The sequence below is a fragment of the Flavobacterium sp. genome, assembly GCF_017744675.1.
GTDB lineage: Bacteria > Bacteroidota > Bacteroidia > Flavobacteriales > Flavobacteriaceae > Flavobacterium.
On the sequence record NZ_JAGIAV010000006.1, the window covers coordinates 1 to 115343 of the forward strand.

At 34.6% G+C, this 115343-nt stretch carries 82 protein-coding genes, 1 tRNA gene and 1 pseudogene (1 of these 84 running past the window's edge); 42 read left to right on the forward strand and 42 right to left on the reverse strand.

Features of this window, described 5'->3' with window-relative positions; all coding sequences use genetic code 11:
• The 9 genes from J7574_RS18935 to J7574_RS18975 form a co-directional block, all read left to right on the forward strand.
• On the forward strand, positions 1-1495 hold a 1495-nt coding region (locus J7574_RS18935), incomplete at its 5' end, for a thioesterase domain-containing protein (RefSeq protein ID WP_290972319.1).
• A gap of 336 nt (positions 1496-1831) precedes the next feature.
• Positions 1832-3442 (forward strand): MBL fold metallo-hydrolase, encoded by a 1611-nt coding sequence (locus J7574_RS18940; protein ID WP_290972321.1) that lies wholly within the window; start codon positions 1832-1834, stop codon positions 3440-3442.
• 159 nt (positions 3443-3601) lie between these two features.
• Positions 3602-6085 (forward strand): outer membrane beta-barrel protein, encoded by a 2484-nt coding sequence (locus J7574_RS18945; RefSeq protein WP_290972323.1) that lies wholly within the window; start codon positions 3602-3604, stop codon positions 6083-6085.
• A 53-nt stretch (positions 6086-6138) separates the two neighbouring features.
• Positions 6139-6849: a thioesterase II family protein gene (locus J7574_RS18950; RefSeq protein ID WP_290972325.1), complete on the forward strand. Its 711-nt coding sequence runs from the start codon at positions 6139-6141 to the stop codon at positions 6847-6849.
• Between the two features lie 44 nt (positions 6850-6893).
• Positions 6894-8549, forward strand: coding sequence for a cyclic peptide export ABC transporter (locus J7574_RS18955; RefSeq protein ID WP_290972327.1), 1656 nt, complete (start codon positions 6894-6896; stop codon positions 8547-8549).
• Positions 8550-8611: 62 nt separating this feature from the next.
• Complete coding sequence (locus J7574_RS18960) at positions 8612-13051, forward strand: amino acid adenylation domain-containing protein (RefSeq protein WP_290972329.1); 4440 nt, start codon at positions 8612-8614, stop codon at positions 13049-13051.
• Between the two features lie 12 nt (positions 13052-13063).
• Positions 13064-13720 (forward strand): 4'-phosphopantetheinyl transferase superfamily protein, encoded by a 657-nt coding sequence (locus tag J7574_RS18965; protein ID WP_290972332.1) that lies wholly within the window; start codon positions 13064-13066, stop codon positions 13718-13720.
• Positions 13721-13727: 7 nt separating this feature from the next.
• Positions 13728-15671 (forward strand): alpha/beta fold hydrolase, encoded by a 1944-nt coding sequence (locus J7574_RS18970; protein WP_290972335.1) that lies wholly within the window; start codon positions 13728-13730, stop codon positions 15669-15671.
• Between the two features lie 751 nt (positions 15672-16422).
• On the forward strand, positions 16423-16851 hold the full coding sequence (locus J7574_RS18975) for a DUF3592 domain-containing protein (RefSeq protein WP_290972338.1): 429 nt from the start codon (positions 16423-16425) through the stop codon (positions 16849-16851).
• 227 nt (positions 16852-17078) lie between these two features.
• On the opposite strand, the gene J7574_RS18980 is transcribed toward J7574_RS18975, so the two are convergent.
• Entirely contained in the window at positions 17079-21128 is a 4050-nt protein-coding gene (locus J7574_RS18980; RefSeq protein WP_290972340.1) for a two-component regulator propeller domain-containing protein, read from the reverse strand.
• A gap of 331 nt (positions 21129-21459) precedes the next feature.
• Between J7574_RS18980 and J7574_RS18985 the strand changes: the two genes are divergently transcribed.
• From J7574_RS18985 to J7574_RS19040, 12 genes are all read left to right on the forward strand, one after another.
• Positions 21460-22998, forward strand: coding sequence for an arylsulfatase (locus tag J7574_RS18985; RefSeq protein WP_290972343.1), 1539 nt, complete (start codon positions 21460-21462; stop codon positions 22996-22998).
• A 237-nt stretch (positions 22999-23235) separates the two neighbouring features.
• The gene (locus tag J7574_RS18990; protein ID WP_290972346.1) at positions 23236-26433 is read left to right on the forward strand and encodes a TonB-dependent receptor; all 3198 of its coding nucleotides are present in this window, start codon (positions 23236-23238) and stop codon (positions 26431-26433) included.
• A gap of 21 nt (positions 26434-26454) precedes the next feature.
• On the forward strand, positions 26455-28164 hold the full coding sequence (locus J7574_RS18995; protein WP_290972349.1) for a RagB/SusD family nutrient uptake outer membrane protein: 1710 nt from the start codon (positions 26455-26457) through the stop codon (positions 28162-28164).
• Positions 28165-28239: 75 nt separating this feature from the next.
• On the forward strand, positions 28240-29451 hold the full coding sequence (locus tag J7574_RS19000; RefSeq protein WP_290972352.1) for a glycoside hydrolase family 88 protein: 1212 nt from the start codon (positions 28240-28242) through the stop codon (positions 29449-29451).
• Between the two features lie 127 nt (positions 29452-29578).
• Positions 29579-31141, forward strand: coding sequence for a DUF4955 domain-containing protein (locus J7574_RS19005; protein ID WP_290972355.1), 1563 nt, complete (start codon positions 29579-29581; stop codon positions 31139-31141).
• A gap of 177 nt (positions 31142-31318) precedes the next feature.
• Complete coding sequence (locus J7574_RS19010) at positions 31319-32788, forward strand: sulfatase (protein ID WP_290972358.1); 1470 nt, start codon at positions 31319-31321, stop codon at positions 32786-32788.
• A 30-nt stretch (positions 32789-32818) separates the two neighbouring features.
• Positions 32819-33601: a gluconate 5-dehydrogenase gene (locus J7574_RS19015; RefSeq protein WP_290972359.1), complete on the forward strand. Its 783-nt coding sequence runs from the start codon at positions 32819-32821 to the stop codon at positions 33599-33601.
• Positions 33602-33678: 77 nt separating this feature from the next.
• The gene (locus tag J7574_RS19020; protein ID WP_290972361.1) at positions 33679-34809 is read left to right on the forward strand and encodes a DUF4861 family protein; all 1131 of its coding nucleotides are present in this window, start codon (positions 33679-33681) and stop codon (positions 34807-34809) included.
• A gap of 41 nt (positions 34810-34850) precedes the next feature.
• Positions 34851-35798 (forward strand): family 43 glycosylhydrolase, encoded by a 948-nt coding sequence (locus J7574_RS19025; protein ID WP_290972363.1) that lies wholly within the window; start codon positions 34851-34853, stop codon positions 35796-35798.
• A 31-nt stretch (positions 35799-35829) separates the two neighbouring features.
• Complete coding sequence (locus tag J7574_RS19030; RefSeq protein WP_290972366.1) at positions 35830-37923, forward strand: polysaccharide lyase 8 family protein; 2094 nt, start codon at positions 35830-35832, stop codon at positions 37921-37923.
• Positions 37924-37983: 60 nt separating this feature from the next.
• Positions 37984-40347 carry a beta-galactosidase gene (locus tag J7574_RS19035; RefSeq protein WP_290972370.1) on the forward strand — a complete coding sequence of 788 codons (2364 nt, stop codon included), beginning with the start codon at positions 37984-37986 and terminating at the stop codon, positions 40345-40347.
• A 193-nt stretch (positions 40348-40540) separates the two neighbouring features.
• Entirely contained in the window at positions 40541-45676 is a 5136-nt protein-coding gene (locus tag J7574_RS19040; protein WP_290972373.1) for an Ig-like domain-containing protein, read from the forward strand.
• Between the two features lie 185 nt (positions 45677-45861).
• Here the strand turns inward: J7574_RS19040 and J7574_RS19045 are convergent.
• From J7574_RS19045 to J7574_RS19065, 5 genes and pseudogenes are all read right to left on the reverse strand, one after another.
• Positions 45862-45942 (reverse strand) — tRNA-Tyr (locus tag J7574_RS19045).
• Positions 45943-46398: 456 nt separating this feature from the next.
• Positions 46399-46785 (reverse strand): annotated as a pseudogene (locus J7574_RS19050) (TlpA family protein disulfide reductase); the annotation flags it as partial.
• Positions 46786-46803: 18 nt separating this feature from the next.
• The gene (locus J7574_RS19055; RefSeq protein ID WP_290972376.1) at positions 46804-47565 is read right to left on the reverse strand and encodes a DUF4369 domain-containing protein; all 762 of its coding nucleotides are present in this window, start codon (positions 47563-47565) and stop codon (positions 46804-46806) included.
• Positions 47566-47828: 263 nt separating this feature from the next.
• Positions 47829-48269, reverse strand: coding sequence for a KTSC domain-containing protein (locus J7574_RS19060; protein WP_095931645.1), 441 nt, complete (start codon positions 48267-48269; stop codon positions 47829-47831).
• Between the two features lie 440 nt (positions 48270-48709).
• Entirely contained in the window at positions 48710-48955 is a 246-nt protein-coding gene (locus J7574_RS19065) for a hypothetical protein (RefSeq protein ID WP_290972383.1), read from the reverse strand.
• Between the two features lie 86 nt (positions 48956-49041).
• Here J7574_RS19065 and J7574_RS19070 point away from each other — a divergent pair, with 86 nt between their 5' ends.
• The 9 genes from J7574_RS19070 to J7574_RS19110 all read left to right on the forward strand — a co-directional run bounded on the left by J7574_RS19070 (position 49042) and on the right by J7574_RS19110 (position 57602).
• Positions 49042-49584, forward strand: coding sequence for a hypothetical protein (locus J7574_RS19070; RefSeq protein WP_290972386.1), 543 nt, complete (start codon positions 49042-49044; stop codon positions 49582-49584).
• Entirely contained in the window at positions 49584-49730 is a 147-nt protein-coding gene (locus J7574_RS19075; RefSeq protein ID WP_167330310.1) for a hypothetical protein, read from the forward strand. The genes J7574_RS19070 and J7574_RS19075 overlap by 1 nt, the downstream gene beginning before the upstream one ends.
• 96 nt (positions 49731-49826) lie before the next feature.
• Positions 49827-50060, forward strand: coding sequence for a hypothetical protein (locus tag J7574_RS19080; protein WP_290972392.1), 234 nt, complete (start codon positions 49827-49829; stop codon positions 50058-50060).
• Positions 50032-50430 carry a YchJ family metal-binding protein gene (locus J7574_RS19085; protein WP_290972395.1) on the forward strand — a complete coding sequence of 133 codons (399 nt, stop codon included), beginning with the start codon at positions 50032-50034 and terminating at the stop codon, positions 50428-50430. Before J7574_RS19080 ends, J7574_RS19085 begins: the two co-directional genes overlap by 29 nt.
• Positions 50431-50536: 106 nt before the next feature.
• Positions 50537-51655, forward strand: a complete 1119-nt coding sequence (locus tag J7574_RS19090) for a VWA domain-containing protein (RefSeq protein ID WP_290972398.1) — start codon at positions 50537-50539, stop codon at positions 51653-51655.
• A gap of 236 nt (positions 51656-51891) precedes the next feature.
• Positions 51892-53355: a magnesium chelatase gene (locus J7574_RS19095; protein WP_290972401.1), complete on the forward strand. Its 1464-nt coding sequence runs from the start codon at positions 51892-51894 to the stop codon at positions 53353-53355.
• Positions 53356-53646: 291 nt separating this feature from the next.
• Positions 53647-54501 carry an EamA family transporter gene (locus J7574_RS19100; RefSeq protein ID WP_290972404.1) on the forward strand — a complete coding sequence of 285 codons (855 nt, stop codon included), beginning with the start codon at positions 53647-53649 and terminating at the stop codon, positions 54499-54501.
• Positions 54502-54956: 455 nt separating this feature from the next.
• Complete coding sequence (locus tag J7574_RS19105; RefSeq protein ID WP_290972407.1) at positions 54957-56243, forward strand: Glu/Leu/Phe/Val dehydrogenase; 1287 nt, start codon at positions 54957-54959, stop codon at positions 56241-56243.
• Between the two features lie 135 nt (positions 56244-56378).
• The gene (locus J7574_RS19110; RefSeq protein WP_290972410.1) at positions 56379-57602 is read left to right on the forward strand and encodes a sterol desaturase family protein; all 1224 of its coding nucleotides are present in this window, start codon (positions 56379-56381) and stop codon (positions 57600-57602) included.
• A gap of 485 nt (positions 57603-58087) precedes the next feature.
• Here the strand turns inward: J7574_RS19110 and J7574_RS19115 are convergent, their stop codons facing one another.
• Positions 58088-59686 (reverse strand): DUF6377 domain-containing protein, encoded by a 1599-nt coding sequence (locus tag J7574_RS19115; RefSeq protein WP_290972412.1) that lies wholly within the window; start codon positions 59684-59686, stop codon positions 58088-58090.
• Positions 59687-60168: 482 nt separating this feature from the next.
• Between J7574_RS19115 and J7574_RS19120 the strand changes: the two genes are divergently transcribed.
• The 6 genes from J7574_RS19120 to J7574_RS19145 all read left to right on the forward strand — a co-directional run bounded on the left by J7574_RS19120 (position 60169) and on the right by J7574_RS19145 (position 69942).
• Complete coding sequence (locus tag J7574_RS19120; RefSeq protein WP_290972415.1) at positions 60169-60690, forward strand: DUF5004 domain-containing protein; 522 nt, start codon at positions 60169-60171, stop codon at positions 60688-60690.
• An 8-nt stretch (positions 60691-60698) separates the two neighbouring features.
• Complete coding sequence (locus tag J7574_RS19125) at positions 60699-61781, forward strand: hypothetical protein (RefSeq protein ID WP_290972418.1); 1083 nt, start codon at positions 60699-60701, stop codon at positions 61779-61781.
• Positions 61782-61809: 28 nt separating this feature from the next.
• Positions 61810-64806: a TonB-dependent receptor gene (locus J7574_RS19130; protein WP_290972420.1), complete on the forward strand. Its 2997-nt coding sequence runs from the start codon at positions 61810-61812 to the stop codon at positions 64804-64806.
• 29 nt (positions 64807-64835) lie between these two features.
• Positions 64836-66341, forward strand: a complete 1506-nt coding sequence (locus J7574_RS19135; RefSeq protein WP_290972421.1) for a RagB/SusD family nutrient uptake outer membrane protein — start codon at positions 64836-64838, stop codon at positions 66339-66341.
• Positions 66342-66653: 312 nt separating this feature from the next.
• On the forward strand, positions 66654-67898 hold the full coding sequence (locus J7574_RS19140; protein ID WP_290972424.1) for a glycoside hydrolase family 71/99-like protein: 1245 nt from the start codon (positions 66654-66656) through the stop codon (positions 67896-67898).
• 25 nt (positions 67899-67923) lie between these two features.
• Positions 67924-69942: a glycoside hydrolase family 97 protein gene (locus J7574_RS19145; protein WP_290972427.1), complete on the forward strand. Its 2019-nt coding sequence runs from the start codon at positions 67924-67926 to the stop codon at positions 69940-69942.
• Positions 69943-70328: 386 nt separating this feature from the next.
• Here the strand turns inward: J7574_RS19145 and J7574_RS19150 are convergent, their stop codons facing one another.
• On the reverse strand, positions 70329-71459 hold the full coding sequence (locus J7574_RS19150) for an NAD(P)/FAD-dependent oxidoreductase (protein WP_290972429.1): 1131 nt from the start codon (positions 71457-71459) through the stop codon (positions 70329-70331).
• A 143-nt stretch (positions 71460-71602) separates the two neighbouring features.
• Positions 71603-72517: a hypothetical protein gene (locus J7574_RS19155; RefSeq protein WP_290972432.1), complete on the reverse strand. Its 915-nt coding sequence runs from the start codon at positions 72515-72517 to the stop codon at positions 71603-71605.
• Between the two features lie 174 nt (positions 72518-72691).
• Here J7574_RS19155 and J7574_RS19160 point away from each other — a divergent pair, with 174 nt between their 5' ends.
• The 3 genes from J7574_RS19160 to J7574_RS19170 all read left to right on the forward strand — a co-directional run bounded on the left by J7574_RS19160 (position 72692) and on the right by J7574_RS19170 (position 76025).
• Positions 72692-73168 (forward strand): MarR family transcriptional regulator, encoded by a 477-nt coding sequence (locus J7574_RS19160; RefSeq protein WP_290972435.1) that lies wholly within the window; start codon positions 72692-72694, stop codon positions 73166-73168.
• Positions 73169-73228: 60 nt separating this feature from the next.
• Positions 73229-74650: an MATE family efflux transporter gene (locus tag J7574_RS19165; RefSeq protein WP_290972438.1), complete on the forward strand. Its 1422-nt coding sequence runs from the start codon at positions 73229-73231 to the stop codon at positions 74648-74650.
• 208 nt (positions 74651-74858) lie between these two features.
• Complete coding sequence (locus J7574_RS19170) at positions 74859-76025, forward strand: hypothetical protein (RefSeq protein ID WP_290972440.1); 1167 nt, start codon at positions 74859-74861, stop codon at positions 76023-76025.
• A gap of 166 nt (positions 76026-76191) precedes the next feature.
• Here the strand turns inward: J7574_RS19170 and J7574_RS19175 are convergent, their stop codons facing one another.
• Together J7574_RS19175 and J7574_RS19180 are read right to left on the reverse strand one after the other, a co-directional pair.
• Positions 76192-76626 (reverse strand): DUF6526 family protein, encoded by a 435-nt coding sequence (locus J7574_RS19175; protein WP_290972443.1) that lies wholly within the window; start codon positions 76624-76626, stop codon positions 76192-76194.
• Between the two features lie 298 nt (positions 76627-76924).
• Positions 76925-77410, reverse strand: coding sequence for a DNA-deoxyinosine glycosylase (locus tag J7574_RS19180; protein WP_290972446.1), 486 nt, complete (start codon positions 77408-77410; stop codon positions 76925-76927).
• 170 nt (positions 77411-77580) lie between these two features.
• Between J7574_RS19180 and J7574_RS19185 the strand changes: the two genes are divergently transcribed.
• Positions 77581-78606, forward strand: a complete 1026-nt coding sequence (locus J7574_RS19185; RefSeq protein WP_290972449.1) for an AraC family transcriptional regulator — start codon at positions 77581-77583, stop codon at positions 78604-78606.
• A gap of 293 nt (positions 78607-78899) precedes the next feature.
• On the opposite strand, the gene J7574_RS19190 is transcribed toward J7574_RS19185, so the two are convergent.
• The 10 genes from J7574_RS19190 to J7574_RS19235 all read right to left on the reverse strand — a co-directional run bounded on the left by J7574_RS19190 (position 78900) and on the right by J7574_RS19235 (position 91471).
• On the reverse strand, positions 78900-80099 hold the full coding sequence (locus J7574_RS19190; RefSeq protein ID WP_290972451.1) for an FAD-binding oxidoreductase: 1200 nt from the start codon (positions 80097-80099) through the stop codon (positions 78900-78902).
• Complete coding sequence (locus J7574_RS19195; RefSeq protein ID WP_290972454.1) at positions 80096-80611, reverse strand: low affinity iron permease family protein; 516 nt, start codon at positions 80609-80611, stop codon at positions 80096-80098. The genes J7574_RS19190 and J7574_RS19195 overlap by 4 nt, the downstream gene beginning before the upstream one ends.
• Positions 80612-80613: 2 nt before the next feature.
• The gene (locus tag J7574_RS19200; protein ID WP_290972457.1) at positions 80614-83436 is read right to left on the reverse strand and encodes an AsmA family protein; all 2823 of its coding nucleotides are present in this window, start codon (positions 83434-83436) and stop codon (positions 80614-80616) included.
• A 122-nt stretch (positions 83437-83558) separates the two neighbouring features.
• On the reverse strand, positions 83559-84404 hold the full coding sequence (locus J7574_RS19205; RefSeq protein ID WP_290972460.1) for an MlaD family protein: 846 nt from the start codon (positions 84402-84404) through the stop codon (positions 83559-83561).
• A gap of 22 nt (positions 84405-84426) precedes the next feature.
• Positions 84427-85206, reverse strand: coding sequence for an ABC transporter ATP-binding protein (locus J7574_RS19210; RefSeq protein WP_290972462.1), 780 nt, complete (start codon positions 85204-85206; stop codon positions 84427-84429).
• Position 85207: 1 nt separating this feature from the next.
• On the reverse strand, positions 85208-85966 hold the full coding sequence (locus J7574_RS19215; protein WP_290972464.1) for an ABC transporter permease: 759 nt from the start codon (positions 85964-85966) through the stop codon (positions 85208-85210).
• Positions 85967-86210: 244 nt separating this feature from the next.
• The gene (gene fabF, locus J7574_RS19220; RefSeq protein WP_290972467.1) at positions 86211-87455 is read right to left on the reverse strand and encodes a beta-ketoacyl-ACP synthase II; all 1245 of its coding nucleotides are present in this window, start codon (positions 87453-87455) and stop codon (positions 86211-86213) included.
• Positions 87452-88012: a TetR/AcrR family transcriptional regulator gene (locus tag J7574_RS19225; RefSeq protein WP_290972470.1), complete on the reverse strand. Its 561-nt coding sequence runs from the start codon at positions 88010-88012 to the stop codon at positions 87452-87454. Before J7574_RS19225 ends, fabF begins: the two co-directional genes overlap by 4 nt.
• Positions 88013-88161: 149 nt before the next feature.
• Complete coding sequence (locus J7574_RS19230) at positions 88162-90432, reverse strand: glycosyltransferase (RefSeq protein ID WP_290972473.1); 2271 nt, start codon at positions 90430-90432, stop codon at positions 88162-88164.
• Positions 90416-91471: a pesticidal protein Cry7Aa gene (locus J7574_RS19235; protein ID WP_290972476.1), complete on the reverse strand. Its 1056-nt coding sequence runs from the start codon at positions 91469-91471 to the stop codon at positions 90416-90418. Before J7574_RS19235 ends, J7574_RS19230 begins: the two co-directional genes overlap by 17 nt.
• A 268-nt stretch (positions 91472-91739) precedes the next feature.
• Between J7574_RS19235 and J7574_RS19240 the strand changes: the two genes are divergently transcribed.
• Positions 91740-91901 carry a DUF1328 family protein gene (locus tag J7574_RS19240; RefSeq protein ID WP_008467744.1) on the forward strand — a complete coding sequence of 54 codons (162 nt, stop codon included), beginning with the start codon at positions 91740-91742 and terminating at the stop codon, positions 91899-91901.
• Positions 91902-92082: 181 nt separating this feature from the next.
• On the opposite strand, the gene J7574_RS19245 is transcribed toward J7574_RS19240, so the two are convergent.
• From J7574_RS19245 to J7574_RS19315, 15 genes are all read right to left on the reverse strand, one after another.
• On the reverse strand, positions 92083-92550 hold the full coding sequence (locus J7574_RS19245; protein WP_290972481.1) for a DUF1440 domain-containing protein: 468 nt from the start codon (positions 92548-92550) through the stop codon (positions 92083-92085).
• 26 nt (positions 92551-92576) lie between these two features.
• Positions 92577-93086, reverse strand: a complete 510-nt coding sequence (locus J7574_RS19250; RefSeq protein WP_290972484.1) for a DinB family protein — start codon at positions 93084-93086, stop codon at positions 92577-92579.
• Positions 93087-93268: 182 nt separating this feature from the next.
• Entirely contained in the window at positions 93269-93478 is a 210-nt protein-coding gene (locus J7574_RS19255) for a hypothetical protein (RefSeq protein WP_290972487.1), read from the reverse strand.
• Positions 93479-93491: 13 nt separating this feature from the next.
• Entirely contained in the window at positions 93492-93872 is a 381-nt protein-coding gene (locus J7574_RS19260; RefSeq protein ID WP_290972490.1) for a DoxX family protein, read from the reverse strand.
• A 306-nt stretch (positions 93873-94178) separates the two neighbouring features.
• Entirely contained in the window at positions 94179-94919 is a 741-nt protein-coding gene (locus J7574_RS19265) for a GNAT family N-acetyltransferase (protein WP_290972493.1), read from the reverse strand.
• A 72-nt stretch (positions 94920-94991) separates the two neighbouring features.
• Complete coding sequence (locus tag J7574_RS19270) at positions 94992-95597, reverse strand: Crp/Fnr family transcriptional regulator (RefSeq protein ID WP_290972496.1); 606 nt, start codon at positions 95595-95597, stop codon at positions 94992-94994.
• Positions 95598-95760: 163 nt separating this feature from the next.
• Positions 95761-96222, reverse strand: coding sequence for a hypothetical protein (locus J7574_RS19275; RefSeq protein WP_290972498.1), 462 nt, complete (start codon positions 96220-96222; stop codon positions 95761-95763).
• Between the two features lie 162 nt (positions 96223-96384).
• Positions 96385-97206: a hypothetical protein gene (locus tag J7574_RS19280; protein WP_290972500.1), complete on the reverse strand. Its 822-nt coding sequence runs from the start codon at positions 97204-97206 to the stop codon at positions 96385-96387.
• A 216-nt stretch (positions 97207-97422) separates the two neighbouring features.
• Positions 97423-98841 (reverse strand): TolC family protein, encoded by a 1419-nt coding sequence (locus J7574_RS19285; RefSeq protein WP_290972503.1) that lies wholly within the window; start codon positions 98839-98841, stop codon positions 97423-97425.
• 279 nt (positions 98842-99120) lie between these two features.
• The gene (locus J7574_RS19290; RefSeq protein WP_290972505.1) at positions 99121-102285 is read right to left on the reverse strand and encodes an efflux RND transporter permease subunit; all 3165 of its coding nucleotides are present in this window, start codon (positions 102283-102285) and stop codon (positions 99121-99123) included.
• A gap of 12 nt (positions 102286-102297) precedes the next feature.
• Entirely contained in the window at positions 102298-103515 is a 1218-nt protein-coding gene (locus J7574_RS19295; RefSeq protein ID WP_290972506.1) for an efflux RND transporter periplasmic adaptor subunit, read from the reverse strand.
• A 250-nt stretch (positions 103516-103765) separates the two neighbouring features.
• On the reverse strand, positions 103766-104359 hold the full coding sequence (locus tag J7574_RS19300; protein ID WP_290972508.1) for a TetR/AcrR family transcriptional regulator: 594 nt from the start codon (positions 104357-104359) through the stop codon (positions 103766-103768).
• A 598-nt stretch (positions 104360-104957) separates the two neighbouring features.
• The gene (locus tag J7574_RS19305; protein WP_290972509.1) at positions 104958-105881 is read right to left on the reverse strand and encodes an SMP-30/gluconolactonase/LRE family protein; all 924 of its coding nucleotides are present in this window, start codon (positions 105879-105881) and stop codon (positions 104958-104960) included.
• A 371-nt stretch (positions 105882-106252) separates the two neighbouring features.
• A complete protein-coding gene (locus tag J7574_RS19310; RefSeq protein ID WP_290972511.1) occupies positions 106253-106552 on the reverse strand; it encodes a type II toxin-antitoxin system RelE/ParE family toxin in 300 nt (99 codons plus the stop codon).
• On the reverse strand, positions 106542-106769 hold the full coding sequence (locus J7574_RS19315; protein ID WP_057123481.1) for a DUF2683 family protein: 228 nt from the start codon (positions 106767-106769) through the stop codon (positions 106542-106544). Before J7574_RS19315 ends, J7574_RS19310 begins: the two co-directional genes overlap by 11 nt.
• A 128-nt stretch (positions 106770-106897) precedes the next feature.
• Here J7574_RS19315 and J7574_RS19320 point away from each other — a divergent pair, with 128 nt between their 5' ends.
• Positions 106898-107335, forward strand: a complete 438-nt coding sequence (locus J7574_RS19320) for a cupin domain-containing protein (RefSeq protein ID WP_290972520.1) — start codon at positions 106898-106900, stop codon at positions 107333-107335.
• A gap of 173 nt (positions 107336-107508) precedes the next feature.
• On the opposite strand, the gene J7574_RS19325 is transcribed toward J7574_RS19320, so the two are convergent.
• The 6 genes from J7574_RS19325 to J7574_RS19350 all read right to left on the reverse strand — a co-directional run.
• Positions 107509-107853: a cupin domain-containing protein gene (locus tag J7574_RS19325; protein WP_290972523.1), complete on the reverse strand. Its 345-nt coding sequence runs from the start codon at positions 107851-107853 to the stop codon at positions 107509-107511.
• 179 nt (positions 107854-108032) lie between these two features.
• Positions 108033-108455: a DoxX family membrane protein gene (locus J7574_RS19330; protein ID WP_290972526.1), complete on the reverse strand. Its 423-nt coding sequence runs from the start codon at positions 108453-108455 to the stop codon at positions 108033-108035.
• Between the two features lie 255 nt (positions 108456-108710).
• Positions 108711-109505 carry an AraC family transcriptional regulator gene (locus tag J7574_RS19335; RefSeq protein WP_290972528.1) on the reverse strand — a complete coding sequence of 265 codons (795 nt, stop codon included), beginning with the start codon at positions 109503-109505 and terminating at the stop codon, positions 108711-108713.
• Positions 109506-109826: 321 nt separating this feature from the next.
• Positions 109827-112928, reverse strand: a complete 3102-nt coding sequence (locus J7574_RS19340) for a CusA/CzcA family heavy metal efflux RND transporter (protein ID WP_290972530.1) — start codon at positions 112926-112928, stop codon at positions 109827-109829.
• A gap of 31 nt (positions 112929-112959) precedes the next feature.
• A complete protein-coding gene (locus J7574_RS19345; protein ID WP_290972532.1) occupies positions 112960-114048 on the reverse strand; it encodes an efflux RND transporter periplasmic adaptor subunit in 1089 nt (362 codons plus the stop codon).
• A gap of 29 nt (positions 114049-114077) precedes the next feature.
• Positions 114078-115343 carry the 3' portion of a TolC family protein gene (locus tag J7574_RS19350; RefSeq protein ID WP_290972534.1) on the reverse strand. Its footprint extends 18 nt past the window's final position, so only the last 1266 of its 1284 coding nucleotides appear in the window; its start codon lies beyond the right edge, outside the window; the stop codon is at positions 114078-114080.

Here is a 115343-nt window from a genome sequence, read left to right on the forward strand (position 1 = left end):
GATTTCTAATACCCAGTTTTATATTTTAAATGCAGCCCTGCAACCTCAGCCTGTAGGCGTTTTAGGAGAAATATACATTAGTGGTAAAGGCTTGTCGCGAGGTTATCTTCATAAGGCTGAATTAACAGCTGAGAAGTTCATCGAAAATCCTTTCCATAAAGGAGAACGCATGTACAAAACCGGAGATTTAGGCAAATGGCAATCCGACGGGAATATTGAATTTTTAGGAAGAATAGACGATCAGGTAAAAATACGAGGCTACAGAATTGAACTGGGAGAAATCGAAAACACCTTAGAGAAACATCCCGATATTGCCTCTGCCTGTGTTGTGGCCCATAAAAACTCAGACGGACAAAATGAAGTAGTGGCCTATTTTGTGAGCGAAAAAACAGTTGCAATCTCAGCCTTGCGTGCATTTATTGGAGATACTCTGCCATCATACATGATTCCTGCACATTGGGTAAAAATAGCTCAAATGCCTTTAACCCCAAACGGAAAAATCGATAAGAAAAAGCTGCCTGCTCCTGAAACACAGGAAACAGAAAGCGGTACACTTTATCTTGCACCCCGCAATGAAACCGAAGAAAAACTATTGGCCATCTGGCAGGAAGTCCTTAAAAAAGATAAGATAAGTATTCTGGACAACTTTTTTGAATTGGGAGGGAATAGTTTAAAAGCGTTAAAGATGCATGCTTTAATAAAGAAAACAATGCACATCCCGTTAAAAGTTCAGGACATATATCATCATCCAACTATCGAAACTTTAGCGAATGTTCAAACGGAATATAAACCTTTACTGAACCTGGAAAACAGGCAGGAAATAACGGCAACTAATGTTTATTTTGTTCCGCCGGTTATAGGAAACAGTATGCTTTATAAACCGTTGACTCAAATGCTTGGAAACGATTTTAATTGCTTCGGTTTTCAGTATTCCGGATTAGAAGAAGGAGAACCTTGCTTTGAATCTGTTGAGCAGGCCGCTGCTGTATTTTGTGAACAGCTACTTAGCAATCAGAAAGAAGGAGATTTAATTCTTGTAGGCTATTCTATGGGAGGTAATATCGCCTTTGAGATGGCTAAAATTCTGGAAGAAACCAATTTAAGCGTATCACTTGTATTAATTGAGACTGTTGCTAAGGCAAAAAGTACTGATTTGTTTGATTCTGAAAATGAAACAGACTGGCTGATAGAGCAATATAAAAGGCTTATTGGTGAAGACGAAGTTAACGCGGAATCTTTAAGGTATTTCTTGAATACTAATTTCCAGATTTTCTACGACTACGAACAAACCGGAAAAATAAAAAATAAACTCCAATTGTTTGAGGCCAAAAGAAACCAGTCTTCAATTAACAGGAAAGAATGGGAACGTTTTACAACAAATGAAACCACTCATGAATTTATTGAAGGAGGACACTGGGATGCTCTCAATGCAATCAATCTTGAAGGATATAGAAAAGCAATCATAGAATTATCTAATGCATTGATTCAGGTTTAATTGCTCTTTCAAAAAGTATATTTTACATTCCGTATTATATGAGGTTGCAAACCTAAAAATTCCCTAATAGCAGTAGCTGTTAGGGAATTTTTGATTTTTGATTAGTTCTAATATCACTTCATAATGAATAAATAAAAGGCTTGCACGATGTATTTCTCTTGCAAAAGAACATTTTGAAAGTGAATTAAAGACCGTAAAATTTAGAGATAAAGACCGTAATTTTTAGGAGCAAACTTGCTGTTATTTTGTTGAAAAGTCAATTGCATCTTGTACTTAAGTTAAGATACAGATGAATCAGTAAAAACCTTATTTAATATTAAACAATAATTTTTTTTTATGGAAAATAATAATTGGTATTTGAAACCTAACGTAGTGATTGAACCTCTAATAGAGAGATGGTATGCATGGCCTCATTTAATATCGCCGGCAACTGCTGCTATGAACATAGTAGGAAGGCATTTAAAAATCATGAACTCTTACATCCAATCAGAGCAAATTCACGTTGCTGCAGTTAAAAACCCTAAAATGTTGGGAGGTCCTTTTATTGACTATAAATATTCAAGAGTAGAGGATATTAAAGAACTTAAAGAAACTACGATCAGAGAACAAGCAAGTTCAATTGCCCTTGCCGCTGCCATTCAGGAGTTAGATGCAATGCTTAAAGCGAATGCAAAAGGATATTCGTTGGAAAGCTTGTACGATAAAGTACCGGAAATTCTGAAAGGATACGTAGAGTTAGTTTACGATTTAAATAATAATGCCTCATATCGTTTTTTTGAGACTTTGTTATACGACAGTGAATTTTATAATGAAAACACACAAAGTATCGCTTTATGGACTACAGACAATGACGAACGTCCATTCTGTTTAAGTACTCCAAAACTGGATGAACCCAATGTTGTTAATTTAAATATTCCGTTCAGACATACTGGTATTGATGATTTGAGCAGAATGAAAAGAGAGCCGGGAACAATTGAAGAAATAGTAAAAAAATTAAATATTCCGGAAGCAGATTTAGAATTGTTTAAAACATTTTTTACTCAAGAGGAACATCAAAACTATGATAAGTACGAAGGATCAAATGTAAGAATGCGTTATTTTGGACACGCTTGTATTCTTATTGAGACTCAGGATATCAGTATTTTAGTTGATCCGGTAATTAGTTATTACGGTTACCAAACATCAATAAACCATTTTTCTGACATTGATTTACCAGATACAATCGATTATGTTTTGATTACACACAATCATCAGGATCATATTTTGTTAGAAACATTGCTTCCATTACGTCACAAGATCAAAAATATCATTATTCCTCGTACTAATTCAGGAGCGTTGCAGGATCCAAACTTAAAGTTACTTTTTAATAAAATTGGTTTCAATAATGTAACTGAAATTGGAGAAATGGAAAAACTACAGTTTAAAAACTGTGTTTTAACAGGTATTCCGTTTACAGGAGAGCATAGCGATCTAAACGTAAATGCAAAAATTTGTTATCATATCGAAGTGGGTACTTTCTCTTTCTTATTCGTTGCCGATGCAAGAGTGATGGAAGCCAATTTATACAAACATGTACATCGTATTACAGGAGATGTAGATGTAGTATTCTTAGGAATGGAATGTGATGGTGCGCCATTAACATGGTTGTACGGACCATTATTGACTCAGGATTTGCAAAGAGACAAAGATCAGTCCAGAAGACTTTCGGGATCAGATTATGACAAAGGAATGCATTTGGTAAACATTTTCAATCCTAAAGAAGCTTATGTATATGCAATGGGGCAGGAGCCTTGGTTAGAATTTATAAGCAGTTTGAAATATACTGATGAATCTAATCCTATTGTACAATCCAACAAGTTAGTTGAAGAATGTACTAAAAGAGGAATTATTGCCGAAAGACTTTTTGGTGAAAAAGAGATTCTTTATGCTTATGAATTGAGTTTGTAATAAGCTGAAATCAAATAAATATTTACTAAAAACAAACATTCTTACACTGCAATATAATTTTTTTAATCTATGAATTTCAAGAGGTATTTATTAGCCTGTCTATATACAAAATGTAAGAAAAAAAGAGCGTTTTGCTCTGCTATATTGATATTGGTTTTTATGTTAGTTTTTAATTTCTCCTTTTCAATAAACAAAATTCCGAGCAGGAATAATGAGTTTGGTATTCTTACCAATACCACTCTTATTGAGAAGTACAAAATTGTACCTTTTTCAGGATCAAAAAATGAGCTTTTTGATACCATTAAAAAGGTACAATTAAAAAAAAATGCAGATTTAAAAGGAAGTGTATTAAATGAAACAGGAGAATCTCAGGAATTTGTGGAAGTTTCCTTGTTTCGTTCAGTTGACTCCACTTTTGTAAAAGGAACTTTGACAGATTCTTTGGGTTTATTTCATCTGTCAGATATTGTGCCGGGGAATTATTATCTAAAAGCATATGCATTAGGATCTGCACCATTTTATTCTGACGTAATTAAATTAGAAGAAAATGCTACTGTGGTTTCTCCGCCATTAATTCTTGTACCCGATGTCAATAAATTAAATGAAGTTGTCATTACCAAGAAAATTGATCTTGTAGAAAGAAAAAGTGATCGTTTTGTAATTAAGGTGAAAGAAAGTGCTCTCGCAGCCGGAACCTCCCTTGATTTATTAAAAAACACACCATTTGTGACTATATCTGCAGCAAACGAAGTGAGTTTACAATCGAAGAAGACATTGGTTCTTATTGATAATAAACAATATCCGGACAGTTCTGTCGAAAGTGTTTTGCAAATGATTCCTGCGGGTAATATTGTAACAATAGAATTAATAACCAATCCATCATCAAAATATGATGCGACTTATGGAGCCGTAATCAACATTATTACAAAAAAAAGCCAGATGGATGGTTATACAGGAAATGTTAGAGTAACTGGTGCTCAGGGACAATACGGTGAGTATGGTGCCAATGCCAGTCTTACCTACAGAAAAGGAAAACTGACCACTTTTGGAACTCTGGGATATCGTAAAAGCGACCAGATGAGTTTCAATAATACAGTAAGAATACTTAACGGGACAGATGTAATAAATGAAGATGTGAAGCGTGTATTTTATCAAAAATTTTATTCTGTTCAGGGCGGAATTCAATATGATTTAACAGACAGACAATATATAGGAGCCCTTATTACTACAAATCCATTTCGCAGAACCGGGCATTTCGATTCTACAAATGAATTTAGTAAATTAAATGCGCCAATCGATTCTGTTTTAGTTACAAATAGTCCCTTAAAAAGTAAAGGATATACAAGTAATTATAACTTAAACTATCATTATTCTTCAAAATCCGGAGACACAGAATTAAATGCACTGGGAACCTATACGCCATACCAAAGCGATTTTTTCCAATCTTTTCCTTCTTATGTTTTAGGTAAAAATGATGAAGTGATTAGAGTTCCAAATGAATATCAAACCACAAATTCAACAGGAATTGATATCTGGATTGCTCAATTGGATTTTATTCAAAATTTAAAAAAAGAATGGAAACTTGAAGCAGGTTTAAAAAACCAAACTTCAAATTCAAACAGCCAAATTGTATATGAGGAAAATCAAAATGGCTCTAATGTCGTGGTACCCGAGTATTCTAATGATACCAAATTAAGAGAAACTATTTTATCCGGTTATGGTATTTTATATAAAAACAGGGAAAAAGATAAACTTCAAATTGGGATGCGATTAGAAAATACAGATGCCACATATACAGGTGGAGAACCTCAACAGTATCTCAAGTTTTTCCCAACGCTTTTTTATCAGCACGATATAGATGATCTTCATAATTATTCCTTTTCATATAAGAAAACAATTATTAGAACGCCTTATAATGAGTTGGTTCCCTATACCATATTTATAAATAACTATACGGTTTTTACAGGTAATCCGGCACTAAAACCACAATACAATGATAATTTCTCTTTAGGTATAAATTTAAACAAACTCAATATCTCGATTAATTATGTTTATATCAAAGGTATGCTGGGACAATTTCCGTATAAGCAGGATTTTGATACAGGAGTAACCTATTTTTCTTTGCAAAACCTGGATCAGTCTCATGATTTTTATATTGATGTTTTTTACCCGATTAAAATTACGTCATGGTGGAACAGCCAGAATAGCGGATCTGTGTCAGGATATTCAAAATCTAAAGGAATTGTTTTAGGAAATCAATATAGTTTGTCTTCGTTCTGGTACAATTTTAAAACAGACCATACAATTAGTTTTTCCAAGAACCTAAAATTAGAAGTTATTGGTACATACTCATCTAAGTTAACGTCGGAGTTAACACACATTGGAGCAGTTGGAAATATTGATGCTTCTTTTTTAATCAATGTCCTAAAAAATAAAGGACAAATAAGAGTGATGGCTACTGATATACTTAAACGAAATGTCTACACTTCAGACCAATATTTTTCGAATTATAGTTCAGAAAAAATGCGCTACAATGATAGTAGAAAAATTGGTATTGAATTTACCTATAATTTCGGAAATGTAAATACCAAAAGACCTGCTAAAAAATTAGGAAATGATGATGCATTAGACAGAATTCAATAAAAAAAGTAATGCACTAAATAAATTCATGCATTAAAAGATAAAGAATAGTAAACATGAAAAAGATACAATTATTTCTAATACCCTTTGCTGGAGGAAATTGTTACTCATTTAATTTTTTAATGCCTTATTTAAAAGATTTTGATGTTGTAACTCTGGAGCTTCCCGGAAGAGGCAAACGCATAAAAGAGTCTTTATTGACAGAATTTGATCAGGCGGCCGAAGATATTTTTCAGCAAATAATAGCCAGACAAACCGCATCATTTTACATAATTTACGGACACAGTTTAGGAACCGGTATTGGTTTAAGAGTAGCCAATATGCTTCAAAAAATTAATCGTGCTCCGGCGTATCTTGTTTTTACCGGAAATCCCGGACCGGGAATCAAAGAAAACAGGAAATTATATTTATACGAAAAATTTGAGTTCATGGATGAAATTAAAAAATTAGGCGGTTTGCCCGATGAGTTAAGATCGAATCTTGAATTTATGGATTTTATAGAGCCCGTTTTCAGAGCTGATTTTGAACTGGCAGAAAGAAATAAACTCGTAAATGAACGAGCCGTAAATGTACCAATCTACTCCGTTATGGGAGATTTAGAAAAAACTTCGGTAGATATTGCAAACTGGAAACGATTTACAAATGCCAGTTTCCATTCGGAAATACTTACCGGAGATCATTTCTTTATTTATAATCATCCCGAAAGAATTGCAAACATCTTGCAGCAATGCGTTGAAAATACCAGAGAGTTAGAATATAAAACTTAAGAGCAGGAACAGAACAATAATGTTTGAAAATAAACTTATAAATTATGTTAAAATTAAAATTTACAAATTTCCTTTATATAATTCTGTATGCTATCCCGAACACGGTTCTTAGTTTTGGAACACTTTATATAATCAACAACACCATTTCAGGAAAAGTTGAATTTTCAAAAAGTTATATGTGGATCGTATTTCTGGCTGTAATTGGATATTCTTATTTATTAAATATCATTTTTCAAAAAAAACTAAACCAGTACATCTACAACATCCTGTACGAGAATGAGAAAAACATATTCAGGAAAATTCTAAGCACACCATTAATTACACTTCAAAAATTTGGCTCGCAAAGATTTTATACCGCAATAGAAGATATTAGAGTATTTGCTTCATTTTCAGGAATTGTAACACATACAGTCAACTCCGTATTAATGCTCGTATTGTGCTTAACGTATATGTTCTGGATTTCATTTTATTCCGGACTAATTGTTTTGGGGCTCATTGTTTTAATTGCAGCTGTTTTTTTTGTTGTAATAAAAACAATGGCAAAAAAAATAGCCGTATTGCGCAAAAACAATGAACATTATTACAGTTATGTAAACGATGTTATTAAAGGATTCAAAGAGCTTAAGGTCGATAATAATAAAAGGAAAAATCTTTTAAGCAAACATTTAATTCCCAACAGAGACGAATCGAAGTCTTTAGATTACGAAATAAATTTTGTTTTTCTTTCCATCAATCTCATCAGTCAGTACGGACTGTATTTCGTTATAGGCGCCATTTTATTTTTATTTCCGGCATTTAATCTTCTTTCTCAAACAGAGGTTGGATCGTATGTAGTGATATTACTTTTCATATCCGGACCAGTAAATAATTTAATAAACATGCAGAATGTTTATTCTCAGTATTTAGTTTCAAACGGGCGAATTAAAAAATTCTTAAGTGATTTTGAAAATAAAGAAGAAAATGAAGACCATTTAGCAAAAGTATCTTTATTGGAAGAGTTTAATTCGATCGAGTTAAAAAATATCAGTTTTAATTATAAAAGTCAGGAAGCTGATAATGGTTTTGGGTTAGGACCTTTAAATTTTAAACTTCAAAAAGGCGAAGTCATTTTTGTAATTGGAGGTAACGGAAGTGGTAAAAGTACCTTTATTAATATTCTAACTGGATTATACAAACCTTCTCAAGGAGAGATTTTTGTAAACAATAAACTTCTTGCCAATAATAGTACACCCACACAAAATTTACTGGCAGCAGTTTTTACAGACAATCATATATTTTCTAATAATTATGACAATTACACCATTGAGAAAAATGAGGACTATCAGGAATTATTGAAAATAATGGAACTTGATAAAGTCATTTTAGATGATATGGAAGATTCTGCAAGACGCAATTTTTCTAAAGGACAAAGTAAAAGAATGTCTATGATTTTTGCTCTTTTAGAAAACAAGCCAATTTTAATACTAGATGAATGGGCGGCAGATCAGGACCCTCATTTCAGAAAATATTTTTATGAAAAACTAATTCCAAAACTAAAAAAAGAAGGCAAAACTATTGTGGCAGTTACACATGACGATGCCTATTTTAAATACGCAGACAGAATTATCAAATTTGATTACGGACAAATTGTTATGGACGTTAAAATCGAGGATAAACTTTTAAGTACCGAAAATTTATGGTACGAAAAAGTAGGGAATTAAAGATCAAAACAAGCATGAAAATGTAAAATCAGCCAAGTACAACTGTTATAAAATTTTTAGTTATGAAACTTACGCTACCTCAACAAGATGTATATTTTGAGCAACTATTGTTGCCTAATGAGCCTATTTATAATATTGGGGCTAAAATAGAAATTAAAGGGGTAGTAAATTTTGAAGTATTTAATAAGGCATACATAGCATTAATCAATCAGCACGATGTATATCGTGTTACTCTTGAAAAAGTTCAGGAAGATGTAACAGTAAAAGTACTGGATAAACATCATTCGCAATTAGGATTTGTTGATTTTTCGCAACACGAACATTCGTTGGAAGAAGTAACAAATTATATGCAAAAGGAGTTTATGAAGCCTTTTGATTTATTTAGTAAAAATCTTCTGCATGTTTTTACTTTAGTAAAAGTCGAGGAAAATTTTTATTATCTGTTTTCAGTTTACCATCATATTATTACAGATGGTTGGGGAACTTCTTTAATGTTTCAGAGACTGGTTCAAAACTACAATGAGATTTTAGAATCCGGAATCATAACATCAAACTATCCTTTTACTTATAAAGATTTTATAACAGATGATGCAACGTATCAAAACTCCGATACTTATTTTCAGGATAAAGCCTACTGGACAGAAAAATTTAGTACACTGCCGGAAAATTTGTTCGAAAAGATCGATGATACAGTTCAGATAAATAAAAGTAATCGTCAGGAACTCATCGTAAATAGAGAAATCTATAATCAGTTAAACGAATTATCCTCCAGTTTTAAATGCTCTACTTTTAATATCATTTTGGCAGCTCTATATACCTACTTTGGAAGAAAACATCAGAACAACGATTTTGCAATTGGATTACCGGTTTTAAATCGAAGCAAATCGGTTTACAAGAAAACAGTTGGACTTTTTATGGGAATTTCTCCTTTAAGAATTCCGTTGGACTTTGAGCAAACTTTTGAAAATTTAATTGTTGAGATCAAAAATCAATTAAGAAAAGATTACCGCCATCAAAGATTTCCTTTGGGAAAATTAATTCAGGAACTTAAAGTTTTTAACGAAAAAGAAAGACTTTTTAATATTACACTTTCGTATGAAAAGCAAAACTTTTCAGATGATTTCAAACATACAAAAACACAGGTAATTCCCCTAACACATCAATCAGAACGTGTTGCGCTTGCCATCTATATCAGAGAGTTTGACGAGTCTGAAGATGTAAAAATCGACTTTGATTATAACCTTAATTATTTTGATGATAAAACAATAAAAGCAGTTGTAAATCATTTTGAAAATCTGATTCATGCCATAATAGCATCTCCTGACAGAAAATTAAAAGAGTTTGACTACCTGACGGAAGAAGAAAAACAGCAAATACTTGTATCCTTTAACGAAACAGCTGCTGAGTATCCAAAAGAGAAAACAACGATAGATCTGTTTGTTGAAAGAGCAAACGAGACTCCTCAAAAAATTGCCATTAAAGACGATTTACAATCCTATACCTATCAGGAACTAAACAGTTTATCCGATCAATTTGCTGAATATATTAATGTGACTTATTTAGAAAATGACAAATCGCCAATTGCCGTTTTATTAGGAAGATCGGCCAATATGGTAGCAGTTCTATTAGGCATTTTAAAATCCGGGAGAGCCTATATTCCGCTCGATCCAAATTTTCCGCTCGAAAGGCTGAGTTATATCGTAGAGAATAGCCAGAGTAAAATATTGATCACTGAAAAAGATTATCGATTAGATGTTCATGAAACGGTTAATATACTAACGCTGGAAAGTATACTTGCAGATAGTAATCAATATAAAGGAATTCTAGCGGAGAAGGTGTCTCCCAAAGATACTGCCTATATTATCTATACATCCGGATCAACAGGAAATCCGAAAGGAGTAGAAATTGGTCACGAATCATTACTCAATTTTTTAATCAGCATACAGCAAAAACCGGGAGTTTCAGCAACAGATATTTTATTTTCTGTAACAACATACTCTTTTGATATTTCGATATTAGAATTTTTTGTACCCTTAATTTCCGGAGCGTTACTTTATATTGCAAATCAGGAAGTACTCTCAGATCCACATTTGACGATCAAGAAAATAGAGGAAATACAACCCACCATTATTCAGGCAACACCAAGCTTTTATCAATTGCTGTACAATGCAGACTGGCAGGGAAGCAAACGCTTAAAACTGCTTTGTGGTGGTGATTTATTGAGTAAAGCATTAGCTGAAAAGCTGATTCATACAAATTTAGAAGTCTGGAATATGTACGGACCTACAGAAACTACAATCTGGTCCAGTTTAAAAAAAATAGAAAATCCTGCCGATGCATCAAATATTGGAAAACCCATTAATAATACACAGTTTTATATTTTAGATGAATTTCTAAAGCTTAAACCTATAGGAACGCCCGGTGCAATCTATATTGCAGGTGACGGATTGGCAAAAGGATATTATAATAATGAAACCTTAACGAAAGAAAAATTTATTCAGGATCCATTTAATTACGCAGGTTTATGTTATGAAACCGGCGATGTTGGAAAGTGGAATGAAAATGGAGAAATTGAATTTTTAGGAAGAAATGATAATCAGGTAAAAATTAGAGGATATAGAATCGAACTTGGGGATATTGAATCGCAATTAAACAAAATAAAAGAAGTAAAAGATGCGGTTGTAATTGCTAAAAAAGGAAATCAACAAGAGGCATTTTTGGTAGCTTATCTTTTAAAAAGAGACGAAGAAATTGATGTTCAGAAAATTTTAGAAATCTTAAAGAACAATCTGCCGTATTACATGATTCCCAATACGATTATTCCCTTAGAAGCATTTCCGCTTACGCCAAACCAAAAAGTAGACAGAAAATCTTTGGCGCAAAAAAATATTCAGCAAAATATAAAATTAGACGATTTTAAAGCACCCGCTTCTGATTTAGAAAAAAAGATATCTGAATTTTGGCAGGAAGTCTTAAATATTAATCAGCCTATCAGCACGAACGATAATTTCTTTTTTCTGGGAGGCCATTCCTTAAACGCCATTAAACTAATTGGGTTAATAGTCAATCAGCTTTTTTACAATATTGGGTTAAAAGCTATTTTTGATTACCCTACAATACAATTGCTGGCAGCCTATCTGCAAGCACTTAAACCAATTGTAATAGACAAAATACCAGTTGCAGAGACAAAAGATTTATACAATCTGACACCTCAGCAATATGCGATTTGGTTAGCTTCTCAATTCAATAATACTTCTGCTGCTTACAATATGTCAGCAGGTTATCAGGTGGAAGGAAGTCTGAATGTCGACCAAATTAAAAACGGAATAAACAGCATAATTAAGAAGTACGAAATCGTAAGAACAAATTTTATTGAAACAGCAGGTGTACCTCATCAAAAAAGAAAGGATTGGGATGCGGCAAAATTTTCGGTTTCTGTTTATGATGTAAAAAAAGAGGAGGTAAATCAAATTATTGAACAGCTTGTAAACACTCCCTTTGATTTAGAAAAAGAATTATTGATAAGGGTTCAGTTACTTCAGCTGGAAACTGGAAAGTCGATATTGCTTTTTTCTACACACCATATTATAATGGATGGATTATCTCTGGAAATTTTTATTCAGGAATTTATCAAAAGCTATAACAGTTCTAAGGATGCAACAGAAGATCGTGCATTAAAAATTCAGTTTAAAGATTATTCAGAATGGTATAATAAAGCTTTCGAAGAAAATGTTGCAAAAAATGAATTGTTCTGGAGCAATTATCTGGAGCATTATGAACCTAAAAATACTTTTGAAAGAGATTCGGATAGTAAGAATGATCAGCAAACAGCAGGACAATATTTATTTGAAATCGCGCCAAGTGTTACTTCGGGCTTAAAAAAAATTGCAGGTGAGGAGCAGGTTACTTTTTATACGGTATTATTAACGGCCATAAATGTACTTGTACATAAATTATCTAATCAGGATGATATTTGTATAGGAACAGTTAATTCAGGTAGAAACAGGACAGAATTAAACGATCAGATCGGAATGTTTGTTCAGACATTAATTTTGAGAACGAAGATAGAGCCAAATCAGACTTTTATTGATATTTTAAAAAATACGCATAATAATTTACTAGAGATTAATGACCATCAGGATGTGCCGTTTAATAAGCTGTCTCAATCTATTTTCGATTTAATGGTGGTGTATCAAAATCCGGAGTTTTCTTTTGAGAATATTGTCGAATTAAATAATGTAAAACTGAATTATTATCCTGTACAAAATAAATACAGCAGAATGCCACTTGTATTTAATTTTATAGAAAATGATCACAAACTGAAAGGTATTATAGAGTATAATGCTGATTTGTTTGATCAGGACTCGATACATATAATTGCTTTACGATACAGCGAAATTTTGCATGAGATTCTTAAAAACCCTTTGTTAAATATGGATTTCAATGATTACGAAATAGAAGTAAAAAGCAAAACAGCATTAGATTTTGATTTTAATTTCTAAAAACAATCGATTTTGATTTACGTCTATTATACCTATCAGTCTGAAGAGAATCACGAAAGATTGTTAACCGAAGTTTTGCCCGGCTTTCCGGTTTATTATCAGGAAAAAATAAAGAGATACAGAAGATGGCAGGATGCACAATTATCACTTTTAGGACGGGTATTATTGTATAAAGCAGCAGAAGAAATTTATGGACACAAACTTCATGACAAGGAGATAAAATACACAAAACACAACAAACCTTATTTTGAAGACCATGTTATCCAGTTTAATATCACACATTCAGAAGGAATCGTGGTTTGCGCATTGACTGATTTGCATGAAGTGGGAGTTGATATTGAAATAATAACAGATTTTGAACTGGATAGTTTTAAGTTCGAAATGACAGAAAAAGAAAGACAGAAAATTGAATCATCAGATAATATAAAAGACGCTTTTTTTGAATACTGGACGCAAAAAGAAGCAGTGATAAAAGCACATGGTCACGGACTAACTATTCCGCTAAAATCATTTGAGATTGTAGAAAACAAAACTGAAATTAATGAGGAAAAATTCTATTTGAAAGAAATAAAAATAGATGAAAAGTATAAATGCCATATTTCACTAAAAACTAGTATTGGTGAAATTTATTTGAAAGAAGAAATTATAAAAACGCAATATTTTAATTAAGACCATAATGAAAAAACTAATAACATTACTTTTAATACTATCGCTGTTACCCAATTATTTGATGTCTCAAAGCAAGGCATACAAGTTTGAAAAAGCCACTACTTTTTTTCCCGGAGAAGCACTTATTAACGAGCAAAATAAAGTAGAATGGGGCTACTTAACGGTCCCTGAAAATTGGGATAAACCAACTGGTAAAAAGATAAAAATTGCCGTTGCTGTTTTAAAAAATACCGCTAAAAAAGAAAAAGCAAATGTGGTTGTATATCTGGAAGGAGGCCCTGGTGCGGGAGAAGTAGGCAGTATATGGAGATGGCTGGATCATCCGTTAAGAGAAAATAATGATTTAGTTTTAATGGATGTTAGAGGAACAGGATATTCCTCGCCAAAATTTTGTCCTGATTTAGGAACTAAGTTTTTAGAAATTCTGGCTAAAAATCAGAATAGTACACAGGACGAACAACAAAAAACAATGGCGGCACTGGCGTGTAAACAAGATTTAATAAATAAAGGAATTGATCTTACGGCTTACAACAGTAAATCTATTGCTAAAGATCTGAATGCGCTAAAAGAAGCTTTAAAATATGATAAATGGACAGTTTATGGGGTTTCTTACGGAACTTATACCGCTCAGGTTTATGCAAATGATTTTTCTCAGGATATTAATTCATTAATTCTCGATTCATCAATTTCGGACATAACAGAGTATTATAATTCTAATACAGCAAATTATATAAGCAGTCTTAATAAAGTTTTTGAGGCCTGCGAAAATAATCCCGATTGTAACCAACAATACCCGAACTTAGAAAAAACGTATTACGAAACCATAGAAAAATTAACCAAAAATCCTATCACGGTCGATGTTGACAAAAAAGTTATTCCAAGTGGAAAGTTTACTTATAATGCAGAAGACTTTAAAATTGCCATCCAGCAATCTTTATACTATAAAAAGCTGATAGAAGTTTTACCCTTATTGATTACGGAGTTTAATAAAGGAAATAAAAATACACTGAGTGCACTTGTTGCTTCTTTTTCAGGAGCATTAGGATTAGACTACGGTCAGTATTATTGTGTAAGTTGTAATGAAGTTATTCCGAACAATTCTATTTTGGCATTCAATAAAAAAGCAAATGGATTTCAGAAATTAAAAGGCGGATTATCGTTTTATAAATCTGATTTTTCTGTTTGTGATAAATGGAATTCAGGAATCAACAAAACGGCAACTGGCCCTAATGACTTATCGAAATTAGCGACAATTACGGCTCCGGTTTTAGTTTTTTCAGGTGCATTTGATCCTATAACTCCGCCATCAAACGGAAAGGCAATGGTGAATAAATTTAAAAACGGCTTTTTGGTGAGCGTACCAACTGGCGGACACGGCCCCGGATTTTCGATGATTGGAAGTAAAATTGTAAGTGATTTTATCTCAAATCCTACACGCCAGCCAGATGTAAGTGAATTAAAACGAAATGATAAAGTGAATTTTGCAACCGATGTACTTATAAGCGGAGGAATTTCTAATTTCGCCAATAGTCTGAATGAATTTGATCTGCTATTTTTTGCTCCATTGTTTATAGCTATTACTATTTTGTTAGTTTCAGTTTTAACCTTTGCTTATTTACTTGTCAGAAATAGAAAAGATGTTGGAAAGAATAAAATAATGAAGACCATAGTTATCCTAACTTCTTTATTTGCTTTTATAACTATTATTGGGTTTGTTTTGGCTATAAACAATACATCAGAAAATAATTTCTATATACTTGCTTTTGGTATTCCTAATCAATTTGAATATTTGTTTACAATACAATGGGTTTTTATTGTATGTGTTATAATTTCGATACTCTATTTTGTTTTTGTAATTAAGTCTATTTCGGATACAAGCGTTATGGCAGCAATCTTATTTTCGCTGTGTCTTATTGGGATTTACTTTCAGTATTGGGGTTTTTTGTTTTAGTGCCTTGAGAAGTTCTGTCATATCCCGGACTAACTTTTATCTTTAGAATTTTAAATCATTCTGTAAATAAGTGGGTTAATTTATAAATTACTTAAACCCTTGAATTTGATTCTCATAAATGTGACAGAACTATTTGAGAAGAGTGTGGCTGATTTGAATGGGATATTTATGGTTAATTGATTGATAATGATTTTACAAGATTTGTAAGGTTAGGGTTCGAATTCTCTTCCCATTGTTATAAACGTACGATAATTATGAGCGAAAACAGATTCGAAGCCTATAGTTAGGATTGCCGATGTAAAAAGAGAAGTAAATTTACTAAAATAGAGATTCGATTTGATATTGCGTCCATTTTTGCGGCAATAAATATAGGAATTCCTTATTTTTTCCTGAGTCAAACAACAATTAATAAATCAAAGATATGATACTGAAAATTCAGGTAATGATCAATGGTAAACTATTTTGAATGATTGATGAACTCGAAAACTATATTCCTGCAATCAGCCTGCTTAGGCGATCGGGCTGCGAATTTCTGTTTTTCATTATTGATTATTTAGGCTATAAAACTGAATACGATTTACAGTCAGTTCAACAGTTCGGCTGCACTGCAATTGAAATGAAAAACTTTAATTAATTCCTGAAAATTATCCTTGTTTATTTGTTTGTAGGTTTCTGATATAACTTACTTTTTAAAAATTGTATTATATTCGTTAGTGTTTATTTATCAATTAGATATAATAAAGTAATTGAAATGGAAAAAATAAAAAAGAAAATTATGTGGCAATATTATTTAATTCTAGGATTAGGACTAGTGTTCCTTTTGCTGGCAATATTCTGTTTCCGTAATACAATGTTATTTCTAAAAAATGGAGATAAAGCTACTGCAACTGTTATTGACCTTCACAGGTACGAATCAGACGGCGAAGTGTTTGCGCCAATCTTTACTTTCCGCACAAAAGATAACCAATTGGTAACATATGAACTAGCAGAAGGAAACGATCCTCCTACCTGGGAAATAGGGGAGACAACAACTGTCATCTATAATCCTTCAGATCCATCGGAAGTAAGTTTGTATAGTTACTTTAGAGTATTTATATGGACATTAATTCTGTTGTCAATTGCTCTTCCATTATTAGTTATTGGAGGGGGTTATTTTATCGCAGCGAGATTTATCTTTTAATAAATAACAGAAGTGTTATTTCGTAATTATATGCTAATAATTTTATTTAAAATCCATCTAAATGAAAGATCGCAAAATTTTATAAATAATTTGCCAGAAGAAATTTAATCCTAACCTAAAGTATTACTTATAAGGTTGACAGAAATACAGTTATACTTCTAAAAATTATATTGGCTTAACATTATAAACACTGAATCTGAATTTGTTTTGTCAAAAGCAGAATATAACTATGGTGAGCTCTGCCCTTTATTTTTAATATATTCAGTTGGTGTGATACCGTACATTTTTTTGAATTCTCGACTAAAGTATTTTACATCATTAAACCCAACTTGCAATGCTACGGTTAAGGTCGATGTTTCTCCTTTTTGGAACAATTCTACAGCATGTTTTAAGCGTTGGTTTTTAATGAATTCATTCAAGGAAAGATTGGTAAGAGCACTGAATTTCTTATACAAAACAGATTTACTCATTCCAATTTCAGTGGTAATAAATCCTAAATCTAAATTTGCGTTTCCAATATTGTTCTCAACGATTTGTTGCAGTTTTTGAAGAAAAATTTCGTCTTGCGAAGATTCAGTAGTGGTTATGATTGGCAGTTTTAAAATCTGCTCACTGTATTTCTTTTGCAATGCTGCCTTTAAGGAAAGCAAATTCTTAATATTCAATTGTAGAATTTGATCACTGAAGGGTTTAGTTACATATACATCAGCACCTTGCTGTAAACCTTGGACTTGATGAACTGATGCAGATTTTGCAGTGAGCAAAATCACAGGAATATGTGAGGTGCGAACATCTGTCTTGATTTTTTCGCAAAGCTCTAGTCCATCCATAATCGGCATCATGACATCACTAATGATAAGATCTGGCATGATTTGAAGTGCTGTTTTCCAGCCTTCTAATCCGTTTTCACTTTCATATACATGATAATTTACTTCGAGAGACTGTTTGATAAAATCTCTTACTTCATCATTATCTTCAACAATTAGTATGGTGGCTGTTTTATCTTTGTTTTCTTCTGTTTGATTCTCAATAAAGCTATCAGCTCCTATATCTTCAGTTTCTTCAATAACTATATTTTCAATTTTCGGTATTGGCGTGATATCAACTTCTTTTAGGTGATTTTTACCCAATTGCAATTCAACTGCAAATGTTGTTTTTCCTTCTTTTTCTTCAGATGCAGGTTTGCTCTTTACACTGATTTTTCCTTTATGAAGTTCAATTAGACTTTTAGTTAGTGCTAACCCAATTCCGGTTCCCATGTTTTGATCTGCCTGATAAAAATTTGTAAATATGGCGTCAAGATTATGGATTGCGATGCCTTTGCCGTTATCGGTGACGGTAATTTTTACTTTTTGTTTTTTCAATACGATTTTTAATTGTATTGCGCCTCCATTTGGCGTAAACTTGAATGCATTTGACAATAGGTTGAAAAACACTTTTTCCATTTGGTCTTTATCAAAATAAACCAAAATTTCAGGATCACTGCTTTTAAAAGTATACTCTATATTTTTTGCTTCGGCAAGCGTTTGAAAGCTTCCGTAAATTGCTTTTAAATTGCTAACCAGATCTTCTTCGGAAAAATAAAGACGCATATTTCCAGATTCCGCTTTTCTAAAATCCAACAATTCATTTACCAAGCGATACAGTCTTTCGGTATTATTTTTTATACTTAGCGCATATTTTTTTGCTGGCGTGTTTTCAGCAGTTAATTTCTCTAGTTTTTCAATTGGCCCTAAAATCAGCGTTAATGGCGTTCTGATTTCATGCGAGACATTGGTGAAAAAATCAAGTTTCATTTTTTCAAAATGAAGTTCTTGTTTTAGTTCCGTTCTTGCTTTTAAGAACTTCATAATATAATAAGTGATAATAAAAGCAGTGGCAAAATAAATGAGATAGGCCCACCAAGTTTTCCAGATTGGAGGAAGCACTTCGATAGTGATTTGTTTGACTTCTTTATTCCATACTCCATCATTGTTGGCGGATTTCACTAAAAAATGATAATCTCCAGCAGGCAAATTAGTGTAGGTTGCAGAAGGAATGTCAACATAATTCCAATTTTTTTCAAAACCTTCAAGGATATAAGCGTACTTGTTTTTGTTTGATTTTATGAAATTTAATGCCGAGAATTCAATTGTAAAAATGTTTTGATTATGATCAAAAGTAAGCGTCTCAGTAAAGTTGATGTCATTTTTTAATAGACCGCTTTCGTCTCCAACTTTAATAGGGATATTGAATAATTTAAGATTCGATAGGACAGTGGCTGGCGGAAATGCATTTCGCTCAATTCTCTGCGGATTAAAACTAATCAATCCATTGTAAGTGCCAAAGAAGATTTGTCCCTGACTGTCATTTAGTACAGAGTTGGTATTGAATTGATTATCTGGAAGACCATCAAGAATATTGAAACTTCTGAATGAATTTGTAGCTCTATTAAATTTTATCAACCCATTATCAGTGCTTATCCATAAGTTGGTATCATTGTCTTCCGTTACAGCCAATACATTATCGCTGGATAAGCCATTATTCACATCAAAAGTTTTGAAAGTATTGTTTTTCAGATTAATCAATGCTAATCCGTGATGATAGCTTCCAATCCACATTAGCCCTTGGCTGTCTTCAAAAAAACAGTTTATATCATATTCAAACTGTTTGCCTTCATTATTTTTAAAGTGTTTGTATTGAAGCTTAGCATTTTGGTAAATATGAATTCCTGTTGGACCGCCTATCCAAATATTTCCTTTTTTATCTTCATAAAGCGCGTTGATCGATTTATTTAAAAAGGTTTTTCCATTAGTTGCAGAAAAACTAAATTTTTGTTGCGCGATATCATAAATATTCAAACCAATATCAGTGCCTATAAATAGTTTGTTTTGTCTGTTTACAAGCAAACAATTAACATTATCAGATACAAGACTATTATTGTCGCCCGAATTTTGTTTATAGATTTTGAAGCTAGATGTTTTAAGATCAAAGAAATTTAATCCTCCAAGACCTGTACCAATCCAAATATTTTGGTTTTTGTCAATGACTATAGACTTTACCAAATTTGAACTTAAGCTGTTCTTGTCGTTGATGTTGTTTTTATAGATTGTAAACTGCTGGGTTTTTCTGTTGAAATAGTTTAGTCCGCCTGCTTCAGTGCCAATCCATAGATTCTGATTTTTATCTTCAACTATTGTGCTTATTATATTACTGCTAAGGCTGTTTTTGTCAATTTTGTTCTGATAAACAGTAAAAGGCGTATTGACAGAATAAACAACATTTACGCCTCCAAAGTAGGTGCCAATCCAAACTGAGCCATTTTTATCCTGAAAAATATCATAAATAGAATTTTGGCTTAAACTATTAGAATTAATTGGATCATGCTGGTAATTGATAAAATGATGCGTATACGGATTTAAAATCGATAAACCATCTTGCGTACCAATCCAAAGTGATCCGTTTTTGTGTCGTAAAATTTTGCGGACATTATTGTTTACCAATGAATTTTTGTCATTGATGTCTTTTATGAAATGTATTAGTTTTGAAGTCTTTTTATCAAAAAGATAAACACCATTTTTTCGAGTTCCAATCCAATATTTGAGGCTTTCATCCTGAACAATTGTCGTTATTAATCCAATATTTTCATCTTTTTTAAATATGGAATTGAAATGACGTTTGATATGAAGCTTTTTGCCTTCAAAAAAAAGTTCAAATAAACCATCTGAAGTTCCAACCCAAATATGATGCTGATTGTCCTCAAAGAGCTCTGATATTTGTAACTTGTTTTGGCTGATTTTGATAGCAATAAACTCTTTACTATTTGAGCCTCTAAACAATAGTTTAGTTAATGTTCCAACCCATAAGTTGTCTTTAGAATCTTTTAAAACGCGTACAACATTTTCTTTTCGAGAAATAATACTTTCAAAAGAATTATCTTCAGAATGATATAAATCCAACCCATCAGAAACAACAAGCATTGTTTTGTTTGAATCTAATTCCAGTTTTTTGATAAAGTCATTAGAAGATATGCTTTTTTTATTGGCAGGATCATTTTTAAAAACTTTGAATGTACGTCCATCATATCGATTTAGACCATACTTGGTTCCTAGCCAAATGAAACCGGCAGAATCTTGAGCAATTGATAAAACAGAATTATTCGAAAGCCCATTGGTCACATCAAGATGATTGAATGATATGGGTTTTGCCTGAGCATTGCTTTTTGAAGTTGTAAAAAATAAACCCCAAACGCAAATCTGTAAAAAGAGAAATACCCGATTATGAGTTTTAAAAGGCATTGGAATCTTTTTTTGATTAATATAATTGAGTATCGAATTGATACTGTTAAAATATTTGAGTTTTTTAGTTAAAATGTAGATTAAATTATGAAGGGGAAAATTAATCTGTTAGGATTGTAATTATTCGTCAAAAATAATAAAATGATTGAACGGTGCAATATAATTAAAATCAATTTTTTTTAGATGAATAGTTGCAGTACAGGAATATATAAGGCTGAAGTATATACAAAGGAATATTTTAATCCATAAAAGGATGAAAATACTCTTTCGAAAGAATGGTCGAAAGTAAATTTGATTCATCAAATAATTTCAGAATATAATGCTAAAAAAGATGAAGAAGATAAATTTCACTTGTTGTATATTTCTTATGTTGTTTTTGGGATCATGCTCGCCAAAAAAGAAAGAACAGACCTCGAAATTGCCAAATGTGATATTCATTTATGTAGATGATTTGGGTTATGGCGATTTAAGCTGTTATGGAGCAACTGCTGTAAAAACTCCAAATGTAGATGCTCTTGCTACTGGCGGCATTCAGTTTACAGATGCACATTGCACGGCTTCAACATGTACACCATCGAGATTCTCATTGCTTACAGGAAGCTATGCTTTTAGAAATAAAGCAGCCATTTTGCAAGGAGATGCTCCTCTTATTATTGATCCTGATAAAGAAACTATTGCTGATATGTTTAAAAATGCGGGATACTCAACCGCCGTAATCGGGAAGTGGCATCTCGGTTTAGGAAATGGAAAACCTGATTGGAATAAAGAAATCAAACCAGGACCACTAGAAATAGGTTTTGATTACAGTTTTTTAATTCCTGCAACGCCAGATCGTGTACCGACAGTATTTGTAGAAAATCATACTGTAGTTAATAGAGATGCTAATGATCCTATAAAAGTGAATTATGATAAAAGGATAGGCACTGATCCTATTGGTGGAGAAGACGAAGAGATTTTGAAAATGCTTGCCGATGCGCAGCATAGCGGTACTGTTATTAATGGAATAAGTAGAATAGGCTATATGAGTGGGGGACATAATGCCTATTGGAAAGACGAAGAATTTCCAAATGTATTAACCAATAAGGCAACCAATTTTATTGCAAGCCACACCCAAAAACCGTTTTTCTTATACTTTGCGCTGCCTGATATTCATGTACCGCGCGCTCCTAACCAAAGATTTGTCGGAAGCACAAACATGGGGCCTAGAGGCGATGCTATTGTTCAGATGGATTGGGTAACGGGGCAGATTATGAAAAAACTCAATGAACTTAAGATTGCTGATAATACTATTATAGTTTTCAGCAGCGATAACGGTCCTGTTTTAGATGATGGGTATGCCGATCAAGCATTGACCAATATTGGAAATCATAAACCGTCAGGAAAGTTCAAAGGTGGAAAATACAGCGCCTATGAAGCGGGAACTCGGGTGCCGACTATTGTTTATTGGCCTAATAAAATCAGACCAGCAAAAAACGATGCCTTGATTAGTCAGGTTGATTTCTTTGCTTCTTTTGCCAAATTGATAGGAGCAAAAATTAATCATAAAGAAACGGCCGTTGATAGTTTTGATATGCTTGATGCTTTATTAGGGAAAAGCAATAAAGGACGTCAATATTTAATAGAGGAAGCTTTTACGATGAGCATCAGAAAAGGGAATTGGAAATATATTGCTCCAAAGATGCAACAACCGCCTTTATGGCTCCTTAATAAAAATGTAGATTCAGGCTTGCAACAACAGCCACAACTTTATGATTTGGATAAAGATCCGGAGGAAGAACACAATCTAGCCACCCAAATGCCTGAAAAAACAAAAACTCTAGCTATTGAATTGGCTGCAATTATGAAAGCTCCCAATCGGAATATGAAATAAATGGACCAAAAATCATTTGATGAGTGTCGGATTAAAAATAAAAACGTCGAAAAAGTGTGATGTGGGCTGAGACCCTGTAAAAAGGAAGATTTTAACCCTCAAAAGGAAAATTATCACCCTTTTAAAGAACCAAATCGAGGTAAATTTGAAAAATGATTTTGAAAAGAAAACGTTTTCGCAATCGATACAAACATGACAAAACTAAACTAACTTTAACCAAAACTAAATTTAAGAATTATGAAAAAATTGAATTTAAAATACCAGCCTTCTCAAAAGGTTTTAAGACATTTATTTGTTGGTATTTGTTTGATCATTATTCCGTTTTTCGCACAGGCACAGGATAAAAGAACTATTTCGGGAGTTGTTGTAGACGACAAGAAAGATCCTCTTCCTGGTGTAACAATTACAGTAAAAGGAACTAAAGAGGCCACATTAACAGATTATACAGGACAATATAGCATAAAAGTAGAATCAAAAGACCAATTGATTTTTACTTATATAGGTTTTGAGACTTCTACCGTAGCTGTTGGGGATAAAAAGAATATAAATGTTACATTAAAGTCATCGACAAGCAATTTGGATGAAATTGTGGTAATTGGATACGGTACTGTTAAAAGAAAAGATTTGACAGGCGCTGTTGGCAGCGTAAACATGTCAGATTTAAATAAAACGCCAGTTCGCTCTTTTGATGATGCATTGGCAGGTCGTGTTGCTGGTGTTCAAGTAACTTCAGCAGACGGAATGCCAGGTGCCGGCACCAATATCGTTATTAGAGGTAACAACTCAGTAACACAGGCTAATAGCCCTTTATATGTTATTGATGGGTTTTTGGTTGAAGGTGGAAATAACAACATAATCAACCCTGAGGATATTGCTTCGATAGACGTTTTAAAAGACGCTTCGGCAACTGCGATCTATGGTGCAAGAGGAGCTAATGGAGTTATTGTAATTCAAACTAAAAGAGGTAAACAAGGAAAACCGGTTTTCTCTTTTTCAAGTTCAATCGGTGTGCAGCAAATTGCAAATAAGATGGACATGATGAGTACGTACGAGTTTGTGAAGTACCAATTAGAACTCAATCCGCTTGCGACTTCAAATCCAAAATCACCAACTGAAATCTATCTTACAGATCCAAATAGAACTTTAGAAAGTTACAGAAACGAAGGAAGTACAGATTGGCAAGATTTGTCAACTCGTGTGGCTTTGTTCACAAAGAATGATCTTTCGGTAACAGGGGGAACAAAAAAATTAAAATATGCTGTTAGCGGTTCAGCTACTGATCAAGACGGTATTTTATTGAATTCAAATTATACAAGATACCAAGGGCGTATTAATGCCGATTATCAATTTACAGATAAACTTAAAATCGGAATTAATTCAAATTACAGTTACTTGAAACAAACCGGTATCGATCCAAGTGCAGCAATTTATAATGGTTCAGCCAACGTAATGGTTTCAGTTTGGGGAATGCGCCCATATTCTCCTAATGTGGCAAATCCTGAGGATGAATTTATAGACCCAAACCTTAATTCTGGATTTGATTTAAGGGTAAATCCTGTGATCAACCTTAAGAACACTTATAATGTGACTACTACCAATAACTTCTCAATTAATGGTTATTTGGAGTATCTATTTACCAAAGAATTGAAATTAAGATCAACAGTAGGATATGTTGACAATAAATCTGAGAAAGATGAATTCTATAACTCCTATACTACTCTAGGACGTCCAGGAAGTGCTTCTGGTGTTAATGGAAAAATGATGAATAATAATTATACTAACTTCTTGAATGAAAACACTTTAACTTGGGATAAGAAAATACAAAAGCATCACTTTGTTGTTCTAGGAGGATTTACAATCCAAAAGCAAGAAAGTGAGTCTTATGGAAAAGCCGCTAACAAAATTCCAGTTGCTAATGAGGATTTGAGATTCGATTCGCTTGATTCGGGTACAGCTTTAAGAATTGATCCGGGTAATTCAGTTTGGACAATGGCTTCGTTTTTAGGTAGAGTAAACTACGATTATGCATCTAAGTATTTTGTAACAGCATCCTACCGAGCAGATGGTTCTTCTAAGTTTCCTTCAGAAAATCATTGGGGATATTTCCCTTCTGGTGCGCTTTCTTGGAAATTCAGCGAAGAGAAGTTCTTAAAAAACAAAGTTTTATCTGAAGGTAAATTGCGTACAAGCTACGGACAGACTGGTAATAACCGAGTAGGCGATTTCGATTATCTTACTACTTATTATGATCCAAACAACCCATTTTATGGCACGTACGTATTTGACAATAATTATGTGACAGGTGCAACGCCTCAAAAATTGGGGAATTCTCAGTTAAAATGGGAAACGACTGAACAATTTGACGCAGGTATTGATTTAGGATTCTTAAAACAAAGAATCGTTTTCTCTGCAGATGTTTATAAAAAAACGACTAAAGATTTGTTATTGAGAACAAACCTTCCATTGTCTTCTGGTTTTACAACAGCGTTTAAAAATATCGGTAGTGTAGAAAACAAAGGTTTGGAATTGTCATTGACTACTCAAAACATCATTACGAAAGATTTTACTTGGACAACTAGTGCGAATATCTCCTTTAACAGAAATAAATTATTAGCCTTAGCAGAAGGACAAAACAACTTAGAATCTATTATTAATTGGGATACAGAATATAAAGGAGTAAGTGCCTATAATGCCGTAGTAGGACAGCCTTTAGGACAAATGTATGGATTTGAATATGCAGGAACTTACAAATATTCTGATTTCACAGGAAGCGGAACAGCGGCTGATCCTTACAAATTAAAAACAGGTATTGCTAATAATGGAAATGTAAATGTACAGCCTGGAGACGTTAAATATGTAGATCAAAATGGAGATGGGACAATCACTGCTAAGGATTATACTAAAATCGGAAATGGAAATCCTTTAAATATTGGTGGATTTACAAATAATTTCACGTACAAAAACTTCGATTTGAACATTTTCTTTCAATGGTCATATGGTAACGATATTATGAATGCGAACCGAATTTTATTTGATGGAAATCAAATGGGAGCGGGAGCAGGTCGTGAAGGTTTAAATCAATTTGCTAGCTATCAAGATCGTTGGACTCCAGAAAATCCAAACTCTGATATTGTAAGAACAAAAGGTTATGTAGGAACGCCTGTGGGATATTCGTCGAGAATAGTGGAAGACGGTTCTTATTTGAGATTGAAAAACGTGGCGCTTGGATATAATTTTGACAAAAAACTTATAGAAAAAATGCATCTTAAATCGATGAGATTTGCATTATCAGCATCAAATTTATATACATGGACTAAGTACAGCGGTTCTGACCCAGAGGTTAATACCTATAACTCAGCTTTGACACCTGGTTTTGATTATTCTTCTTATCCGAGAGCACGTACGGTATTTTTTACTACAAACATTTCCTTCTAACAACATTAATTTACTTTCAAAATGAAAAAGATATATATATTATTAGGTTTGGTGGCGTTAAGCACGGCTTCGTGTGAAAATTACTTAGATACAGAACCTATACAGAAAATAGCCATAGAGCAGTATTATACAGATGAAACAGGAATCACAAATGCTTTGGCTGGAGTTTATGATCCATTAGGCTCTGAAAAATTATATGGAAGCCAGTTGTGGTGGCAATTGGATTCTTCTACAGATGAAGGATATTATGCGCGTGCTGCTACATTAACTGGCACGATGGTATACAGTTTTGATGCTTCCGCGGTAAACGTTACAGATTTTTGGGCAAATCTTTATGATGGAATTAATAGAGCAAATGATTTGATCGCACATGTTAATTTGCCAAAAATGGACGAAGACAAGAGACAGCAAATCTTGGGCGAAGCTTTATTCTTAAGAGGATATTATTACTTTATGCTCGTAAGCCATTTTGGAGATGTTCCTTTACGATTGACACCAACAACAAGTCCTAATAGCGTTCAAATGGCTAGAACGACTTCAAAAGAAGTTTACGCTCAAATATTAAAAGACATGACAGAGGCTGAAGCTAAAGTCAGCGCAACTAAAGCTTTATATTCAAGCCGTGTTTACAAAACCGTGGTTCAGGGAGTTCTTGCAAGAGTATGCTTGCAAATGGCAGGTTATCCTCTGAATGATGCGTCAAAGTATGCTGATGCATTGGCTTGGTCTAAAAAAGTAATCGATTCTGGGCAACATAGTTTAAATGTAAGTTTTGAGACTAATCCGCCTGCCGGAAAACCTGCCAATTATTATAATGTAGTTAATCCATCAAATGGAAACACTTCTAATAATGCTTACCGTCAAATATTTATTACTGAAGCTTCAGATAAATATGACACTAATGAATTGATGTGGGAAGCTGATTTTAAAGCACGCGGTGGGGGATATAATGAAGGCGGACGTGTAGGAAATAATATTGGTATTATTTTTCAGCCTGCTGCTACCAACCCGTTATTTGGAACTTACTGCTGGGGCTTCATAAAAGGAACAGGAAAACTGTTCAGAACTTACGATGCTACAGGAGCAGATTTACGCCGTGACTGGAATTTGACAACTTATACAGTGGCCAACGCAACTGGAGTTAAGACTAACTTAGCCAAGACAATACAATACGGCAGGGATTGCGGAAAATGGAGAAGAGAATATGAAATTAACCTTTCAGGAGATCAAAATTACACTGCAATTAATTTCCCTATCTTAAGATATTCAGATGTATTATTAATGTACGCTGAAGCCGAAAATCAGGTGAACGGTCCAACAGCTGCGGCACAAGAGGCAGTGAATAAAGTTAGACGCAGAGGTTATGGACGTACAGATGTTTCATCTCCATACGCAATATCAGATGCTGCTACAGCAACAGCAGCGGGTTCTAAAGCAGCTTTTCAGCAATTTATTGAAGATGAACGTATGCGCGAATTATGTTTTGAAGGTCTGCGCAAAATGGACTTGATTCGTTGGAATAAATTTGCCGCTACTATGAAAGCAGTAAGCGATGATATGGCCGCAGCGCCAACTACAGGTCCATTGACTTTAGGGAATCAGCAATACGGTGCTTTAGGAGGCAGGAATGCTTCTGCTGGTGGAAATAAGTTTTTACTGTTCCCGATCCCTTCTTTGGAAATGTCATCGAATACGCTAATCCCTAAAGAGAGCCAGAATCCAGGCTGGTAATTTTAAACGCTAATTTAAAAAGTTGGTAAAAATACTAACGGCATTTTTACCAACTTTTATAACCTATTTAAATTCATGAAAATAAAGTATTATTTAATACTATTGTCATTTTGCAGCTCATCTATTTTTGCTCAAAAAGACAATAGCAAGGATCATTCTGCAATGAAAAAAATGATCGAGGAGAATTTTGTTTTTGCCGAGAAGCAATATCAGTTTTTGGAGAAAGCCACACCATCAGACTCAATGCCTAGAACATTTGAGAGCGGTCACAATGTTAGTTCTGATGCATACTGGTGGTGCAGTGGTTTTTATCCCGGTACGCTTTTGTATATCTACGAATATACCAAAAAGCCGTTGTTGCTCAAAGAGGCTGAAAAAAGGCTTACGATATTGGATACGGTAAAGTATTATACAAAAAACCATGATTTAGGTTTTATGATGTATTGCAGTTTCGGAAACGCTTATCGATTGACAAAAAATGAAGAATACAAAAAAGTGATTCTTCAATCTTCAAAATCATTGGCGACAAGATATCATGCAGGAGCAAAAGTGATCCAATCTTGGGAAGTTACAGAAGGTGCACTTAAGCAGAAAGGTTTTGTCGGTCCAGTAATTATTGATAATCTGATGAATCTGGAAATGCTGGAATGGACAAGCCATAATAGCACCGATAAAAGTTTCGCAGAAATCGCAGAAAACCACGCTAATACAACAATTAAAAATCATTTTAGGCCTGATTATAGCAGTTATCACGTATTAGATTATGACTTGAATACAGGCGAAGTTCGCAAGAAAGTTACGGCGCAAGGATATGCAGATTCTAGTGCATGGAGCAGAGGACAAGGATGGGCTTTGTATGGCTATACGATGATGTACCGTTTTACAAAAAATCCTGAGTATTTGAAACAGGCAAAAGGTGTAGCAAAATTCATTTTGAACAATCCAAATCTGCCTGCAGACAAAGTTCCGTATTGGGATTTTGATGCACCAAATATCCCGAATGCATTACGAGATGTATCGGCGGCGGCAGTTTATGCTTCGGCGTTGCTCGAATTGGGACAATATACTGATGGCGCAGAAAAACAAAATTATGTGGATACAGCAAAAACGATTCTAAAATCATTATCAGGTCCAAAATACCGTGCAAAATTAGGTGCAAACGGAGGTTATCTCTTAATGCACAGTGTAGGATCGATTCCGCATAAAAGCGAAATTGATGTTCCATTAACTTATGCTGATTATTATTTCTTGGAAGCGTTATTGCGTTATAAAAAATGGTACCTATAATTGGATAAATAATTATCTTCAACAGATAAAGAGTGTTTTACAGATTTATAAAATATATTTAATTGTTTTATGTGGGGGCATATTCTAATTAAAGAGTTTTTCGGTTACCATTTTTAAATTAATTAAGATGAACAATAAGAATAAGAAAGTTGGAAAAGGAAAAATCATCCTTTTGAGTTTGTTTGCTGCGACAACTGCTTTTGCACAAAAAGAAGCCAAAATTTTTGAAGACTATAAGAAAGACAGAGCGCTTTTGCCTGATTTCTCTTATGTTGGCTATCATCAAGGCGAAAAAGAAATCCCAAATATAACCAACTATAAAATTTTTGATGTGACAGCTTTTGGCGCAAAGCCAGATGATGCTGTTTCTGATAAAATTGCAATTCAAAAAGCAATCGATGCCGCAAACAAAAACGGTTCTGGAATTGTTTTTTTTCCAAAAGGAAGATTTTTGGTTAATGAAGATGGCGATGCTCCAAATTCAATCATTTCCAAAAAAGGCAATATTGTTTTTAGAGGAAGCGGTTCTGGCGTGGGTGGCACCGAATTGTTTATGAAAAATGCGCTTCCGCCAGCAGATCCGTCAAAAATGTGGACAGTGCCGCCTTTGTTTATTTTTGGAAGCGGTGGAGCTGATAAAAAAATCGGACAAGTAACGGCTTCAGCCAAAGTTGGCGATTTTTCGATAAAACTAAATACAACCGAAGGGCTAAATCCTGGAGATTGGATCATGTTATATCTCTTAGATAATAATAAAGATTTGATCGCATCCGAATTAAAGAATAACAAAGTGGAACCTCAGTGGACCTACCTTGTTGAGAAAGGAATAGAAGTAAAAGTCTTTTATCAGATCAAAAGCATAAAAAATGAAACACTGACTTTATTCGCACCAATTTCGTATACCATTGATTCGAAATACAAATGGGAAGTCTCAAAATTTGCTAATAGCCAGGAAGTAGGAATAGAAGATGTTGCATTTGTGGGCAATTGGACAGAAAAATTTGTTCATCACCGTTCATGGAAAGATGACAGCGGTTATACTATGGTCAACATGAGAAGAAATACAAACTCATGGATTAAAAACTGCCGTTTTACCGATTGCAGTGTTGCGGCAACAATTGCACAAAGTGCCAATGTTTCTGTTTTAAACTGCAAGATCGACGGAAATGCAGGCCATCAGGCGATAAACTCAAATGGTTCTACAAATGTTTTGATTGCAAATTGCGTTGATTTCGCATCTCAATGGCATTCTTTCGGAGCCTCTCACTGCTCTATGAATACTGTTATCTGGAAGTGCACTTATCCGGCAACTACTTGTTTTGAATCGCATTCTAGCCAGCCAAGAAATACTTTGCTAGATGAGGTAGAAGGCGGTTTAATGAATGGACGCGGGGGCGGTGCCACAGAAAATATGCCGAACCACATGCAGGGATTGGTGCTTTGGAATTACAAGCAAACCAATGAAGCTGTAAAAGATTTTGAATTCTGGCCAAGTACACAAGTATTTGAGTGGTGGAAAATTCCTAATCCAATTATTGTTGGTTTTCAAAGTAAAGGAACAACGTTCAAGATGGAACAATTAGGACTTTCTGAATCACTTGATAAAGCTGTAGAACCTTCTTCTTTATATCTGGCTCAATTAAAATTAAGGCTGAAAAAGCTGCCAAAATGGATCAAAGAAATTCAATAAAACAAAATTGAATACAATAATTAATAAGTGCTTACTAAAATATTAAAATAAATTATACCAGTGGTTTCGGATAATTTTTAATTGTTTTTTGAAAAGGCCGCTGTGGTGGGCGGCCTTACTTTTAAAGAATATCAATCAGAGATTTTAATAGAATTAATGAAAATATAAAAAATGATTATGAAAAAAATAAAATGCAATAAGTATGCAAATTTGTTCTTTTTGCTATTTGCATTATATACGATTTCGACTGTTGCACAATCTAAAAAATCGCCTAATTTGGTCATTATCTTAGCCGATCAATGGAGAGAACAGACCTTAGGATTCGAAGGAAAAGAACCTGTGCAGACTCCGCATTTGGACAAATTTGCCAAAGAAAGTTTGGTAGTGAGCCAAATGGTAAGCAACTTTCCGGTTTGCTCGCCAGCAAGGGCTATGCTGATGACAGGACAATATCCATTAAAAAATCATGTGTACAGCAATGTCAATTCGAGTTCAGCTCCTTTTGGTGTCGAACTCCAAAAAGATGCCGTATGCTGGTCGGATGTTTTAAAGCAAAACGGCTATTCAAATGGATATATTGGAAAATGGCATTTGGATTCGCCATACAAACCTTATATTCCAACATCAAACAATGTAGGAGAAGTGGCTTGGAATGAATGGACTTCGCCAGACAGACGCCATGGTTTTGATTATTGGTACGGTTACGGAACTTATGACGAGCATGATAAGCCAATGTATTGGGATACCAATGACAAAAGAGATGATTTTAAATATGTGAACGAATGGGGGCCAACTCATGAAGCAGATAAAGCATTGGCATTCCTAAAAAATGAAGGAGGAAAAATTCGCAAAAGCGGCGCTCCTTTCTCATTGGTTGTTTCTATGAATCCGCCGCATTCGAATTATCAAACGGTTCCTAAAAAATATTATGATCTCTACAAAGATGTTCCTATGAAAGATTTGGTTAAAGATCCAAATATTCCGGCAGAAGGAACAGAAATGGGAGACCAATACCGAAAAGATGTCCGTTACTATTATGCCAATGTAACAGGAGTTGACGAGCAGATTGGGCGAATTATTCAAGGAATAAAAGACTTGAAACTTGATGAAAACACGATTGTAGTCATTACTGCCGATCACGGAAATTGCCTCGGGAAACATTCGGAAATATCCAAAAACAATATTTACGAAGAATCAATTCGAATTCCATATATCGTTTATTGGAAAGGACGAATCATGCCAAGAATCGATAATGAATTTTTAGGAAGCATTCCAGATATCTATCCGACTCTTTTGGATTTGATGGGACTGAAAAATAAGATTCCGAAAGATGTTGACGGAAAAAGCTATGCCCAATATTATCTTAACGGAAAAGGAGCAAAACCTTCTGAACAATATCTTTTAGGAGCTATAGGCAGTAGCAATGTCAAAATAAATACGGGCTTTAGAGGTATTCGTACCAATGATTATAAATTAGCCTATGTCAAGAAAAAAGGAAAAGGCGAGTATGAGTTGTACGATCTGAAAAAAGATCCTTTTGAGTTGAACAACATTTATAATGCTGATTTGCCGATTGTGAAAAAACTGAAACCCGTTTTGGAGCAATGGCTTAAAAAAACAAACGATGGATTTGTTTTGGATAAATAAAAATTTTTAGAAAATAACAAAATATACACAATGAACTTATTTGATTTAAAAGGAAAAACGGCCCTAGTAACTGGAGGCATTCACGGATTAGGAATGGCGATGGCCGAAGGCTTGGCAAATGCAGGAGCAGAATTGATTATTACCAATAATACCGCAGAACCGCTAGAAACGGCGATACAACAATATAAAAGTAAGGGATATAAAGCAACAGGTTATGTTTTTGATGTAACCGATGAGGTTGAGGCTGAAAAACAAGTAGAAGCAATGATTTCCGCGCATGGAAAAATTGATATTCTCGTTAATAATGCCGGAATCATCATGCGTGTGATGGCAATTGATATGAAAGTAGAAGATTTTAGAAAAGTGATTGATGTAGATTTAGTTGGCGTATTCATTATGTCAAAATTGGTAGCAAGAGACATGATTGCTAGAAAGTCTGGAAAAATCATCAATATCTGCTCGATGATGAGCGAGCTTGGTCGTGACAATGTCAGCGCGTATGCTTCTGCAAAAGGCGGATTGAAAATGTTGACTAAAAATCTGGCAACAGAATGGGGCAGGCATAATGTTCAAGTAAACGGTATCGGGCCTGGATATTTTGCAACTTCACAAACGGAGCCAATCCGTGTAGACGGACATCCGTTTAACGAATTCATCATTGGCAGAACACCTGCTGGACGTTGGGGAGATCCGGAAGATCTTGCAGGAACAGCTGTTTTCTTGGCTTCAGATGCAAGCAACTTCGTCAATGGCCAGATTATTTATGTAGATGGCGGAATTTTGGCTACTATCGGAAAGCCATCCAACGAATAATTTTACTTTATTTTTTCTGCTGATAGATCTTTTTAGAAATATTGGCAGATTTTTTTAAGATTAAAACTAGTATTAAAATGAAAAACTTAAAATACGTTTGCTTTTTTCTTGCGATTTTGCCCTCAATGCTTTTTGCACAGTCAAAGGGAATTATTGAAATACAGAATACTTCTGATTTAGAAAGAAAGGAAGCGGTTGTATCGGTTGAATGGAAAGCAATTTTATCTCATTTTCCACAAATTGATACTGCAGATTTTGTCGTAATCAATTCGGCAACAAAAAAACAAATCCCATATCAATTAGAACATAGAGGAAAGTCAGAGATTCAAAATCTGCTTTTGCAACTAGATATGAAAGCCAAAAGCACTGTTCGTCTTTCTATACAGAAAGGTAAACCGCAAGCTATTGCAGTGAAGACTTTTGCCCGATATGTTCCAGAAAGAATGGATGACTTCGCTTGGGAGAATGACAAAATCGCGTTCAGGGCTTATGGAAAAGCGCTTGAAAAAACAAGAGATGATGCGTATGGTTTAGACGTTTGGGTAAAACGCACCGATAAAATGGTGATAAACGAGCGTTACAAAACAGGTGAATATCACACAGATCATGGAAACGGCTTAGATTATTACAAAGTCGGATTCACACTAGGAGCAGGAAGCATGGCGCCTTACATAAAAGATAGTATTTATTATTCTGGAAATTATCATCGTTGGAAATTGTTAGATAATGGTCCATTGCGTTCGACATTTCAATTAGAATATGATGCATGGGATGCGGCAGGAACCAAAATTTCGTGCATCAAAACCATTTCATTGGACGCCGGCTCGCAGCTTAACCGCATCGAAAATGTTTACACTTATACAGGAAGCAGGGCGATGCCGGTTGCGGTAGGCATAAGCAAAAGACCAGAAAACGGAGTGCTTTTATTAAATGAACAAAAAGGAATTTTAGGTTACTGGGAACCAAAACACGGAGAAGATGGAACGACTGGAGTCGGCAGTATTTTAATTACTCCTGTCAAAAACATGTTGGTTGGAAAAGACCAATCATTAGCTATTGCCGAAACAAAAAATAACGAAGCTATTGTTTATTATACTGGAGCTGTTTGGGATAAGGCAGGAAAAATTATAAATGCTACGCAATGGTTCGATTACTTGAATCATTTTTCTGAGGAATTGAAAAATCCGCTGCTTGTGACTGTAAAATAAGAGATCAGCTAAAGTTTATAACTTAAATATGAATTTTAAAAATGAAGATTTTCAAGATAGTTTCAGTAATTCAAATTTTGTTTGTGGGTTACATTGGATTGGCGCAAAATCCAATTATTAAAACTGCCTACAGTGCAGACCCTTCAGCAAGAGTATTTAAGAATACGCTTTATATTTATCCGAGTCATGACAGAGATAATGCAAAATGGTGGGATATGGAAGATTGGCATGTTTACAGCACCACAGATATGGAGAAATTTACAGATCATGGAGTCGCATTTTCGCTAAAAGAAATTCCTTGGGCAACAAAATATGCATGGGCTCCTGATTGTATAGAACGAAACGGAAAATATTATTTTTATTTTCCAACTGATCAGGATCATATTGGTGTAGCAGTCAGTGACAAGCCTTATGGGCCATTTAAAGATCCTTTGGGAAAGCCACTTTTGTCAAGAACTTCAAAAGGAGTAGTTGCCAATAGGGACTTTATCGATCCCAATGTTTTTATTGATGATGATGGACAGGCTTACCTTTTCGCCGGGCAATTAGCGGTAAATGCTGTAAAATTGAATAAGGATATGATCTCTTATAGCGGCGATGTAAAAATCATCGAAGGAACAGATCATTTTTTCGAAGCGGTTTGGGTACATAAATACAACGGCAAATATTATATGTCCTATTCAGGAAAAGATGGTGATGGCGGAGACAAGATCTTATATGCAATGGCGGATAATGTTTTAGGTCCTTATACTTACAAAGGAGAGATATTAGGTCCCGTAAATAGCGGCACGAACCATCATTCCATTGTAAAATATAAAGGAAAATGGTATTTGTTTTATCATACTGCAGATTTGGCATTGCAAAATATTCCAGAAACATCAGAAGACCGAAAGTATGTACAATGGAGAAGATCGGTATGTTTTCAAGAACTTCATTATAATAAGGATGGAACTATTCAAACCATAAAAACAGCAGTTGTAAAAGAATAAGTTTTTCATTGAAGACAAAAAGGTGCCAATTATGAGAAAAAAATTTTTCTGTTCTATATTGTTTATTATTTTATTGCAATTTCAAGTCGTTTCTGCACAACAAGACGAATTTGATATCGTCAGGAAAAATATTTCAAACCATTTAATACAGATAACTAAAGTCACATCTGATGATTTGCTAAAACTACAGCAATCACAAAAGTCAGACGGAAGTTGGAGCGACATTGATTACGGAAGTTCAGCAATAACTTTATGGCAGCCGATAACGCATTTGCAGCGAATTAAAAATTACTCTATTGCGATAAATAAAGAGCCGAACGATAAATTAAACGAGCAGATTATCGCAGGACTTCAGTATTGGCTAAAGACTGCTCCCAAAAGTAAAAATTGGTGGTACAATGATATTGCGACACCACTTGCTATTGGCGAAATTCTGGTGCTTTTGGATGAGGCAAACCTTGTTTATCCAAAAGAATGTAAAGATGCTTTATTGGAATCAATGAAACGCGGAGATCCTTATAAAGAAAAAGGAGCAAACAAACTTGATATTGCCATGCATTATTTGTACAGAGCCTGTGCATCCAAAGATGAAAAATTAATGGATTTGGCAGTAAACCAATTATTTGCTCCTATCGAGTTTTCAACTCTAGAAGGTCTGCAAAATGATTATTCTTATTTTCAGCACGGAAAACAATTGTACTTGGCAGGTTATGGCGTAGTATTCTTAATGGGCGAATATAAAGCAGCTTCGGCTGTTAAGAACACAAAATTTGCGCTCAGTAATGAAAAACTAAAATTGTTGCATACATATTTGACACAAACTTTCTTAAGAGCAATAAGAGGACGATATAGTGATTTCAATATCGAAGGGAGAAGCATATCCAGACCTGATATTTTGGACAAAAAGAACGCAATTCCAGATGGATACGCCGAAAATATGCTGCAAATATTAGCCATTGCCAAAAGCATAAATCCATTTGATGCTGTAGAAATTGAAAATGCAATAAAACGGATTAAGGAAGATAGGCCTGCATCATTCGGCATAGAATCTTTTCATAAACAATTTTATTGCGCTGATTATACTTTGCATCAGCGAAAGAACTATGCATTCAATGTCAGAACGGTTTCCTCAAGAACAAAACGAACTGAAACAGGTAATGGAGAAAATTTATTCGGACAATTTTTAGCCGATGGCGCCACAAATATCCAACGAACTGGAAATGAATATTTCAATATAATGCCTTTATGGGAATGGGATAAAATACCCGGCATCACAAGCAGGGATTATCCAAATAACCTTCCCGCAATAATTGAATGGGGCGAAAACGGAAGCACCGATTTTGTTGGTGGCATCAGCGATGAAAAGTACGGATGCACGGTTTACGACATGAATTACAATGATGTAAGAGCCAAGAAAACATGGTTCTTTTTCGATAAAGAAATTGTTTGTTTAGGAACAGGTATAAATAGTAATTCAGAAGAAAACATCACAACGACCTTGAATCAATGCTGGCTGAAAGGCGAGGTTAAAATTGGAAATCACCCTTCTTTAGTGGCAGAAACTGAAAAATTAGAAAATCCGTCATGGATATGGCATGATAGAATTGGATATTATTTTTTGCAACAAACAAAAGCAACAGTAAGCACGAATGCACAAAAAGGAAGCTGGAAATACATTAACAAAGGATATAGCGATGCCGATATTGAAGGAAAAGTGTTCAAACTCTTTATTGATCATGGAGCGAAACCCATAAATAAAAGTTATGCCTATTGCGTTTTGCCCGATATTTCGCTGAAAAAAATGAATAAAAGTGTAGATAATATCGATATTGTAGCCAACAATAATGAGGTTCAAGCTGTGGCAAATAACGGACTGAAAATGATGCAGATTTGTTTTTACAAACCTCAGGCTTTGATTTATAAACAATTGAAAATAACAGTCGATCAGCCCTCTTTGATGCTTATTAAAAATATTAATGAGAATCAGCCAGAAATTTGGATTTCAGATCCGTCTCAGAAATTATCAGAAATAACTATCTTAGTTGAAATGAACAACAAAACCATATCTAAGAAAATAAGACTGCCTGATAATGAAAATAAAGGACAGTCAGTAAAGATCAATTGATTTGATGTTGGATCATTATCATTTTTTACAAGCATTGATTTTTTTTGAAATACTATTAAAATGAAAAAAATACTATTTATATGTTTTGTTTTTTGCCATTTGATTGTTGTAGGTCAAGGCAATTCAGTAACATCAAGCGCTCAAACTTCTGCCAAAGGTGATTTTACTTTAGGAAACAGGGAATTTCTTTTAAACGGAAAACCTTTTTTGATCAGAGCTGCCGAACTTCATTATCCTCGTATTCCAAAACAATATTGGGATCAGCGTATAAAAAACTGCAGGGCGATGGGAATGAATACGATCTGTATTTATCTTTTTTGGAATTATCATGAAGAAGAACAGGACAAATTTGATTTCAGCGGAGAAAAAGATATTGTCCAATTCGTTAAACTTATACAAGAAAACGGCATGTACTGCATCATTCGTCCAGGACCTTATGTTTGCGCCGAATGGGATATGGGAGGATTGCCTTGGTGGTTGTTGAAAAAAGAAAACATCCAGTTAAGAACACTTTCAGATCCGTTTTTTATGGCTCGCGCTTCAAAATTTTTAGGTGAAGTTGGCAAGCGTCTCGCACCTCTACAAATACAAAATGGCGGTCCAATTATTATGGCGCAGGTAGAAAATGAATATGCGGCTTTTGGGAATAGCAGTGAGTACATGGAAGTAATGCGAAAAAATCTTCGAAGTGCAGGATTTGACAAAGTACAATTAATGCGTTGCGACTGGGGTTCCAATTTTGATGCCTACAAAACCGATCCTGAAGTTGCCATTACTTTAAACTTTGGCGCAGGTTCGAATATCGAAAAACAATTTGGAAGGTTTAAAGAACAGCATCCTACAGCGCCATTAATGTGCAGTGAATATTGGACAGGTTGGTATGACAGATACGGTCTGCAGCATGAAACAAGATCTGTTGATACTTTTATAGGCAGTCTAAAAGAAATGCTAGATCAGAAAATCTCGTTTAGTTTGTATATGGCGCATGGAGGAACAAATTTTGGGCAATGGGGAGGAGCAAATTCAGGGCCTTATACGGCAATGGTTACTTCCTATGATTATGACGCACCTATAAGCGAACAAGGAAATATTGGCGAAAAGTTTTATGCCGTTCGAGATTTGCTGAAAAATTATCTTAATCCTGGTGAGACTTTGGGAGAAATTCCAAATCAAATTTCGGTAATGGAAATTCCGAAAATACAATTCACACAAAGCGCCTCTTTATTTGAAAATCTGCCAAAAGGGAAAAAATCAGCCACTATTCAATCTATGGAAATGTTTGATCAAGGCTGGGGCAGAATTAATTACAGAACTAACTTGACTGCATCAGAAAAGCCTCGAAAATTAATCGTTACAGAAGTCCATGATTGGGCGCAGGTTTATGTAGATGGAAAATTAATTGGCGTATTTGACCGAGATAAATCCAGCAATGTAATGGAGATTCCGCCAACCAAAGACAAAGCCGTTTTGGATATTTTGGTAGAAGGAACAGGAAGAATCAATTACGGAAAAGATATTCTGGACAGAAAAGGAATTACCGAAAAAGTGGAATTGAAAGATGCCAAAGGAACAACTGAACTAAAGAATTGGACAGTTTATAATTTTCCGGTAGATTATGATTTTCAGTCAAATAAAAAGTACAATAATACGAAACCAATTGGTCCGGCTTGGTATAAAGCTAATTTTACTTTAAGCAAAACCGATGATACTTATCTCGATGTTAGTACTTGGGGTAAAGGAATGGTTTGGGTGAACGGACACAACATTGGACGTTTTTGGAAAATCGGTCCGCAACAAGCACTGTACATGCCAGGTGTTTGGCTTAAAAAAGGACAAAATGAAATTATTGTTTTGGATTTGGAAAAACCAGTTGAAGCGTCTATAACGGGAATAAATCACCCAATTTTGGATAAAATTAATTCAGATGTTTCGTTGCTGAGTAGAAAGCCTGGACAAGAACTGAAATTAGCAGGAGAAACACCAATTTTAACAGGAACTTTTGATGCAACGGAAGATTGGAAGGAAGTGAATTTTGAGCAAACAATTTCAGGACGATATTTTTGTTTTGAAGCTATAAGCGCACAAAACAAAACAGATGCAAATGCGACAATGGCAGAAATTGAATTAATTGGTAAGGATGGCAAAGCAATATCTCCAAAAAAATGGAAATTACTTTATGCGGATAGCGAAGAAATTACTACCTCAAACAATGTAGGAAGTTTTGTTTTTGATAAACAAGAATCAACAATGTGGCAAACTAGCCTTGTAGGCAAAAAGTCGAATTATCCGCATCAAATTGTGATTGATTTAGGACAGAATGAAGAAATTAAAAGCATTCGTTATCTGCCAAGAACTGATGGTGGAAAGAAAGGAATTATAAAAGATTATAAACTTTATTTCAAGCTAGAACCTTTCAAATTTTAGTTTTGAGATTTTTTAAGTGGAAAACATTACGATTAATAAACAGCCTTCGGGCTGTTTATTTGTTTTAGATAGAATTGGTTAAAGTTGAGTAGTTTAGGATGATTTTTATCTAAAAAAGGAAGATTGTGTTCCAGTTTGTTTATTGGTAGAATTAGTTTTGATATGAACTATTTAACTAACCAAAAACAGTTTTATGAAAAATTATTACTCAATTTTACGATTTAAATTATGTTGCTGTTTTTTGCATGACCAGCAGAGATACAAAAAGTTTTATCATTTGATTAGTTGTCTGTTATTGTTTTTTGCGGTCTCGCATCAAGCAAATGCACAGGATATTCTTTATCAGGACGATTTTGAAGGCGCGGCCACAGGATGGATTAACAGTTATAGTGTTTTGGATGCAAGTACTTCGGTATCGCCAACACATTCGCTGAAATACACTCGAGCAAGCACAAGTTTTTCGCTTTTCGCAGGACCCGATATTACAGCTGGTTTTACGATTGGGCAAAGTTATAACGCATCGATAATGGTAAAAACAGCTCTTACAGGAGGATCTGCAACTGAAGGAGCAAAATTGGTTTTAGTGGCTTATAACGGAACTACATTTATAAGTTCGACTACGACAACAGCTACAAGAGCAACAGACTGGATACATCTAACAACGAGTAATTATGTTGTTCCTGCTAATACAACAAAACTGAGAGTGTATGTACAATTGGATTCAAATGCAATTGGAACGGCTTGGTTTGATGATGCTAAAGTATATAAAACACCTGTTGCACCTCCTTCAGACACTGTTTATCAAAGTGATTTTGAAGATGCAGCAACTGGATGGATAAACAGTTACAGTGTTCTCGATGTAAGCACTTCAGTGTCGCCAACGCATTCATTAAAATATACAAGAGCTAGTACACAATTTTCATTATGGGCTGGACCTGATATCACTAGTGGTTTTACAATTGGCCAAAGCTATAATGCTTCGATAATGGCAAAAACGTTGCTTAACGGAGGTTCGGCAACAGAAGGGGCGAAATTGGTTTTGGTGGCTTACAATGGAACCACATCAATAGGATCTTCTTCTATTACAGCTTCAAGAGCAACCGATTGGACCTTATTGACAACCAACAATTTTACAATTCCTGTCAATACTACTAAATTAAGAGTATATGTGGCTTTAGATGCTAATGCTGTGGGCACTGCTTGGTTTGATGATGTTAAAGTCTTTAAAACACCGCCGCCAGGCCAACAAAAATATAGTTTTGACACAGCTGTTCCTGCCAATTTTTCTTCATCTGAAGGAACACTTGCAATTAGTTCAGAGCATTATAAGGATGGAGGAAAAGCGCTTAAATGGAACGCAAATGGAAATTCAGTTTTAACGGCGAGTAACTTAGGGATTACATCAGCTCAAACAGGATCTTTTAGTGCAAGCAATGCCCAATTTTATGTCTACAGCCAAAAAGTAAGCAATGATACGCTTGTTTTTCGATTTTATGATACTGGAGGTGTATTGAAACGTGAAGGCCATATGCTGTTGAATTATAAGGGTTGGAGAGATTATCACCGCAGTTATCGTTACGATTACAATTACGAAAATGAATTGCCTGCTTTCGCTCTCGGAAAAATGGAAATTATTTACAAACCTGAAAACCCAAATACTGCAAATACAATTTATCTTGATACCTTTACTATGTATGGAGATAGCCAGACTAGAACTCCAGGTCCTCACATGAAATTGGATATGATTCATTTTCCGAAGGGAGATCCTGCTAAAATGGATTTTTTTGAAGGTGTAGGGGCAACAGCATACAATTGTTATAATCAAACCGTTCCTATTGCTCCTCCATCATCAGGGCAGGAGCAGGCAGATGTTTCTGTCATAAAATCGAGATACCCACGTCCTGTCTATATTCCAGTTGCCGCTGATGTACAAGCTGCTAAAGATTATGTTGCCGCTTGCAATATTACCCGTAATGCAGATGGCTCTATTACTGGCAAAGGATTGACCACTGAGATTGAAGACCCAAATTCATTGGTTACTATATCAACCCATGTTGGTAATTTAGCCCGAGCGGCGGTTAGAAATAGTGATACTGATGCCAGAGCTAAGTTGCAGCTTTTTGTGGAATATTTATTGGATCAGGGACTTGCTGAAGGAGGTAGAAACTCTATACAGTCAAATAATTACACTCCTTGTCAAAACTTTCCAGTTGGCTTTTTACAAAGTCTGTCAGATTATTATGGAGCTGGCACTGCTGCACTTGCTCCAGAACTTAGAGCTGAAGTAATCAAAATGCTAAAATGGTCTAACGAATATAATGTTATCTATCATCCAGGGACACCATTTCTTCCAGTAAATACCGATATGATTCATTTAAAATCGACGTTTTGGCTAGAAATGGCTACATTGGATTCTGATGTAGACAATCAAGTACGCGACTTAAAAGCCGCATCGCGTTATTTGAGTCTATTTACCAATACTACGCAAGGAGAAAGTGACGGTTTGAAACCTGACGGAAATGGTGCGCACCATGGGATTGCACATATGCGATATATGTATGCATTAGGCACTTGGACTGAAAGAGCTTATTCTTTAAGAAATACAGCTTATAAGATCAGTCCGCAAGCGTATGATAATATGTCGAATGCCTTTAAAACATTAGCTCTGCAAACTTCTAAAGGAGTCGTTTATCCAATGTCAATCTCAGGAAGAATTCCAGAGGAAAATTTTCCTATTACTACAGGAAATTTTCAGCATTTGGTCGAAGTAGGAGGAGATTTAAAAGGGACTGGGTATGAATCTAATCTAGCGACTTTTTATAATTATGTTTACCAAAATAATTTTTATCCTGTGCAGACAGCCCAAATGGACGGATATTATCATTTTAACTATGCCAATTTAGGCGTTAAGCGAAAAAATAATTGGATTGCCATGGCGAAAGGTTTGACTGATAATTTGTGGGGATCTGAGATTTATGCTGCTCAAAACAGATACGGAAGATATCAAAGTTATGGCGCTTTGGAAGTGTTGTATAATGGTAATCGTGCTGAAAGCGGAGTGCCAACTACTTTAGGAGGAGATGGCTGGGATTGGAATGTAACTCCAGGCGCCACAACAATTCATTTACCTTATAATGAGCTGCAAGCTAAAGTTGATATAGCTACTGAGTACCAGAAAAAGAGTTTTGCCGGCGCTTTATCTTTAGGGCAAAACGGGATTTTTGCAATGGATTTTCTTGAAGATTCAGCAAATGGGGCAAGATACAGTGCTAACAATTTAAAATTCCATAAATCGGTATTTACATTCGACAATATCTTTGTATGCTTGGGAAGCGGCATTAGTTCTACAAATAGCGTAAGCAATACTGCTACCAATTTATTTCAGGCAATATCTACCACAGACAATCCTTCAATTTATGTTAATTCTGATGCAGCAATTGCAGATGCGACTTACAATAATGTTCTATCTACTGAGAGTAATAGTGCTTGGATCGTAAGCGGTCAAACAACAGGTTATTTTGTACCGCAAGGAGCAGGTGATATTACAGTTGGAAGAGGATCACAAACCACTCCTGTATATTCAACAAAAACGGGTTCGCCAACCGCTACCGCTAATTTTAGTAAAGCATATATTAGCCATGGAAAATCACCAAGCGATGCGAAATATCAATTTGTAATGGTTCCTGGCACCACACCGCAAGATATGGCTGCATTGAGCACTAGGATTAATAATGGAGAACTCTATCAGGTATTGAAACAGACAGACAGTCTTCATGCCGTTAAATATTTGCCAGAAGACCTGACTTCTTATGCTTTCTTTACAGGCGCAAAAAATATTAATATTGGCAAGGTAAACAGCATATCAGGTGAAGCTTTAGTTGGAATAAAGGAAATAAATGGCACATTGGAAATTACAGCTAATAATCCTAATTTAAATACAGTTTCAGATCCGATTACATCTTGGCGTTCTTCTGTTTATTATTTAACGATTAAACTGAACGGAAAATGGAAAGCAGCTGTAAATCCAAATGCTGTTCAGGTTACTTTAGAAGGAGAAAACACGATTTTGAGCTATTCATTGATTGATGGCTTCTCCAAAGCATTGACTCTGATTCCTTATAATGAAGCGCCGACAGTATCGATTACTTCTCCTATTATTGACTCAAGTTTTAATCAAGGTGAGAATATTGCAATCACAGCCAACGCCGCAGATACAGACGGAACAATTTCCAAAGTTGAATTTTTTCAAGGAGAAACAAAATTAGGCGAAGTTACAACGGCTCCTTATAATTTCGTTTGGACAAATGTCGCAGCAGATTCTTATGCTTTAACAGCAAAAGCAACTGATGACAAAGGCGCTGTAACAACTTCAGAGGTTGTGAATATTTCTGTAAATGCTTTGCCAACAATTGAAATTACTTCCCCTGTAAATAATTCAAGTTTTAATGCTCCAGCAAATATTACGATAACTGCTGATGCAATTGATTCTGATGGAAGTATTTCTAAAGTTGAATTCTTTGAAGGGGATAATAAATTGGGAGAAGTCTTTTCCGCTCCTTATATTTTTGACTGGGATAATGTGCCTGTAGGCTCTTATACTTTGACGGCAAAAGCGACAGATAATAATGGAGCAATAGCAACTTCTTCCATTATAAATATAAATATAGAATGTCCTTTTGTTGAGGTGTTAATTCCGGATGTTTATGCGATGAATTCTGCTGTTGACGATAAAAATACGATTTACATAGGTTATGGGCCAACTTCTCTCACTCTAACCGCAATTTTACAAGGCAACCAAGATTGTAGCTATACTTGGAATACGGCAGAACATACTCAATCTATTTCAGTGTCTGAAGCAGGGACTTATACGGTTATTGCAACCTACACAGGAGGCTGTCAATCTACCGCCTCAATTGAAATAAACGCTATGGATGTAAGATGTGGAAATAAAAATGATAAAGTGCAGATTTGCCATAATAACAATGTCATTTGTGTAGCGCCAAGCGCAGTTCAGGCTCATTTGAATCATGGAGACAAACTAGGTTCTTGTACAAACTCTGCAAAAAAAGCATTTAATGAAGAAGAGGTAGAATCCTTAAATATGGTGTTGTATCCAAATCCAGTGCGGGATCGCTTCATTGTAAATGTGCCTAAATTGGAAGCAAATGCAACGATAACAATATACGATACTGTTGGAAACAAAATTAGAGGCCTTAGTCTTTCAAGTAATAACCAAGTCATAAACGTTGTTGATCTTCCAACTGGAACTTATTTTGCAGTTATTCAAAATGGAATTGATATTTTGCAAAGCAAAATCGTTAAGGAATAAATTTATATAAGTTTAAACTCTTGTGTGTTCATTTGCCACAATTTTGCCACAAAAGTTCTGAGCGTTTCTAAAAGACTTGAAAAAATGGAGCAAAAACAAAAGACCTGCGAATCTAAGATTCGCAGGTCTTTTTATCCCTAAATTTAGAGCAAAAAAAAAGTCCTAATCAAAGATTAGGACTTTCGTGGGGAGAGCAGGATTCGAACCTGCGAAGTTTTCACAGCAGATTTACAGTCTGCCCTCGTTGGCCGCTTGAGTATCTCCCCGAATCTCTAGCGTTGTGCTTAGTTGTTCTTAGCGGTGGCAAAGATAGGAAGGTTTTCTACATTTCCAAACAAAAAAATGACTTAATTTAAAGTTATTTTAAAGTTATTTTTTAATTCGTTGGAATTGAATAAAATAAAAATCGACTGATTTGAACTTTTTTTTAAAAGAAAGAATATTATTACAGGTAATTAGTCGTTTTTCTTCTCAATTTGATGTTTAAAAAAGTTGTTAGATACTACTTTTATTGGTGTGTTTATCAATTTTGACGAAAATAAATATTTAAAATTGACATTTGCAGATGGTTTTCAGATTGTGATTTGTAAACGTTCTAATGTAATAATTTGTTTACATCGAGTTCTATTTTTTGTTAATGAAGATCCGCTTACGTTTTTGATAGAGTATAAAACAAAAAAATCTCCACGAGGGAGATTTTTTGAATATTAAATAAGGGAGAATTATTTCGCTAGCAATTCTTTGATTTTTGCTTTCAATTCTTCACCTCTTAAATCTTGTGCTACTACTTTTCCTGATGCATCAAGGATAAAAGTTGCAGGAATAGATTCAACATTATATTGTCTTGCAATTGGTTCATCCCAAAATTTCAAGTTAGAAACTTGAGTCCAAGTTAAACCATCTTTTGCGATAGCTTCTTTCCATTTTGCAGCATCCTTATCTAGAGAAACTCCAATGATGTTTAAACCTTTTGAATGAAACTCTTTATACAGAGCCACTACATGAGGGTTTTCTTGTCTGCATGGTCCGCACCATGAAGCCCAGAAATCTACAATAGTTACTTTGCCTAAACTTTCTTTAAGCGAAACTACTTTTCCTTCAGGATTAGGAGCCGAAAAATCTGCTCTTCATTTAGCGCTGCCTACCGCTGGAGCTGTTGCACCAACAGATGGCATTTTTGCTTGACCAAATCTTGTTTTGATTTCTTTTCCAGGAGCAGTATTTTTTAAAGACTCATCCAAACCATTGTAAAGTCCTTCTAATTTTTTCATATCAGCCGTTGGATCGTTCAGCATGCTTTGGATAATTAAAGCTGTAATGAAAGATTTTGGGTGATTTTCAGCATAAGCTAAATATTTCTTTTTGCTTCCTTCTTGAACTTCTTTTTGAATTTCCATGTATTGTTTCATCAAGCCATTGATAGTTGCTGTATCTTGAGCTTGTTGAGCTTGTTTCATTTTATCGTTGTTCTTTTTCTGGAAATCAATTAAACTTTTTTGAGTTTTGTTCATATCTTCCATGAAAGTTACATACTCATCATTGTTGTAAGTTCCAGAAATTTTAGATTTGTGGATACTATCTTTATCAATAGCGATTTTAATTTCTCCAGTTTCTAAGATAAATGGGATAGGTCCGTTAGCACCTTGTAATATTAATGTATGGAAAGCTGGTTCAGTAACTTTTCCTTTGATTTCAAATTTTCCGTTTTCAACTTTTACTGTATCAAGAGAAACTGGCATTCTTGTAGCAGGATCCTGACCTTGTAAGATGATAGTTTTTCCGTTTTCAATTCCTGTAGCAGTACCAGTAATAAGGTATTCTCCATCTTTAACTTTGCTGCAAGAAATGATAGCTGCAGAAGCTGTAAGTACAAAAAGTATTTTTTTCATTATAAAAAATTAATTAGTTAATTGATTTGTGCAACAAAAGTATCTAAAATTATAAAACATACAGAATTTTGTAACCTAAAATTTTGTTATAGTTTTTTTGAGTCTAAAATGCCTAAAATCAGCAAGTTTATTGGCTTAATTTGATTTAAAACTCTTAATGAGAAACTTATTTGAACGATCTCTAAGAAAATATTTGAATTTTAGACATAAAAAAAGCACTCGTTTTACAGAGTGCTTTTTTGTAAAATATAGTAGTAGAAAAACTATTCTTGATTTGTTTTCTTTCTCCAAGTAAAAGAGTTTAAGATATGTCTTTTAGCAAATCTTGCTGGAGAATCTGCATTTACCATTTTCACGTAAGTTGCTTTTGGAACACTGATGTATTCGTAAACACTTCCGTTAGAAAAGTCAATAATTAAACGACCTTCAACAAATTTATAATCTGTAATAGAACAAGTTGAAATTGTTTCTGTGTACTCAGGTAAATTTAATTTGATAGTATCAGGGTGAATACTTACTAAAAAGTGGTAAGCTTCGATAATCGTTTTACTTTTTTCTTCTGCTTCTTTTAAACCAGCTTCATTTCCCACAAATTTATCAGGATGAGATTCCTTCATCGCATTACGATAAATTGTCTTTAAATCTTTTAACTCTGCAGTTTTTTCTACGTTTAGTAACTTGCGGTATTCAACTATTTTTTTCATAAATAAAAGGTAACTACTTGTCTATTAGTTTGAAATCGTTTTGTTTTAGTTCAAATCGACAAATTTTTTGCAAAGGTACACTTTTTTTTAACTTTTTAGTTTTGATGTAAAAAATATTCAGGAAAGTTGGTTTATTAAAATGTTAACGGAGTGTTTTGAGTGTTTTTTGAACTGTGTCTTTTTTACCGCAAAGCACGCAAAGAATTACGCAAAGAACGCTAATATTTCTACTGAAAGTTAACAAGATCTAAATATTAAGTTCGCAAAGCTGTGTCTAATACATGGCTTTGCGAACTTTTCGTTTTAATGATTCTCAAAAAAAAATTGTGCTCTTTGCGTAATTCTTTGCGGACTTTGCGATTAAAAATCAAGTTTGCGGTTAAGAAAAAACGTCCCAACAAACAACTTGAAACAAACAAAACATGAAACCTGAAACAAAATTACTCAGGTTTATGATTCGCTTTATCGAAATTTCTAGATTTCTTTGGATATTGTTTATAGCTCATGTCGCTTGGGTTTTCAATAACAGACTTTATGGTAATCCAATCGCCAACCTTAAATTTAGCTTCAACCATTTTATAGTCTAAAAGATATACGCCACAGAAATAATTATTATTTTCATCTTTTTCGATAATGCCGGTAAAAACTCCTTTTTGAGGCATTTTTTGTTCTAAATCTTTAGACATGATTTTTTTGTTTTGAATTAAAGGAACAAAGGTAAGCAATTTAGGCTTGGTTTAGGGAGTTCGCTCTAATCTGAGTATATTTGCACATGCAAAAAAACTTTAAACCACATCCGAATTCTTTTAAAAATACGTTTTGTGCTTTTCATGAGGTCCTTCCAGATGCCATTGATGGATTGAAAAAACAATTTGAAAGCAAGGCAGGAAGCGCTTATTATTATACAGAAGAAGGAATGTATCGCGTTTCGAATCACTGGGGTAGACTGGCAAACAGCAAATGGCGTTTGATTGCTAGAAATCCAGAAACAGAATCGAAAACTAAAATTGGTTTTGCCAAATGGGAAGATTTTTATCCAGACAATGCCGAAGAAAAATTGTATTACATAAAAGCCGATTTCGAAAATAATCAGGCCAATTACGAGCATAAAAAGAATCCAGAATACGACGGAAAAGCAGTTTTAAGAACAAGTTTTGAAACCACAAAACGATTAAAACAAATTAGAAATCTACAGCAGCTGACCAATTGGGCTAAACATTTTGATTATGATGATATTGATGAATTGCGAAAACAAATTATCAACGAATTGATTTTCACAGAAAAAACGTTAGAACAAATTAAAAGAGAGGTGTAATGGGAAGAAATAACGAAAGAAACATCAAAAAGCACAACGATAAATTGCACAAAGCCCAGGCGAAAGCCAAACAAGCTGAAATTTCACGCAAAGAAAAGTTGAAGGAAATAATGAAAAAATTCAACGAAAGTAAAAACGAAGAGTAAAATATTTGTTTCAGGTTTCATGTTTCAAGTTTCAGGTTCGTGCGTTAACTTGCAACTTTAAACCTGAAACCTGAAACAAAAACAACAAAAGAACCCATGAATAGTAAATTCGAAGAATTAAAAGCAAACGTACAGGAAATCATTGATTTGATTGCTGCGAAAAATGATAGAGAAGCAAACAACAAATTATTGGAAGTAAGCGAAACATTAGACGAAATGATTGATTTTACTGAAGAAGATGAAGAAGTTCGCGAAATAACCCGTTATCAAGTTTTATTGAATCAGCTTCACGTTAAAATTAATGGAGAAGAGCCAGTTGATGGAGAATAAAAAATGCTTTTGCGATACAGGACTGCCTTTTGAAAATTGTTGCGGATTATATTTAAACAATAACCAAAAAGCGCCGTCAGCATTAAGTTTAATGCGATCTAGATATTCGGCGTACGCTACGCATAATGCCGATTATCTAATGGAAACCACTTATGTTTCGGAACGAAAATACTATTCGAAATCAGAGATTTTAAGATGGGCTGTTTCTAATAAATGGCAAAAATTGGAGATTTTGAGTTCTTCTGAAAATACAGTCGAATTCAAAGCTTACTTTCTAGATTCAGATAATAAACCGCAAGTGCATTATGAATTTTCTACTTTTAAATTTGAAAATGGCGCTTGGTTTTATTTGGATGGAAAGTTTGAATAATTATCACATCTAACACTGTTAGTCCTGATTTTTGGTTGAATATTTTAACTAAAAATTAATAAACGTTTCGTTTTTCATAATTCCAAAAAGATGTAATTTTAGAATTATGAAAAACGAATTTAAAAAAGGCTTTTATTTTAAGACTTACGAAGCTCCTTTTCAGTCTCCGTTTGACAAACTTTTTACGATTTTTAAAGAGTTAATCACCCATACTTCGGGCGATTTTGATGAAGCAATCAACTGGCTTCGGGAGCTGGACAAAGAATATAAACTTACCGACGAAAATTATACTATTGACGATTTTATCGAAGACCTGAAGAAAAAAGGATACATCAGAGATGAAGTAAAAGGCGATGGAAGTAATGGTTTTGGAATAACTGCAAAAACCGAACGTGCCATTAGACAACAAGCTTTAGATCAGATTTTCGGAAATTTGAAAAGATCTGGAAGCGGAAGCCATAAAACAAAACATGCAGGAAATGGCGATGAACATACTGGCGAATTCCGTGAGTTTAATTTTGGAGATAGTCTAGAAAGAATTTCGCTAACTGAAAGTCTTCGAAATGCTCAAGTTAATAACGGAGTTGAAAGTTTTATGCTGACCGAAAATGATTTGGTTGTAGAAGAAGCGCAGTACAAAGCACAAATGAGTACCGTTCTAATGATCGATATCAGCCATAGTATGATTTTGTATGGCGAAGACCGAATTACGCCTGCGAAAAAAGTCGCGATGGCTTTGGCAGAATTAATTACCACTAGATATCCTAAAGACACACTCGATATTTTGGTTTTCGGAAATGATGCTTGGACTATTCCAATCAAAGATTTGCCTTATTTGCAAGTTGGACCTTATCATACCAATACAGTTGCGGGTTTGCAATTGGCGATGGATATTCTTCGCAGAAAGCGAAATACCAACAAGCAGATTTTTATGATTACGGATGGAAAACCAAGTTGTGTTCGCGAACGTGATGGTTCTTATTATATGAATAGTAATGGTTTAGATGAATATATTGTCGACAAATGTTACACGCAAGCGCAACAAGCTAGAAAACTTCATATTCCGATTACTACTTTTATGATTGCTAGAGATCCTTATTTACAGCGTTTTGTAAATCAGTTTACTGAGGCCAATCAAGGAAAAGCATTTTATACCGGATTGAAAGGTTTAGGCGAAATGATTTTTGAGGATTATGAAGCGAATAGGAAGAAAAGGGTTCGATAAAGGTTCTGAGGTGCTAAGATGCTAAGGTTCTGAGGTACAAAGTGACAAAGTGACAAAGGTTTCTAAACATAATGCATATTGTAGAGGCGCACTGCAGTGCGTCTAACGCAAGATTGAAATATAACCACAACGCATATCGTAGAGACGCACTGCAGTGCGTCTAACACAAAGTGAAGACAAAATGTTTTTCCTTTCAAAAAAAACAAAACAAATAATAAAATTTACATTTCAATACAATGGAAATAAATACTATAAAGACATTAGGTCAATTAAAAGCCGCTGGATATAAAAGTACAAGCATAAAGGATGAATTGCGTAATAATCTTCGTGAGAAAATCAAATCGGGGAAACCTGTTTTTGAAGGGGTTCACGGATTTGAAAATACGGTAATTCCAGAACTGGAACGTGCGATCTTATCTCGTCATAATATCAATTTACTTGGACTTCGCGGACAGGCGAAAACTCGTTTGGCGCGAAAAATGGTCGAATTGTTAGACGAATATATTCCGTTTGTGGAAGGATCGGAAATTAATGACGATCCGTTAAATCCGATTTCCCGTTTTGCGAAGGATTTAATTGCTGAGAAAGGTGACGAAACTCCGATTTCATGGTTGCACAGAAGCGAGCGCTTTTTCGAAAAACTCGCCACTCCAGACGTAACTGTTGCCGATTTAATTGGAGATGTTGACCCGATTAAAGCGGCCAATCTAAAACTGTCTTATGCAGACGATCGTGTAATTCACTTCGGAATGATTCCGAGAGCAAATCGCTGCATTTTTGTAATTAACGAATTGCCTGATTTACAGGCTAGAATTCAAGTTGCTTTATTCAATATTTTGCAGGAAGGCGATATTCAAATTAGAGGTTTCAAGTTGAGAATGCCTCTCGATATGCAATTTGTTTTCACAGCAAATCCAGAAGATTATACCAATAGAGGAAGTATTGTAACGCCTTTGAAAGATAGAATAGGTTCGCAGATTTTAACGCATTATCCAGAAAGTATCGAGATTGCCAGAACGATTACCGAACAGGAATCTAAGTTAGATAAGAATCAAACGGATGTGGTGTATGTTCCGAGTTTGGCGAGGGATATTTTAGAACAGATTAGTTTTGAAGCACGTGAAAGCGAATATATCGACAATAAAAGCGGAGTGAGTGCGAGAATGAGTATTACAGCATTTGAAAACCTGATTAGTACTGCCGAACGTCGTGCTTTGATTTCGGGTGTTGATAAAACAACCTTGCGTTTATCAGATTTTGTCGGAATCATTCCAGCTATTACAGGAAAAGTAGAATTGGTGTATGAAGGAGAGCAGGAGGGAGCCGATGTTGTAGCTGAAAGTTTGATCGGTTCTGCTATTAGAACTTTGTTTCCAGAATACTTTCCTAAAATCGAAAAATTAGAAAAACCAGACGAAAAAACGCCATATTCTGATGTCGTAGAATGGTTTTTCGCGGAAAGCGGTTTCGAATTGCTAGACGATGCTTCCGATAAGGAATACAAAAGTATTTTAGACGAAGTTACGCCATTAGACGAATTATTGAAAAAATACCAGCCTCAATTAGCAAAGGAAGATGCTTATTTTATGAAAGAATTCATTCTTTGGGGATTGGTTGAATATAAAAAGCTGAGCAAAGATCGTTTTGCAAAAGGAAATCAATTTAGAGATATTTACGGGAGTTACATTAGTAAATTCTAAAAGAGATAATTGAGTTTAATACTTTGACTAAAGTAATTTTTTAAAATCTAATCATTAGTCTAAAATTGATCGGTATAATATCTGCTTCAATCTGCGTAATCTGCGTGAAAAATCTAAGCATGAAATTATTTAACGCTCGCGATAACTATCGGGATAAAAAGATTTTGGCAGATCAAATTAGATTTTATTTTGCCCAACGTTTGGAAATATAATCTGGTCTAGCTGGTTTTTTAAAACCGGCTAGGCTTTTTTATTTTACAATAGTTACTTTTACAATCCAAAAATAAATTTATGTTATTCCTTATATTAAGTATTCTTTGCAGTGTTATTGTGGGCGTTATTTTCAAAATTTCAAGAAAATATAATGCTAATCCTTCGCAAATCATTTCTTTCAATTATATCGCGGCGATAACTCTTTGTTATATTACTTTTAGTCCAGATCTTAATGCATTAGACGATAATGCGCCATTAGAAATTTATACCGCAGTTGGAATTTTGCTTCCTATTTTATTTCTATTTCTAGCGCTTTCTATAAAATATATGGGAATTGCAAAAACCGATGCAGCGCAACGATTATCACTTTTTATTCCGATTCTCGCGGCTTGGCTTTTGTTTAATGAAGGATTTAATACTTATAAAGTTATTGGGGTTTTAGTTGGTTTTGTGGCGCTTTTATGCATTCTTAAAAAGCCTTCAGATAATGCGGAAAACAAATGGATTTATCCAGCTGTTGTGTTATTTGGTTTTGGAATTATCGACATTCTTTTCAAGAAAATAGCTTTATATACTGTTGCTCCTTATACAACATCTTTATTTTTTGTCTTTCTAATTGCTTTTGTTGTTTCTGTTGCAATAGTATTGTATAAATTACTTATAGCTAAAGAGAGTTTTTCTGTAAAAAGCATTCCTTTTGGAATTTTGGTTGGAGTTTTCAACTTCGGGAATATTTTATTCTATTTAAAAGCGCATAAAGCATTTGCAGAAAATCCGTCTACGGTTTTTGCTGGAATGAACATGGGAGTCATTATTTTAGGAACCATTATTGGTGCTTTTTTCTTCAAAGAAAAACTATCTAAAATTAATATTTTGGGATTGGTTTTGGCTTTAATTGCCGTTGTTTTTATCGTTTTTTCACAATTACAGTAATTTTTTTTAATACGTAATCCTTTAGTTTACAGGTGTTTTAATGGGATTGTTTAATTTTGGTCAAAATAAACTCGACTAATTCTATAGAATTTATAAATATATTTTTGTAGCTTTGTCTCAACAATGAAAAACTATAGCCGAAATATTAAAACGTCTTTTCCATGCAGCTTTGCGATGTGCTGTATGATGAATCACGTTTTGAAATGGCGTTAATAGAGAAAGTACTTGTTAGTTATTTTTTTTTTAGCCTTTCATTGCACCATGAAAGGCTTTTTTTTGAATCATTAAAAAATCGAGATATGAGAACCAACAGAAATATGAAAATTTTGATGCGCCGCTGCCTGATCAAAATTCCGTGTTGCATCTAAATTGAAAGAATAAAAGAGAAAGCATCTTCAAAAGAAAAGAAGATCACTAAATATAAAAAGATAACCCAAACCTAAAAACTATATATTATGAGCTCAGAAATTATAAAACATAATCCGTTTCAATCCATGATTGATCGCTTTAATATCGCTGCAGATATTTTAAATCTAGATGATTCTATCAGACAAAAATTGCAGCGCCCAGAAAAACAAATCACAGTAAACTTTTCTATCACATTGGATAACGGAAACGTTCAGAATTTTGAAGGATACCGTGTTATTCACAACACCGCTTTAGGGCCTTCAAAAGGTGGAATTCGTTATGATACTGCTGTAAATCTGGACGAAGTAAAAGCACTTGCCGCCTGGATGACCTGGAAATCTGCTGTAACCGGAATTCCATTTGGTGGAGCAAAAGGCGGCATCATTTGCGATCCGAGAAACCATTCTAAAACGGAATTAGAAAAAATTACAAGAGCATACACCAAAACTTTAGCCGATATTTTCGGACCAGAAAAGGATGTTCCAGCTCCAGACATGGGAACAGGTCCAGACGAAATGGGCTGGCTGATGGATGAATTTTCGCTATTGCACGGAAGACCAATTCATGCGGTAGTAACTGGAAAACATCTCCACTCTGGCGGATCTCTAGGAAGAGTAGAAGCAACAGGAAGAGGTGTAAGTATTATTACGCTTTTGGCACTGGAAAAATTAAGAATAAGACCTGCGAGAGCTACTGCAGCAATTCAAGGATTTGGAAATGTTGGATTGCACTCGGCTTTATTCCTTCATGAAAAGGGAGTAAAGATTGTAGCTGTGAGTGATGTTTCGGAAGCATTTTACAATCCGAACGGGATTAATATTCCAGAATTGATTTTGTATTACAATCTAAACAACAAAACCATAAAAGGCTATCCGAATTCGGTTGCTATAAAACACGAAGATTTATTGCTTTTAGATGTTGATGTCTTGATTCCAGCTGCGAAAGAAGATGTGATTACACAGAAAAATGCAAAAGACATTCAAGCAAGAATTATTGTTGAAGGGGCCAATGGTCCAGTTGCTTCAGATGCAGATCAGATTTTGCATGAAAAAAATATATTAGTTGTGCCTGATATTTTGGCCAATGCAGGTGGTGTGACCGTTTCTTACTTCGAATGGCTTCAGAATTCGCTTTTGGAGTCTTGGAGAATCAGCCAGATTAATAAACGTTTGGAGGATATTTTAGAGAAAGGTTTTGATACTGTTTTTAGAGTTGCAGTAAAACACAATATAACGCCTCGTATTGCGGCTTATGTTATTGCTTTGAAAAAAGTAGCCGAAACACAATCGGTTAAAGAAGTAGCACTAGAAGCTCCTTTATTTAAGCAGAATTAAAAATCAGGTTTATCCGTAAAAGATCATTTTCGTTGATTACATTTTTTGTCTCTCCTAGAAAAACGTAATTGATGGAAGTGTCTTTTTCGTTTGAGCTTTTAAGTATAATTTTTAGAATCGAAAAGTATCATTTCAATGAAAAACATCAATTTTCTAGCATTTGCTATGCCGGCCTTTTTTCTTTTTTTATTTTTAGAATATAAGCTTGCTCAACGCAGAAAAAGGCCTGAAATTTTTAATTACGAAAGCTCTGTTTCTAATATTTCCATCGGAATTGCAGAGCGTTTGATTAACTTATTTGTCGCAGCCAGTTTTTATCAGTTGTATTATTTGATTTATGACGATTATAGAATATTTGAGATTCCAAGCAATGCTTTGGTTTGGTTTGCGCTTATTCTCGCTACCGATTTTGTCTGGTATTGGTACCATAGATTAGGGCATGAAGTCAATTTTTTCTGGGCAGCCCACATTGTGCATCATCATAGCGAAGAATTTAATTTTACGGCGGCAGCCAGAATTACGACATTTCAAGCGATTGTTCGAACGGGATTTTGGTGCGTTCTGCCTTTAATTGGGTTTCATCCTACTATGGTTATTACGATGTTAATTGTTCACGGAGCTTATTCGTTCTTTACTCATACACAGCTTATCGGAAAAATAAAATGGCTCGAGTATGTATTTGTAACGCCTTCGGTTCATGGGGTTCATCATGCTTCTGATGAAAAATACTTAGACAAAAATTACGGTGATATGTTTACGTTTTGGGATCGCCTTTTCGGAACTTTCCAAACGGAAGAGGAAAAACCAAAATACGGACTAACGCATCCGCTAAAAAGCTATAGTTTCTTATGGCAGCATTTTCATTATTACTTCGAAATCTACGAATTATGGAAACGCTCTAGCGGATTCAAAAACAGATGGAAAGCTGTTTTCGGAAGTCCAGCCGATATGGATCAGGATATTCGTCCGATTCTAGAAAAGCGTTTTCTTCAGGATAAAGCAGCGCCAAATCAAAGACTTCGATTTAAAAATTACCTTTATATCCAATTAGGGATCTGCACGCTTATCCTAACTGTTTTCACTTATTATTTTGATTATTTGCAAAGCTACGATAAGATATTTGTGCTTTCGCTGGTGATTCTAACTTTAATCAATTGTGGAGCTTTGCTCGAACAACGCAAATGGATTTATTATTTAGAATATACTCGTCTCGCCATGATTTCGACCTATTTTTTATACGAGAGAGGCTTATTGATGTTCTTTTTTATTCCAATCGCGCTTATGATTTTTGCAGAGCAGTTGTTTTCATTGAGCAAGATTTATCAGAATACCATTTTGCAGCTAGAATCTGCCGAATAATTTTTTTTCCGCCACGAATTCACGAATTTTCTTTTTTAATCTATTCGTGCAATTATTGCGCATAAATTTCACGTATCATTTTAAAATAAAAATTCGTGAATTTGTGGCTAAAAAAAAAATAGTCCCAGCGGGACGAAATATTTATAGAAAAGAGATATTTGTGTGAAATAAAAAAGCTCCAGCGGAGCGACATATTTAAATTTATATGCCGCTCCGCTGGAGCTTTACTGATGGGGTGTTGCTTTTTTTTCTATAAATATTAAGCTCCTCTGGAGCTTTTTGTGGCATTGCTCATTTCATCATAAAAAAAAAAATAGCCACGAATTCACGAATTTTCTATTTTCCAATCAATTCGTGCAATTATCGTCCATAAATTTCACGTATCATTTTAAAAACAAAAATTCGTGAATTGCTTCGCCTATTCGCTATCGCTCGGGTCGTGGCAAAAAAAACTCAGCATCTTAGAACCTTAGCATCTCAGTAACTTAAATAGTCTTAATTTCCATAATCTTTTGCTCAAAAGTATCTTTAAAATCAGATTTGCTTTTAATTCTGGTTTTGTAGGTATAAATTGTAGCTACAGAGAGTTCAAGGAATTCTGCCATTTGGCTGCTGTCTTGAATTCCGAGTCTATAAAGGGCAAAAATTCGCAATTCCGTATTTAGAAGCTCGCCTTTTTTGACAATAGATTTGTGATCATTCGGAAATAAGTTGTTGAAATCGGTAACGAATGTTGGGAACAGTTTTAAGAAAATTTCATCAAACTGATGGAAAAGATTTTCTCTTTCTTCCTTCACATTATAACGTTTTAAACTGGCAATAACTTCATCTGTTTTTTTGGTGATGATTTTATGCAGCGTACTTTTCTGAATATGATCAATTTTATTAATAAACGCCGAAGTTGCTTTGATAAAATAAGTAATGTATTCTTCTTTAATAGCATTTGCTTCACTCAGGCTCACATTCATTTCCTGCAATTTCAAGTACGAATCGGCCATAATTTTTCTGGCTTTATTTTTCTCTTTTAATTGTTTGAAAATAATGCCAAGAAAAACGAAAATAATGACGGTAAGAATCGTCAAGAGAATAATAATCTTCTCCAGTTTATCATTTTTATCTTTTACATTATTCAGCTGGGCCTTTTCAATAATCGGAAGAATCGACGAAATCTCAATTTTTCGATGTCTCGCATTATAAAAAGTAGCATCGTCCATTGCAATATTGATGTATTCGTTGGCTTTATCCAAATAGCCCATTTTAAAAAGCTCATTCGCTAAATTTCGAAGTGCCACGGTTTCTCTAGTAGCGTTTTTAACATCAGCGATTGCAGCAAGAGCCAAATACTGGATAGCCTTTTTGGTATAACCCCGTTCAGAATAAATATACCCGAGGCTTGAAGTGGCTATTCCGTAATAATCAGGAGGCAGATTATAATTGTTAATCCAATAGCTGAAAGCAAATTCGGCACCTCGCCAATCTTGTTGTTTCAAGCGCTTTAAACTTTCTGCTGCCCAATATTCGTTTGTATTGGTTCCGATTAATTCTAAAGCTTTCTTCAAGAAATGATTTCCCTGCTGTATGTAATGAATATTAAAGCGCTGATCACTGCTGTAATCGGCTAAATCATAATAAGCACGGGCTTTTATGCTATAGTATTCAAATTTATGTTTGATATCGAGTTTACTATCATCTATTACATTTAAGGTATCAATCGCTTCTTTAAAAAGACCAGAAGATAACAACACAAAACCTTCTTTGATTCGGCTTTTAGATAAAAACTTTGGATCTTTTAGAGTTTTGGCCTTGATTTTGGACTGTTCCAGATAGTAATAAGCAGAATCATATTTAAATGATTTGTATTCGTCAAACAATGCCATATAACAATTGTAAAGTTCTTCATTGTTTTGGTTGAGCGTATACTTGGAGAGATTTTTCTTTAAATCTCCTATTTTTTTATATTTCTGTTTCAGGTAAACCTCTTTTTTTAAGAGTGCCTGGTCTAATTCTTCTAAATAAGGATTAGTCTCTTTTGCAGTAAGAGAAAATCCTCCTAAGAAGAAAAGCAGCATCAATATTCTTTGCATGATTTTGTTTTGGTTTAGGGAAAAAGGTAGTTGATGATATAGTTAGTTAATTCGATTTTAAAATTAAGAATAAGTTTGAGATTAAGCCAAACTTGTTTTTCTAGAATCTTGTAATTGTTTAAAAAGATAGCTTTGAAGGGGGATTTTCGGAGTGAAAATAAGCTGTAAGTGTTAAAAATGGGTAATTTATTTGCAATTATACAATAAAAACTACTTATATATACGCATAGTGAAAAAAATATCCTTATTATTTTGCATATTGTCATTTTTACCATTTAAAAATGGCCAATTTTTATCTAAACACCGTCTTGATTTTTTACTTATCGATTTATTTTTAAGTATTTGATTTTTAATTATTTGTGTATTTATTTGGTTCGATTTCATCTTGATTTTTCTCAGATTTTTTTTTTAGGATTTATTTAAGGTCTAGTTTCGCTGTATCCTTTTGAAGGGGATAACAAACTAACGAAAACCAAAAATTTATGAAATGTAAAAGTCTTTATTGGCTAGCTTTTATGATGTGTTTTTTTGCTATCGGATGCGATAACACAGACGACGGAAGCTATGTAGAACCAATTACCCTTTATGAAAAAGTAAATGGAAATTGGGGATTAACAAATCTGAAAATGGTAGATGAAGTTGCGAAAGCAAATAAGATCGAACCAAACGAAGAAAACTTGAGTACGTATTTCAACTACGAAGATTTTAAAATCAAATTTAACGTAGACGGAAACAACAAACCTACAAGTTATGAAGTAACAGGAGATGTCCCTCCGTTATTTGCTCCAAAAGGATATTGGGCACTTAGCTCAGATTTTCAGCAGACCAACGGTGTTGGCACAAAAATCTACTTGTATAGCGATGCGCAGAAAACGCAGAAAACAGATGAATTGAGATTGATTTCGGTTCCAGGTAAAAGCAAGGAAATGCAGCTTCAATTGGCTCATTCTTCTGGCGGTATAGATTTCGTGTCTTATGTGTTTAAATTAAATGCTATTAATTAAAAAGTAATATGAAAAAGTTTATATATACAATTTTACTTGCCCTGTTGATGGCTCCTAATTTTATTCAGGCACAAGAAGCTGCTGGATCTGTAGGAGCAATGTCATCATTTCCTGTTGTGTACAAATATGATGAACAAGTTACTTGGTATTTTGATATGTCGGCATCTACATTTGCCGAAACAGAAGATTTATACATCTGGATCTGGTCTCCATCTGAACCAGATGCTGGACACTGGGAAAACTCATCAGATTTTGCAAAACTGAAATACGAAGGAAATAAAATCTGGAGTTTTACTTTAACTCCGACCCTTTATTTTTCTAAAACTCCAGAACAAATTGCAGCAAGTGATGGATTTTGGTTTCGTTTAAAAAACAAAAACGGATCTAAACAAAGTGAAGTTGCCAATATGAAGTATACTGATTTTTCTTCATTTTATACTTCAGGAGAATTATTTAGATCCTATCCAACAAAACCTTTAATTGATAAACCAGTAAGTATTTTGTTTAATGCAAATCTTAATCCTGCATTTGCGGGTACTCCAAGCGTACACATGCATGGTGGTTTAAATGACTGGGCTATTCAGCAAATGTATGAAGCTGCAAAACCTGAGGTTGCAGCAAAAACAAAATTAAAAGACTTAGGCAATGGTTTTTACAAAATGGATTTTATTCCTAAGCAATACTTCAATGCGCCAGATGGCTTCGTTATGGAGAAGATAAATTTTCTGATGGTAGCAGAGAATTGGACGGCAAATTCTGGCGATCAGGTTATTTATGCAGGAGAATTTATTCCGCCACCGCCACCAAGTTTTGCATTCTTCCCATCCCAAATTAGTCAGAAAGATTTTCTTGGAATGTCAAGAAAAAACAATGAGGTAGGAGTAAACAAATTGATCTATAAGATTACTGCTGGACCAAAAACAATTTCTGGTGAGTTTACTGGAGGAACTTCAGAAATTAAAGGTTTTGTCAATTTAGTATCAGAATTAAACGGAGTTCCAAACTTAAGCGAAATCCATGTTTTAGTAAAAGACAATAAAGACAAAACGATTTCGGATACGACGATTCCGCTAAAAACTTTAGATAAATAATCACTATTAAATTAAAACACCAATTCTAATGAATAGTAAAAATACAAAAAGCGTCCTGCATCAAATGTGGACTGCTAAGGCAGCGGTATTGATGATATTTATGCTTTTTCTTACTGCCAATTCTTTCGCGCAGACGAAAAAGATATCAGGAACTGTTTATGACAATACAGGGAATGTATTGCCAGGAGCTTCTATCATTGAAGTAGGAACTAAAAACGGAACTACAACAGATTTTGATGGTAAATTTAGCCTTCAGGTAGCCGTAGGAAGTGCGATCGAAGTTTCGTTTATCGGATCGACAACACAAAAAGTTCAGATTACAGCAAATACTTCTAATTATGAAGTGCGCTTGCAAAATGACGGATATACATTGGCAGAAGTTCAGGTAGTTTCTGTAGGTTACGGAAAAGTGAAAAAATCAGATTTGACTGGAGCTATTTCTACCGTTGGAGCAGATGATTTAGTAAAAGGAACTATTGGTTCTACAGAGCAGGTTTTGCAAGGAAAAGTGGCAGGATTGAATATTATTCGCCCTTCTGGAGATCCAGCAGCGGGTTCTACAATCCGTCTTCGTGGAGGAACTTCTTTAACAGCAAGCAACAGTCCGCTAATTGTGGTCGATGGTATTGCAGGAGTTGATATTAACGTAGTGCAGCCTTCAGACATTAAGTCGGTTGACGTTCTTAAAGATGCTTCGGCGACAGCAATTTATGGTTCTCGTGGAGCAAATGGGGTAATTATGATTACTACAAAATCTGGAACAAAAGGAGTTTCTGTTGTGTATAACGGACAAACAGGTGTTGGCTTTGTGAATGATAATTTGGATCTTCTTTCAGCAAATCAGTGGAGAGGATATGTTCGTCAAAATCAAATTGCAGATGCGGTAGATTATGGAGCAAATACCAATTGGCAGAAAGCAATTGAACAAACTGCTATTTCTCAATCGCATACTTTAAGCATTAATTCTGGTAAAGCAGACAGCGGTTTTAGAACTTCGCTTTCTTACCTAAACAATCAAGGTGTAATAAAAAGATCTGGTTTGGAGAGATTAAGCGGAAATGTTAGTGCTTACCAATTTCTTGGAGATAACAAAGAAGTGAAATTTGATATGGGATTATTTGCAAATATTGACAAATGGCACCCAATTGATTACAGAATTTTTGAAAGAGCTTATAACTTAAATCCAACGATTCCGGTTTACGATGCCAACGGAAATTTTAGTGTGGTAACAGGAAATATTTACGAAAATCCAGTTGAGATTTTAACCAACAGAACTGTTGATAACGAAAGACACAGACTTTTAGGTTACTTTAAAACGGATGTAAAATTCTTGAATGACTTTACTGCGACAGCCAATATTTCGTTGGAGCATAATGCTGTAAAAGGAGGTACTTACAAACCATCTTATGCCGTTATGGAAGGGCAGACTGAAGGCGGATTTGCACAAAGAACGTATGCAGAATATACCAATGCACAAGGCGAGCTATATGTAAATTACAGCAAAGTAATTGACAAGCATAACATTAGTGCTTTGGCTGGATATTCTTACCTTGAAAATATCTACCAAGGTTTTGGAGCGCAAAGAGGAGGTTTCGTAACAGATGCTTTCAGTTATAATAATTTAGGAGCTGGTTACAACTATCGCTTAAACGATGTGTATTCATACAAAGGAAAATCAAATTTAGTGTCTTTTTATGCTCGTGCTAACTATGGTTACGATGGTAAATATTTATTGACTGCAACAGTAAGACGTGACGGATCAAGCCGTTTTGGAGAAAATAATAAATGGGGAACTTTCCCTTCGGCTTCAGCAGCTTGGAGAATTTCTAACGAAGAATTTATGCAATCTTCAAAAGGTTGGTTAGACAATTTGAAATTGAGAGTTGGTTACGGAGTTACTGGAAATCAAGATGGAATTGGAGAGTATAAATCGCTTTCTATTTTAGGAGTTGGAAGCGACAGTTATTATGATCCAATTACAAAAACGTGGAGTTTGGCTTATTCTCCAAAACAAAATCCGAATCCTGATTTGAAATGGGAATCTACAGAGCAAGTTAACGTTGGTTTCGATTTCGGACTTTTCAATAGAATTACAGGATCTTTTGAGTGGTATTCTAAAACAACAAAAGATTTATTATACACTTATGAAGTGCCTCAGCCTCCATATTTAGTAGGAACAATGTTGGCAAACGTTGGTGAAATGTCAAACAAAGGAGTAGAGTTAACATTGAATGCTGACATTATTAAAGGAGATAAATTCAATTGGAGTGCTAATTTAACTCTTGGACACAACGTTCAGAAAATTGAAAAATTGTCAAACCCAACCTATAAAACAGATGTTATCTACAGCGGATCTCTTCACGGTTTAGCAGGTATGTCGGGACAATATTCTCAGATTATTGCTGAAGGATATCCTGTTGGAACCTTCTGGGGATTCAAAAATGCTGGTTTAGATGCTAACGGAAAAATACAGTACTATAATGCGGCAGGGCAAGTAGTTGCTGAAAATGCATTGGTTGACGCGGACAAAACAGATTTAGGAAACATTCAGCCAGATTTGACTTTAGGTATTGGAATGAATTTTACTTATGGAAATTTTGATCTTGGATTTTCTGGATACGGAATGTTCGGCCAAAAAGCTTTAAATGCGACAAACATGATGTTAAACGATCCGAACAGATTGCCAGCTTTTAATGTGCCAGATTCTTTCTTAAGCAGCGGCATTACTTCGTCTCCTAAATATTCAGATTACTGGATCGAAGACGCTTCTTTCTTTAGACTTCAAACTTTGACTTTTGGTTATACTTTACCATTGAAATACAAAAAATCTAAATTTAGAATGTATGTAATGGGCGAAAACTTATTTGTAATTACAGGTTACAAAGGTGTAGATCCAGAGATTGGTTTAAATGCTCAGGACGGCGCAGATCAAACGGGATTGGCGGCTCCTGGTATTGATAAATACAATAATTATCCTCGACCAACTACAATTTCTGTTGGATTAAATTTTACGCTGAATAATTAAGCGAATTTGCTAACCATAAAATATTAACAATGAAAATCAAAATAACAGCAGCAATACTTTTAAGCATGCTTTTTACGGTATCATGTACTGATTTGAACGAACAGTTGTATGATCAGGTAGAAGATGGAAATTTCGGAAATACATCCAAAGAAATCGATGCGCTGGTAGGTGGAGCTTATTCTTCGTTAAGAGGATTCTCTGATGCGATCTCAAATAACTTTCCAACTTGCGAATATGTTTTCTTTTTGAATGAAGTGGTTTCAGATGAAGCTACAATTCCGACAAGAGGTACAAACTGGTACGATGGCGGACAATACCAAGATGCCCAAAAACATACTTGGAAAGCAGATAACAGAATGATTCTTTCGGCTTGGCGTTACAATTACACTGGAATTGCTAAGATCAACGCAATCATTTATCAAATCAACAAATCATCTCTTAGCGAAAAATCAAAAGAACCGATTTTTGCAGAATTAAAAGCGCTTAGAGCTTATTATTACTACAATCTTTTAGATTTGTTCGGAAATGTGCCAATTGTAACCAATTTTGAAGATACAGATCTTCCAAGCAATTCAACAAGAAAACAGGTTTATGATTTTGTTGAAAAAGAATTGACAGACGCTATTCCGTATTTGAATCCAAATCCAGTGTATTCTAAATTGACTAAAAATGTAGCCTATTCTATTTTGGCTAGATTGTATCTTAATTCAGAAGCCTTCATTGGTCAACCTCGTTGGCAGGATTGCATCAATATGTGCCAGAAAGTTACAGGATATAGTTTAACGCCAGATTTCTTTGCCAACTTTGTAACCGAGAATCAAACCTCTCCTGAAATTATTTTTGCGATTCCGTACGATTCAAAAGCAGGAACAGTTGGAAATTACATGAACTCCATGTCTTGCCATTACAACCAAAAATTGGCTATTTCGGCAATTCCAAACAATTATCCTTGGAGCGCAAACGGAATGTGCGCACAGCCAGGAGTGTATTCTTCTTTTGCAGATACAGACAAAAGAAAAAAATGTATGCTAGAGGGCGATCAGATCAATTTGGCAACAGGATCTGTGATTATTATGGACAACGGAGAACCATTGACATACACAGAAAATCTAACAAGTCTGGAAAATGCAAAAGAAAATGAAGGAGTTCGTTTGCATAAATACGAAATGAAAGCAGGAGAACAATGGGAGCGTGATCACGATTTTGTTTTAATCCGTTATTCAGAAATCTTAATGATGCAGGCAGAATGTTATGTTCGCTTAGGTTCGCCAGATTTAGCCAGACCATTTGTACAGCAAGTGGCAGCTCGTGCAGGCGAAGAATTGCCAGCAACGATAGACCTTGCGTTTATAGATCAAGAACTGTTGAAAGAATTCACATTTGAAGGAAGAAGAAGAACAGATAATATCCGTTTTGGAACATTCTTTTTGCCATGGTGGTCAAAAGGTCCAACAGAGAAATACAGAGCAATTTTTCCAATTCCAAGCACCGTTTTAACAACAAATAAAAACCTAAAACAGAATCCTGGGTATTAGGTTATTAAAGTGTCAGTCTTCCATGTTGGTTAGTCGTGGAAGGCTGACATGTTTTAAAAGATTGTCAAAGGTTTTTAGTATTCATATGAAAAGCTCCAGAGGAGCTAAATATTTATAGAATTATTTATGAATAACAAGCAGAGCTCCATAGGAGCGGCATATAGACGTAATAATATTTCACCCCGCTGGGGTTCGTTTGATATTCTGAATGGATTTTCTATAAATATACCGTCCCGCTGGGACTTATTAATTTGAAAAAAAAATCCCTTTCTAATCTTTTAATCTGTGGCTAAAAAATAAAATATTCTCAATATGAAAAGATATATCACATCGTTGGTTTTTGGGTTAATGAGCATTGCTATGGTTGCCGGATGCAGCAGCGATGACAAAGGCTCAGACAAACCAGTAGAACCAGAAAAAACAGCCCCTGTTGCGATTGAGAAAACCAACAGCACCAAGATTTATATGCATTATATGCCGTGGTTTGAAACCAACGAAAGCAGTGCCGATAAAAAATGGGGATATCACTGGACAATGGCAAACAAAAATCCGAACAGCGTAGGAGCAAACGGCCGAAGAGAAATTGCATCATACTATTATCCGCTGATTGGACCTTATCACTCAGGAGATAAAAATGTGATCGAAAATCATTTACTGTTGATGAAATATTCAGGAATTGACGGAATTCTGATTGATTGGTACGGCACTTATGATGTGAACGATTACAGAATGGTCAAAGAAAATACAGAGCAGCTTATCGAAATGCTTGACAAAGTTGGTTTAGAATATGCCATTGTTTACGAAGATCGATTTTTGACCAATGTTGTTAATGCAGGAAAAGCAATTTCGGTAACCAGCGCGGCCAAAACCGATTTGGCTTATGTAGAAAAGAATTATTTTACTGATGCTAATTATATCAAGATTAATGGAAAACCACTGTTAATGAATTTTGGACCAATTGTATTAAAGACCCCAGCTGAATGGACAAACGTCTTTAATACTTTAACAGCAAAACCAACTTTCTTGACACTTTGGGATCACTCTTCGATGGCAGGAGAAAATGCTTCTGGCGAATATGCGTGGGTGTATAAAGACAACAGTTTCCTAACAAATTTCTACACCAATACCAAACCAAAGTTAGGAGTTGCAATGGGAAGCGCGTATCCTGGTTTTAAAGATTTTTATGCCGAAGGCGGAGGTGGTGCAGCTATAGGATGGACGATTGAACACAACAACGGAGCGACATTGGATGAAACGCTTGCTTTGGCAAAAAATGCAAATGTAAATTACCTGCAGCTGATTACATGGAATGATTTCGGAGAGGGAACTATGGTGGAGCCAACAGTTGAATTTGGCTATTCTTTTATCGAAAAAATAAAAACTTTTGCTGGAGTAAAAAACACAGAAAGTGTATTTCCAGATATAAGCAAATTGTATGATTTACGCGTACAGAAAAAAGGAAATATCGAAGCCCAGAAAAAACTCGACCAAGCGTTTAATTATTTTGTTTCGATGCAGCCAGCAAAAGCAAAACAAATAATAAGCGAAATAAAATAGAGCTGTAATTAATACAATTTAAATAATGAAAAACAGAAAATATAGATACTGTATAGTAGCCTTTGCCTCGATGCTCGTGATGGCATGCAGTACTAAAAAAACGTATAAAATCAGTTCTCCTGAAAAGATCTCTGAATTAACTTTTGAACTAACGCCTTCCGGACAGCCTCAATACAGTTTTTCTTCAAACGGAAAATCGGTTATAGAGCCTTCTCTTATGGGATTTGAATTTCAAGGTTTAGCCAAAATGACCGATGGTTTTGAAGTTGTTTCAACAGAAGAAAAATCGGCAGATGAAACTTGGGAACAGCCTTGGGGCGAATTCAAAAAAGTGAGAGATCACCATAACGAACTTATTGTTCACTTAAAAGAAGCAAAAGGAGAAGAGCGTTTGGTTGATATTATCTTTAGAGTTTTTGATGATGGAGTAGGATTTCGTTATGAATTTCCGAAACAGCCTCATTTAGGAAAAGTCAAAATTTCTAATGAAGTAACGCAGTTTACGTTTAAAGACAATAACGAAGTTTGGTGGATTCCTGTTCACCGTGAAAATAGTTATTACGAAAGCGAATACCGCAAAACCTTAATGAGCAAAACAGACACCATTAATACGCCTGCAACTTTTGAAACTAAAGATAAATTGTATGTAGCCATTCATGAAGCCAACTTAACAGATTTTGCCTCAATGACGCTTTTAAAAACTACAGACAAACAATACAAAAGTGATTTAGTGCCGTGGGCAGATGGTGTAAAAGTATATGCAGAAACACCTTTTAAAACACCTTGGAGAACTATTGTAGTAGGTCAAACTCCAGGAGATGTGGCAACTTCAACCATTATGCTAAATCTAAACGAGCCTTCAAAAATTGAAGATTTATCTTGGATTACACCTTCAAAATATATCGGAATCTGGTGGGGAATGCATTTAGAAAAATATACTTGGGGACAAGGGCCAAAACATGGTGCAACAACCAAAAACACAAAAGAATACATAGATTTTGCCGCGAAAAATAATTTTGACGGAGTTTTGGTTGAAGGATGGAATGAAGGTTGGGATGGAGATTGGACAGCGGATGGTTCTGCTTTTAGTTTTACAAAAGCCTATCCCGATTTTAATTTGGAAGAAATTACCAAATATGCGGCTATGAAAAATGTTCGCTTAATCGGCCATCACGAAACGGCAGGAGCAACCAAAAATTACGAAAACCAATTGGAAGATGCATTCAAACTGTATCAAAAAATGGGAGTAAACTCGGTTAAAACAGGTTATGTAAACAAATATTTGGATAAAAAAGAATGGCACGATAGCCAATATGGAGCACGTCATTACAGAAAAGTAATAGAAACTGCTGCTAAATACCATATCATGATCGATAACCACGAACCAATGAAAGGAACTGGTTTACAGCGTACCTATCCGAACTTTATGTCGCAAGAAGGCGGACGCGGACAAGAATATAATGCATGGTCTGTAGATGGAGGAAATACACCAGAACATTTAACTACTTTGCCGTTTACAAGAATGCTCTCCGGACCGTTTGATTACACGCCAGGAAATTTCAATTTTGATTACAAAACGCCTTCTGGTGCAAAAGTGCAGACAACTTTGGCAAATCAATTGGCATTGTATGTCATTATTTTTAGTCCGTTGCAAATGGCTTCAGACTTGCCTGAAAACTATGAAGGAAAACCTGAATTTCAATTCGTAAAAGAGGTGCCTTGCACTTGGTCTGACACCAAAGTTTTAGATTCTAAAATTGGAGAGTATACTACAATTGCTCGTAAAGACTGGGACGAGAAAAATTGGTATTTGGGTTCTATTACCAATAGAAATGCAAGAGACTTAAAAGTTGCGCTTTCATTTTTGGATAAAAACAAAGAATACGAAGCAGAAATCTATGCCGACGGACCTGGAGCAAATTATAAAACAAATCCGTATCCTGTTGCAATCTCTAAACAGAAAGTAAACAGCAATACTGTTTTAGATATCAAATTGGCAGCTGGAGGAGGAACAGCTATAAAATTTACTCCAATCGAGAAGTAAGGTTCTAAGATGCTAAGGTTCTGAGGCTCTAAGAATGTTAAGATTATAAGTTATATTTTGAGTTAAGTAAGTTTAAGTTTGGTAATAAACCCGATGGCTAAAAAGTTATCGGGTTTGTTTTTTATTATCGCTAAAAGAGGTTTATTGCAATCCCGATAGCTATCGGGAGCTGTGATTGACGCAAAGCACGCTAAGATTTTTTTGTAAGAATTATTAAAATGAAAAGTTCGCCAAGCTTTGTGTAGATAAAACTTTGCGAACTTATTTTTTATACTTTGTATAGATTCTCAATAAATATACTTTGCGTAATTTGGGGTAAAAGAAACTCAGCGTGCTTTGCGCTAAAAAAAAACAATTGCCAAGAAGTTTTATCGGGTTTATTTTGGTTACGAAAAAGTACGCAGCATATTAACAGCATACGGATGATAGATAATAGTTTCGATCATTTTGGTTTGCAGTTGTGCTTCGTGTGCATAAACAAACATTCTTTTTTCGTAATCCTTTATCGCAGCTTCTATAGTTTTAAACTTTCCGTTGGTAAGATTATCGCATAAAACGATGGTGTCCAAAAGTCCTGTGTTTACTCCCTGACCGGCAAAAGGAGGCATAACATGTGCAGCATCACCGATAAGAGTTATAGGCAAGGGGCGATTATTTTTCCAGGTTTTTAAGGGTATTTTTGTTGTAGAGCGTTTTATAAAAGAAGAGGTCGATCGAAACAATTCGTGGTAACATTCATGCCAGTTAGAACATCTTTTAGATATAAAAGAAATAATACTTTCGGTATCTTCAAAATCTAATTCATTATGACTAACCCATTCTTCGGGTTTTTTAAAAGTTAATGCATAGGTTAACATGTTATCATTTCTGGGATTTGCTGCTAATATATTCCCTTTGTGCGGGGCCAAGAGCATATTATTATTGCACAATTGATAAAATGCTGCACAATTTGATGCTGGTTCCAGCACATCACCCATTATAATAAAACTTCCGGTATATTCAATTTTTGCATCGGTAACGTAATCTCTTAATATGGACATTCCACCATTGGCTCCAATAATAAAATCTGCCGTTGCAAAGTGACCATCTTCAAACTGTAAATGCCACTTCCTGTCAGCTGCAGTAACCGTGGTTAGTTTTTTATCCCAAACCACGGTATTATTTGTTAGGCTTTCAAGTAAGATTTGCCGTAAATGATTTCTGTTTATTTCAGGATTAGCACGTTGTTCTTGGGCTGTCGTTTGTCGGGAGTATAATATTTTGCCCTGCTCACTGGTAACAATTTTTCCCAATGGTATTGCCATTTCAAAATAACGCTCTAATAATCCTGCTCTTTTCAGGGCTTCTTGTCCAGATTTTTTATAAAGATTTAGCGTACTTCCTGAAATTCGCGTAGAGGCATCTTTATCTCTTTCGTAGACTGTTACCTCAATTCCTTTTTGTTGAAGTAATCTAGCCATTGTAAGTCCGACAGGTCCAGCGCCAATAATTGCTATTTTATGGTTTTTTAATAACATAAGTCATACCTGTTTCGATTCAGTTGTTTTGAATTTGTGATCGAAGCGAGTTTGTTTATGGCCTCTTGTTCGCTAAAAAAAATGTTTATGATTAAAAAAAACGTAGAACCTTAGCCCCTTAGTCCCTCAGTCCCTTAGAACCTTTATTTAGTCACCTTAACATGTTTTCCAAAAGTATAAACAGCTGTTATTGTTGGTCCGTTATAGCCCCATTTTAGGAAACCATTTAAGCGTTCCTGTATAGTATCTACTCTAAAATTCAAGCCGGTATAACCAGCAGTAAGGCTAAAGTTGTCGACAACATTATACAAAACCGACAAATTGTAGCTTATAATTCTGCCATCGGTATCATTAATTTTTACGGCAAGATAATTTACGTTGGCATATAAACCCCAACGTTTTCCAAGAACAAATTCTCCCCATATTCCAATATCTGGCAATGGAGCAGTAAAGTCAAAATTATCGTGATATTCTACACTTTGTGTATTGGCTTCTAATTTTAAGCCTAAGTCTGCAAAAAGCACATGCGCACCAATTAATAGACCAGCTTGATATTTAGGTTTAGAAAGAATTGCGTATCCATAAGCGACTCTCATAATCTGCACATTAAAAGTACCTCGAACGCTCCCATCTATTGGATAAGTATGGTCTCCAAAGTTAATTTCCCTTTGCAGGGTTTTGGTTGCCGTTCTGTCTAGTACAAAATACTCAAAACCTAATCGAGATCTTTTGGATATGCGCCAGTCAAATGTTCCCAAAAAAGAGGCAGTTGATTTAGCAAATCCTAAATCATTTTCAAGATCAATTTCAGTTCCTATATTTCCGTTGTTGCCTTCAACTTTAACTACAGTATTATTTACAGGGAAAAAACCACCAGCAGAAACTTTAAATTTTCTATTGTGCCAGGGCAGATCTTCTATTGTATTATCTTGAAAATTTTCGTTTTCGGTTTTTAGATTAGTTGTTAAGTCTTCATTTTTGCTAGATTCTGCAACAGTTTGAGCATTTAACGGAATCCAAAGGAGCATCATTACCAAAAAAATAAATAATTGTTTCATCAGAGTAGTTTTTAAGTTTTTATTAGGTAATATTTAACAATTAAAGTTAGTAAAAATAATCGTTCATTTTTGTTTTTGCTTTCAAATTATTTTTGTGAATGAATTGGATATCAGTAAAATAAGAATTTGTTTAAAAAATAGTTGACATGTCACTCTTTTTTGTAATTTTGCATCATGGAAAAAAAACATACCGATAGAGAAAGTTTTTCAAATTTTTGGAAAGAGGAAATATCAGATAGTTTCTTCTTTCAGATTCATCGCATCAAACGAGCAATTTTCAGACGTACAAATGCGTTAATGTTCGAAGCAGGAATCACATTGCAGCTGGAACAATTGCCATTGCTGATGATTTTGCATCATAAAAGTCTTTCGCAGAGAGAATTGTCAGACAAAACAATGCGCGATAAATCGTCTATTTTAAGAAGTATTTCAGCCCTTGAAAAAAAGAACTTGGTTGAGGTGGTAAAAGATAAAATAGATAAACGCAAAAACATTGTAAGTCTTACAGATGAGGGAATTGCACTGGCTAAAAATATTCGTTTGCTGATGAAAAGAGCAGAAGAGGAAGTAATGTCTGTTTTTTCTCCAAAAGAAAAAATCGAAGCGCTAAATGCGGTAAGATCTTATGCAGATAAGCTAGAAATGCTTTAATTTTTTTTGAACTTTAAAAGTTGATATGTCAACTGATTTTAAAATAATTATTTCGAATAAATGAAAAAAAATGAATTGTTAGAAGGTCCAATCCTTTCTTCATTATTAAAATTAGCGATTCCAATTATGATTGCTAATTTATTACAAGCCGCATATCAGTTGGTTGATGCTTTTTGGGTAGGACGTTTAGGAGGAGATGCCGTTGCGGCGGTTTCTATAAGTACGCCCGTAATATTTTTAACCATTGCTTTAGGAACCGGATTGGCGATTGCGGGTTCTATTCTAATTGCACAATATTTTGGAGCAGGAAACCAGAAAATGGTCAATCACGTGGCCGCACAAACTTTGTCGATGGTGATTATTGTTTCGGTTTTCTTATCTATTATCGGCTATATTTTAAGTCCGTATTTTTTATATCTCTTAAAGGTAGAGCCTACGGTTTATGTTGATGCTTTAGGATTTATGCGCGTGGCGTTTGTTGGTTTGGTGTTTAGTTTCGGATTTATGATTTTCCAATCGATAATGCGTGGAGTTGGCCGTGTTACGCTGCCCGTTTATATTGTATTAGGAACTGTTATCTTGAATTTTGCCTTAGATCCGCTGTTTATTTACGGATGGAATTTTATTCCAGCTTTAGGTGTAAAAGGAGCTGCTTTGGCAACTTTGTTTACGCAGCTTCTGGCAATTATAATCGGATTTGCCATTTTGTTTAGAGGAAAACACGGCATTCATCTTCGCATTTCTGATTTTAAACCTGATTATAAACATATCAAAAGAGCTTTTGAAATTGGTTTTCCGTCTTCAATCGAGCAGTCGATGCGCGCATTGGGAATGATGGCGATTACATTTTTGATTGTGCGTTTTGGAACCTTAACGGTTGCTTCTTATGGTGCTGGTTCAAATCTAATTCAGCTGATTTTAATTCCAGCGTTAGGATTATCAATGGCGATTGCTACTCTTGTCGGACAAAATATTGGTGCGGGAAATATTGATCGAGCTGCCCAAATTTCAAAGCTTGGAGCTTATCTTGGTTTTGGATTATTAACAGGCCTCGGAATCATAGCTTTTATTTTTGCGCCGTATTTAATTGCATTTTTCGTTCCGAACGATCAAGCCGTTATTAAAGGTGGAACAGAATTGTTGAGAATTACATGCCTTTCTTGGGGATTTTTAGGACTTCAGCTTTGCTTAACGGGCGTTTTCCGAGCTGTTGGAAATACAAAATTACCCATGATTCTAACTTTGGTTTCGCAATGGGTTATTCAGTTTCCGCTAGCTTATATTTTGTCTCATAATACGTCTTTAGGAAAAATCGGAATTTGGTGGGCTTTCCCAACTGCTTCTGTTGTAACAGCTCTTATTACATTGATTATTTATGTAAAAGGAGACTGGAAAAAAGAAAGGCTCACAGGCAAAACCAATAAATTGATTGACAAGGTTGAAAGCGAAATTGTTAAGGAAGGGTTTGATATTTCTAAATAAAAAGGGGCTAAGATACTAAGCTTCTAAGATGCTAAGTTTTTATCCTTTGATGCACTGCTGTGCATCTAACCAAAATTTTAAGGACGCGATTTTTCGCGTCTTTTTTATTTGTAATACTTTTTTGCTAAAATAAATTTTAAGTATATTGTGAACCTCAAAAAAATACTTAGAGTCTTAGTATCTTAGAACCTTAGCAACTTTAAAAAAAATGAACAAAAATCTAAAGCGTTATTTTGTAAAATCTGTTATTGTATTAGCCTTAATTCATTTAGCTTACTTTTTATATGGTTATTTTACTTTTAATGGGCTGAAAAGCATTACTATCTATACCGAATTTTATAGGTTTAAATTTTACGACGACGTTTCGATTTCGCATTTTTTTGTGAGTGGTTTGTTTTTGCTTTTCTTTCTTATTTTTCTAATTCGAAATCATTCTAGAGAAAACTATAAAGGAGGCAATTTGATTAAGGTTAGTGTTTGTTTGCTTTTTATCTCATTCCTGACTTTTTCGTTTTTTGTTAGTTACAGTTTCGGAATGAATGCCAAACTGAAATCGGAATTATCGGAAAATGCTTTTAATAAAGATAAAAAACTACTGAATGTTCTAAATCCGTTTCTATATGGATATACTTCGTATAGTTCGGAGAAATTATTTAATTATGAAAACATTTTGTTTCCAAAACCTTATCCTGTAATCAAGCAAGAAGATACAATTGAACCGGGAGAATATCCTATTATAGAAACCAATTATTATGGTATTGATACTATAAGAGCCTTAACCAGCACTTTTGATAAAACCACAAGTAAAGCAGACAGCATCTTTGATATAATTGGTTTTGATAAAGAAGAATTGCACAAAAGAGTAATCTCAAAAAAGAGTATTGGAGATACTACAGAGATTATTTTTAAGAGTGTTCCCGTTCATCCAGAACACGATGAGGAGATTTGCATTTTCTTAGAAAATAAATCGTTGTTTAATCCTGTTCATGGGGATTCTATTGATAAGCAGCAGTATAAAGCTGCCGTAGATCGCTATAACTTGCTGTATAAGTCGAAGAAAGATTCCTTACTGTATACTTTTCAGCAATTAGATACACTTTTAAAGAAATACAATGTAGAGACAAATTTAATTCCGAAACTCCTAACGCAAGACGTATATCGTTACAGAAATAATCACGACAAATCGCTTAACGGAATCCGAAATAATTTTGATAGGAAAGCTTTAGCAGAAAAATTAAAAACTTTAGATCAATTGTTCTACGAACCAAATTATCTTCACCCAACTATTATAGCAATCTATTTTGCTGTAATTATTGCAGTTTGGATTGTATTGTTTCTGTTGTATATCCTTTTCAACAAGAAAAAAGTTCAATAACAATTTTAAATGTCAATGACAATGTCAAATTTCAAATATCAATGAAAATGGCAATACCAAAAATAACTTTGAAAATTTAAATTAAGATTGCTATTGGAATTTGAGATTTAAAATTTAAAAATCCAGATTTGGAATTTGGAATTTCAGATTTGGAATTTGATTTTTATTAAACTCTATGATAATCTGCTTTCCAGTGTACGATTGCTTTTTTGATTGCGTCGCCTGTTAAGTTGTTTTTTAGCACATCTTCTATAAGCGGAATCAACTCGTTGTCTGGTGCAAATCGTAATGCAAATATTTGATCGTCTGTAAGTTTGTATTCAAATTCTTCGAATCTTTTGCCAGTCAGGGTAAAATAGCGATAACGCATTTCTAAACGCACAATTCTGTTTTGTAGCGTTAGTGCGTAGTGCTGGCGCAGCATATAAGCCAGTACAAAAAGAAATATAAATGCCACACTGATAAAGGCCCATATTAGATGATCTTCTGTTGTAATTGCCAAGTAAATGCTGGCGATTAAGAATAAAATTAAAACAGGATAATATATAAAATGGTGTGGGGTATAGAATCGTATATGATTATTATAGGTCTGAATTTTCATGCTTTTAAGTTTTGAGGCTAATCTATAAAACAAAACTACTCTATATTTCTATAGAGTAGCTTTTTCCCAAAAATAAACTAACATAACCAATGTTCTCTTTATAGACTAAACTTTTTACAGTTTGCTTTGTAAATTTTAATAAGAATAAAGCCTTTTCATTTCGTTATCCTATCTTCACTATGGCTTATTTTTCTTTGATGTAAAATTAGATCGAGAGTGGTTGTATTTTGTTATATTTTAAACGGAAAAAGTTACATGATTCCAATATTTGCATTTTAATTATATAAAATGAAAGGGTTTATAATAAGGTTTTAATAATGCTCCATTCGTTCAATTTGTCTTGAAAAGTCTTGCCAGCATTGGCCGGACTAGTCGATGGAAGTGTAAAAGTTTGATATTCTTTGGTTAAGTGAACATACTTTTTAAAAAATGCCGCTGCTTTTTGCCCGTTAAAAAGAATGCTTTCAATTTTTGGATGAGTTTCTAGGAAATATTCAAAATCATTTGCGATTTCGTTTTTAATGGCACTATCTAGACTTCCAACACGATCACAAAATTGTAAGACATCCCAGAGGGCAATATTATTTTCAATTAACAAATTTTTTCTCACTTCATAATCAGTAGAAAATTCTTTACCTAGAATCTGAAACATAAACTTCCAGAAGTTATTCTGATTATGTCCATAATATTGATTGAGTTCTAAAGATTTTGTTCCAGGCATGGTGCCTAAAATTAGAATTTTGGAAGTGGGAGAACTAATAGGGGCAAACGAAAAACTTTTCATAGCTATTTATTAAATCAATGTGGGATTATGTTAAAATAAACATTTATAAGGAATTATAAAACAAAACCAAAAAATTATATAACATTTTTGGTGGGTCTTTAAACGAACTTTGACTTTCAGATTTCTAAAATAATCTGTTTAGCAAATTATAAATTTAAATCCGGCAAACCATGAAAATAGTTACTATAAATACAGAAAAAACTCAAAATATATTTGATGAACTTCAGACTAGTTTTGGCGGAAAGGTGACGTTTGATTTAGATGAATATGCACTTGAAGTAGAAAATAGCTTTGCTGAAGGTTCAATTATGGGAGCTTCCTTTACAGATAATATTTCGTATGTTCAGTTTGATATGACGTTTTCTACAGATGTGAGATTGGATTTTCTAAATGTAAAATCGTCGCCTATTTATTTTGCCTACTGTTCTACAGGTAATCTTTCGCACAGTTTTGGATTGAATGGAGAAGAACGAAAACTAAAAACGTTTCAGACTGCAATTGTTACCTCTAAAGAAAATCAAGACAATGTTTTATTCTTTGAAAAAGGAAAAAAAACAAAACTAACCCTGATTATTGTAGGAACACAAATTGATGCCAACAATCAAGCTCATTCTTTGAACCAGCAGGTAAAAGATACTTTTTTTGAAAATAATCAGGTAACAGATTTCTTTTATATAGGTTCTTATAATTTACAGATTGCAGAAAAAATCGAACAGCTTAACTCAATTACACAAACAGGAATTGTTCGCAATTTATTGAAAGAAGGAATTATGAGAATTATTCTAGCAATGGAAATTCAGCAGCACTCAGACGATTTGCACGCTTTCGCGAATGAATCAAACGGACTGACTTTAAGAGAATTGGAAGAAATAAAAGAACTCTCAGAATTTATAAAATCAAGTCCCGAAGAAGCTTTTTCAATCAAATCCCTAAGCAAAAAATCAGGATTATCTCCAAACAAACTTCAGGAAGGCTTCAAAATGATTCACAATCGTACAGTCAATGATTACATTACGCATATGCGCGTTCTAAAAGCCGAAATCTTAATTAGAACATCCGATCTTAATATTTCAGAAATCGTGTACTGCATTGGTTTCACCAGCAGAAGTTATTTCTCTAAAATATTCAAACAAAAATTCAATTGCAGTCCGAAAGAATATAAGTTTAATTTGAATTCTTTGGCTATTACGGCGTGATGGGGGAAGGGACAAAGGTTCAAAGTGACAAAGTGACAAAGGTTTTACTTGGAGGGCTTATAAAAAAAGCTCTGCTTTTTATTTGAAGTCGTTAGCTCTAAAGCGTGATATATAAAGTTGCAAAGGTTTTACTTGGAGGGCTTACAAAAAAGTTCTGCTTTTATTTGAAGTCGTTAGCTCTAAAGCATGATATATAAAGTTGCAAAGGAACAAAGGTTCAAATTGACAAGGTTCTTAAATCTTTGTCACTTTGAACCTTTGTCTCTTTGTCACTAAAAAAAAAGCATTTTTTTTTACCTCCCAAATCGATAATAATCTAAATCCGTATTCTTTTTATTATTAAGAGAATCCAGGATTGAATTCATTCCAATTACGCTGAAAGTGATTCCGTTTCCTCCGAAACCTAGAATGTAATGTTCATTTTTTCTCGGATTTGGTTTTCCAAAGTAGGGAAGACCGTCTTTGGTTTCTCCAAAAGTGCCTGCCCAGGAATAGTCAATTTTAAAATTTATATCTGGAAATCTTTTAAAGAACTGTTTTAGCAGATAGACTTCTTTTTTAGGAAGCAATTTATCACGCTTTGAAGTGTCTCTAAATTCTTCATCTCCGCCACCCATTATAATGCGGTTATCATCTGTAGTTCTGATGTAATGATAGGGCGATGCTGTATCCCAAAAAATAGTGTTTTTAAAATTCTCTGGAAGGTCGGGGTGACTTTCTGAAGCAATAACATAAGTGCTTTTCAAATCGACTACTTTTTCTTTGAGCGTTTCTGTGCTTTCGTAACCTGTGCAATGTATAATATGATCGGCTGTAATGACATGTTTAGAATCGGTTGTGGCTAGAATAGTACCTTTTTGATGCTGAATAAAAGTTATATCCGTTCGGTCAAAAATCTGCATTCCTTTCTCATGGCAATGAAATAAAAGATCTGTCGCCAGTTTAAACGGATCCATAACCGCAGCAGTTTTAGATTCTACTCCAGCAATGGCATTTAAGCCCATTTTCTGCAATTCTGATCTGCCGAGCCAGCTGATTTCAAAACCGTGTTGTTTTCGGGCTTTAAATTCATTTTTCAAATAAGGGACATCTTTTTTTAAAGTGGTAAAATAGACGCTTTTTTTAAATTCAAAACCACAGTCGCACCCCACAGTATCAATTATATTTCGAAGGTCGAAAATGGCTTTTTTACCGTTTTGGTAGCTATCGACTGCGCATCTGGTGCCGCGAAGTTTAATGAGCTGATGTAAAGGAACATCGATTTCATACTGCAGCAAAGCCGTACTGCCCGAAGTGCTTCCGCCACAGACATCGCGACGGTCTACAAGAACGATCTTTTTTCCTTCATTTAATAATTTGTAGGCTGTTAAAGCTCCTGTTATGCCTCCACCAATAATTAGAATATCGGTGTGGATATCAGAATCTATTGAAGGGTAACTTTGTTTTATGGCATTTTTTAGAGGCCAATAGGTTTTAGTAGAGCTCAATTTCATTTTTTGGTTATTTTTTTAGAGGTGTTTTTGGTAGTTTTTCTAGTTGTATTTGGTTTTACGGTTTTTTCTGTTTTACGGCTATGAACATCTTCTGCTTCTGCAAGTGAATGGGATGTTCTGATCGTTTTATCTTTTTTTGCCAATTGGCTTAAACGATGGTAATATTTCTGAATAATGATCATTTCCTCTTCGGTCATATTTTCGATATCAACAAGACTATTGCTTGATAAATCATTGGATGCAACGAGTTCGTTTAATTTTAACTGAATGGCAAGCGAATCTTTGTTTTGCGCTTTTTGAATTAAGAAAACCATTAAGAAAGTAATGATGGTTGTGCCTGTATTAATTACCAATTGCCAAGTTTCAGAATAATCAAAAATAGGCCCCGAAATGGCCCAGCCAACAACCAATAAAAAGGCGCCGATAAAAGCCGGAGTGCTTCCGGCAGCTTTTGAAACTTTTGTGGCAAACTTTTCGAATGCACTGCTTTTATATTGAGATTTAGAATTCATTGTTATTTTGTGTTGGGTTTACTAACGTGTTCTTTTCGAATTACTTTATTGTTTTTTTCGTCATAAACAGCAGGACTAATTTCTTGTCCCGTTTTGCTGAATATTTTAATTTTTGGAGCTTCATGCGTTCCCGTAATTACAATCGGAAAACCTATAATTCCGAAGAGTGGGAGACCTAAACGCATTCTCAGATCCAAAAGTCCGTCAAAGCTTGTTGTTCCTTTAATCGTAGGTCTAAAACTGGCTACGCTAAAGGTAAATGGCTCAATTATTATAAGATTTTTATCTATGGTCGATTTGATTTCAATACCTTTCATATCAGGATTGTTCAAACCGCTTTGTCCAGTTTTAGAACTAATTCCATCAAAAAGTTTTAGTCCTTTAATTTTTACATCACGAAGATTAATTGTTCCTCCGCCTTGCATAGATTCATAAATTGGCCCCATATTTCCATTCAAATCTCCTTTTACGTTGTAGTCAACAGAGATTATTCCATGTGCTTTTTCGGCCGCGGTAACCATGTCATGAAACATCGGAATTTCTTTGTATGCCCTTTGCACATCAAAATCTTTTGCTGTAAAGTGCGCGTCAAAATGTGCCGCCGTTGGAGATTCGTCCTTATACAACGCATTAACACCTAAAATACAGTCAATTATACTAAAGGTAATGTTTTCTAAATAAAACCCTTCTTTTTTTATTCCTATTTTTCCGTTTAATTTGTTAAAAACCAATTTATTGTATTCGATTTTTTCTGCATTTGCATTTAAACTTACATTTAGGTTTTTCGGAATAATAACAACACCGCTCATTTTTGGATGATCTTCTTTGGCATATTGCACTTCAATCTTTCGGTCTTTGTTTTCGCCCTCTTTTAAAGCCATAAATTCATCAACATTAATGAGTTTTGATTTTAAATTGAAGTTTCCGCTCAAAGTGCCTTTTGATTCTAAAAAGTAGTTGATAGCATTTAAGAGATAGCCATTGATATCAAAATCTGATTTTCCGTACGAAGCATTGAATTTTTCAAACCACATTTTTTCATTCTGAAAACGGAAATTTCCCTGTTTGATAAAAAAGGCTTTCGGAAACAATTCTGAAGTTGCTTTGATATTCTTAAGCAATAAGGTTCCCTTATTGTCCAACTTATCATATTGTCCCGTTGTGGCATAACTTTGTTTTCCTTTTAACGAAAGATCTGCTTTTGCATAACCTGTTAAATCAAGACCTTTCTGAGAGAAAACCTGATAGATTCTGCCAACATTCAGTTCGCCTTTAATTTTTGCATTATAAGCCAGATCGTTAAAATCAGATAAAGTAGCATTTACGTAAACAGGATTTCCTTCAAAAACAAAAGATGCTGGCGCTACAGCAACAATCAAATCTTGATACGTTCCAGCTTTATTAAGCATGTTTGCCACAAAAGTGATGTTGGTAATAGGATTTGGATAATACTTGGTTTTGAGCCATCCATTTCGAAGCGAAATTCCGCCAATAGTTTTCGGAAATAGTTTTTTTGAAGTGCTAAAAAGTCCGCGCGCCTGAATATCGGTTTTTAAAATCCCTTTCAAATCAATATTTTCCAAACCTAATGCTGCATCCACAACAGCAAGGTCCAAAGCGCCTTTTACACTTGCATTAATCGACATTTCGCTTAAACCTCTACTGTGCAGATAAGCATTAAAATAATCCTTTTCGCCAACCTTAAATTTCAGTGTTCTCAGATTAACGAGTAGTTGTTCTGCATCTAAAGACGGAAGCATGGCATTCAAATCCATTTGGAAGTCGGTTAAAGGAACTGGTGCGTTTTTATAATTTACAGCTCCTTCATTAATTTTTAGATTGAATGCCAAATTTGGTTTTTGCTTTTTCGAAACATTATAATCTCCTTTAAAACTAAGCAACAAATCACTTCTTCCAGAAATTTCAGTTCTTTCTAGCCAAGTAAGATATTCGGGAGGCATTACAGAAAGTAAATCTTTTACGGTGGTGTTCTCTGAAGCGGCTTTGATATTGATTTTGTATCCGTCTCTTAAAATGCTGAATATCCCAGTAAACTTTAAAGGCAGTTTATTGATATGAAGTTCATTTTTTTGAAGAATAAAAGTAAGAGCATGCGTATTGATTCGGGTAATTAAATCGGCGCGAACTTTTTTTCGTCTTAAATAACCTGTTCGATCATAATAGAAATCCAGATTGTCGATTTTGGCATCGGTTGCGAGATCAAAAATGTCTTCGCTCAAATTTCCTTTTCCTATATAATTAAACCCTTTTGCATCAACTAAAATTTTGGCAGAGCGGTCGTTGTATTTCACATGGCAGTTTTGCAAATCAATACGTTCCAATCGAATAGCTGTTCCTTCTTCAGGAGCATTTGGATCTTCTTTTTCATTTTTTCTGTCTTCTGGGGCAACATAAATATTATAATTAGCCTGACCTTTTTCGTTCACCATAATATTAATCGAGGCATCAGAAACGTAGAGTTTATTGATTTTAACTTCGTTATCAAACAACAGTCTTTTTATATCAATTCCAAAAGCAACCTGATCTGCTTTTAATAAAGTATCATTGCTAAAAGGCTTAGAGCCTGTTAAAGACAAATCGTCTAAAGAAACAGTTAAGGACGGAAAGTGCGTAAAAAATGAAAGTTTAGATTTGGTAAAATCAAGTTTGGTATCCAGTCTTTCGTTGGCAATTTTCTTTACTTCCGAAGCAATTTTTCCAGGAAAAAGCAACGGAATAATAAATAGCAAAAACAAAATCACAGCAATCGTAATTCCAGTAATCTTTAAAACTTTAAAGGCGGTATGTTTGAATGTACTAGGCATATACTTTTATAATTGTGAATTGTGAATTGTGAGATGTGAGATGTGAGATGTGAGATGCTAGCTTGTAAATTTTAGATTTTAGATTTTGGAATTTGGGATTTAGATTTTGGAATTTTTAGAATTTACTTTTTAGTATCTTCCTGCTTTTGCTGTTCTTCTTTCTCTTTCTGTTCTTTCTCTTTCTGTTCTTTTTCCTCTTTTTCTTTGGCAGCTTTCTCTTGCTGTTCTTTTTTAGCTTCTTCCTGTTTCTCTTTTCTTTCTTCCTGCTTCTCTTTTCTTTCCTCTGCCTTTTCCTTTTTTTCTTTCTCTTTTTTCTTGAAGTAGCCTCTAAAAAGGAAATTGCTTTTTGCCGCTTCCATATTTTCGCTAAAGCCTTTTGTACCACTTTCTAGGTTAGAAAGCGTGTTTGAGACACTGTTGGCCATTTTATCATCTTTAACCAATCTTGCTAAGGCGCCGTTTCCGTTGTTCATGCTGTGGCTGAAAATGGCTAATTCGTCTGAAATCACGCCAATATTATCCACGCTTTTCTTCACGCTTTTCATAATATCATACATTTCGATTCCGTCAACAGAAGCGATTTGTCCGTTATCTTCAATCACTTTTTGAGATTTGGCGCCGGGTGAAATAGTGAGGACTTTATCTCCCATTAAACCATCAGAACCAATACTGGCTGTAGCATCAGTTTTAATGAATTTTCTAACTTCTTCTTTCATCACCAAAATAACCTTAACAGTCGAGTCGTTTTTTAACTGGATCTGTTCTACAGTTCCGACATTAATTCCAGAAAAACGAACATTGTTTCCGACTTCTAATCCGCTTACTGTTTTAAATTGAGAGCTAATGTGGAAGGTAGAACCAAAAAGATTCTGCTGTTTTCCTATAAAATATACTGCCATTATAAAAAGCAGCAAGCCTATTGTTACAAACATTCCCAATTTCCAAGTATATCCAGATTGTTTTTCCATGATTTCTATTATTTATTTTGCTTTATTCAAAAAATGAGCGCACCCATTCGTCTTCGTCTTTTTCTAATTCTTCGTAAGTTCCTTCGGCATGAATTACACCATCTTTTAAAACTATAATACGGTCGGCGGTCATTTTTGCACAAGCCATATCATGAGTAATAATGATCGAAGAAGTTTTTTGTTTGTGTTTAATGTCTAAGATCAATTCGCTGATTTCTCTAGAAGTTATGGTATCCAAACCTGTTGTAGGTTCATCGTACAGAATGATTTCAGGTTTTAAAATCAAAGTGCGCGCTAGACCGATTCTTTTTCTCATACCGCCCGAAAGTTCAGAAGGCATTTTGTCTACAGCCTCGGCAAGACCGACATTTTCCAATGCTTCCATTACTTCACTTTCAACTTCTTCAGGGCTTAAATCGCGTTTGTGTTTAGTTAAAGTAAAAGCGAGATTTTCTCTAACCGACATTGAATCGTAAAGTGCTCCGCTTTGGAACAAAAATCCGATTCGGACTCTAATTTCATTCAGCTCGCTTTTTGATATATTAAGAACGTTTTCGTCAAAAACTTTAATTTCACCTTTGTCTGGTTCGATCAATCCCACAATACATTTTATGGTTACCGATTTTCCAGAGCCAGAGCGTCCTAAAACCACTAAATCTTCTCCTTTATTCAAAGTGAGATTTACGCCTTTTAAAACGGCATTGTCTTTTCCAAAAGTTTTATGCAAATCTTTAATCTCTATAATTGGAGTTTGATTTTTCTCTTTTGTTTTAGGTTCTTTATGTAATTTTTCCTCCATCATTTTAAAAGAATAAATCGGTTATTTGAACAGCAACCATATCGATAATAAAAATGCTTAAAGAAGCTGTTACAACAGCAGAATTGGCTGCTTGCCCCACACTTTCAGTTCCGTTTGATGCATTAAATCCTTTATAGCATCCAATGATTCCGATCACAAATCCAAAAAAGAAAGTTTTTAACGTTGCCGGAAGAAGATCTAAATATTCTAAGGATTGAATGATTTGGGTTAAAAACCTGTAAAAATTAACATCTCCGTGAATGTTTATGCCAACATAACCGCCAATAATTCCGATGGCATCTGCAAAAAACACTAAAATAGGAACCATCAAAGTGCAAGCTAGCACTCTCGTTACCACCAAATAATTGTACGGATTTACAGCTGAAACTTCCATGGCATCAATCTGTTCGGTTACCTTCATAGATCCTAATTCGGCTCCAATTCCCGACGAGATTTTTCCTGCGCAGATTAAAGCTGTAATCACAGGAGCGATTTCTCTTATTAGCGAAAGCGCGACCATTCCGGGAAGCCAGGATTCTGCACCAAATTGTACCAATGTTGGACGAGATTGCAGTGTAAGCACCAATCCCATAATAAAACCTGTAATCGCCACCAAAGGGAAAGATTTATATCCTATGACATAACATTGCTTTAGAAACTCTCGGGTCTCATAAGGCGGAATAAAAACCTCTTTAAAAAACCTTTTGGCGAAGATGGTAGTTTCTCCAATTTCGGTGAATGTATTTTTAATATCGAGAATCAAAATGTTTGAGTTTTTAATGTGAATTATGAAAATGAAAATCAATAATTTAACAGTTTTGCTCTACTCGTTAAATGATATAGGAAAGTTAGCCCAATACTTGTTAAAATATTTTACACAACTTTTTTTGAGCCTTATATAATTTTCATAAAAGCACAATAATTGCAGTAAATTGGCGTTGTGGCGCACAAACAAAAAATCCCTTTCTTAATGGAAAGGGATTTTTGAATAATAATGAGAGTAAAAGTTATTCTGTAAACTTTTTAAAAATTGAACTAGCGACATGTCCGCCAAAACCAAAGGTATTGCTCATCGCATAATTTACTGTTCTTGATTGCGCTTTTGAAAGTGTCAAATTAAACTTGTCTGCAAATTCTGGCTCGACGTTTTGAGTATTTATGGTAGGTGGAATAATGTTTTCTTGAATTGCTTTAATACAGGCAATTGCTTCAATTGCTCCGGCACCGCCTAACAAATGTCCTGTCATTGATTTTGTTGCGCTGATATTAGCATTCGGATTTGCGCCAAAAACTTTCTCCACAGCTTTTAATTCGCTTAAATCGCCTGTTGGAGTAGAGGTCGCATGTGTATTGATATAATCAATTTGGTCAGGAGAAATTCCTGCTTCTTCGAGAGCTAATCCCATTCCGAGAACAGCTCCTTCACCTTCTGGATGTGTGGCTGTTAAATGATATGCATCTGCAGCTAATCCGCCACCTACAATTTCGGCAAGAATAACGGCATTTCTTTTTATGGCATGTTCATAGCTTTCCAGTATAATTGCGCCCGCACCTTCGCCCAAAACAAATCCGTCGCGTGTAATATCAAATGGGCGTGAGGCTTTAGTGCAATCATCATTTAAAGTTGATAATGCTTTTGAAGCATTAAATCCGCCAATAGAAGATTCTGTTATAGAAGCTTCAGAACCTCCACTAATAATCATGTCTGCTTTTCCCCAACGAATGTAATTAAAAGCATCTATGATGGCGTTGTTACTAGCAGAACAGGCAGAAACTGTAGTGTAATTGACACCACGAAGTCCATATTTAATTGAAATAGCTCCCGATGCGATATTGATAATTCTTTTTGGAATAAAAAACGGATTGAATCTTGGCGTTCCATTTCCTAATTTATATTCGCCAATTTGTTCTTCAAAAGTGGAAACGCCGCCATCTCCAGATCCCCAGATAACTCCAATACGGTTTCTGTTTAAAGAGTCAAAATCAATATTAGCGTTCGTTACAGCTTCATTTACAGAATATAGGGCGTATTGTGTAAAAAGGTCATATTTTCTAATTTCATTTTTTTCGAAAATATCTTTCGGATCAAAGTTTTTGACCTCGCATGCAAATTTGGTTTTAAATTGTGAGGCGTCAAATTTAGTTATTGCAGCAGCACCGCTTACTCCATTTTTCAAGGAATTCCAATATTCTGCAACATTGTTTCCAATAGGAGTTACGGCTCCTAATCCAGTAATTACTACTCTTTTCATTGTTTTTTTGGTCTTAATTCTGTTAATATCGTTTCTCTTACCAAATCAAAATCACTATCATTTGTAAGTCTTGAAAGCTGTACAATGGCAACCATATTGGTTATTATCATTATTGCTTTTGTTCTTGGCAACATTTCAAAATCAAATATCTTGAGTTCTTTTCCTTCTATTAGGATTTCAGTAACCCAAGTAAGTACCAGTTGCGCAAATTTTTCTAGTTCTGCTTTTATAGAATCGTCCAAAGTATTTAAATCGGTAGCCAATGAACCTACAATGCATACTTTATTTTCTTTTTTAATTTGTGCTTGTACGTCTAAGAAAGCTTCTAGTTTTACCAATGGAGATTCATTAGCTACTCTTTCTTGCAAAGCTTCACATCGAGCAATATGTTCTTTAATGGTAGCTACTCCAAGATCTGATTTTGTTGGAAAATGGTAATGTATGGAGGCTGTTTTTATGCCAATATCATTTGATATATCTTTAAAACTAAAGGCATTGTAACCTTTGTTTCGAATATACTGATCTGCTTTATCTACAATTACTTCTCTTGTTGTCATGATCATAATTTTTATGCAAATATACTACCTATTAGTAGATAGGCAAATTTATTTTTGAAATTATTGGTGTAAAAAAAAAATCCCTTCCATTAAGAAAGGGATTTTCAGGGTTTAAAAATGAAGTATTTGGTTAGCTTCAATTTCTTTTATTATAAATTTATAGCGATGCCGCTTCGGGATTTTATTAACGGAATAACACGCGATTGCGACATTGCCAGTTTTTCCATTAATAATCTTGCGGTGAGATAGCAAACGGTAGATTCTGCGCCTTGATTTAAGTTTACATTGTATTTTTCAAGTCCGTCGTAACCGCCGCCACTTACAGGATTATACATAATCTGGTTTAAATGATTTTTGCCTAAAAACCAGTTAAATGCCGCTTTCATTTTCTTTTTATATTCTGGAGTTTTAAAAACATTATAAAATGCATTTAAAGTTTGAATGGTATAAGTAACATCAATTGGCTGCTCTCCATATTCACTCGGTTCTGAGCCTTTATGATGCCAGCTTTGGTTTGAAATGGCTTTAAAAGTTCCTTTTACAAATGTTTTAGAAATCAGAAAATCTAAAGAGTCTAAAGCTACTTTTTTGTAAACCGGTTTATTGGTAATTAAGTACGCATATAGCATAGATTCTGGAAGAATTCCGTTTCCATAAGTCAGATAATTTTCAAACCATTGCCAATCTTCTGTAGCTGTATCTTCGTAATTTGCCAAAAGTTTAGCATTCAGTTTATTAATGATTGCTGCAACATATAGATTAGGAATTCTGGTATGGTACAAATACAGTCCTTTTGTAGCAAAACCAATTGAACGTGGCGACTGAATTGTTTCGGCCCATTTTAATGAATTCAATAAACATTTTGTTGCTTTTTTGGTAATGGTTTCTGGAAGAATATCAGACATTGAAACCACAGTTCCTAAAGCCCAAAGAGCTCTTGCATTAGAATCTTCCAAATTTACTTCGGCATTTTGTTCAACATGCTCACGGTTTTCTTTATCGACATAATTGATAAAGTCTCCTTTTGGTTTTTGGCAACGGATAATAAAGTCTAAATAGATTAAAATATAGGCCAAATCGTCTTTATCTTGAGTCTGTTTGTAATGCATACAGAACGCAATCAATGCTCTAGCATTGTCATCTAAAGTATATCCTGAATCTAAGTCTGGAATCGAAATTTTGCTGAATTGAATGATTCCTAATTCAGTTGTTAGTTTCTTAATATGTTTTAGCTGAATAGGAGGATAGCTGAATTTAATTTCTGACGGATTTTTGATGAGTTTTTTATAAGTGTTCATTTGGGTAATTCCGACATTTTCCCATGATGAAGCTCTCATTTTGGTAAACGAGCTGACTCCCATTTCATGTCTTAGATTTTCATCTTCGATTAGTTTAATCGCGGCTTCAGCAAATTGATCAGAATTTCCGATATCGCATAAAATTCCAGAATCTGCTGTTAAAACTTCTCTCGTGTGCGGAATTTTAGAAGCCACAATCGGACAAGCACAGCTCATCGCGTAAGCAAAAGTGCCGCTCACAGCTTGATTTGGATCTTTTGAAGTAAACATATAAATGTCTGTCGCTTTCAAATATTCTAAAAGCTCGTTAGTATCTAAATATTGATTGATAAAACGAACATTATCTTGAAGATTTAATTCTTTAACCAAACCTTCCAATTTATCTCGATAGGTATCAACACCCTCTTTAATTAAGTTGGGGTGTGTTTTGCCAATAATTAGATATAAAGCATTTGGTGCTTTTTGGATAATTTTTGGTAAGGCCTGTAAGCCTGTTTCGATATTTTTACCTTCACCCAAAAGGCCGAAAGTTGAAAGTACTAATCTGTCTTGAATGTTTAATTTTTCTTTTGCCTGTTCTGGAGTTTCGTAGATTACAATATGGGTTCCATGAGGCACGCAAGTAATTATTTCTTCATTGATGTCGTAGTCGTTGATTAGTATTTCTTTAGATTTATTTGTCATTACAAAAACCGAATTGCTATAACTCAAAAGCAATCTTACGAATGTTCTTAATTCATCATTCGGATTCGGAATTACACTATGAAAAGTATAGGTAACTGGTGCTTTAATGACATTTAAAAAATCTAAGAGATGATCTCCGTAATTTCCTGAAAACAAACCAAATTCATGCTGAATATGAACCAATTTCACAGTTTCATCCTGATTAATTTCCTCGGCTACTTTGGCATATTCTTCTCGATTTTTGGTGTTTAAGGTAAATGCTTGTGTTGGTTGTTCTTTGGGTTTATCAACAAGTTCACATATTTCGCATTTGATAGATTTACCATAAACATCTGTGATTCCTTTAATGGTATCTTGAGTATAGGTTGCTATGCCGCATTGCGTAGGCGGAAAAGTAGATAAAAAAACGATTTTTGATTTATTAGATATTGTTTTCATGAGAGTTCATTTTTAATTCGGTTAATAACTCGTTAAGGTTCAGAGATGCCACCGCAATCTTATCATCGGCAGCGCCATAATAAATATATAGTTGGTCATCAAAAATGGCTGTTCCTGTTGGGAAAACCACATAATTGACATAACCATGTCTTTCGTAATATTCTGAAGGAGTGATAATAGGTTTTGGCAGTCTGGCTATAACTTTTGAAGGATCTTCTAAATCCAGCAAAACAGCGGCGGCATGATAAACCAAACCTTTCTCTCTTCTTTCAGCAGCATGATAAATTAAGAGCCAGCCGTCTGCTGTTTCTATTGGCGGGGCTCCTGGACCAATGTGACTTGTTTCGTGATCATATTTTGGTTCCATTATAATATGATCGGGAAGATTTTTTAAGTAATCTTTCCAAAAATCTTCGGTCAGTTCTGATTTCTTTTCAAACGAAAAAATCTGAATCGATGGAAATAAGCGGTGCAAGGCAACGAATTTTCCATTGAACTTTTTCGGAAAAAGAACCACATTTTTATCCCAAACAAACAGATTGTCTTTGATCGTTTCTGTAAGCGGATAATTTCTTTCTGTATTAAATGCCAAAATCTTTGCAATGCTAGGATTCTGTAAATGTTTTCGAATCAAATTTGTAAATTCATTAAGAATAAATCTTGGCGTTATAATGCCTTTTTTCTTAAAAACTTTCAAATCTTTTGAAACAGCCAAGGCTCCACAAGCATTAATTCCGTCATAGGTGACATATGTCATATAAAACCTGTCGTCTATTTTGGTAATTCTTGGATCTTCTACGCCATGAATTTCATAGATATAATCAGGAACAAAAATTGGCTGTGTATTTCTTTCAACCAATGTAGTTGGCCCATCAAAACGGCAATACCCAATGGTAGAAAAATTTCCTCTTTTTGCAGCTCTGTAAAACATGTGAACAGTATTTCCGTCTTGATAAATGGCTGGATTTAAAACACCTAATTCTTCAAAAGTTCGATCTGTTTTTTCTAGAATCACACCATGTTTCGTAGCTTCTTTCATTACCGTTGTAAATTTTATCTAAAATTACTTTGAGATAGAAGCGGCAATTAATCCAATCGATCAAAAAATTAACTCAAAAGCATAAACATGGTAATTCTGTAAGGCTGGCAAATAATAGTGAAAGTGGCGTGTACTCTGGCGTTGTTTTAATTTATTGGGATAATAATTAAGCGTATAGAGTTAACAAGATTTGTAGGAATAAAAGAATTTTGAAACAAACAAAAAGGTTTATAAAATAGTCGTATTAAGAACTTAAAAAATCAATATTATGTTACGTTGGACAGTTATATTCATCATTCTTGCTATCATAGCCGGAATTTTTGGTTTTGGCGGTATCGCTGCCGGAGCCGCAAGTATCGCAAAAGTTCTATTCTTTATCTTTTTAGTGCTGTTTATTATATCATTAATTACAGGACGAAGAAAAGTTTAGTTTTCTTTTGGCCTTTGTTACTTTTTATTTTTAGAGACAAAGTGACATAGTTACAAAGTGCCAAAGTTTTTTTTTGCCTTTGTTACTTTTTATTTTTTAGAGACAAAGTGCCAAAGTTACAGAGTGCCAAAGTGTTTTTTGGCCTTTGTCCCTTTGTAACTTTGTCCCTTTGTTACTTAGTTTAATACCATTTCGCATAATATTTCCTAGTTATGAAAGCAATCGGAATACCGACGCAGCAAATCACAATAAGGATAGAAAGCAAAAGCGGAAAATCTAAATTCTTCTCGGGTAAAACCGGAAACACAATGGGCAGCACAACGAGATTCATTATTACCCAAATAAAGAAACCATAAGAGACACCCGAAAGCAAAGTGTTTATTTTGAAAAATGGGATATAGGGGAAAATCTTAAAATAAAACCAGGCAAAAATAAAAGCAATTAAGAAATGAAGTCCCAAACCCGCAAAAGTCATTTCTGGTCCGCCTGTGTAGACTTCCTTTCTAAAAATTCCGCTTGCAATAGACTGTAAAATTTTTTCGGCTGTTGTTTTATGCAGTATCCCTGCATAAATTAAAATAGCGGCAGTTATGTCTAATGCTCCTGCAACTAAACCAGAGGAAACAATGGTCTTAACTTTTGATCTCATAAAATTAATTTTGAGTTAAATAGGCTCTATTGTTTTTTGATATGCTCGTAAATCGATTTTATCTGCTGTGTGTGCCGTTGCGTATGTATAATGGCAAAATAGAGCCATTCGTAAATGGTAAAATGATCAAATCCAGGTACTTTAGAATCTAGGCACGTTAGTGTCAAATCATAAGTTTCTGCGGCTTCAAATAAATCGTTTTGTATTTTTTTAATAGAAGCCAGCAGCGTTCCTTTTTCATATTCGATATCAGGAGGCTCTATGTTTTTGGGAGATTGGTATTTGGTGGAATAATCTAAAAAAATAGCATCAAGAGCTTTTACGTTTTGATCAGGTTCTCTGGTTGTTTTTTCTGTATTTCCTGCAAATAGCATAGTTAAACCAGAGCATGCCAGAATAATATGTTGCGCAGTTTGCCCAGCAGTCCAGCTCCCTTCAAACGGAACAATATTGATTTCTTCTTTTGAAAAAGAGGAAATTAAATCGTGCAATTTACTGTAGGTTTCCAGTAAGGTATTTTGAATAGCGCTCTTCATTTTTTTTTAATTTTAGAAATTGAAAATTCGACAGTTGATGTATACCGATTGGTTTATGAAAAAACCTCAGTACAGAAGCTGTGAAATTAAATTTATAGAATTAGGGGAAATGATACTCCTTCAAATATACAATAAAAAATATTAAAATGCTATAGGTCAAGCATTTGAGAGGTGTTAATTTTTTAAGGAAGGACTTCGCAAAAGTAGCCGTGCGAATTTAAGATGTCGATAATTTTTGTATTCGAAATAGCAGGCGCATGAATACGGAGGATTTTGTCGCAATCTTCTAAATCGAAGTTAATCGCGCTGTTTGGATAATGCTCAAGAAGTTTCTCAATGATTTGATGGCATTGAGATTCTTCTTGAACATTTGTTTTAAAAACTTCAATCATAAAGTTTTGGTTTTTAGAGTGCTATGTTTTTATAACGCTGTATTTTATGATATGTTACATACGATACAATTAAAATGGCAAAGACGATTAGAGGGAAGAAAGATTGAAAATCAACTCCGTCAACAGCAAAATGACTTATGGAAGCAAAAATAAAATCGAAAGCAAATCCTGCATAAGCCCATTCTTTTACGCGTCCTGGTACTTGTGGAATAATTAAAGCTAAAACGCCAAGAATTTTAAATACAACCAACGCATTTCCAAAATATTCTGGATAGCCCAAATGTCTAATGCCTTCTTTAGCCAGTTCTGATTGTGAAGTTAAAGCCGGCATAACGCCTTCAAATAAAAAAATAAGAATAGTAGTAGTCCAAAAAATGATTTTTGTTGTTTTCATTGGGTATTTGTTTTAAATAGTTATTAGTTAATGTATTACAAATCTAATAATGTTTTCTTTGTAACGAACTACACATTTGCGACTATTTTAGGGGCATTTTGGACAGAATTTAATTATGAATGGTTAATTGTTAATTGTGAAATGTAAATTGATAGTTGGTATGTATTAAACGAAATAAAAGCTCTCGCAAAGTCACAAAGTCGCAAAGTTTTTTAATTTTTCTTTGCGACTTTGCGTCTTTGCGAGAAATAAATCTGCGAGAAACATTCAAAAGAAAGTAAACGCAAAGCCAGAAAATTGGAATTTTTAAATATTGGAATTTAAAAAATAGTTGGTGATCAAAAACAAATCTTCAAAACCCAATCTGGTATAAATGCCTTTCCCTAAAGGAGAAGCTTGTAGATGCGCATATTCAGCTTCAGCGTCAATAGCTTTGTTAATGGCAAATTTCATGATTTCTTCGGCGAAACCTCTTTTACGCATTTCTGGAATAACCCCAACACCATGAATTCCCATAATATTTCTGGTTTGAAAAAGAGTAAGCGTCCCTATTGGTTTATCCTCTAGATGAACCAAATAAAACTCTATGTTTTCATAATTATGAACCAATGTTTCCTTGCTAATTACATAGCCAAAAGATAGCGGATAAATGTCGGACCAAGTTTGGGCATCTTCTTCATTAAAAACTCTTTTGAAAGTAAGATTACTTTCTGAGGAAAATTTTTCTCCCAGTTTTAAAGCCATTGCCATGAGCTGGATTCGTGTTTGGAATCCGTTTTTTTCGAAGATTTCATTGGAATTGCTTCTAAAAATATTCCAATACGGAATAATCAAACCTGGGTTTTGGTCTATAATATCAAGAATCTGAGGCAGATTTTCTTCTGTAATATCTTCTCGAAACCATAATCTATTTGGCCAGCCTGAATTTTTTATCTGACTGAATTGAAAAGGATCATTTTTATGGTAAGAAAGTAGAGGAGTGGCAACCGTTTTCCAAAGCGCTGTAAGATTGTCAATATTGTCTTTGATGAGGTCTGTATTTTTCATTTTTTGATATCGAATTTAAATCTAGAACAAAGATAAAATGAGCTTCCTTGAAAAGCCTTTACATATGTTGATTTATAAATCTTTTTCTAGACTTTTTCTAATTCGGCTTAACTGAGTTGGAGTAATGCCCAAATGCGATGCAATATGCAGCAACGGAATACGATCGGCAATATCAGGATGTTTCTCCAAAAGATTGACATATCTTTCAGTAGCATTCTGCATAACAAGGGCAACTTCTCTTTGTTCTTTGTCGATGATCCAGTTTTTTTCTAAATGAGCAATATAGAAGTTTTTTAGGTCATCATTTTCATTAATCAGTTCAATATATCTTTTATAATTGATATTGATTATAATCGAATCTTCTAGAGCTTCTATAGTAAAATTAGAAGGAGTTTGGAGCATCAATGAAACTTTAGAGCCTGCAAGATAATATTCAAGGAAAAGATTTTTATTATAGAAATTCCCTTGTTCATCTGTTATAAAAGCTCTTAAAGCTCCTTTTGCAATAAAATGAAGGTTTTTGGCAATCTCTCCATTTCGTAATAGGGTTTCTCCTTTTTTGATCGTTTGGAAATCTGTTGTGCTTTCAATCAATTTCCACGATTTGTCAGAAATAGGATAATAACTTTCAATAGTTACTTTTAGATTGTTGAGGTATGTTTCTTTATCGAAAGTCATTTTTTTGGAGATTTGCCACTAAGGCGCTAAGTCGCAAAGATTTATTTATGACTGCCACGAATTACACTAATTTTCACTAATTTTTTTATTCTAAAATATTAATTCGCGAAAAATTAGTGGCAACAAAAACTTTGTGTCTTAGCGCCTTCGTGGCAAAAAAAAATTAATCAGCATAATGATAAATGCTTTTTTTAACTGTATTATTTATTTTTTCTATCGTTACCTCAGTTACACCACCTTCATAATTCATCGTAATAGCAACTTTGTCTTTAGCAATTTCGTAATCAATAGAGATTAATCCCTCTTTATTTACTTCAATAGATTTTTTTTCAGTTGGAAGAGTGGTTAAATAAAATTCTGATTCATCTACTTCTTTATTTTTAATGATATTTTGATAAACCTGATTGATATCTGTATCTTTTATAATACATTCTCTTCCAGATCCCATTTCCACTTCGATATCCTTACAATCTCCTTCTTCTGGATTCTCTTCTTTTATTTCTTTTTTGGCTGCAGCAACAGTATCAACAGGAGTTTTAGCCGATTCTAATTCTTTCTCCGAATTGTTTTGTTTGCAATTTGTAAATGCTAAAGCTAAAAGCGCGAAGCATGCTATTTTTTTCATTAGTTTAAATTTATTAATTATGTCCTGCCGCGAAGGCGCAAAGACACTAAGTTTTTTCTTTTCAAAAGTAAGAAAATAAGTCGAAGTTTTTTGTTTTTTAAAGAAAGCAAAATCTCACAACGGATTTTACACAATTGGGTTTATTTGGAAATAGTTTGCATTTTATTGAAAGCTAATTCTTAAACTATTTTGTACTCTGGCTTTATTTCCTTTATAGGATCCAGGTCTCCAATTGTTGTAATCTTTTTTAAGGGTTTTTAAGGCTAGATTAATTAAATCTTTTTCGTATTTTTTGTTAATACCATTCTCATTCACCCAATTACTTTCTTTTAAATTACTTATTGTTCCATTTTTTTCTACAATGAAATCTACATCAACAAAAAGATTATGAGCACTTTTTTTATTTATAGGTAAATCTGTCTTTATAGTTGTATAATAATCACTTTCAACATAATAATTTAAAAGTTGTGGTTTTTCGGCTTTTTCCAAGTCATAAATACTAATAATTTTATCATTGGTATTTATATTCTTAATTAGAATTTTTATGGCTTCATTTTCTATTTCTGATTTATAATTTTCACCATATTTTGCTTTCATTTTTAAATCTATGTAAGCACTATAACAGCCTACAGTCTGGCCTTCATATCTCACACAACCAATATCTTGAATTCCAAGTTTAAATTTCTTCTTTTTAAGAACTTCTTTAATTTCTTCTTCATAAGGTTTAAAATCGCATCCAAAACATATTGTTTGAACATAGACTCCATCGTATTTTGAAAGATCATTTTTTGCTCTTTCAATTTCACCATTACATAAACTATCAGTCTTAGGAACATTCTTCATATACTTCTCATAGTCTAATGGTGGAAGAGGCTTAACAATTTTGGTTGTATCTAATTCAGATGTATTAGTTACTGTTTTAGTTTTCTCACAGCTAATTATCGAAACGAAAAATATAAAAAGAATGAAGTAGTATTTTTTCATAGAATGATTAATAATCTGAAAGTAAATATATGAATTTATAGAAATGTATCAGGAAGGTATTGATGAGATAAAAAAATCTGCGAGAGACTTTAAAAAAATCTTAGTGCCTTGGCGCCTTAGTGGCAAATTAAAAAACCAAAAAACGCCATGAAACCAAAAGGTTCCACAGCGTTTTCATCTCAAAAAATAAATAATTAACGGGTAATGTAACGGGTATTATTTCCAGCCTCCGCCTAGAGCGCGGTACAAATCTGTATTGGCTGTAAGTTGCTGTCTTTTGATATCGGCAAGTTCTAGTTCGCTTTGTAAAAGATTGGCTTGAGCCGTTAAAACTTCAAGATATTCTGCTAATCCGTTTTTAAATAATAAGTTAGCGTTTTTAATAGCCTGCTGTAACGTTTTTACTTTTTCTTTTAAGAAAGTTTCCTGTTGCTGTAATTTCTCTACTTTAACCAAAGCATCCGAAACTTCGCTAACGGCAACTAGAACCGATTGTCTAAAACTTAAAACTGCTTTTTCTCTTTCCGCGACAGCGATATTGTATTGTGTTCTAAGTTTTTTATTGTTTAAAAGTGGCTGTGTTAAACCTCCTGCAACTGTTCCAAACAAAGAAGCTGGAATGTTGAACCAATTGCTGGTTTCAAAAGAGTTTACGCCGCCTTGAGCCGTAATTCTGAGAGCTGGGTATAAATCCGCTTTCGTGATACCGACATTTGCGTTGGCAGCTTTTAGAGCCAGTTCGGCACTTTTTACATCAGGTCTTCTGCTTACTAATGCAGACGGAACTCCGATTGCTGTATTGTGTTTCACTTCTAGTGCGCTTAAACGAACTGATCTTTCTTTCGAATTTGGGAAAGAACCAGTTAAAACACTCAATGCATTCTCTTGAATCGCAATATTTTGCTCCAATAATGGAATCAGCTGTGCTGAGTTTAATTTCTGTGCTTCCGATTGTTGAATGGCCAAAGTTGTTACCTGACCAGCATCGTATTTTAATTTGATAATATTAGTCGTACTATCATTTAAACGAAGATTTTGTCTGGCAATATCCAATTGTGCATCCAACATTAAAAGGTTATAATATCCTCTCGAAACATTAGCCACAATATTGGTCTGCAATGCCTTTTTTACTTCTTCAGACTGAAGATATCCTGCGTAAGCCCCTTTCTTTTGGTTTTTGATCTTTCCCCAAATATCAGCTTCCCAAGAAAGAGAAGCTCCAGCAGAATAATCGTCAATATGTTTAGCTCCAATTGCCTGATTTAAGTTTAATCCAGTAAAACTATTGTCTGACGGATTGTTTGTACTCGCATTTACAAATAAGTTAACCTGAGGCACATTTCCCCATTTTGATTGTGTAAAACGATATTGGGCAATTTCGATATTTTTTTCGGCAATCTGAAGGTCGTTGTTTCTTGCAACGGCACTGTCAATCAATTTGATAATATCTTTTTCTGTAAAGAAGTTTTTCCACTCGATATCGGCAATACTTGTGGTATCACTCGAAACCGATGCATTCCTGAAATTCTCAGGAAATGCATCTTTTGGAGTTTCAAGATCCTTTGAAACTTTACAGGATATTATGGTCGTGATCAGAATGGCGAAGGTCACGATTTTGGTTATATAATTTTTCATTGTCTTTTTATTAGATTTCTGTACCCTTTGGCTTTGGGTGTAATTTTTTCAACACATATAAACATAGTTTTGTAAACTTAAAAAAGGCGTTTCACTATTTTAAATGCACATAGTTTAGCTATGTTTCTATGTATTAAAATATATTTTTAAATCTCTCTCAGCTTAAATTTCTGAACAAGTATCTTTTCTGGTTTCAAGATCTTTCGAGATTCTGTATGATATATATCCGATGCCAAAGATGATGGCAACAAGGATTGTCGTTATATAGTTTTCCATATTTTATTTTTCTTCGTTGTGAACTACAGCGATTGGTTTTCCGCTGATTTTTTCTTGTAAATGTTGGAACACAATGAATAATACTGGGATGATAAATAATCCTAGAATTACTCCAGAAAGCATTCCGCCCGCTGCTCCAATACTAATCGAATGATTTCCTTGAGCCGATGGTCCTTTTGCGCTCATCATTGGCACAAGACCCACTACAAAGGCAAGAGAAGTCATGATAATTGGTCGCAAACGTAATTTTGCAGCATCAATTGACGCTCTTACTAAGGCCATACCTGATTTTCTTTTTTGTACCGCAAATTCCACAATCAAAATGGCATTTTTGGCGAGAAGTCCGATCAGCATGACAAGAGCAACTTGAACATAAATGTTGTTTTCGATTCCTGTTAAACCGATAGCTACAAATACTCCAAAAATACCTGCAGGAATTGATAAGATAACTGCTAGAGGAAGGATATAGCTCTCATACTGTGCAGCAAGTAGGAAATAAACGAATATCAAACACAGTAAGAAAATTGTAGCCGACTGACCTCCTGAAGAAATCTCTTCGCGCGTTTGGCCCGAGAATTCAAACCCGTAACCTGCAGGCAATTGTTGTTTTGCTACTTCTTCAATTGCTTTAATGGCATCTCCAGAACTAAATCCTGGTTTCGGAATGGCATTAATAGAAATTGAGTTAAACAAATTATATCTAGAAGCGGTTTCAGAACCATAAATACGAGTTAGTTTTACTAAAGTATTTATCGGCACCATTTCGCCTGTTTTATTTTTAACGAATACACGGTCAATTGCTGTTGGATCTGCTCTATCGGCAATATCAGCTTGAACAACCACACGGTAATATTTACCAAATCGGTTGAAGTCTGATGCTTGCGCGCTACCAAAATAAGCTTGCATGGTTTGTAAAATGTCTTTTACATTTACGCCTAACTGATTCGCTTTTTCATCATTAACTTCCAATTGCAATTGAGGATAATCGGCTTTGAAAGATGTAAAGGCAACCGCAATTTCTGGACGTTTCATCAATTCTCCAATGAAATTTTGAGAAATACCGCTGAACTTGTCTAGTTTTCCTCCCGTTTTATCCTGAAGAACCAAATCTAAAGCTTCAACGTTACTAAATCCAGGAACTGTTGGGAAACTGAATACGAAGAAACTTCCGCCAGAAATAGCGCCCAGTTTGCCACGAACCTGATTCATGATTTCGTCAATATTTTTGATTTCTCCACGTTCTTCGTTTGGTTTCAGCAATACGAAAACAACTGCAGAAGATGGACTTGTAGAATTCGTTAATAAGTTAAAACCTGAAATCGCTGTTACGAATCTTGAAGCGTCTAAACCTCTTAATGTATTTTCAGCTTCAGTCATTACTTTTTGAGTTCCGTCAAGAGATGTTCCAGATGGAGTGTTAACTGCAATGGCAATAAATCCTTGATCTTCTGTAGGAATAAATCCTGCAGGAGTTGTTTTTACTAATAAAACAGTTGCTACAGTAATTAAAGCCAATCCGCCTAGACTCAACCATTTTTTTCTGATTAAGAATTTTATTCCGCCAACATAACGATTGGTTAGCGATTCAAAACTGCTATTAAAAGCGGTAAAGAATTTTTCTTTAAATCCTTTTTTCTCATGAGGTGCATTTGCATCATGCTCTCCGTGATTGTCTTTTAAGAACAAAGCCGCAAGAGCTGGACTCAAAGTTAAGGCATTAACAGCCGAAATTACAATTGCAATTGCCATCGTAAAGGCAAACTGACGATAGAAAACTCCCGTAGAGCCTTCCATAAAACCAACCGGCAGGAATACAGCAGCCATTACCAGCGTAATCGAGATAATAGCACCCGTTATTTCGTGCATTGCTTCATGGGTGGCGATTTTTGGAGGCAGATGTTTGTGCTCCATTTTCGCATGCACGGCCTCGACGACCACAATCGCGTCATCTACCACAATACCAATCGCCAGAATTAATGCGAAAAGCGTTAGAAGGTTGATCGAGAATCCGAATAACTGCATGAAGAAGAACGTTCCTAAAATTGCTACAGGTACAGCAATAGCCGGGATTAAAGTTGATCTAAAATCTTGCAGGAAGATAAATACCACAATGAAAACTAATATAAAAGCTTCCAGTAAGGTATGTTCAACCTGTTCGATTGATTGGTCTAAAGATACTTTTGTACTATAGAAAATATTGTGTTTAATGCCTGTTGGAAAATCTTTAGAAGCTTTTTCCATCATTTTATTGATTGCAATCTGAATATCATTCGAGTTAGATCCAGCTAACTGAATAACTCCAATTACAACTCCTTTTTTACCATTTAAACGAGTTAAACTGTTGTAGGAGTAAGCACCTAACTCAACTCTCGCAACATCTTTTAAGCGAAGTACTGAGCCATCTGCATTAGAACGTATAGCAATATTTTCATAATCTTCTGGTTTACTAAGTTTACCTTTATATTTAATTACGTATTCAAAAACTTCCTTACTTCTTTCCCCAAATTTACCTGGAGCAGCTTCCAAACTTTTGTCCTGAATCGCTGCCATCACCTCATTTGGCGTTACTTTGTAAGTAGACATTTGAGTTGGGTTTAACCAAACACGCATAGAGTAATCTTTTACTCCACCAAAAATACTGGCAGAACCAACTCCAGGAATACGTTTTAATTCTGGAATAATATTAATCTGTGCATAATTGGCAACAAAAGTCTGATCGTATTTTGATTCATCATCTGTGTACATACCAATCGCCATGATGAAACTGTTTTGCTGTTTAGCCGTGATAATACCTTGCTGAACAACCTCTGCTGGCAATTGGCTTGTTGCTTGAGCAACTCTGTTTTGTACGTTTACTGCGGCCTGATCTGCATTTGTTCCTAGTTTGAAGAAAACAGTAATCGCCAAACTACCATCGTTACTTGCAGTAGAACTCATGTAAGTCATGTTTTCTACACCATTTATAGACTCTTCGATAGAAGGTGCAACAGAACGTAAAACCGTTTCTGCGTTAGCTCCAGGATATACCGCCGTTACCAAAACTGATGGAGGCGCAATATCGGGAAACTGTTGTAAAGGCAGTTTAGTTAAACCAAGCACACCCAGAATCACCAACAAAATGGAGATTACAGTTGCCAGTACTGGTCTTTGTATAAATATTTTGAACATTTGATTTTATAATTATTTTTTGTTAGTTACTTCGGCAACTTTAGTTGATTTTTCAGGCTGAATCGCTTGTCCGTCCTGAAGTTTGTCAATACCGCTTAACACGATTTGGTCACCAGATTTTACGCCGTCTTTAATTAAATAATTCGTACCGCTTTTCCCTACAACGGTAATTGGCATTTTAGTCACTTTGTTATCTTTTCCAACGGTGAAAACAAATACTTTGTCCTGCATTTCAACAGTAGCAGCCTGCGGAACCAAAATAGCATCGTCGTGGTTTAATCCTAAACGGATTCTTCCTGTGTTTCCAGAGCGTAAAACTCCGTTAGCATTTGGGAAAGTTGCTCTAATCGTGATAGCCCCTGTAGTTTTATCAAACTGGCCATCAACCATATCGATTTTTCCTGTTTTTGGATAAGCGCTGTTATCAGCCAAAATCAAAGTAACTGGAGGTAATTTTTTGATTTTATCGCCTAATGAACTTCCTGCATATTGCTCTTTAAAGTTGATGAAATCTGTTTCACCCAAAGAGAAATAAGCAAATACTTCGTGAACATCAGATAGAGTAGTAAGAGGCTCAACATCAGTTGCAGAAACTAAGCTTCCTTGTTTTTTAGGCAGCCTTCCAATATAACCGCTTACTGGAGCTGTTACGTTAGTATATCCTAAATTAATTTTAGCAGAACCCACCATTGCTTTTGCTTGCTCGATGTTTGCATTAGCAATTTTTTGAGTGGCTTTAGCTGTTTTTAACTGATAATCAGAAACTACTTTGTTCTGAACTAACGGAGTCAATTTATCAACTTCTAAATTAGCGTTGATTAAAGCCGCTTCGGCCGCATGAAGACTTGCTAAAGCATTGTTTAACTGCTCGCGAAACGGACGTTCATTGATTTTAAATAATGTTTGTCCTTTGTTTACGTAAGCACCTTCGTCAACATAAACTCTTTCTAGGTTTCCGCTTACTTGCGGACGAATTTCAACGTCTACAGTTCCTTGTATAGAAGCAGGATATTCAGAGTCAGTGATTGTGTTTGCACTTGTGATAGCCAAAACTGGCAAAACTGGTGGAGGTGGAGCAGTAGGAGCCTGATTTTTATCGGCGCAGCTGCTTAACACTAATGCCAGAATAAAACTGGTTATAATTACATTTTTCATTTTCATAGTGGTTTTAATTGGTTGAACATTTTCTCGGGTAAAAAATTCTGGAATTCTGGAATTCTCGGGATTCATATTTAATTAAATTAAATTATCTAACGTTGTTAAGTAAAAGTGCGCAAATTTCCATACAGCAAAACCTTTTCAATTCTATTTTAAATCAGTATTAAATTATCTAACATTGTTAAGTAAATGAGTAAAAAAAACTCGTTTATTACCTTTATTAAATTTTCTAACAGTGTTAAGCGAAAGTTATAAAAAAAAGGATTTTACATTATCCCGTTTAAATCATTTTACACTGTTAAGTAAAATTGAAAAATTTTTTTTATTGTATTGATTTGATGATACCACCAATGGCATCCTTCAAAATTTGAGCATTAATTGTTTCTAAAATATCACTTTTGTTAATGATGTTGATGGCGATTAAACCATGAATAACAGAAAAGAAAGTGAAGTACTTTTGCTTTATAATATCTTGCGTTGGGTTGCTGTCCTTCATGATTTCAGCAATAACATCGGTGAATAATTTGTAAGGTGCCTCCTGAGCCGAACATCGCTGCGCACAGCAAGTCATTTGAACACCAAACATAAGTTGATACATTTCAGTATTAGTAAAAGCGAAATCCCAATAGGTCATCCACATAGCTTCTAACTGATCTTCGGGTTTTTCAAACTTATCTATTGCAGCTTGCAACTCCTTAGCCAGTTTCATAAAACCTTTGCCTGTCAGTTCTTCTAAAATTGCTTCTTTATTTGAGAAATATTCATAAATAATAGGAGCAGTATATTCGATTCTGTCAGCAATTTTACGCATACTCAAACCATTCCAGCCTTCTTCTTTTACGATATCATAAGCAGCGCCAAGAATATTATTTCTTGTCTCTTCTTTTTGTCTTAAAATTCGATCTTTGCTAGCCATTGTATTCAAGTATTAAATCGTTTAACACTGTTAGACAAATGTATGGCGGTTTTTCGAATTACAAAATATTTTTATCATAATATTTTCTTATCGCACGATAAGTAATTCAAAAAATACTTGTGAAGTGCTGATTTTACAAGCTTTGTAATTTTTGAAATATTTTTGAGGAGCAACAAAATTTTCGTTTTCAAGAATATTTGTCCCGCTCTACACTATATCTTTTGTGTTGAACCCCAACACAAAAGGATGCCGTTTCGATCGGGGCTAGGCGAGAAGTATCTTTTTTGATAGATTTCGAAACAGATCTGAAAAAAAATCCGTCAGGAATGACAAATATTGTAGCAACGGATTTTAATCCGTTGAATAATAAAATAGAAACATCAAATGAGTTCCGTAGGAACGGCAAATAGTGAACAGGTAAGAATATGTATCGATCCTACGGATCTTTTGCATTGTGAAAATCTATAAATGACCGGATTGAAATCCGGTCCTACAATAATTTGGTCGAGCCTACAGCTCTTCATAGCATTTGATTTAATAGATTCAAAAAAGAGGAGTACAACATTTTGCGATGAACAATTTTTCGATAGATTTCAGATTATTTGATTCCCCGAACGTTCATTTCTAATGTATAAACACTTTTACTGGCTGTAATAAATAGTGTTTTAAATTTTTTTCCTCCAAAACAAACATTAGCTGTCCATGGTTCAGGAACCTCAATATGGGCTATTTTTTCTCCTTGTGGATTGAATATGGTAACTCCTTTTCCGCATAGGTAAATGTTTCCAGATTCGTCTATTGTCATTCCATCTGAACCAGATTCAGTAAACAGCTTTTTTTTGCCTAAAGAGCCATTACTTTCGATTGTATAAGAGTACGTTTTATTTGCCGCTATATCAGCTACGTATAAGGTTTTTCCATCCGAAGTTCCAATAATGCCATTAGGTTTTGCAAGATCATTCTCAACGTTGATAATTTTGGATTTATCTGGAGATAAATAGTAAACGCATTCTTTCTCTATTTCTTTGGAGGTATGCGTCCAGTAGTCCCTTTTGTAAAAAGGGTCTGTAAAATAGATGCCACCTTTTGGGTCAACCCAAAGATCATTGGGACCATTCAGCCTTTTTCCTTCGAAATTGTTTATTAATACCGTATAATTTTTGTTTTTGTCAATTTTCCAAAGCTCATTTTTTTCATCGGCGCAAGCCAAAAGGTTGCCTGTACGATCAAAGTACAAACCGTTAGCTCTTCCTGCATTTTCCATAAAAACAGAAAGTTCGCCATTAACCGACCATTTCATGATTCTATTATTAGGCTGATCCGTAAAATAAATATTTCCTTTCTTATCCGCAGCAGGTCCTTCTGTAAAACTGAATTGATCGGATAGTTTTGTGAGAACTGCGCCTTTTGCTATTAAGGCATGATTTTTTTCTTTTGATGTTTGAGCGTATATAAAATTTGTAAAAGTTAAAGTAATAACAAATAAAAGGGTTGATTTTATTTTAAGTTGGAGTGAAGGCATAATAAAGAGATTTAAAAGTTGCTTTTTAAGCGGTTTTAAAAGTAGTTTTTTATTTCTGATATTCTGCAAAACCGGATTCAAATTTGTTGCTTAAATTATCTCGCAAAGTCGCGAAGGCACAAAGTTTATCCTCATTTTTGTCATTCTGAGGAACGAAGAATCTCCGCAAGTAGCTCTTCAAAGATTGATGTTTGTTGCTTAAATTATCTTGCAAAGTCGCGAAGACGCAAAGTTTACCCTCATTTTTGTCTTTCTAAGGAACGAAGAATCTTCGCAAGTAGCTCTACAAAGATTGGATATTATTTTAATAAAATGAAATATAGATAAAAGGTTGCGTCCCGCTGAAACGTATATAAACTACAATTTAACGGTTATCGAACAGGATATTTTTCGGGATTCTGTGAAGTATGAAAAACAGCGTTTAAAAAGACAGTTTTCGAGAATTCATCAACAATGAAAAATGCCACATATGGAAATTTTTTAAAAGGGAGATAGCGGTAATTGTTATCGTGAAATTGATAAAATGGATTTATCTGTAGAGCTTTATAGGTTTTTTTATAATCATTAAGAAAGTCTAAGGCTACTTTCTTGCTGACTTTTATGATATAATATTCAATAGCTTCCTCAATATTTTTTAATGCAATTGGAGAAACGATAATCTTATAATTCATACTTCTTTTTTAAATCAGTGTAAATTGATTCAGCATCTTTGTAATGACTTCTGTCTAAATTAATCTGGCTATTTAAAATCTCCTGTTGTTCAGAAGATAGCTCATAAGGTTTTATATTTGCAATTTCAAATTTTATCTTCAATGCTTTCATAAAAGCTTTTACAGCTTCAATCTGAGAGTCATCTTCTGTATATGCTGTGATATTAATTGCTTGCATGATTTTTAAAGTTTACTAAAGTTAATAAACAAAGTTATGACAAAACTCTAATTTTCATGTTACTGATTCCATTTTATTTTCTCCAATTATTTATGAATGTCAATTTTTCGTAACATTACAATAAAAAAATGAACACACTTACGACCCTAAAAACCGCAATCGCTCTTTTGCTTTTCCAACAAATAACCTTTGCTCAGGAAACCAAAAAAGAAATAGCAGAACCACAATACACCATCGAAAACTGTGTGAATCATTTTGAAATAGACAAAGCCACCAAAACCAAAGTAGGTTATCAATATTGGTTTGCAGATAAAAACTTTACTCAGGAAAACACTTTAAAAATGAGTATTGTCGAACCAGGAAAATCGACACATGCGCCACACCATCATCCGGAAGAAGAATTCTTTTATATTCTAGAAGGCTCGGCTTCTTTTTTCTTAGATGGCAAAACGGTAGTTGTCGGACCAAATACCAGTTTATACTGCCCGCCAAATGCAGAACATGGAATAAGTAATGCTGGAAATACCAATTTGAAATATTTGGTTATTAAGAAGGATTTGAGGTAAATTAGTTATAGAAATTTTAAATATTGCAACTATTTGAATTGCCTCCTGCTTTAGCTGGAGGTTTTTAATTGGTAAAATAAAAAGGCTTTAGCCCAAAAAATATATTTGGCTAAAGCCTCAAAGGACTCGTAAGTAGACCTCCAGCTAAAGCAGGAGGCTACTCAATATTTTATTTACTTCAAAATAACAACCTCTTCTGGTACAACAAACAATAGCGTACAACCTGTTTTAGAAAATACAGAATGTGTACTTTCAGGTGGCATGTATAAGTAATCGCCAGCTTTCAGTTCGTCTTTTGCAGATCGAACTTCGCCTTCTAAAACAAAGATTTCTTCTCCGCTTGGATGGATATGATTTGGGTAAGAAGCGCCAGCTTCAAATTTTAATAAAAAAGTTTTAGGTCTGTTAGTGGCTTCGTCAAAGCGTAATACTTTATAAAAAATTCCATCTGTATTTACACCTTCTTCAATAAGAGGTTTCCAGTTTACTTCGCTTGTTTTTGTGATTTGTTTTTCCATTGTAATTGATTTTAAATTGTTTAATTCGTTGTGTGTATTTATTTTTAACACATAGAAGTATAGTTTTCGAAGATTTAAAAAGGCGTTTCACTAATTCAAATGCACATAGTTTAGCTATGTTTGGAAACTTGTTTCTTTTACTTTCTTTTTTCATCCAAAAAATCTATGGTTCTATGTGTTTAATTTTTTGAAAGAATTTCGTCCAGACTCCATTGGTATTTTTCGACAGTTGATAAAAGAAAAGCGCCCATCGAAAAGACAAATACCGAATAATCTAAAGGATCTTTTACACCAAAAGAATAGGTCATTGCTAATGCAAAAAATAAGGTTAAAACAGATGCGGCAATTGATGCCAATCTTGTTTTGTAGCCAAAGAAAAGGAGCAAACCCAAAAGTGATTCGCATATTGTGGCTGTAATGGCAATTGCGGGAATGCAATTTTTTGGTGCGAAGGAATTTACTTTTTCGGCGTAAGCCAAGAAATTTTCCCAACCTGAAGACTGCGCTCCCCAAAATCCCAACCGACTTGAAACAGCAGAAATAAATCCGCTGGCTAATGCAATACGTAAAAGAAAAATGGCAAAATCCTGATATCTTTTCATGACTAAATTGTTAGTAATTATTATGATACAAAGATCTCGCAAGTACGCTTGCTAAGAAATAGAGAATCTCGGAAAAAGCATGTAATTATAATTTTTTAAACGCAAAGAAGCGTAGAGTAAAAGCTTAAAAAAGGAGTTTCGCTTCTTTATATACATCCCGAAGCTTCGAGACTATGTGTTGAGAAACTAGTTTCTCTTTTATTTACTTTAAGAAGTTTAGAATAAAAATCTATTTTTCTATGTGTTTAAAAACATTTAGGCACTAACAATTTTCTCCTTAAAAGATTTTGGAGAAACTTGAGCGTGTTTTTTGAAGAAGTTTGAAAAATAGAAAGGATCATTGAAACCTAAAGCATAAGCAACTTCTTTTACAGAAAGTTTTTCATAAGTAAGCAGTCGTTTGGCCTCAGAAACTATCAAACCGAAAATAACATTTTGTGCTGTTTTACTCGTATGCAATCTCGAAAGTTCGTTGAGTTTGGCTTCGGTTGTGCCAATCAAACCAGCGATTTCATTTACCGAAAGATTTTTATCGAAGTTTTTTATAACTGTTTCCAGAAATTGAAGAAATAAAGCATCGGGTTTGTAGATTTCGTCTCCACGATTTATTTTGGTTCGGTTGATTTCGATTAAAATCAACTCAATTCGGCTGTGAATAGAAATTAGATATTGATACGGCTGTAGGTTTATTTCGTTTGTAATTTCTTCAAGCTGACGAACTACAATTTCGGGCTGATCGACCTTGATCATTTCGTTCATCGCAAAATGGCAAAACAAACCATTATGGAAAATCAGTTCCATGTCGCTATCGTCTTTACAGAAAAAAGCATAAGTAAATTCTAGAATAAATCCGGAAGCATTTTCAATGTCTTTAAAATAATGAATTTGTCCAGAAGTAATCGTGATAACAGAATTTTCGGTTAATGTAAATTCATTTTCATCAACAGAAATCGTAGTTTCTCCCGAAGTGCAAAACACCAATACGTATTTTAAAACACGTCTGGGAGTTTTTAATTCTGTTGCCTGATTAAATGTTTTTATTTCAACCATTTTTGTGAATTTGTTTTCTCAAAAATACAAATTATTTTGTTTCAGGTTTAAAGTTTCAGGTTAGCTTATTTTGTCTGTAGAATTTGCAAACAGAGGATACAAGATGGTGTGAATCGGCACAGTTTGTCATTTCGACGTAAGGAGAAATCACACACGTTAATCGACAAAGAATTGTGACCTACTTTGCGGAGTTTCTTGTGCGATTTCTCGTTCCTCGAAATGACAAAAATGAGTAAATATGTGATCATTTTTTCATAAAAAAACACCTCCAAACCATAAGAGTTCAAAGGTGCTTTCAGAATAAATAATTACAATTACAAACTACGAATCGGGACTCGTATCTTTTTTGCGGTAAACCAGATAGAAAACTTGTGGTAAAACCGTTAACGAAAGAATCATACAGGTTATTAATCCGCCTACGATCATGATGGCTAAGGGTTTTTGAACTTCAGAACCCATTCCTGTTGATAAAGCAGCAGGTAATAATCCTAATGAGCCCATTAAAGCAATCATGACAATTGGACGAATTCGGCTGTGAATTCCGTATGAAATGGCGTCTTTTAAATGCATTCCCGCACGCATGTTTTCGCGAATCATTCCGATGAGGACAATACTGTCAATTGCGCTGACACCAAAGAGAATGATGAATCCAATTCCTGCCGAGATTCCGAAAACTGTTCCTGTTACCCAAAGTGATATAAAACCACCAATAAAAGCGTACGGCATGGCACTTATGGCTACCAGTGTATCTTTGAAATTACCAAAGTTGAAATACAGCAGACATAAAATCAGTACTAGAACGACAGGTACAATCATCGCCAATTGTTTCGAAGCTCTTTCTTTGCTTTCAAATTCTCCTGCCCATTTCATGACATTTTCTTTGGGAAGTTTAACTTCTGCAGCTACTTTTTTCTGTGCTTCTTCGATCGTACTTCCAAGATCTCGGCCTTCAATACTAAATCCTACAGCAATGTAACGGCTGTTTCCTTCACGATAAATAAACGTTGGACCTGTTTTGTATTCTACGGTTGCAATTTCTTTTAAAGGCACTTTTTTACCATTCATTGTTGGAATCAGAATGCCTTCGATTTTCTCTTTAGAATCACGATATTCTTTTTCAAAACGCAGGGTAATGTCAAATATCTTTTCGTCATCATAAAATTTAGTTGCAGCTTGTCCGCCAATTGTCATTCTAATCACAGCTTGCGCATCGGCAGTAGTTACGGCGTAACGTGCCATTTTTTCGTCATTCAGCTGAATTCTCAATTCTGGCAATCCAATGTTTTTATAAACGTTGATGTCTTCAATTCCTTTAACATCTTTAATCGAATTAGCGACTTTTGCGGCCATTTCTTCCATCTGGAAAAGATCACTTCCGAAAATCTTTATCGCTAGCGGACTTTTTACTCCTGCTACATATTCTTCTACATTATCCTGAATGGGCTGACTAAAACCAAACGCAACTCCTGGATATACATCGAGTACTTTTTTGATTTCGGCAATCAGTTCTTCTTTGCTGATATCGTGTTTCCATTCGTCTTTATGTTTTAGTTCAATATGGAATTCGATATTAAAAAATCCCGTTGGGTCGGTTCCGTCGTTTGGTCTTCCCGTTTGCGAAAGCACAAATTTAACCTCTTCAAACTTCCTGATTTTGGCTTTCATTTCTTTAGTCAAACGAACCGATTCATCCAAATTAATACTATTAGGAAGCGTTGCCCTCACATAAATTGCCCCTTCATTCAGCTTCGGAATAAACTCTGATCCGTAAAATGCAAATCGCACACAACAAATTGCTAATAAAGCTAAGAAAGCATAAAGTGTCGTTTTACGATGTTTTGTACTCCATTGAAAAAGTTTGTATAAATTAGTTCTAAAGAAACGCGAAATCCTATTCTCTTTCTCTACAATGTTTTTCGTCAGCATCACTTTACACATGGCAGGCACGTAAGTAAGCGATAAAATCAGCGAACCTAATAAAGCGTAACCTAGAGTAAAGGCTAGGGGAGAGAACATTTTTCCTTCTACTTTCGTGAATGAGAAAATTGGCATTAAAGCGACAATCAAAATAATCAGGGCGAAGAAAATATAGGTTGCCACACTTCCTACGCTTTTTTTGATTAATCCCATTTTGCTCATGTTGTTAAAGCGTTCCATCCCGACTTTATGCGCTTTCTTTTCGAGAGAAACAAACACATTTTCTACGATAACCAATGTTCCTTCGAGCAGTAATCCGAAATCGAGTGCTCCCATAGAAATCAAGTTCGCAGGAAGTCCCTGAATTCGTAACATTACAATAGCAAACAAAAATGAAAGCGGAATCACAGACGCCACAATCAACGAAGTACGCCAATTGTAAAGGAAAATAAACACGATCAAAGAAACTAGTAAAACGCCTTCAATTAAGTTTTTGGTTACCGTTTTTACAGTTGTATTCACCAATTCGGTACGATCGATAAACGGAACGATTTTGACATTATCCGGCAAAACTCTTTCGTTTAGTTCTGCCAAACGTTCTTTTAATCTTCCAATTACTTCGCCCGGATTTTCACCACGAAGCATAATTACGATTCCTTCTACAACATCATCGTCGCCATCTAATCCAACTTGTCCTAATCTTGGCTTTGCCGAAATCGAAACTTCAGCTACGTGTTTTACTAGAACTGGTGCGCCCCCTTTGGTTTCAATTAAAATATTTCCAATATCTTCGACTTTATTTACTAATCCAACTCCGCGTACCACATAAGCCTGATCGCCGCGCTGAATGACATCTCCACCCACATTGATATTGCTTTTTGAAACAGCTTCGTAAACATCTAATGCAGATAAATTGTAATTTTCAAGTTCCGTAGGGTTAATTTTGATTTCAAACATTTTTTCTTCTCCACCAAAACTTACCACATCGGCAACTCCGGGAACGGCAACCAATTCTCTTTCGATAACCCAATCCTGAATCGCCTGAACTTCTTTAATAGGCAGATCACTTTTAATGACATATCTAAAGATTTCGCCCGTTGCTCCAGACGGCGGATCGATTTCGACATCGGCACCCTCTGGAAGATCAAGTCCGTTTAATCGGTTTGAGGCGTATTGCTGTGCGTAAAAATCTTCGACTCCGTCATCAAATAAAACCGTAACTACCGATAATCCGAAAAGGGAAATCGAACGAACTTCTGCCTTTTTAGGAATCGTATTCATTTGTTTCGAAATAGGAAGTGTGATGAATTTCTCTACTTCTTCGGCACTTCGTCCAGGCCATTGCGTAATAATTCTGGCTCTGGTATTGGTTACGTCGGGAAATGCTTCTATGGGTGTATGAATGTAACTCACGATTCCGGCCACCAATAAAACGGCAGTCAGGAAAAACACGATGAGTGAGTTTTTCAAGGAGAAAGCCACCAGACCTTGTACAAATTTTTTCATGTCTTGTATTTTTTATCCGTTTTTAGGGATCTTAGTTTTTTAATCTTTCGTGAATCAGCAATTGGTTTTTGGTAATCACCTTTTCGCCTTCGTTAACACCTTTGTCAAAATAAAGCCAGCTGTTGTTTTTCAGTTTCGGGCTTATTTCTCGGGTTTCAATGGTACAATCGTCTTTGTAGATTAAGATATAATCGCGGTTGTTGTCAAAAATGGCTGCTTTTGCAGGAACAGAAACCAATTCTTCACCACCCACACTTTTATCGATTGTAATGTCGGCTGTCATTCCTGGTTTTAATTTCAGGTTTCGGTTGTCCATTACAATTCGTGCTTTCAAAACATGTTCGTCGGCATCAAAAACTTTTGCCATCATATTGATTTTTCCTTTAAAGATTTCTCCCGGATAAGCTGGAGTTGTAACATCAACCGCCATATTTTCGCTGATGTTTTTTAGGTTACTCGTATAAACATTAACCAAAACCCAAATTTCTTTTAAATCAGAAATCGTGAATAACGGATCGCTTTCGCTGGTAATCTGAGTTCCTGTGCTGATGTTTTTGTCCACAATATAACCTTCAGTTGGCGCTTTAATTTGAAAAACAGATCGATCACTGCTCGCGCTAAACATCGCCAGATTGGCTCTCACATTTTCTAAAGAAGATTTTAAAACGTCCAATTCGCTTTGTGCCTGCAACAAATCTTTTTGAGAAGAAATTCCATCTTCAAACATTGATTTTGTCGCTTGTAACTGACGTTGCGCCACCGTAATCTGCGACTGTAATGATCTGCTTTCAGATTGCATGCTGTTTAATTCTGTACTTTTAATTTCTGCCAGAACTTGCCCTTTTTTCACATAATCGCCCAAGGAGAAAGTAGTTTTGGTAATAATACCTTCAACAAGGCTGTTAAACTGAACTACGTGATCGCCGTTGTAAGTAATATTTCCAGTAAGATTAATCGATTCGCTTACGGCACGTTTCTGTGCTGGTTCGATCGTAATTTTTTCTTTTAATTCTTTATCAATGCAGAATTTTTCATCCTGCGCTTTTTTAACTTCTTCTTTCTTGCCACATCCGTAAACGAGCATTAACCCAAGCATTGGGATTACAATAAGTTTCTTCATTCTATTTTATATTTTGAGTAGGTGATGTGTTAATTGATTTCCTGTCCTGTGATGTAGCGCAGTTCTTCCAAGTTTTTATTCAAGTCTTTTTTAGAATTTAGCAATATCGATTTGTTGTCTAAATACGCATCGACAAAATCCAGATATTCTAACAGGCTGGTATTTCTTTGCATGAAATTTTTACGATAGCTTTCCAGAAGTTTATCCAAATCGCTTTCAAAACTGGCATCGGCGCTTTCGTATAATTTTTTAGTAGTGATGTAATCCTGATACGCATTTAAAACTTCAGATTGTACGCTTAAAGTTTTTTCTTCTGTTAAGAGTTTACCTTGGTCAATCGCAATTTTAGCAGCTTTTACATTTCCTTGGTTTCGATTGAAAAAAGGAAGATCAAGCGAGAATCCAACTCCAACAAAATCATTCATTAAACTCGCTCCACGGTCGTAACTAATGCCAAGTGTAACGTCTGGTGTACGCATGGCTCTTTCGTATTTGTATTTATTGTCGTTGTATTCGTTTCCAAGTTTCAGGACTTTCATATCGGGACGATTCTCAATTGCCGATTCCATAAGATTAGCCAGATTGATGTCTTCGATATTTTTATTTGCTGGAACAAAACCTTCATCGGTCAATTTGATAAAACTTGTGGCAGGAAGATTCATTAAAACTTTCAGTTCTTTTTGTAAAGCGTTATTCTCTTTTTGCAGATCGTTGATTTCTTTTAAAAACTGAAGTTCAGAAGCTTTTAATCGAACATATTCGCCTTTGCCGACATTTCCTTGTGAAACCTGATTTTTGTAGGCTTTCAATAAAGTCTGCATTGAAGAAAGCTGTTTCTGGTAAACCGCTTCTTGCGCTTGATTGTATTGCAAATCGGTAAGGTTTTCCCTGAATTCGATTTTTAAATTGCGTAGAAAAGTTTTGAAGTATTCTTTAGCGATTTCGGCACTTACCTTTTCCATCGCAATCAGCTTTTTACGCTTTCCTGCGGTTTGAATCAATTGCTCTAATTCGGCAGTAACCTGAGAAGTTGTACCAAAATTTCCCCATAAAGGAGGCAATTGCTGAGCCGTTGCATTATTCCAAAGGTTGATCTCTCCAATAGTCAATGTTGGATTCGGCCATAATTTTGCCTGAATCACCTGTGCATCGGCAATGTCGATATTCAGTTTTTCGGAAATTATAGAAATATTTTTTTCCAGAAATAAAGCCTCGGCCTGATTTCTAGAAAGAGTAATTGTATCTGTAATGGCAATTTGCGCCACACTTTTAAGCGATACAATTAAAAACAAGGT

Bases quoted from the DNA above. Each gene is read 5' to 3' on its own strand.
- J7574_RS18940 (WP_290972321.1), top strand. From the start codon at position 1,832: ATGGAAAATAATAATTGGTATTTGAAACCTAACGTAGTGATTGAACCT.
- J7574_RS18945 (WP_290972323.1), top strand. From the start codon at position 3,602: ATGTTAGTTTTTAATTTCTCCTTTTCAATAAACAAAATTCCGAGCAGG.
- J7574_RS18950 (WP_290972325.1), top strand. From the start codon at position 6,139: ATGAAAAAGATACAATTATTTCTAATACCCTTTGCTGGAGGAAATTGT.
- J7574_RS18955 (WP_290972327.1), top strand. From the start codon at position 6,894: ATGTTAAAATTAAAATTTACAAATTTCCTTTATATAATTCTGTATGCT.
- J7574_RS18960 (WP_290972329.1), top strand. From the start codon at position 8,612: ATGAAACTTACGCTACCTCAACAAGATGTATATTTTGAGCAACTATTG.
- J7574_RS18970 (WP_290972335.1), top strand. From the start codon at position 13,728: ATGAAAAAACTAATAACATTACTTTTAATACTATCGCTGTTACCCAAT.
- J7574_RS18975 (WP_290972338.1), top strand. From the start codon at position 16,423: ATGGAAAAAATAAAAAAGAAAATTATGTGGCAATATTATTTAATTCTA.
- J7574_RS18980 (WP_290972340.1), bottom strand. From the start codon at position 21,128: ATGCCTTTTAAAACTCATAATCGGGTATTTCTCTTTTTACAGATTTGC.
- J7574_RS18985 (WP_290972343.1), top strand. From the start codon at position 21,460: ATGAAGAAGATAAATTTCACTTGTTGTATATTTCTTATGTTGTTTTTG.
- J7574_RS18990 (WP_290972346.1), top strand. From the start codon at position 23,236: ATGAAAAAATTGAATTTAAAATACCAGCCTTCTCAAAAGGTTTTAAGA.
- J7574_RS18995 (WP_290972349.1), top strand. From the start codon at position 26,455: ATGAAAAAGATATATATATTATTAGGTTTGGTGGCGTTAAGCACGGCT.
- J7574_RS19000 (WP_290972352.1), top strand. From the start codon at position 28,240: ATGAAAATAAAGTATTATTTAATACTATTGTCATTTTGCAGCTCATCT.
- J7574_RS19005 (WP_290972355.1), top strand. From the start codon at position 29,579: ATGAACAATAAGAATAAGAAAGTTGGAAAAGGAAAAATCATCCTTTTG.
- J7574_RS19010 (WP_290972358.1), top strand. From the start codon at position 31,319: ATGAAAAAAATAAAATGCAATAAGTATGCAAATTTGTTCTTTTTGCTA.
- J7574_RS19015 (WP_290972359.1), top strand. From the start codon at position 32,819: ATGAACTTATTTGATTTAAAAGGAAAAACGGCCCTAGTAACTGGAGGC.
- J7574_RS19020 (WP_290972361.1), top strand. From the start codon at position 33,679: ATGAAAAACTTAAAATACGTTTGCTTTTTTCTTGCGATTTTGCCCTCA.
- J7574_RS19025 (WP_290972363.1), top strand. From the start codon at position 34,851: ATGAAGATTTTCAAGATAGTTTCAGTAATTCAAATTTTGTTTGTGGGT.
- J7574_RS19030 (WP_290972366.1), top strand. From the start codon at position 35,830: ATGAGAAAAAAATTTTTCTGTTCTATATTGTTTATTATTTTATTGCAA.
- J7574_RS19035 (WP_290972370.1), top strand. From the start codon at position 37,984: ATGAAAAAAATACTATTTATATGTTTTGTTTTTTGCCATTTGATTGTT.
- J7574_RS19040 (WP_290972373.1), top strand. From the start codon at position 40,541: ATGAAAAATTATTACTCAATTTTACGATTTAAATTATGTTGCTGTTTT.
- J7574_RS19055 (WP_290972376.1), bottom strand. From the start codon at position 47,565: ATGAAAAAAATACTTTTTGTACTTACAGCTTCTGCAGCTATCATTTCT.
- J7574_RS19060 (WP_095931645.1), bottom strand. From the start codon at position 48,269: ATGAAAAAAATAGTTGAATACCGCAAGTTACTAAACGTAGAAAAAACT.
- J7574_RS19065 (WP_290972383.1), bottom strand. From the start codon at position 48,955: ATGTCTAAAGATTTAGAACAAAAAATGCCTCAAAAAGGAGTTTTTACC.
- J7574_RS19070 (WP_290972386.1), top strand. From the start codon at position 49,042: ATGCAAAAAAACTTTAAACCACATCCGAATTCTTTTAAAAATACGTTT.
- J7574_RS19075 (WP_167330310.1), top strand. From the start codon at position 49,584: ATGGGAAGAAATAACGAAAGAAACATCAAAAAGCACAACGATAAATTG.
- J7574_RS19080 (WP_290972392.1), top strand. From the start codon at position 49,827: ATGAATAGTAAATTCGAAGAATTAAAAGCAAACGTACAGGAAATCATT.
- J7574_RS19085 (WP_290972395.1), top strand. From the start codon at position 50,032: ATGGAGAAGAGCCAGTTGATGGAGAATAAAAAATGCTTTTGCGATACA.
- J7574_RS19090 (WP_290972398.1), top strand. From the start codon at position 50,537: ATGAAAAACGAATTTAAAAAAGGCTTTTATTTTAAGACTTACGAAGCT.
- J7574_RS19095 (WP_290972401.1), top strand. From the start codon at position 51,892: ATGGAAATAAATACTATAAAGACATTAGGTCAATTAAAAGCCGCTGGA.
- J7574_RS19100 (WP_290972404.1), top strand. From the start codon at position 53,647: ATGTTATTCCTTATATTAAGTATTCTTTGCAGTGTTATTGTGGGCGTT.
- J7574_RS19105 (WP_290972407.1), top strand. From the start codon at position 54,957: ATGAGCTCAGAAATTATAAAACATAATCCGTTTCAATCCATGATTGAT.
- J7574_RS19110 (WP_290972410.1), top strand. From the start codon at position 56,379: ATGAAAAACATCAATTTTCTAGCATTTGCTATGCCGGCCTTTTTTCTT.
- J7574_RS19115 (WP_290972412.1), bottom strand. From the start codon at position 59,686: ATGCAAAGAATATTGATGCTGCTTTTCTTCTTAGGAGGATTTTCTCTT.
- J7574_RS19120 (WP_290972415.1), top strand. From the start codon at position 60,169: ATGAAATGTAAAAGTCTTTATTGGCTAGCTTTTATGATGTGTTTTTTT.
- J7574_RS19125 (WP_290972418.1), top strand. From the start codon at position 60,699: ATGAAAAAGTTTATATATACAATTTTACTTGCCCTGTTGATGGCTCCT.
- J7574_RS19130 (WP_290972420.1), top strand. From the start codon at position 61,810: ATGAATAGTAAAAATACAAAAAGCGTCCTGCATCAAATGTGGACTGCT.
- J7574_RS19135 (WP_290972421.1), top strand. From the start codon at position 64,836: ATGAAAATCAAAATAACAGCAGCAATACTTTTAAGCATGCTTTTTACG.
- J7574_RS19140 (WP_290972424.1), top strand. From the start codon at position 66,654: ATGAAAAGATATATCACATCGTTGGTTTTTGGGTTAATGAGCATTGCT.
- J7574_RS19145 (WP_290972427.1), top strand. From the start codon at position 67,924: ATGAAAAACAGAAAATATAGATACTGTATAGTAGCCTTTGCCTCGATG.
- J7574_RS19150 (WP_290972429.1), bottom strand. From the start codon at position 71,459: ATGTTATTAAAAAACCATAAAATAGCAATTATTGGCGCTGGACCTGTC.
- J7574_RS19155 (WP_290972432.1), bottom strand. From the start codon at position 72,517: ATGAAACAATTATTTATTTTTTTGGTAATGATGCTCCTTTGGATTCCG.
- J7574_RS19160 (WP_290972435.1), top strand. From the start codon at position 72,692: ATGGAAAAAAAACATACCGATAGAGAAAGTTTTTCAAATTTTTGGAAA.
- J7574_RS19165 (WP_290972438.1), top strand. From the start codon at position 73,229: ATGAAAAAAAATGAATTGTTAGAAGGTCCAATCCTTTCTTCATTATTA.
- J7574_RS19170 (WP_290972440.1), top strand. From the start codon at position 74,859: ATGAACAAAAATCTAAAGCGTTATTTTGTAAAATCTGTTATTGTATTA.
- J7574_RS19175 (WP_290972443.1), bottom strand. From the start codon at position 76,626: ATGAAAATTCAGACCTATAATAATCATATACGATTCTATACCCCACAC.
- J7574_RS19180 (WP_290972446.1), bottom strand. From the start codon at position 77,410: ATGAAAAGTTTTTCGTTTGCCCCTATTAGTTCTCCCACTTCCAAAATT.
- J7574_RS19185 (WP_290972449.1), top strand. From the start codon at position 77,581: ATGAAAATAGTTACTATAAATACAGAAAAAACTCAAAATATATTTGAT.
- J7574_RS19190 (WP_290972451.1), bottom strand. From the start codon at position 80,099: ATGAAATTGAGCTCTACTAAAACCTATTGGCCTCTAAAAAATGCCATA.
- J7574_RS19195 (WP_290972454.1), bottom strand. From the start codon at position 80,611: ATGAATTCTAAATCTCAATATAAAAGCAGTGCATTCGAAAAGTTTGCC.
- J7574_RS19200 (WP_290972457.1), bottom strand. From the start codon at position 83,436: ATGCCTAGTACATTCAAACATACCGCCTTTAAAGTTTTAAAGATTACT.
- J7574_RS19205 (WP_290972460.1), bottom strand. From the start codon at position 84,404: ATGGAAAAACAATCTGGATATACTTGGAAATTGGGAATGTTTGTAACA.
- J7574_RS19210 (WP_290972462.1), bottom strand. From the start codon at position 85,206: ATGATGGAGGAAAAATTACATAAAGAACCTAAAACAAAAGAGAAAAAT.
- fabF (WP_290972467.1), bottom strand. From the start codon at position 87,455: ATGAAAAGAGTAGTAATTACTGGATTAGGAGCCGTAACTCCTATTGGA.
- J7574_RS19225 (WP_290972470.1), bottom strand. From the start codon at position 88,012: ATGACAACAAGAGAAGTAATTGTAGATAAAGCAGATCAGTATATTCGA.
- J7574_RS19230 (WP_290972473.1), bottom strand. From the start codon at position 90,432: ATGAAAACAATATCTAATAAATCAAAAATCGTTTTTTTATCTACTTTT.
- J7574_RS19235 (WP_290972476.1), bottom strand. From the start codon at position 91,471: ATGAAAGAAGCTACGAAACATGGTGTGATTCTAGAAAAAACAGATCGA.
- J7574_RS19240 (WP_008467744.1), top strand. From the start codon at position 91,740: ATGTTACGTTGGACAGTTATATTCATCATTCTTGCTATCATAGCCGGA.
- J7574_RS19245 (WP_290972481.1), bottom strand. From the start codon at position 92,550: ATGAGATCAAAAGTTAAGACCATTGTTTCCTCTGGTTTAGTTGCAGGA.
- J7574_RS19250 (WP_290972484.1), bottom strand. From the start codon at position 93,086: ATGAAGAGCGCTATTCAAAATACCTTACTGGAAACCTACAGTAAATTG.
- J7574_RS19255 (WP_290972487.1), bottom strand. From the start codon at position 93,478: ATGATTGAAGTTTTTAAAACAAATGTTCAAGAAGAATCTCAATGCCAT.
- J7574_RS19260 (WP_290972490.1), bottom strand. From the start codon at position 93,872: ATGAAAACAACAAAAATCATTTTTTGGACTACTACTATTCTTATTTTT.
- J7574_RS19265 (WP_290972493.1), bottom strand. From the start codon at position 94,919: ATGAAAAATACAGACCTCATCAAAGACAATATTGACAATCTTACAGCG.
- J7574_RS19270 (WP_290972496.1), bottom strand. From the start codon at position 95,597: ATGACTTTCGATAAAGAAACATACCTCAACAATCTAAAAGTAACTATT.
- J7574_RS19275 (WP_290972498.1), bottom strand. From the start codon at position 96,222: ATGAAAAAAATAGCATGCTTCGCGCTTTTAGCTTTAGCATTTACAAAT.
- J7574_RS19280 (WP_290972500.1), bottom strand. From the start codon at position 97,206: ATGAAAAAATACTACTTCATTCTTTTTATATTTTTCGTTTCGATAATT.
- J7574_RS19285 (WP_290972503.1), bottom strand. From the start codon at position 98,841: ATGAAAAATTATATAACCAAAATCGTGACCTTCGCCATTCTGATCACG.
- J7574_RS19290 (WP_290972505.1), bottom strand. From the start codon at position 102,285: ATGTTCAAAATATTTATACAAAGACCAGTACTGGCAACTGTAATCTCC.
- J7574_RS19295 (WP_290972506.1), bottom strand. From the start codon at position 103,515: ATGAATCCCGAGAATTCCAGAATTCCAGAATTTTTTACCCGAGAAAAT.
- J7574_RS19300 (WP_290972508.1), bottom strand. From the start codon at position 104,359: ATGGCTAGCAAAGATCGAATTTTAAGACAAAAAGAAGAGACAAGAAAT.
- J7574_RS19305 (WP_290972509.1), bottom strand. From the start codon at position 105,881: ATGCCTTCACTCCAACTTAAAATAAAATCAACCCTTTTATTTGTTATT.
- J7574_RS19310 (WP_290972511.1), bottom strand. From the start codon at position 106,552: ATGAATTATAAGATTATCGTTTCTCCAATTGCATTAAAAAATATTGAG.
- J7574_RS19315 (WP_057123481.1), bottom strand. From the start codon at position 106,769: ATGCAAGCAATTAATATCACAGCATATACAGAAGATGACTCTCAGATT.
- J7574_RS19320 (WP_290972520.1), top strand. From the start codon at position 106,898: ATGAACACACTTACGACCCTAAAAACCGCAATCGCTCTTTTGCTTTTC.
- J7574_RS19325 (WP_290972523.1), bottom strand. From the start codon at position 107,853: ATGGAAAAACAAATCACAAAAACAAGCGAAGTAAACTGGAAACCTCTT.
- J7574_RS19330 (WP_290972526.1), bottom strand. From the start codon at position 108,455: ATGAAAAGATATCAGGATTTTGCCATTTTTCTTTTACGTATTGCATTA.
- J7574_RS19335 (WP_290972528.1), bottom strand. From the start codon at position 109,505: ATGGTTGAAATAAAAACATTTAATCAGGCAACAGAATTAAAAACTCCC.
- J7574_RS19340 (WP_290972530.1), bottom strand. From the start codon at position 112,928: ATGAAAAAATTTGTACAAGGTCTGGTGGCTTTCTCCTTGAAAAACTCA.
- J7574_RS19345 (WP_290972532.1), bottom strand. From the start codon at position 114,048: ATGAAGAAACTTATTGTAATCCCAATGCTTGGGTTAATGCTCGTTTAC.